A 112,313-nucleotide genomic window follows, 5' to 3' on the forward strand; every position below is an offset into this window, starting at 1 on the left:
GCCGTGGTAGTCCGAGGAACCGGTGACGATCAGGTCATGGGTGCGCGCTAGTTGCAACAGCTGTTCCTTGCCCTCGGCGGTATTATCCCGGTGGTACACCTCAACCCCGGCCAGCCCCGCGGCGATCATGTCCTCAACGGTGCTCTGCGGCACCACCCGCCCGCGCAACGAGGCCTTGGGGTGTGCAAACACCGGCACTCCCCCGGCTTCCCGAACCAAACGAACCGCCTTGGCCGGGTTGATGGCCGGATGCGAGACGTAATAGCGCGAGCGCGAGGAAAGGATGTTGGCAAATGCCTCGTTGCGGTGCGCCACCACCCCGGCGCTAACCAGTGCATCGGCAATATGGGGCCGGCCTACGGTGGATCCGGGCTGGCAATGCTCGGTGACCAGCTCCCAGCTGATGGGGTAATCCTCGGCCAGGCGTTCAACGATACGCTGGGCCCGCACGATCCGTGAATTCAGTGAGATCGCCAGTTCGTCAAGGAGCGGCTGGTAGCTCGGGTCATGGAGGTAGGAAAGCAGGTGAACACTGATCCCGTGCGAATCCTGGCAGGTGACTTCCATCCCTGGAATAAACCCAACCCCCAATTTCACCGCCGCCGCCCGCGCCTGATCCCACCCGGTGGTCTGGTCGTGGTCGGTCAGCGCCACCACATCCAAGCCCGCGGCGGCAGCGGCGGCAATCAGCTCGGCCGGGGTTTCCGTACCGTCGGAAACGTTGGAATGGGTGTGGAGGTCGATTCGCATACTCTCTAGAATATCGAAAGTGCACACGTTCTTTGGCGGCATACAGCAGTTGGTGCCACACTTGAAGTTATGACCAATCAAGTTTCATCGCCAGCAGGCAGCGATCAGCCGTTGGAAGACCGCGTCAACAACCGTTCACAGCGTCCGACGTCAGATTCATTTAAGCAGTTCATGGCCTCGAATTGGGCCGTCGATACCTCGCAGTTGCCGGATGCAGATCCGTCCGCCAGCTACGCAGCCGCCCGCCGCACCGCACTTTCCGCCGCGTTCCCCGGCGAACGCCTGGTGATCCCGGCCGGCCCCCTGAAGGTCCGTTCGAATGACACGGACTACCGTTTCCGCCCGCACTCGGCCTTCGCCCACCTGACCGGTTTGGGGGTAGACCACGAACCGGACGCCGTGCTCATCTTGGAACCTACAGATGACGGTGCAGGTGATCACGGAAGCAACCACGCAGCCACCTTGTATTTCGCTCCGATGGCCGGCCGAGATAGCTCGGACTTCTACCTGGACTCCCGTTCCGGTGAGTTCTGGGTAGGGCCACGCCCAACACTGAGCACCATGTCTGCGCGCACCGGCATGCCGACGGAATCACTCGAGCAGCTGGAACTGGCGATCACCAAAAACTCCGGTCCACAGGCAATGGGTGGCATCCGCATCCGCCTGGTCCGCCAGGTGGACCTGAACGTTGAGGCTCTGGTGGACACCAGCCGCATCAACACCTCCCAGGATCTGGAAGCCTCCGATTCGCTGGATAACGAGCTGGCCGAGTTCGTTTCCGAGCTGCGCCTGATCAAGGACGACTACGAAGTTGAGCAGCTGCGCGCCTCCGTGGCCGCCACCATCAACGGTTTTGAAGATGTGGTGCGCAACCTTGACCGGGCCATCGCCCATGAGCGCGGCGAACGAATTGTCGAGGGCTCGTTTTTCGCCCGCGCCCGCTTGGAAGGTAACGACCTCGGGTACGACACCATTGCCGCGTCGGGGAACAACGCCACGATCCTGCACTGGATCCGTAACAACGGCGCGGTGAACGAGGGGGAGGTGCTGTTGCTCGACGCCGGCGTTGAAGCCGATTCGTTGTATACCGCAGATATCACCCGTTCGCTTCCGGTCTCCGGCACCTACACGCAGGTGCAACGCCGCGTGTACGAGGCAGTCTTGGATGCCGCCGATGCGGCCTTCGCCGCGGTCAAGCCCGGCCTGAAGTTCCGCGACCTGCACCTGATTGCCACCCGTGTCCTGGCCGAACGCCTCTCGCAGTGGGGTATCCTTCCGGTTTCCGTGGAAGAGGCCATGAGCCTGGAAGGCCAGCAGCACCGCCGTTGGATGCCGCACGGCACCAGCCACCATCTAGGCCTGGACGTGCATGACTGCGCCCAGGCACGCGCCGAGCTGTACCTGGACGCGGAGCTGAAGGAAGGTATGGTGTTCACCATCGAACCCGGGCTCTACTTCAAGAAGGAAGACCTGGCGATCCCGGAAGAATACCGTGGAATCGGGGTGCGTATCGAAGATGACATCCTCGTCACCGCAACCGGCGCAGAGTCGCTGAGCGCAGCCCTGCCACGCACGGCCGATGACGTTGAAGCGTGGATGGCCAAGCTGCGCGGTTAACCGTTTCGTTAAATGCAAATGGCCTTCGTCACCCATTACGGGTTGACGAAGGCCATTTGCTATCTGGTTGCTGATGCCGACTACACGTTTTTGTTCGGCACCGAATCATCAGACTCAGGCTGAGCCGCCGGCTGCTCTGCAGTTTGGGCAGCGGCTTGTGCAGCTGGCTGCTCGGGGCCCGGCTCCTGAACGGATGGCTGCTCCTTGTCCGGGAGCACCCCGAGATCAACAGTTGGTTCCACCTCGGCGAGGTTCTGCGTCGGGGCGGCAGGTGGCTGTGCCTGCCCGGAGCCAGCCTGCGGTTCGGCGGCTGGAGCGGTTGGCTCGGCGGCGGGGGTTGGCTGCACACGCACCCCGTAGCGTGGGCGTCCATCTGGCAGATCAGGGAACTGGCCGTTGCGCGCATCCGCGGCGCCGGCCGGTTGAACAGGCTGACCGGGGGTTTGCTCCGCGGCTGGAGCGGCCGGCTGGGCCGGCTGGGCCGGCGCAGGGGTGGCGGGTTGCCGCACCGGAGCGTTCGCGACCGGGGCCTGCGGGCGCATTGGCAGCTTGGCGGCCAGCGTCCTAGCGGCCTGGGCGTTCTCAAAGTCAACCACCACATCAAAGCTGGTGGCCACGAACTGGCTCGACGAGGCAAAGTCGCGCTTGCCGCGTCGGGTTGAATAGCTGATCACGCCAGCGATCATCCAGATGGCCATGCCCAGCCCAATGGCGGAGAGGATCTGGTAGATCCCGTTGCTGCCACCGCTGAACAATGACAGCAGCAGGCCAACAAACAGACCCATCATGGCGCCTTGCGCGGCGCCGGCCAAGGCGACCTTGGGGTAGGACAATTTGGCGGTCACCCGTTCCACGGTGCGCACGTCATTGCCCACGATGGTCACCGAGGCCACCGGGAAGTCGTTGTCTGCCAGGTAATCCACGAGCTTTTGGGCATCGAGATAACTGGTGTAACGCCCCAGCAGCTCACCGCGCGGCAAGCCATTGGTGCTGATCGAATTTACTCCTTGTGGCGAGGTCATATCTATATTGTGCACGGTATTGCTGTGTTTGCACCCAGTAGTGAAGCCGGGATCACTCAGGGCGAAAGAATCAACCGCGCAAGTGTGTCACCGCGCACCGCGCACAGGCACCGAGCACGATAACCTAGGAAGGTGAGCTCACAAGTGTCTAAAATCTTCGTCGCCCGGTTGCTCGGGCTGGACGTCTTCGATCCCCTGGGCGACCGCCTGGGGCGCTTGCGCGACGTCGTGGTGGTCTCGCGCGGACCCAAAAAACCGCCGGCCTGTGTCGGCGTGGTGGTTGAGGTTCCGGGCAAACGCCGTGTTTTTGTGCCCATGACACGAATCCAGTCAATGGAATCCACCCAAATCATCTGTTCGGGCCTGGTCAACATGCGCCGCTTCCAGCAACGTGGCCAGGAACTTTTGGTTGTTGCCGAACTTTTTGACCGCACCATCACCTTCACCGACGGCTCCGGGAGAGGCGTCATCGAAGACATCGGCCTGACGCAAACGCGCCGGGGCGACTGGGAAATCAACCAGTACTATGTGCAGCGCGGAGTCGCCGCACCGTCCCTGCTGGGATTGCGCAGCCGCAAACGCGACAAGGTTTTGGTCTCGTGGGAAGACATCAGCCACGGCAACCAGAGCGAGCCGCAGTCGGCCGATACCTTTGTCGCCACCCACGATGACATGAAGGCCGCAGACTTCGCCGACGCGCTTCATGAAATGAATGAAAAACGTCGCCTGGAGATTGCCGCGCACCTGCAGGACGAGCGCCTGGCCGATGTGCTTCAGGAGCTGCCGGACCGTGAACAGGTTGAGATTCTCTCCGCCCTGGGCCTCGAACGTGCCGCAGACGTGCTGGAAGAAATGGATCCGGATGACGCGGCCGACCTGCTCTCCGAGGTCTCCGAGGAAACCAAACACCAGCTGTTGGAGCTGATGAACGAAGAGGAAGCCAAGGACGTGCGACGCCTGCTGGCGTACCCCGAAGGGACCGCCGGTTCCGTGATGACGCCGGTCCCAGTGATTCTCACCCCGGAATCCACCGTGGCCGAAGCCTTGGCCTCGGTGCGCATGGAAGAGCTCTCCCCCGCGCTGGCCTCCACGGTCTACGTGGTACGCCCGCCGCTGGAGACCCCCACCGGCCGCTACCTGGGCCAGGTGCATATCCAGGCGTTGCTGCGCGCCGCCCCACCCGAGCCGCTGGGCGACATCCTGGACACCGAGCTTGAGCCCATGTCTGACCTGGCGAACATCTCGGAGGTAGTACGCCATTTGGCCACCTACAACCTGACAAGTGTCGGGGTGACCAATAAGGAAGGCCGCCTGGTTGGGGCAATCACCGTGGACGACGTGCTTGACCACATCCTGCCAGATGACTGGCGTTCTCAAGACTAAACCCGATCAATCGGCTCGCCGATTCACCCGGCACCGGCACGGCCCGGTTCCGCACCACACAGATCAGTAGCAAAGGAGTTCACCACCATGGCTGAACAGCGCAAGAACAGTGGCCTGGACACTCCCCTTGCTGCCCGTAAACGCTTCTGGCCAAAGTTCTCCCCAGACCCTGATGCGTTTGGTTCCACCACTGAAAAGTTCGCTCGTTTTATGGGCACCCCGCAGTTTCTGGTCTACATGACGATCTTCTGCGCGTTCTGGCTGATTTGGAACTCCGTTGCCCCGCCAGCGTGGCGTTTTGATGATGCATCGATCGGTTTCACCGCGTTGACCCTCATGCTCTCACTGCAGGCTTCCTACGCCGCGCCCCTCTTGCTGCTCGCCCAGAACCGACAGGATGACCGCGACCGGGTAACCCTGTCCGAGGACCGGGCCCGCGCCGAACGCAACCTGTACGACACCGAATACCTGACCCGTGAGCTGGCCAGCCTTCGTTTGGCCTTGCGTGATGTCGCCACCCGCGACTACGTGCGCTCGGAGCTGCGCAACGTGCTTGAAGAGTTGCTGGAGACCGCGGACGGTGAAGAGCTGAACCTGCGTGCCAAACGCAAGTCCAAGGGCAGCAATCCGCAGACCGGCCTGATGGACACGGTGCAGCCATCGCAGAATTCCAACCGAAAGAACAACAAACCGTGAGTTCGAACGAAGAGCTGCTCAAGGCCCTAGATCAGGTGATCGACCCGGAATTGCGCCGGCCGATTACCGAGCTGGGCATGGTGGGGCGAGTTCATCTTGAAGGGACCACAGCCGAGGTCACCGTCCTGCTGACCATTGCCGGATGCCCGCTACGCAGCACCATCCAGGCCGACGTTAACGCCGCCTTGCTCCCTTTGGCCGGCGTCGATCAGGTGGACATCACCTTGGATGTGATGAACCCGGAACAACGAGCCGCATTGCGCGAACAGCTCGCCAGCCGCCGCACCCCATTTTCGGACCCTGCGTCGCTCACCCGGGTGATTGCGGTCGCCAGCGGCAAGGGCGGTGTGGGCAAGTCCTCCATCACCGCGAATCTGGCGACCGCGTTGGCCGCCAAGGGTTTCAAGGTGGGGCTGATCGATGCGGATGTTCATGGGTTCTCAATTCCTTCCCTGATGGGCACCACACAAAACCCCACCCGGGTCGATGACATGATCCTGCCCCCGGTGGCGCATGGGGTGAAACTCATTTCGATCGGCATGTTCCTGGACTCGAACCAGCCGGTCATCTGGCGTGGACCCATGCTGCACCGGGCACTGGAACAGTTCCTCTCCGACGTGTATTTCGGGGATCTGGACTTCCTGTTTCTGGACCTCCCCCCGGGTACCGGTGATATCGCCATCTCGGTGTCCCAGTTGCTTCCCAACAGTGAGCTCTTGATCATCACCACCCCGCAGTCCACCGCAACGGAGGTGGCCGAACGGGCAGGAACCATCGCGTTGCAGACCAACCAGAAGGTCATCGGGGTGGTGGAAAACATGAGTTACCTGCAGATGCCCGACGGCAGCCGGATGGAGATCTTTGGCTCTGGCGGCGGGGCAAGGCTCAGCGAGTCCCTAGGCTCCCAGTTGGGTTACCCGGTACAGCTGCTCGCGCAGGTTCCCCTGGAAGAGGTGTTGCGCGAAGGTTCGGATCAAGGTATCCCTGTGGTGCTCTCCGCACCTGACTCCCCCGCGGCTCAGGCCTTGGCGGCTGTGGCAACAGCACTGGGCGGACGGCCGCGCGGGCTGGCAGGGCGCTCCCTTCCGCTTTCGGTCAACTAACCGGCCCACCAAGTGCCTTGTCGCGCACGGACAAAAAATCCCTGCTGCGCCGGTTCGGATGAACTGGCGCATCAGGGATTTTTTTGGTGGTGTGCGGGACCGGTAGTGGCCTAGGTTGCCTCGTCGTCAAACGGAGCGCTCTCGTTGAGTCTCAGTGGCTCTTGGGTGCTGGCCTGGGTACTTACGGGCGTGCGAACCGGAGGAGGCGCCTGGATGGTTGAGGGTTTGCCCTTGGCCACGTTGACCGCATCGTCGAATTCATCGATGAGCGCTTCCTTGATGATGCGCCGCGGGTCGTATTGCCGGGGATCGAGTTTGCGCCAATCCATGTCGGCAACCTCATCGCCAACCTCTTCACGAAGCTGCTCCTTGGCGCCGTTTGCCATGCGGCGAATTTCTTTAACCAGATTCGCCAGTTTTTTGGCATATTCGGGAAGCTTCTCGGGACCCAGAACTACGACCGCGATAATGGCGAGAACGATGAACTCGCCGCCATTGATACCTAGAAATTCCACAGAACCAAGATTACCCTGTCCGACTTCAACTAACTAAGCCATCGCTGCCGAGTTCATCCGATGTCCCGGCCTAGGCGGCGGCTCGGCGGCCCAACGGAAGCAACGGCAGGGACATTGTTTTGGCTGGCCGGTTGGACGGATCGCGGTGCGCCAGCGCATCACGCAGCATGGCGCGTCCGCGGTGGATGCGTGAGCGTACCGTGCCCAGTTTCACGTCCAGAATCTGCGAAACCTCCTCGTAGGAGAACCCTTCCATATCACACAGGACGATTGCTGCCCTGAATTCCGGGCTCAGCGCCTTGAGGGCTGCTTGCACATCCACATCAAGGTTGTTGAACTCAAAGTAACGCTCCGGGGAGAGCACCTCACCGGGAAGTCGGTCCTCGGATCCTTCGGCGAACCGGTCAAAACGAATCTTGCTTTTCCGGCGCGCCTGATCGAGAAAGAGGTTGGTGGTAATTCGGTGAAGCCATCCGCCCATGGTTCCGGGCGTGTACTTGTCCAAGGCCTTGAAAGCCCGAACGAAGGCCTCCTGCGAAAGGTCTTCGGCATCCTGACGGTTTCCGGTGAGCCTGTAGGCCAGACGGAAAACACGTTCTCCATGATCGTGAACCATCTGATCCCACGACGGAACCGCAGTCTCTGCGACTGCCAGGGTGGCTACTGAGTCATTTTGTGCATCATTCACACTTAAAGTATGTGGGCCGAAGCTGAGCTACAGCTAAGAATCGCCTGCGCGCAGGGTATCAAGTTCGGGTCGCCGCTGCCCATCTTGTGGGTAACATTGATGTTGTCCCACTTCGCGCGATCCCTAGGACCTGCCTCCCATGCCTTCGATGAATCCAGAACTTCTTGCGAGCTGGAGTTTTACCCAGACCCAGGTCCACGAGAAGGAACATGTGGCACAGGTTCGTGAGCGGTCAGCCGATTTGGGGGTGCGTTGCATCGATCCGGCAGGGCGTTCGATGCTTCAGCTCATTTGCTCGCTGCGCCAGCCGCATAACCTGGTGGAGATCGGTCCCGGTGTCGGGGTTGCCTCGCTGGCAATGTTGGAAGCCCTCGGCGCCGACAGCACCCTCACTGCCATCGAGTCCAATTTGGAACACGCCAACGCCATGCGCCAGTCATTGCGTGAGGCCGGGGTGCCGTCGGCTCACGTGCGCATCATAAATGAGCGGGCGGAAAACGTACTATCTCGCCTGACCGACCATGCATACGATCTGGTGCTCATTGATGCCGGAGCGGAGCTATTGCTGGAATACGTCGCGGAAGCAAAACGGCTGGTGGGGCCGCATGGAGTCATTATCATCAACAATGCCTATGACGATCACCGGCTGTCCAAGCCTGCGGTCCGGCGCCCGTCGACCGTGGCGACCCGAGATGCGTTGCGTTTATTGCGCGAGGACCCCAAGCTCCAGACGCATCTGCTGCCCAGTGAACAGGGCTTGTTTATTGCGTCGGTTCTGCCTGCGGCACGCATGCGCTAGGAGCCACCGGCACGCACAAAAAGGACCGACGAATCGTCGGTCCTTACTTGTTTCAGCCGGTTCAAAACCGCTTGTTATGACTAGTCGGTGACCTCCACCAGGCAGTTGCGCAGCTGCGTTGCTTCATCGTTGTTCAGCTCGACAACAAGACGTCCACCGCCGTCAATCGGCAACCGCAGGATCAGGCTTCGACCCTCCTTGGTGACCTCCATCGGACCGTCACCGGTGCGTGGCTTCATCGCAGCCATGTAAGCAATTCCCTTCGTCCGTGGCCAGCACACCCGGCAGTTTCCAAACCCAATGTGCAACCGCTTGCCTGACCCATCTTCAGACTTAATTCTTCGCTGATTAGGGGCCACTTATCTATTATTATTGCGAATTTTCTGCCGTGTCGCTAATCACACGCCGAGACTCCATGTCACGAATGACATTTTCCAGGCGGGAAATCTCCGCAGACAGCACATCCAACGTGTCGTCCACCTGATCGCAACGGTACCCTCGCAGGCCAAGTGAAAAACGCACCTTGTCGATGTCGCTGGCCCTTGGGTGCTCCGGCAAAAGCACCGGCGGCAACGAGGCTTCATGCTCCACCAGACCCATAATTGGCTCCTGGGTCAATTCAAAATGGCGTCCGGCTTCGACCTTCCGCCGGCGACCGGAGAGCAGCAAAGCCGTGCCGCCGATGACGAGCAGGGCAAGAACTATCAATACAAATGGCATTCAACTATCCCTCGGACATTCGCTCACGGTCAGCCGCGACGCGGCTGGCGTTCAGCACGATCTGCACGGCTTCGTCGGGATCATCGGTCACGGTGAACAAATCCAGATCGCTTTCGGAAATGCAGCGTTCCTTGGCTACCGTGTCCTTGAGCCACTGCACCAGGCCGCCCCAGTACTCGGTTCCCAGCAAAACAATGGGGAAACTGGTGATTTTCTGCGTCTGCACCAAAGTAAGCGCTTCAAAAAGCTCGTCCAGCGTGCCAAAGCCGCCGGGCAAGACGATAAAACCCTGCGAGTACTTAACGAACATTGTTTTTCGCACAAAGAAGTAACGGAAGTTAATGCCCTTGTTAACCCAGGCGTTCAAGCCCGTCTCAAAAGGCAGCTCGATTCCCAGGCCCACCGAAATGCCTTCGGATTCCGCCGAACCCTTATTTGCGGCTTCCATGGTCCCCGGACCACCGCCGGTAATCGTGGTAACCCCTGCCTGCGCGAGCAGCTCGCCCACCCGGTATGCCTGTTTGTAGTACCGGCTTTCCGGATCGGTCCGCGCGGAACCAAACACTGCCACCGCTGGGCCGGTGCCGGCCAAGGTGCCAAAACCGCTGACAAATTCGGCTTGGATACGCAGCACACGCCATACGTCGGTATGTGTTACATCCGGCTGTGGGCTCTCAAGCAGGTAACGATCCAGCTGTTCCTCGGACTTTTTTCCGGGCCAGCTCGCCTCGACGTGGATCCGCCCCCCAGCACGAGCACTTTCTTCACTCTTACGCTTATGAACCATGTCTTCACTCTATCTGTTGCCCGACGTGTTCCACGTCAACCTCGAGGACGGTATTTCAAAACATTTTGATAACAACTTGATGTGACCTGAAAGAACGCTCGCGTAGTGCACGTCACATGAAGTAGTGTCGAGAACATGAAAAGCGATCATCAGGCTCAAGCTTCTTCTGATGGCCCCATCGTCCGACTGGCGGGGGTCAACAAGCACTATGGTGCGCTGCACGTGTTGAACGACATCAATTTGGATGTCGTCAAGGGTGAGGTCGTTGTGATCCTGGGACCTTCGGGCTCAGGCAAGTCGACGCTGTGTCGCGCGATCAATCGTTTGGAGACGATCGACGAGGGCACCATCACCATTGACGGGAAGGCCCTACCCGAAGAAGGTAAGGCACTGGCCCGGCTGCGGGCCGACGTCGGTATGGTGTTCCAGTCCTTCAATCTCTTCGCCCACAAAACCATCCTTGAGAATGTGACCCTTGGCCCCATCAAGGTCAAGGGAATGAAAAAGTCCGCAGCGGACAAACTGGCAATGCAGCTGCTCGAACGTGTTGGAGTCGCCAACCAAGTGGCCAAGCTCCCGGCCCAGCTCTCCGGCGGTCAGCAGCAGCGTGTGGCGATTGCCCGCGCGTTGGCCATGAAACCCAAGGTGATGCTCTTCGACGAACCAACCAGCGCGTTGGATCCCGAAATGATCAACGAGGTTCTGGACACCATGGTGTCGCTGGCTCGCGAGGGCATGACGATGCTTGTGGTGACCCACGAGATGGGCTTCGCCCGCAAGGCCGCAGACCGCGTAATCTTCATGGCCGATGGCCAGATCGTTGAGCAGGCTTCCCCCGAAGAATTCTTCACCAACCCGCAAAGTGCGCGCGCCAAGGATTTCCTCGGCAAGCTCATCACCAACCACTAGATCTCATCACCCACATTTACCAGGAGGAACAATGCGGAAAAATCGTTTTGGCACCATCGCGGCAATGGCAGCTGTCGCTGCTCTGGCCCTGACCGCCTGCGGCGGCTCTGACAATGCAGAAGAAGGCGACAGCGAGAAGGTCCGTATCGGGATCAAATTCGATCAGCCAGGCCTCGGCTTCCAGGATGGCAGCACCTACACCGGATTCGACGTTGATGTAGCTAAGTACGTGGCCAATGAACTGGGCTATTCCGAAGACAAGATCGAATTTGTTTCTTCTCCTTCGGCCAACCGCGAGACGCTGCTGGAAACCAACCAGGTCGACATGATTTTCGCAACCTACACCATCAACGACACCCGCAAGGAACGTGTCGCGTTCGCAGGCCCGTATTTCATTGCAGGTCAGGACCTGCTGGTTCGCACCGATGAAACCGCGATCACCGGCAAGGAATCCTTGGATGGTAAGAAACTGTGCTCGGTGACCGGCTCAACTTCAGCGGAAAACGTCAAGAAGGACGTTCCCGGCGTCAGCTTGGTGGAACAGCAAGGTTACGCTGACTGCCTGGGACTGTTGGAATCGGGCAGCATTGATGCCATCACCACCGATGACATCATCTTGGCCGGTTTGGCAGCGACCGATGCCAACAAGGGCAAGTTCAAGGTTGTTGGCGCCCCGTTCTCCGAGGAACCATACGGTGTGGGTCTGAACAAGACCAACGACAAGTGTGAAAGCATCAACACCGCAATCAAGAAGATGATTGACTCCGGTGAGTGGCAAAAGGCGCTGGATAAGAACACCGAAGGCACCGGCTACAAGCCTTCGGACCTGAATCCACCAACCGAGTTTGAGGCCTGCAGCTAACCTCCAGCACGTTGACTGACTGGCGGCGGTGCACCTTGACCGAAAAGTTTCGGAGCACCACCGCCAGTTACCAGCACATCCATCTACCAAGGAGAACAAGCCGTGGAAGGCTATTTAAGTCTTTGGGATGAATACGGTGCGCGCATCATGGAGTCCTTCTGGACTAACCTGCAGCTCACTTTCTGGGCATTTATTGCCTGCGCAGTCCTCGGGACGATCCTGGCAATCATGCGAATTTCGCCGATTCCCAGCCTGCGTGCGTTCGGCACCGCCTACGTAAACATCTTCCGCAATACTCCGCTGACCATCATCATGACCTTCGGTGTCCTGGTGCTCTTCGGCGTCTTCCAGCTCCAGCTGTCCGATGATTTTAATTTCAACTTTTTCCTCATTGCGATTATCGGCCTGACCATCTACCACGCAGCGTTTTTCTGCGAGGCCATCCGGTCAGGTGTGAACACAGTCCCGCTTGGCCAGGCCGAAGCGGCCCGTGCCACCGGCTTGGGTTTCCTCCCTGCGGCACGGTTGGTCATCCTCCCGCAGGCATTCCGTGGAGCGATTGTCCCCATGGGAAACGTACTGATTGCACTGATCAAAAACACTACGGTCGCCCTGGCTGGTTCCGTGGCTGAAATTTCCGGGCTGATGAAAACCATGATTGAGTACCGAGCGGATCAGGGCATTCTGATCTTCCTCACCGTGGCGCTCATGTTCGTGATCATCGTGGTGCCAATCGGCATGCTGGTGACCTGGCTATCCAAGAAACTGGCGGTGGCACGATGAGCGCACCTAAACAGTCCGTGCTTTTTGATGCACCAGGGCCCAAGGCCAAACGCCGCATCATGTTGCTGAACATCGTAGGCGTGTTGGTGCTTGCCGGGCTTGTGGTTTACCTGGTGATCGGGCTCAACGCCGCAGGCCAGCTTGTACCCGAAAAATGGAATGTTTTCCTCAAAGGCACAGTATGGAGCGACTACCTGTTGCCGGGCTTGCTCAAGACCTTGCAGTCTGCCGCGATTTCGATCGTGACCTCGCTGATCTTCGGTTTTCTCTTCGGTATGGGACGACTGTCGCATAACAAGGTCTTGAACTGGATCAGCACCGTCATTGTCGAGTTCTTCCGTGCGGTGCCGGTGCTGCTGATGATGCTGTTCCTGTGGATCATGCTCGCCCGCTCCGGTTGGGTTGAAGCCCAGGATTCTCCGTTTTACGCGGTTGTCATCGGCCTGACACTCTACAACGGCTCGGTCATTGCGGAGCTGATCCGGTCCGGCGTCCACGGCCTTCCACGCGGGCAGCGCGAGGCGGGCATCGCCATTGGCCTCACCCGCAGTCAGAGCCTGCGGCTTATCGAGATCCCGCAGGCGCTGACCGCCATGCTACCGGCCTTGATCAGCCAGTTCATCGTGATCCTGAAAGACTCGGCTCTGGGATACATCATCAATTACAACGAGTTGCTGTTCAACGGCAAACTGGTGGGTACCGGTAATTCGAACCTGTTCCAGTCGCTGGTGATTGTCGCTTTGGTCTTCATCATCTTGAACTTTGCATTGTCCAAGCTGGCGGCCATGGTCTCGGCACGGCTGAGCTCACGCGGTCAGAAGTAGCACCTCGGCAAACTCGCAAACGTCGGCTCCGTACCTCGCCAATGGCGGAGGATGGAGCCGACGTTTGCGGTTGCAAGCCCTAGCTCAGCCAGGAATGCAACGAGTCCAAGCAGTCGCGGATTGCCTGCTGCGGGACGTGTTCATCATCGGAGTGCGCCAACAGTGCATCACCCGGGCCGAAGTTCACAGCCGGAATTCCAAGCGCTGAGAAGCGCGCTACGTCGGTCCAACCGTATTTCGGCTTCGGCTCTTGGCCGAGGATTGAAATCAGTTCGGCAGCGATCTGCTGGTCTAGTCCCGGGCGTGCGCCGTTGGACCCGTCGGTCCGTTCGATATCAAAACCCTCAAAAAGCTCCCGCACCACCGCCTCGGCCTGCTCCAGAGTTTTGTCCGGGGCAAAGCGATAGTTCACCTCGACCTCGCAGTAGTCAGGGATCACGTTGCCGGCCACTCCCCCGGTGATGCGCACAGCGTTCATCCCTTCGCGGAATTCGAGGCCTTCTACGTCGATGGTCTGCGGTTCATAGTCGGCCAAGCGGCGCAGCACCTCGGAAGCGTCGTGAATGGCGTTATGCCCCATCCAGGCACGGGCCGAATGTGCCGCGGTGCCGTGGGTGCGGATCACAAAACGGCTGGTGCCGTTGCATCCGCCTTCCACGGTGCCGTTGGTTGGTTCAAGCAGGATCGCGAAGTCTGCGGCGAGCAACTCGGGGCTGTTGCGCGCCAAACGACCCAGCCCGGACAGGGACGCGGCGACTTCTTCGTGATCGTAGAAGATGAAGGAGATGTCGTGTTTCGGCGCGGTGAGTAACGCCGCCAGGGCGAGCTGCACGGCCACTCCGCCCTTCATGTCGGTTGCTCCGCGGCCGTAGAGCAACCCGTCGATCACCTGAGCCGGAACGGTGCCCTTGGCTGCCTCGGTGCGCGGCAAGGGCACGGTATCCAGATGCCCTGCCAACACCACCCGACGCTCTCGGCCGAGATTGGTACGAGCCACAATCGAGTCCCCGTCGCGGTGCACCTGAAGGTGATCCAGCTTCTGCAAAGCGTTAAACACTTGGTCGGCAAGCTCTTGTTCGTTGCCGGAGACCGAGTTGACGTTCATCAGGTCTTCGGTCAGTACTGCGACGTCTTGCCGCAGGTCTAGTTCATTCACGGTATTCATCGTCCTACATTCATCGCTTCACTAGCCTGTCATCTATCAACGTTACCTTCAGGATCAACGATACGATCAGTGTATGACTTCAATTTCTGAGACCACTTCCAACGATTCTTCCGTGCGACTGGCATCGGGCCTCGGCCTTGCCACGGTTGCCGCCGACGGCACCGTGTTGGACGTCTGGTACCCAGCCCCTGCACTTGGTGAACTTGTTAAGGCAGATAGCCTGGCCGGTGAGCTTGCCGCCGCGGCAACCGACGACGCCGCCCGCTCAACAACCCAGAAGGTTGTTTCACTGACCATCGACCTAGATGTTGCCCCCGCCGATACCGCGGATGTCTGGCTGCGCCTGCACCTGCTCTCGCACCGCTTGGTCCAGCCGAACTCCATCAACTTGGATGGAATTTTTGGGCACCTGGCCAACGTGGTGTGGACCAACTTCGGCCCATGCCAAGTGGACGGCTTCGAAACTACCCGCCTGAAACTTCGCTCGCGTGGACCGGTCAGCGTCTACGGCGTGGACAAGTTCCCACGCATGGTTGACTACGTCATGCCTTCGGGTGTGCGCATCGCGGATGCCGACCGAGTCCGCTTGGGCGCCCATCTGGCCTCCGGCACCACCGTGATGCACGAAGGTTTTGTGAACTTCAACGCAGGGACCCTGGGCGCGTCCATGGTCGAGGGACGTATTTCCGCCTCGGTTGTTGTGGGCGACGGCTCCGATGTGGGTGGCGGCGCTTCCATTATGGGTACCCTCTCCGGGGGTGGCAAGGAACGTATTGTCATCGGTGAGCGTGTGCTGCTCGGCGCTAATGCCGGTGTTGGCATCTCCATTGGCGATGACTCCGTGGTCGAGGCTGGCCTGTATGTGACCGCCGGGACCCGGGTGGCCCTGGGCGAGAAGACCGTGAAGGCCCTGGACCTTTCGGGTGTGCCGAACCTGCTCTTCCGCCGCAACTCGGTCTCCGGTGCCGTTGAGGCGCTTCCCCGTGCAGGCCAGACTGTCGAGCTGAACGACGCGCTGCACGCCAACTAACCGGTTGCCGCACACCTAAAGAAGGGCCGCAGATCCATTGGATCTGCGGCCCTTCTTCGGTCCCCGCAATGCTTCTCAGATTGGGAAGATAATCGTTACCATCGGCTGAATAAAACCCTGGAAAGCTTTCGAATCACGCAATAGTGAGGAACTTGCAAGGATGGTTGAACCTCCGGTCAACCACGCGCGGGGTTCCTTCAACGGTACCTCGATCACGTGAATCTGCTTTTCTGTCGCATCCGGTACATGCTCGATGCCGCGTTCAATCAGCAACTGTTCAATTTCATCCATGCGGTCCGGAATGTATCCCTGGCTGCGGCGTTCAAAATCTTCGGCGTGCTGGTGGGCGAACAGGGTTGCCTGCCCGTAATGGGGACGGGCAAGCCGCGCCAGTTCGGGATAGCCGTGTTCTTCCAGCCATTCCAAGAGGTTCACCGGGACCGGCGCTTGCGCGGGAGCCTCCTGGGTTGTCAGCGTGTCCCACCAGGAGCCCCATTCTTGTTTGATCTGCCCGTGCTCCGAATGCGGACCGGTGCGTTCCTTAACGTCCGGTTCGAGCCGGCAGTTGGGACCCACCTCGGCAGGATTCACCCCCGCCAGTTCCCGCAGATACAGCGCCATCAAGAGGTGCGGATCGGTATACATGGTCAGCGACCAATTATTGCCACGACGAAAATACATCCAAACCACCTGAGAGCGACGGGCCAAAAGCATGATCTGCACCCCACCATACGCCTGATTCCGGGGTTAAAACAGCATTGGACCGGGACTCCGTATGCTTGGAGTCCCGGCCCAACAGCCAAGGTCTTGCTACATGGGGGTCTTAGACACCCGGGTAGTTGCGAGCGGTCTCGCCCATGTACAGCTGGCGTGGACGGCCGATCTTGGTTTCAGGATCGTTGATCATTTCACGCCACTGCGCGATCCAGCCCGGCAGGCGGCCGATGGCGAACAGCACGGTGAACATCTTCTCCGGGAAACCCATGGCCGTGTAGATCAGGCCGGTGTAGAAGTCGACGTTCGGGTACAGCTTGCGCGAGATGAAGTAGTCGTCGTTCAGTGCCTTCTCTTCCAGGCTCATCGCGATGTCCAGCAACTCGTTGTTGCCCTGCTTGGCCAGCAGGTCGTGGGCGGTCTGCTTGATGATCTTGGCGCGTGGATCGTAGTTCTTGTACACGCGGTGGCCGAAGCCCATCAGGCGCACGCCGTCTTCCTTGTTCTTGACCTTCTCCATGAAGGTCTCCGGGGCGATGCCCTGGGCCTTGATGTCGCGCAGCATACGCAGCACTGCTTCGTTCGCGCCGCCGTGGGCGGGGCCGGAGAGTGCGTGGATACCAGCGGAAACCGAGGCGAACAGGTTGGCGTCAGAGGAGCCAACCAGGCGCACGGTGGAAGTCGAGCAGTTCTGTTCGTGGTCTGCGTGCAGGATCAGCAGCAGGTCCAGGGCCTTGACCATTTCCGGGTCCAGCTCGTATGGTTCAGCTGCGGTGCCGAAGCACAGGCGCAAGAAGTTCTCAACCATGTTCATCGAGTTGTCCGGGTACAGCAGGGCCTGGCCGATGGACTTCTTGTGGGCGTAAGCGGCCAGCACCGGCAGCTTGGCCAACAGGCGCAGGGTCGAACGTTCAACCTGCTCGTTGTCCGATGGGTCCAGCGAATCCTGGTACCAGGTCGACAGTGCCGACACTGCAGAGGAGAGCACCGGCATTGGGTGCGCATCGCGCGGGAAGCCACCGAAGAAGCCTTTGAGCTCTTCGTGCAGCAGGGTGTGGCGGCGCAGGCTGCCGTCGAAGGTTGCCAGCTGCTCTGCGCTTGGCAGTTCGCCGTTGATCAGCAGGTAGGAGACCTCGGTGAAGCTTGAGTGCTCAGCCAACTGCTCAATTGGGTATCCGCGGTAGCGCAGGATGCCAGCATCGCCGTCGATGTAGGTAATCGCAGACTTGGTAGCCGCGGTGTTCATGAAGCCAGGGTCGTAGGTGACGTTCCCGGTGGTCTTCAAAAGTGGTGCTACGTTGAAACCGTTGTTGCCCTCAGCTGCCGGGATAACCGGCAGTTCAAGGTTGGATCCGTTGAATTGTAGCTGTGCAGAGCTCGTGTCTGTCATTGCATCTCCTAACCGGAAAGCGTGTAGTTCCGAAAGGTCAGTCGTCATCCTAGAACATACCGTGATTTGTCCCTATCGCGCTAATCAGGGTGTCATCTTCAGCGTTTGACGGAATCATTCAATCGCTGAACGGCTGCCGCGATCCGCTCGTCACTGGCTGTGAGCGCCACCCGTACGTGCTGTTCACCAGCGGTGCCGTAGAAAACCCCCGGACCGGCGACAATACCCAACTCAGCCAGGCGTTGGATGGTTTCAAAACTCGGGCGTTGCTCGGTGCACCACAGGTACAACCCTGCCACCGAATCTTCAATCTGCAGCCCGAAGTTCACCAAGGCCGGCGCCAGCGCCTCACGGCGTGCGCGGTAGATGTCATACTGCGCCTGGACATGCTCGTCATCGTTCAATGCGACAACCATCGCGTGCTGGATGGGTCCCGGAACGATCATCCCGGTGTGCTTTCGGCTGTTGACCAGCGTCGGCATGAGGTTCGGGGCGCCGGCGATGAACGCGGCGCGATACCCCGCCAAATTCGACTGCTTGGACAGTGAATACAGGGCGAACAGGTTATCCAGGTTCCCCTCGTTCACCCGCGGGTCGAGGATACTTGGGATTTGCCCACGAACCTGTCCCCACCCCAGCTCGGCGTAACATTCGTCCGAAGCCACCACGGCTCCCAGTTCGCGGGCCTGTCGCACAATCTCGGTGAGGCTGTGCACATCGCGGACCTTGCCGGTCGGATTTCCCGGGGAGTTCACCCAGACGAGTTTCACCTTGGCACGCTGCGCTTCGCTCAGCTCAGCAAGATCATCGGTGGCAATGGCGGTCGCACCCACCAGTTGGGCACCAATGTCATAGGTAGGGTAGGCAATTTTTGGCCGTACTACGATATCTCCGGCGCCAAGGCCCAAAAACAGTGGCAGCCAGGCCACCATTTCCTTGGAGCCGACCGTAGGCATCACATCCTCGATCCCCAGTCCGGTGACATTCCTGCGACGGGCGAACCAATCAACAATTGCCTGCCGCACCGCAGTGGTCCCATGGGTTGTCGGATAACCGTGAGAATTTGCCGACGCACTCAGCGCGTCCTGAATGATCTGTGGGGTGTCATCAATCGGCGTACCGATGGACAGATCCACGACCCCGCCCGGGTGTTGTGCCGCCAGCTCGCGGTAGGGTGCAAGCTGGTTCCAGGGGTAATCGGGGAGCTCAAGCATAAAGGTAAAACCTAGCCTTGGTTCTGGGGTGGCAGTGCACTGATAAACGAGTGATCGGTGCCGGTATTTCCAATCTTAGCGGCGCCGCCCGGCGAGCCAAGTTCGTCGAAAAATTCTACGTTTGCCTTGTAATAGTCGGCCCACTCATCCGGCACGTCATCTTCGTAATAAATTGCCTCTACGGGGCACACTGGCTCACAGGCGCCGCAGTCAACACATTCGTCGGGGTGGATATAAAGCGAACGGTCGCCTTCATAGATGCAATCAACCGGGCATTCTTCGACGCACGCCTTGTCTTTAACGTCGACGCACGGCTGAGCGATGATGTAAGTCACGGGGGCTGCGACCTTTCCTTGCACATTGTGGTTTCAACAAAAGCCCGCTGGATCCCAAGATGCTCATTGAATCGTAGACAAGCTCAAACTACAGTCTAGTCCTGTTGCCAAGTCAACCAAGCCTGCCCGGTGCAGCTGTGACGTAACCGACGATTCACATTTCGGTTACCATCGCGGTAAATGAATTCTTTTTACGGAACGTGACTTCAAGATGTTGAATTTTAATGAGTTGACCACCACTGACCGCATTGTCCTGCGTTATCGGCTGGATGAGCACACCCAAAGCGGAGAAACACTCACCGATGTGTTGGGTACCGTGCTCGAAGTTTCGCCATCGCAGATCGTGGTGCAGACCCGCACCGGAGTGGTTTGCGTCGCTCGGGCCGCCATCACCCATGCCAAGCGGGTGCCCCCGGCGCCACCACGGCGTCGCCGTGCCCCACGCGACATGTGATTTGAAACTGCCAATCACTGAACGTTTTTCGCGTATGCTGGCATCATGCCTACCGATGAACTTGTCCAGGCCCGTGCACGCGCCCTCAGTTCCCCACTGCGGTTGCGAATCCTGCGCCTGTGCCTGCACGAGTCGCGGACCAACAAGGAAATCGCGGACATCCTTGAGCTGAATCCCGCGACGTCCCTGCACCACGTACGCACCTTGGTCAGCAGCGGTTTTTTGGCCGCCGAGGAAGCCCGCAAGGGAAACCGCGGCGCCAAGGAGGTCCCCTACCGCAGCACCAAGCTGTCCTGGGGTACCCGGATCCCGGATGCCGCCCCGCTGCTGGTGGATACCTTCCTCCAGGAAATCAACGGACTCTCCGCGCAGGAGATGCAGGTAGTCCGAGTGGGCCTGAAACTCAGCGAAAAATCGCAAAAAGAAATGATGGCACGGCTGCGCGAAGTGATCGAAGACTACGCGATGCGTGAACCCGAACCGGACGGCGTGCCCACCTCCTTGTTCCTGGCCCACCACCTCGATCTGACCGGCAACTCGCCTGCAGATCAGTAGTTTTTGTGGTTAATCAAAAAATGGTGTTCATCCCCGAAGGGAGGAACACCATTTTTTAGGCCTTGCGGTTTGTTTTGCGAATTACACGCAACGCGATCGACAGGGCGATCACCGCGGGGATGACCATACCGTACATCCACAGCAGCGACGCAAGCGTGGGACCTGGCAGGTACCGAAAATACCCGGCGCTGAGTATCAGCTGGTCATGCCCCAAGTAGGAGATCAGTCCAACCGTCACGTAACACCCGATAAACACTACCGCTCCGGCCCACATCTTGCCGGAGGACACCACCGCCCAATAGGTCAGCAGTCCCAGCAGCAACCAGGCCAGCGCGACACCCCAGATGATCGGGGTATCCCCCGCATAAAACAGTGAGGCGTGTACCGCGGTGCCGAACAAACCGGCCGCAAGGGCGGCAACCAGCGCACGCCCTAGGGCGCGGAGGTTGCCGCCACCGGCAAGGTGCTGATTAGGCGCGGGCGCGGGCACGGGTGGCCTTGGCGCGGTCGTTCGCGTTCAGCAGCACCTTGCGGATGCGGATGGCTTCCGGGGTGACCTCGACGCACTCGTCTTCGCGGGCGAATTCGAGCGACTCCTCAAGGGTCAGGGTCTGCGGCGGGGTCAGGTTCTCGAACGAATCCGAGGAAGCCGCACGCATGTTGGTGAGCTTCTTTTCCTTGGTGATGTTCACATCCATATCATCGGCGCGCGAGTTCTCGCCCACGATCATGCCCTCGTAAACCTCTTCGGTCGGCTTCACAAAGAAGCTCATACGTTCCTGCAGGTTGATCATGGCGAACGGGGTCACCACACCGGCGCGGTCGGCGACGATCGAACCGTTGATACGGTATTCGATCGGGCCTGCCCATGGCTCGTAGCCTTCGGCCAGCGAGGCCGCGATGCCGGCGCCGCGGGTTTCGGTCATGAAGCGGGTGCGGAAGCCGATCAGGCCGCGGGCTGGAACCATGAATTCCATACGGACCCAGCCGGTGCCGTGGTTCGCCATGTTGGTCATGCGGCCCTTGCGCGATGCCATCAGCTGGGTGATGGCGCCCAGGTACTCATCCGGTACGTCAATGGTCATGTGCTCCATCGGCTCATGGACCTTGCCGTCGACCATCTTGGTCACAACCTGCGGCTTGCCCACGGTCAGCTCGAAACCTTCACGGCGCATCTGCTCCACGAGGATTGCCAGGGCCAATTCGCCACGGCCCTGGACTTCCCACGCATCCGGACGCTCGGTTGGCAGCACGTTCAGCGAAACGTTACCGATCAGTTCCTTGTCCAGGCGGTCCTTCACCTGACGTGCGGTGACCTTGGCGCCCTTGACCTTGCCGGCCAGCGGCGAGGTGTTGATACCAATGGTCATGGAGATTGCCGGTGGGTCCACGGTGATCAGCGGCAGCGGCTTCGGGTTCTCCAGATCGGTGAGGGTTTCACCAATCATGATGTCTTCAATGCCGGCCACAGCGACGATCTCGCCGGCGCCTGCTTCTTCGGCTGGAACACGCTGCAGGCCCTTGGTGGCCAGCAGTTCGGTGATCTTGACCTGCTTCAGGGTGCCGTCCTGGCGTGCCCACGCGACCTGCTGGCCCTTGCGCAGGGTGCCGTTGAAGATACGCAGCAGTGCCAGACGGCCAAGGAATGGCGAGGCGTCGAGGTTGGTCACGTGAGCCTGCAGCACTTCGCCCTCGGTGAAGGTCGGTGCTGGAACGTGCTTGATGATGGTCTCGAACAATGGCTCAAGATCTTCATTGTCCGGCAGCTGCCCGTCGCCTGGCTGGTTCATCGAAGCGAAGCCGGCCTTGCCCGAGGCGAAGACCACGGGAACGTTCAAGATGGCGTCCAGATCCAGGTCCGGTGCTTCGTCGGCCAGATCGGAGGCCAGGCCAAGCAGCAGGTCCATGGAGTCGGAGATGACGCCGTCGATGCGGGCGTCGGCGCGGTCGGTCTTGTTAACCACGATGATGACCGGCAGGTTTGCGGCCAGTGCCTTACGCAGCACGAAACGGGTCTGCGGCAGCGGGCCTTCGGAGGCGTCCACCAGCAGCACCACACCGTCAACCATGGACAGGCCGCGCTCGACCTCGCCACCGAAGTCGGCGTGACCCGGGGTGTCGATGATGTTCATGGTCATCTGCTTGCCTTCGGCGGCAGGACCGTTGTAGAACACGGTGGTGTTCTTGGCCAGGATGGTGATGCCCTTTTCGCGTTCCAGCTCGCCGGAGTCCATCACGCGGTCTTCGGTTTCACCGTGGCTGTCGAAAGCGCCGGTCTGCTGAAGCATTGCGTTGACCAGGGTGGTCTTGCCGTGGTCAACGTGCGCAACGATGGCTACGTTGCGCAGTTCGTCGCGGCTCGTGATGTTATCTGACATGCGTGAAGGCTCACTTCTGCTCGAGTTTAGGGTCTAAGGAGTCGGGGCCATTCTCGACCCAACCATATATTCTACGCGCAAGAAGCAGGCCAACCGGAGATCTGTGTCAAAACATACAGAAAAAATCACATAAAGTTTCGATGAATCAACTCTTCGGCGCGGTGGGAACCCAAAACCGCAACTGCTTGCGCCCCGTTGATTCAATAACCTCGGGAAGATTTTCATCCAGTATTCCGCCGCAACTGCGAATGGTGGCAGCCGAGGCAATATTGGTGGCGTCGCAGGTAATCAAGGCGTGCTCAACACCCGCGTCGCGCAACTGCTCCAAACCGAAACGGCACAGCTTTTTAGCGATCCCGCGCCGACGTGCCGACGGCAGCACCGCATATCCCAGGTGCCCGCCCAGGTGCTCCAGCGACGCATTCAATTCATAACGCACCGAGATGCGCCCCACCAGCCAGCCGTCTTCATCCGTGGCCACAAATAACGCCGAGCGGACCCACCCGGGGGGAATATGTTCCCCTCGCCGCCCCGCGCACATGCGGTACACGTAGTCCTCCCAGCGTTCGGAGAGCGAGAACGTGGGAAGGAATTCAAAATCATCAACCGTCAGTTCGTGGTGCGCGTCGATGGCCTGTTGTTCGTCGGCATCGGTGAGTTCGCGAAACGTCAGTTCGCCCAAGTTCTCCAGCTCATCCATGCTTCAAGTATCCCAGCAGGCCACCGGGTGCACGGTCAGCGGCCCAACCTAGTAGTCCAACGTCTCGCCGCGGACCTGGGAATACCAGGCAAGGGTGCCGCCGCGCAGGTTCATCACCTGCGTCGTTGCCGAGGTGTCGCTCAGCGCGGTGGCGGCACGCAGGGATCGCGCCCCGCTCTTGCAGGCAAAAACCACGCAGCTGGTTTCAGGCACCTCAAGTGCATCCCACCCGCGGGCCAACAGCTCATCCAGCGGAACGTGGATGCTGTCCGGGATCGCCCCAATGGCGCGCTCCCAGGATTCGCGCACATCCACCACCACCGGACGGTTCGCGGTTCCGCGCAGGCTTTCAAGCTCCTGTGCGGACAACTGCGCTATCTGGGGTTCCAGCACACAGGATTCTTGGGTGTAGACCCCGAGCGCGCGCACCGGTTCGCGGTGCGGATCGCTCTCGAAGGACAGGGTCCGCACCGTGGCCGACAGCGCGTCATACAGCCACAGTTTGCCAGACAGGCTCTGGCCCACCCCGGTGATCAGTTTCAGCGCCTCCACTGCCAGCAGCGAACCAACCACCCCGCACAATGCACCGAACACCCCGCCCTCGGCACAGCTGGGCACCGAATCCGCATCTGGAATTTCCGGGAACAAATCACGCAGCATCGGCCCGTTCCGCGGGTCGAACACCGATGCCTGGCCCGAAAATTGGAAAAGTGTGCCCCACACCAGCGGGGTGCCGGTCAGTTCGGCCGCATCGTTGCACAGGTAGCGGGTAGCGAAGTTATCGCTGCCGTCGATCACCAGGTCGTAGTCGCTGAACAAGGACAGCGCGTTCTCTTCGGTCAGCCGCTGCGCCAAACTCACCACGGTGACCTGGTCGTTGAGCTGCGCGGCCACCCGGGGCAGCGAATCGACCTTGGGTGCGCCCACGTCGGCTTGGCGATGGATGATCTGGCGTTGCAGGTTGGATAGCTCAACCGTGTCGTCATCGAGCACCGCCAGGGTCCCCACCCCGGCGGCAATCAGGTAGTTTGCCACGGGGCTGCCCAAGCCGCCGGCCCCGATCATCAACACCCGCGCATTGGCAATCCGCCGCTGGCCTTCTTCGCCCACCCCGGGAAGGGTCAGGTGCCTGGAATACCGTGCAAGCTGCGCCGGGTCGAGCCTCTGAACCGGTGCAACCAGCGGCGCGCGCAGGCTCATGAGAAATCGCCGATCAACGTGCGCATCATGCCTTCGCTTGGAGAGGAGGCCAACGCGGCATCACGCACCGGGATCCGCCCGGCCAGCCGGGCTGCGCGCCCAGCGCGCACCGCGTCGCGCATCGCCGCGGCCATCAGCGGCGCATTGTGGGCGCGGGTCACGGCGCTGGCCAGCAGCACCGCGTCGCACCCCAGTTCCATGGCTTTGGCGGCGTCGGAGGCCGTGCCCACCCCGGCGTCCAGGATCACCGGGACCGTAGCACGCGAAACGATGGTGGAAATATTGTGCGGGTTCAAGATCCCCAGCCCGGAGCCGATGGGAGCCCCCGCCGGCATCACCGCGGCAACCCCGGCATCCTGCAAGCGGGAGGCCAAGGCAGGGTCGTCGTTGGTGTAGGCGAACACCTCGAATCCGTCGGCCACCAGCTGTTCGGCGGCCGCGAACAGCTCCAACGGATCCGGCAGCAGGGTGTCTTCATCGGCGATCACTTCCAGCTTCACCCAGTTGGTTTCCAGGGCTTCACGGGCAAGGTGGGCGGTGAGGATCGCATCGCGCGCGGTAAAACACCCTGCGGTGTTCGGCAGCGCCGCGATCTGGTGGCGCTGCAGCAGCTCATACACGCTGGCCGACCCGCCGGCGGAGAAATGCCGAATGGATACCGTGGTCAGTTCGGTTCCGGACTCGGCGAGCGCCTGCTCCAGGGTGCTCAGCGACGTGGCACCACCGGTCCCCAAAATCAATCGGGAGCCGAAGCTGCGTCCGGCCACGGTGAACTGGTCACCCGGCGTGGCCTGCTCGGTGCGGTGCGCGGTGCTGGTGGGTGAGTTCGTGGTGTTTGACATGTTTCAGCCTCCCTGGGCAGCGGTCACGAGTTCAATGGTGTTTCCGGCCGCCAGCTCGCGTTGCGACCAGGCGCTGCGCGGCACCACGGCGCCATCCACCGCCACGGCGATGCCCAGGGTGCCTCCGTCCGCGGCCTGTCCCTGCTCGGTCAGTTCGCGGCCGGTATGCGAGGTGACAAGCTCCCGCACGGTCAGTCCGGGCGCGATCGATAGCGGCGCGGAATTCAGCGTAATTTGGATGCTCATCGGTACATCTCTTTCAGGGTTGGGGACGGCGGGTTGTTGTCAAAACGTGCAGGGTCCACCGCGCGGGTGTGTTCTGGGTGGGTAGGGAGGTCCTGGACCAGGTCGGCGGTCAGCGCCGAGCCGAAGGGGGTGAGCAGCACCCCGTGGCGCGAATACCCGGTGGACACGACCAGTCCCTCGTCCACCCGGCCGATCAGCGGCCGGTCATCCCGGGTTGCCGGGCGGGCCCGGGCGATCACCTCGTTCAGCGAGCAGTCGACGATGCCCGGCACCAGGCGGCGCGCGTTATCCAGCAGCCGGTGCAGCTGCCCCGCGTTAACCGCGTCGTTGCCGTCTTCGCGGCTGCTGGCTCCGAGCACCAGGCTGCCGTCGCCGCGCGGCACCAGGTAGACCGGGTCGCGGTGCACGATCCCGCGCACCGTCCGGCTCAGCAACGCCGGACCCTTTGGTCCTTGCAGCCGCAAAATGTCCCCGTACACCGGGCGCAAGGGCAGTTGGGGGCCGCCGTCCACGGTGCCTAACCCGGTGGCGAGCACCACCTGGTCTGCCTCGATGACCCGGCCGGACGCGGTGCGCACCGCAGCGGTTCTCCCCCGGCGCCTCACAAGTTCCACCGCGCGCTCGCGCACCAGGTGCTCGGCCAGGTGCTCGCTCAGGATGGAAATCACGCAGCGGGGGTCGATCTGGTGGTCTTGTTCGCAGAGCACCGCTCCGGCGATGTTGCTGGCCAGTGCAGGTTCCAGGCGGCGTGCGGCGCTGGGCAAAACTGCCTGGGCGCTGAATCCCAGGGAGCTTTGGAGTTCTACCAGCTCGTGGAGCGCGTCGCGGTCCGCGGGTTCGGCGGCCACCACCAACGTTGAATTCTGAAGATAAGCCGGGCGGCGGCCGGTGGCCTGTTCGATCCGCTGAACGAAGCCGGGGTAGTCCTGGTTGGATCGGCCCAAAAGCTCATGCAGGATTCCATGTCCCCAGGTCGTTTCGGCGGCCGGGGCCAGCATTCCGGCGGCGGCACGGCTGGCTCCCTGCCCGGGGTCCGGGTCGATGACGGTGACCTGGCAACCGCGCGAACGCAGTTCAAAGGCGGTGGACAGGCCGATGATTCCGGCCCCGATGATGGCAACGTGCAACGAAGGCACTTCCTTCCTACGGCGGCATGACCCGCATCAGGTGTGGCGGTCGGCTCGGTGCCCTCTCAGCCTGGTCGGTTCAGGCTCCCGCGGAGTTGAAGTGATTATAGGCATGACCCACCGCACAAAAGCCAACTCGGCGGTGTCCATCAGCGTCATCTTCGGCCTTAAAGCGGCTGCGCGGTGAGCCCAGCGCAGCCGCTTTCGGGCAGCTTCTCAGACAGCTCTGCCCGGGTGGCGCACCATTCGACCGGCGTTTTTCGGCCGGAAACAGGGCGCCGCACCGGGCAGTGAAGCTTTATGTGTTTGTGGTAGCTACCCCTGGGGTAGCTGCCCCAGGAAAGTGGATAGCGCTCAACAGCAAGAACCGATGGCTAGCCGCTGACTTCGCTGGTGACCTTGGCCCCCAGTTCGACGGTGCGTGAGACGGTGCAGTACTTGTCGTGGGAGAGTTTGACAATACGTTGCACCATGCCGGCGGCTTTGCGTCCCTCTTCGGTGTCCGGGAATTTCAGGTCGAAGGACATGTTGATGTCATCCATCCGTCCCGCGCCGTCCTCGCTGAGTTTGTAGCCGGTAGCGGCCACCTCGAATTTATCCGGCTCGCTGCGGCGCGTGGTGGCCACATCCACGTCGATGGCCGAGCAGCCGGCAATGGCCGCCAGCAGCAACTCCACCGGGCTCAGCAGCCCCTCGCCTTGGCCAAATTCAAGGCTCGCACCAGAGGCGACACTGGTCGCCCGGTACTTCCTTGATTCAACTCGTTCGACTTTGACTTCACGCAGATCACGGGTGTTTTCACTCATGGCTCTATCGTGACACGTCCGAGGCTGAAACATTGACATGTCGAAGTTGAATCCGGGCCAACGGATCGGTGCCATCGGCCACCTGATCGACGGCAAACCCGTGGTCGAGGAAAAACGACAAGCTATTGGCGTTCTGCCCGTTGATCTGAATGGTGGTCCCCGGGCACCGGGAGAGGATGTTTTTGAGCAGCGCGCTGCCCACGCCGTGATGCCGATCGTGATGCCGCACCCACAACAGTTCAATCTGCGTCGCGCTGTACGCGGCGAAACCCACGATCTCCGTACCCAGCTGCGCGATCTTGACCGACACACGCTGTGAATAGACCGCTTCCAAGGCATTAGCGACCGCATCGACGTCGGCGGCGGAGAGAAAATCACGGCCGCCCTCGACGGAGTTTCGCCAGACATCCAGGAGTTCTGGTACTTCCTCCACGCTGGTCCAATCACGAAGACTAAGCATCTCAGACATCCTCACTCCTCCCAGCTACGGAATACTCCGCATGTTGTCTCGTTATTTTCCCCTTGTGGGACACCTCAGTGAAGCACGGATTGATAACAAGTCACGACTTATCTACGTGGCGAACAGTGCTGTGTGGGACATGGACTGTTACAACTCGCGTGTCAGGAAGAAACCCTGGACCTTCTCACTCCAGACGGTGAGGTGTTGTGCCACCCTCTCGGGTTGGTCTAGGTGCACGTTGTGCCCGGCCAAGGGAATCACCATGATTTCCGCCGCCGGATACCTGGCCGCAAGTTTCATCGGGTCGGTAAACCCGGTGATGTGGTCCTGTTTTCCGCAGATCATCACCACCGGACAAGCCAGCTGGTTCGCCCGATGCACCGGCAGTTCATTCAAAAAGTAACGTTTGGACAGCTTAACCATCGAACGTAGATTCACCGCGCGAATCCCAGGCAAAACGTGGTTATCAAAGCGTTGCCAGTTCTCAGCGCTTTGAATCACCGCCATTTGCGCGTAGTGTTCCGCGTCGTGCGCCGGCAGGGAATCTAGCAAAGCACGATCTTCGCGCAGAACCCGGCGTTCGGGCACCGTTCGCTCGGCGCGCGAGGGAAAAACCAAGGGAGCAAGTAGCGCCATCCCCAGAATTTGCGTGGCAAACCTGTCAGCCATTTCTTGGACCAGCAACGAACCCAGAGAGTTTCCGATCATCGCAAACGGTCGATCCCCGCACTGCGCGCCGATCAGCTGCTCAAGCCAATCAGCGATTTCCGGTAATCCGCCAGCACCCTGAAGGGCCTCGGTTTGCCCCATCCCGGGAAGATCCACGTAAATCCGCTGAAAAATCCCTGTTGCGTCCAACACCTCATCCAACGGCACCAGGATTCGATGATCAACTCCGTGCCCGTGGACAAGAAACAGTGGTATGCCCTGCCCGACTACGCGTTGCACACCCGGGATCGGAGGCTGGCCAATATTCAGGGTGCGGTCCTTCACAATTTCGAATGGTTCTCTATCCTGCACCGCACAACTTAACGCTCGGTGAGATGCGGACCGGCAGCCTGAACAGCTACACGACCCTTGTCCAAAATAGCGGTCACCAGCAGGTACTGTCCAAGGATGTAGGTGAGCATGATCCAAAAGTCTTGGGCCACCAGGTCAAGATCCGTGAACGAACGAACCGCAATCAAGGAATCCGAGACAAAAAATATTCCACCTCCCAATCCTCCACGCAGGCCCATCCCTGTAGATAACACCGCCATCAAGACCAGTGCCAGGCCATAAACCACCACCGGCACCAGCAGTACCCCGGCCGACGGTGCACACAACACCACCAAAATCCCCAACACCACAAGATACGGCGCCAGCCAGACCGGGTGCCGAATGACCGAGTAACGCCACCAACGGCATAGAAGTACCACGTAAGAAACCTGGGCCACCAGAAAACAGCCCACCATCGTCAAGAAGCTCGCATCCCCGTCGAGCATCCGGGGCAAGGAATCACCAAGCCATGAGAAAAACACAGCGACGAGGGTCAACACCACGATCGTGGAACGTGGTGAGCGGGTACTGGCCAGAACCAACCCGCCTAGCATCGGCATCAGCAACACTTGGGTGACGTCGCTCACCATATGCCCCGGAGCCGCCAACTGGGAGCCCAGATGCAGCAACGAGATCACCACCAGTAGGGTGACCCACACCGTTGACCCACCGCGCCCCGCCGCCCGCCCTAGTTCAGGAACCCACCGGCCCGGCGGCATCAGTCGCCGGAATCCAGGTCAAGTTTGGCCACAGGAACCGGCAACACACAAAACTCGTTGCCTGAAGGGTCCTGAAAGACCCGCCACGGCAAGTCGCCCCAGTCTGGGCAGAGCTCCCGACCGCCGGCTGCACAGATGCTCCTCGCGACCGCGTCCGGATCATCTCCCGGTTCCAGTCGAAGATCCAGGTGCATTGGATTTTTGTCGTACTCACCTTTACTACTAGCCTCGGTGACAAACTGCAGGGACGGGCCTCGACCACTAGGGTGCGACAATCTCGCCGCACCCTGATTACCGTCATTCCTCCATCCGGAGAACTCCGCCCAAAACCGCGCGTCCCCCTGCGGGTCCTTGGATTCCATCCGCATCTGGCTGATCCGCACCCTCGGGCACCCTTCACGGCGCTCGCCGAGGGGTGGCGTGAGAAAAACATTGCCAGCAGGGTCGTGTTCCCGAAGGAGCCCGGGGACCTCGCGCGTTGCTCCTGCGCCCGCCTCGCGGGGTGTATCAAGGATCAGGGTAAGTCGCTGGGCAGAGGGGGACGGCGTCTGAACATGCGGAAAACAAAGATCAAGCACGGGCCCGCCGGCTACGGAGTAGCGTGTTTCAAATCCTTGATCCGAGTCGGTGAGTTGTTCGCAGCCTAAAAGCTCCTGCCAAAAAACTCCGGACTCACGGGGCTCTGCGGCGTCAAAAACAATGTTCTCTAAAAACATGAGTTCACCCTACCGGCCAGCACGACGCGGCGGATAGCAAGCAGCCAAAGATTTTGATCATTCCTGCCCGCGGGGCACCCACCCGCCCCATTGGCGTCAATATCACGCAGTGAAACCGACGCTTTTCGAGATTGCCGGCTCAGCCAATGCCTCCGACCGGCAAACAGCTTGGCTGAACCGATCAATACCGTCCCCGTAATGTGCTGGCAGCCGCGCGAAAAGCACGCAAGCTCGGTCGGCTGCTAGAAGCTGACCTCGCCGCTGATGCAGGTGGTCACCTGGCCGCCAACCCAGATGGTTTCGCCCTCGATGCTCACGTGGACCCGCCCTTCGCAGCCTATGACGCTTCCCTGCGCCGCAATATATCGTTGCGGCGCAATCCCGGTGTCAGACAACCAGCGCGCCAGTCCGGCGTTGAGGCTGCCGGTCACCGGGTCCTCCCACACCGGATCGCCGCCCACAAAGGCGCGCACCTCGAAGTCGGCGGGATGCCCCGCGGGTTGCGGTCCAATCACACCGATGCACAGGGTGCCGAGCTTCGAGGGATCCGGTGCCAGCTCAAGTACCTCGCGTGAGCTCTCCAGCCGCACCCCGATCCATTGCGGGCCGTTCACGATCCACGAACTGTCGAGGATCTGCTCCGGGCCGATACCCAATACGTCTGCCACCTGCTCACGCCTCGGCTCGGCGAGCGGTTCATAACGGGTGAGCGGCGGGGCCTGGAACGCCAGCTGGGTGCCGTCGGTGCGAACAGGCACCAGCCCGGCCCCGCATTTTTGCACCACCAGTCCCGCGTGCTTCGGTTTGCCGCCCATGGCCAGCCAGGCGGCGGCGGAGCCCAGGGTCGGATGCCCGGCAAAGGGAAGTTCGTGGCTTGCGGTGAAGATCCTGACCCGATAGTCGGCCTCCGGTCCGCTTGGCGGCAGGAGGAACGTTGTTTCGGCAAGATTTGTCCACTTCGCGAAACGTTGCATCTGCTCGGTGCTCAGGGATTGTGCATCGTGCACCACCGCCAGGGCATTCCCGCGGTAGGCGGTTGGTGAAAACACATCGACTTCACTATATTTGTGCAGGCTCATCACCCCACGTTAACAGGTTGGCGCGCTCACCCACGACTGCCCCGTCTGGCAGGAATCCGGCCCGGCCGGGGTATTGAGCGGCAAAACCCCGGCCGGCGCCAGCGGCAACAAAACTCTCACACGTTTAGCGCCAGCGTTCCAGTTGCGCGGCGGATTGCTCGGCGAGCCACATCTGCCACAGCGGACCGAAACTCACCCGTCGCACACCCAGCTCACGCAGGGCGGCCAGATCCCCGGCGCCGTGCCCCGTCACCGGGTGTGCTGTCACATTCACCGGGATCGACACCGCCTGCACCACCTGGCGCACCTGGTCCGCGGTGCTCAGCGCCACCGGGTACACACTGCGCGCCCCGGCCTGCTCCAGCAGCACGATCCGGGCTATCGCCTCGCCCAGCGGATCGGCGAACGTCTCGCCCAGCCGGGCGGCATCGGTGCGTCCGTTGATCACAAAATCGATTCCGGCGGCGTCCGCGGCCTGGCGCACCCCGGCGATGTAGTCCGCGTGCTCCTGCCGATCGCGCACCCGGTCGCCCTCGCGGTGCACCACATCTTCGATGTTGACGCCGACCGCACCGGAGGCAATCACCCGCTCGAACAGTTCGGCCGGCGCCAGCCCGTACCCGGATTCCACGTCGGCGCTGACCGGCACATCCACCGAGTCGACAATGCGGCGCACCACCTGCAGGTACTCCGCCAGATCCATCTGCTCCCCGTCGGCGCTGCCGATCGCGTCGGCCACCGGGTGGCTTCCCACGGTGAGCCCGCTGAACCCCGCCCCAACCGCAACCGCGGCGCTGAAGGTGTCCCACACCGTGGGCAGGACCACCAACTGGCCGGATTCGTGCTGGCGGGCAAGGTCGGTGGCGCGTTCTTCAACACTGGACATGATGCTCCTTGTGAAATTGATGTCGTTTCAGGTGGGTGCTGCCAGTCTATGGGTGCACCCCGCTAATAACCAGAGACCCGATGGACACTGCCAGCCGGTGGTCAGCTGACGGTCTGGGAGCGCATACGCTCAACCAAATCATCAAGCCAGGCCCCCACATGCTGGCGGGCCTGGTCGGTATCCGGGTAGCGGCAGCGCAGGTGCATTCCTGCTTCATCCAAGATGAACCAGAGCATCACCGAATCGGTGCGGATCGCGGCGCTGACATAGGCCGGTTCCTGTACCTCGGCGGGAATCTGGACCGGCAAGCGCCGCAAATCCAGCCAGGAGACCGCAAACATTCCCGGCCCCTGCGGCATGCCGCCCCAGGGTTCAAGCAGCGGCGCCAGCGGCCACGATCCAAGATTAATTGCCTCGCGCACCGCCGCGGCACAGGCCTGCGGGTCGGGGTCTGCGGCTTCAAGCACCGAGTTGGTGATAAACCAGCCGACCGAGTCGAACCAGCGTGGTTCGGTGCGGCTGTGCACCGGAAATACCACCCGCAGGCTGGTGCCTGCCAGCGCGGCGGTGGTCAGGGTCATCATCGACACACTCAATGCCAGGGTGGAGACCCCGGCCGTCTTGGCGCGTGCGGAAAACCGGGCAAGTCCGTGCGGATCGAGCACATCACGCACCTGCACCCGCTCGGGGGACGGGTGCGGTTCCCCCAGCGGCAGCGGGAAACACGGCATCACCCCGCCGCCGTCCTCGATCAGCCGCTCCCACCGCCGGCGGATTTCATCCGGGGCGGGGGCGGACCGTTCCAAGACCCGGGTGTGGTCGGTGAAATCCGGGGCCGGTTCGCCGCCCGGGCCAGCCCCGGCGCGGATCTGCTCCAAGGCGGCCATCATGTCTCGCACCATCACCAGCATGGACCACATATCCACGTGCGAATGGTCCGAACCGATCACCAGCGACGGGCCGTCGGCCGTTTCGATGACACATAGCCGATGCGAGGGTTGTTCAAAGGGTGCGCACCCGGCATCCAGCACCCGCTGAACCGCTGCCTGCATCGATTCCCCGGGCTGGATGCGGTGCTCCCTCCAGCCCCCGGACTCGACCTGCACCCGGTGCAGCGCCGCTCCCGCCCCGGTATTATCCGTGGCCGGGGCGGGGGAAAACACGGTGCGCAGGGTCCCATGTCTTGCCACCACATGTTCCCAGGCGGCCGCCAGATGCTCACGCGGCACCGGGTGCGGCAGGCGGAAGGACAACGCCATCCAGGAGCCCGGCCGGTGGCCCTCTCCCACATGCCGCCCCTGGTCAAAGGACACCGGCAACCGGTCCCCCGCCGTACTGACCTGCTGGTCGTAACTGAGCAGCGGGCCAAAGGGAAGCCGCAGGTGCTGGATGTGAGTCAGTCTCATAGCACGTATCATATTCGCTAAGTCGCCAGATCAGAGCGGAGCACGGGATGCACAAATTTCAGGTGCCGAATGCACAGCTTGCCTGGGCGTTCAGTGATGAGTCCGGACACCCGGTGGTCCAGCTCCACGGGTTGACCTCCAGCCGCGCGCACGACCGGCTGCTGCAGCTGGATTTAGGCCGGGCCCTCTCCGGCACCCAGCTGCTGCGCTACGACGCGCGCGGCCATGGTTATTCTTCCGGCCGCCCGGTTCCGGCCGATTACCGCTGGCCGGTCCTGGCCGAGGATCTGTTGCAACTGCTGGATTATTGGTTCCCCGATCAGCCTGTTCACGGGGTTGGCCCTTCCATGGGGTGCGGTACCTTGCTGCATGCGGCGGTGCGGCGCCCGGAGCGTTTTAGCGGCTTCACCCTGATGCTTCCGCCCACCGCCTGGGACACCCGCCCGGCCCAGGCCCAGCGTTACCTCGAGTCGGCCGATCAGATCGAGCGCTTGGGTATGGGAACGTACTTCGCCCAGGCTCCGAGCGCCGGGCCGCCACCGGCCGCCTCCGGGGCCCCCGCGGTCCTTCCCCATGTGCCGGACCATTTGCTCCCAGCCATTTATCGAGGGGCGGCCCTCAGCGATCTTCCCTCCCGCGACGAGTTGCGCCGTGTCACCGCACCCACCCGCATCTTGGCCTGGGTGGATGACCCCGGGCATCCGCTGTCTACGGCGCAGGAACTTGCCCGGCTGCTGCCGGCCGCCACCTTGCAGGTGGCGCGCACCCCGCAGGATCTGGCACGCTGGCCGCAGCTGCTCGCCGAGGACGTGGCCCGATACCGCGGCTAACCGTCAAGTCGATCAAGGTTGAGAGGTTTCCGGCACGCCGGGCAACCGCAAATGAAGCAGCGGATAGGCCAGGCCCTGCGCGTCGCGCTCACTGCGTGAGGCAACCTCGAACCCGGAGGCCAGGTAAAAACCGAGCGCCTGCGTGTTTTGTTCGTTGACGTCCACCGCGCTGACCGCTTGGGTGGCGATGGCGTGGTGCAACAGCGCGCCGCCAATACCTGCCCCGCGGTGCTCGGCCTGCACAAACAGCATCTCAAGCACGCCGTGGGCGGTCCCCGAAAAGCCGACCGGCACGCCGTCCAACTGCGCCACGGTCAGCCGGACCTGCGGAAAATACTCGCTGGCCAGCACCGCTTGAATCCGTTCCCGGTCGGCACCGGTGAGAAAATCGTGGGTCGCCTGCACCGCGCTGGCCCAAATCTCAACAAGCCGAGGGTACTCGGCGGGCCCGGTCACCGGGCGAAGCCTGATCCGTTCACTCATGCGGTTAACCCTAGTGTTTTGCCTACCCAGTTGGCACACCGGGTGCCTGTAGCCTTGAACCCATGAACAGGACCTGGCGAAAACTCCCACTGAACTGCGCAATCCTGATGGCACTGTTGCTGCTGGTGGTTGAGCCTCTGCTCGTCAAAGCCCCCTGGTGGACCTACCCGGATCCGGGTTTCTGGGTGGTGCTCGCACTGCCCCTGGTGCCCTGGGCCGGACTGGCCGGATTGATGATCTGGTGCGCGCAGCAGGCAACCTCACGGTTGAACGTCGTTTTGTATTCCTTGCTGACCCTCGCGGCAAGCATCATCCCCGTGGTGGTGGTAACGCTCCTGCTCGCCGACGTTTTCCCCGCCTCCGGCCCGCCGCGCTTCAGCCTGGATATTTCGCTAGCCGCGTGCGCCGCGGCCTTGGCGCTGCTGCCGGTGGTTCTGGTGCGCACCCGGCGCACCCGGCGGGCCTGCGCGGAGGCTGTCCACGACGGAGCCTCCACCACTCACGGGCGCACCGGTTGATCCAGAACGCCCGCGAGAAAACCTGCCGCGAGGTCTTGGACCATGCGCCGCGGGGCTGGCGGTGGCATACTTGCGAATTAGCGGCGGCTTGCCGCGCAAATCGTCCGAGAACCGTTCACCGTCTCAAGGATCTACCCATGTCATTTCAGGCCTATCTGGACACCATCGAAAAGAAGACCGGCTTAACGCCGCGCCAGCTAGTGGACCTCGCCCACGCCAAGGGGCTGGATCAGCCCGGGGTGAAAGCCGGCGAAATCCTGCGCTGGCTCAAGGACGAGTACGAACTGGGTCGCGGGCATGGCATGGCACTGGTTCATGTCATCCAGAAGGGGCCCACGATCAGTTCAAAGCATGTCGGCTCCGACGGGGTCCACCGTGATGAATCCCAGACCCTGTGGCTAGATGGCATCGCGAGCAAACCCGAAAGCTGAGCAGGTGCTCCCGGCCTTTTTACCCTAGACCGGCTAGCTGCGTATACGCGTCCACGGCGGCCGGCCTCAAGAACTCCTGGGGCCAATACTCGCGCAGTGCCCGCGGGTAGGAGATCTGCTCCGGGGCCAGGCCCTGGGCATAGGCGTCGGAGAGCGTCACGGCCAGCTCGGCAATTTTCCGCCCCTGCGCCAGCACGAAGTCGCGGGTCACCACCGCCCCATGCCCGGGGACCAGCCGGTCGGATTCCTGGATCTGTCGGGTCAGCGACTCCAGCACCAGCGGCCAACCCAGCGGGAAGGAGCCGGAGCCGAACATCGGCGGCCCGGATTCCTCCACCACATCCCCCAGGAACCAGACCCCGGCATCCGGGATGTGCACCGCAAGATCGGTCTCGGTATGCCCCGGCGGCAAAACCAGCAGTTCAACCTCGCGGCCGCCAAGCAGCAGGCTCTGCGAGTGGTCGATGAGCACACTCGGCGAGGTGAGCTTCACTTGGCTCCACGACTTGTCCGGTTCCACGCTCGGCTGGCGCTGGACCTCGTGCAGCCGCGGCGCCTCAAAACGTTGGAAATGGCGCGGAATCAGATGGTGGCCGTAGATCGGGATCCCCGCGGCGGCGAAAACCTGATTGCCGAAACAGTGGTCGTAGTGCGCGTGGGTGTTCACCACCGCCGCAATCGGCCGCCCGAATTCGGAGCTGACGTCGTCTCGCAGCTCCCGCGCTTCCGCCGGATTATTTCGGGTGTCGATCACCGTCGCACCCTGCGGGCCGAGGATCACCCCCACCGACACGTCCACGGGGTTATACCGCCGGTAAAACACCCCGTTCCCCACCTCGTGCCAGGCACCGGCGCTCATGGTTCTTCGCTCATGGCAAGCCCGGCCAGGGCGGGCCACGGATCGGTGGCCAAGCGCCCGTAGGTCGCCACGTCGATGCGCCGCTGCTCGATGAGGAATTTTCCGCGTTCGACACCTTCCTGGATGAACCCCGCGGCTCTGGCCACCGAACCCGAGGCCGGGTTGTTGACCCGATGCCCCAATTCCAGCCGCTCAAGTTCCAGGGCGCTCAGCGCCCAATTGGCCACGCCGGCCGCCGCCCGACTGGTCAGTCCCCGAGCGCGCGACGCCCTGGCCATCCAGTACCAGAACCAGCCGCTGCGGTTTGCCGCGTCCACATTCACGCACACCAATCCCACCAGCTCATCGTCGATCGCAATCGCCCAGGGATAAAAATTCGACCCGGGTTCCAGCAGGCCCGCCACGTAGTGCTCCGCCTCGACCAGCGATCCCACCGAACCCTGGCGCCGCATTTCGGGGTCTGAGTCAAAGGCGCGCAACACCGCCGGGGCGTCGGTTGCCCGCAGCCGACGCAGGCTCGCCGTGGCTGCCGGTGCCGATTCGGGTCCTCGGCGCCCGGGATCACTTGCCTGCCCGGCACCATACCTGGCCTGCGGGACCAGGCGGGCTTCGCCGCCCGTGAGGTCCAGGATGGGGGTGTCCTCGCGCAGCACGTCGGAAAACATCAGCCGCAGGTCATGGCGCAATTCCTGCAACGACTCGCCCTCGGGGGCTAGCCCGTCGGCGGTATAGGTTGGTTTGCCGCCGAGGCGAAGCTCATACAGCTCACGGACATTCCAACTGATGTTGCCGGCCGCGTCGGAATTCCGCGCCGCCACGTATCGCCACGATGAGGTGCTCATAGTCTCTTAGCGTACCGAGGCGCGTAGCTCTTGTCCCCCAGCTCGGCCAGCTTCCCGTGCCCGCCAGCACATCGACACACCGAAGCGGCTGTGCTGTACTGGGGCATGGGCCTACGTCACAGGTATCGCGCCACGGGCGCCGATCCATTGTTCGGCAACCCCGCCCGAGCACACCCGACGGTGGCCATGGAGGGGTATTTCTGGCGAGTCACCGATCCGGCGACCGGGCGGGTTCTCATCGCGCTGTGCGGCGCCAATCGGGGGCCGGACGGTCCTTGGTCAACCGTTGGGCTTGCCGCCTGGCCCGCGGCCGCGGTGCACACCGCCGCGGTTCACGGTGCCTGGAGCGATCCTCACCGGCTCGGCGTTCGCGCCGGGCGCCATCCGTTGGTGTTCGAAGGCACCGAGCGCCGGCTGCACGTCGATCTGGGCCCCGAGGCGCGGCTTGAGCTGAGCATAAACGATCCGATCCCCTGGCCGCACACGGCCTTGGGCGGTTCGAGTGTGTTTCAGCTGGTCCCCGGGCTCAACCAGTACTGGCATCCGTGGCTGCTCGGCGGACGGGCCTCGGGCACCGCAACCTTGGGCGGGAGCACCTGGGACTTTGAGAATGCCCAGGTGTATGGGGAGAAAAACTGGGGCCGCGAAGGATTTCCCGAGGCCTGGTGGTGGGGCCAGGCCCAGGGGTTCGCCGAGCCAGGTGTTTGCCTCGCATTCGCCGGCGGAAAGGTGAGCGCCGGTTCCCTGCGAACGGAGGTCACCGCCCTGGTGATCCGTTTGCCCGACAAACGGGTGATCCGGCTGGGCAATCCGCTGATCTCACCGGTCGCCACCCACACCAGCGACGAAAGCTGGCAGCTGTCCGGCAGGGGGTACGGCTGGCGCATCCGCCTCAGCGCGAGAGCGCCCTTGGATCAGGCATTTGTGCTCCCCGTGCCGAAGCCCGGCGAACACCGCAACGTGCCCGGAGACCTCGAGCATCTGGCCGGCAGCCTGCAGGTGAGCGTCTTTCGCTTCGGTCGCCGGGTGTACACGGGCAGCTCGCAGCTGGCGGCCTTGGAACACGGCGGACTTCAGCGGGCCCGGGACGAGCTTATCCGCCGCGGGCTGCCCGAATCACTGGAAGCTGCACCGCCCTGGCGGTACCCGCGCTGATTCGGGCCCGTCCGCTCGATCCACCGCCACTGCGCGCAGCCAACTTACGCGGTCAGCACGTACCTCAGCGTTTCTACAACCTGCTCAACGCTGCGGCACCACCCTTGGGCTGCGGCGTCGACCTCCTTCAGCGGGTGAATCAGCTCTTCGTCATGCAACGTCACATACGGTTTGCCCAAGGCCGCGCAGTAGCCGGCATCAAACGCCGCATTCCACTGCTTGTACTTGTCCCCGAACCGCACCACCACAAAATCGCTTTTTTCGATCAGGGTTCGGGTGCGAATGGCGTTGACCTTGGCCGACTGGTGATCGCGCCAGAACGCGTTGGGGGTCTCCCCCAGGTGGTCCCCGGCGGCATCGCTGGCCGGGTGGTCGGTGACCGGAGCGGTGAACACGATGTCCAGGCCGGCGGCCAGGGCGCCGCGCTGCAGTTCGTCACGCCAGTCGGTGTGGATTTCCCCGGACAGGTACAAATTAAAACTCATCGCTTCAAACTCCTTGATTCAAGACGCTGGATCATCTGGTTCCCATCCTAGCGATCGGTTCAGTCCGCGAGCGGTGAAGGGCTGGGTTTGCCGGGCGCTGGTCACTAGGCTGGGGGTATGGCGACTGTTATTCTTGTGCGGCATGGCCGCTCCACAGCGAACACCTCTGGGCTTCTTGCAGGCCGGGGAGAAGGCATCACCCTGGATGCAACGGGCCGGGAACAAGCGGCGCTCACCGGCCAGCGGCTGGCCAGTGTGCCGCTGGTCGCAGTGGTCTCCAGCCCGCTTGAACGCTGCGTGCAAACCTCGCAATTCATCATCGACCGGCAATCGGGCACCCCGGACACCGTTTTGGACCGCGAACTGCTGGAGTGCGACTACGGGCTCTGGCAGGGGCGGACCCTGGCAGAGCTGGCGAAGGAGGAGCTGTGGAAGATTGTCCAGGCGCAACCCTCCGCGGCAACGTTTCCCGGCGGCGAGTCGCTGGCGGCCATGCAGGCGCGGTCCGTCGCAGCGATCCGCCGCCATGATGCGGCCATCGAATCCGAGCACGGCCCCGGGGCGGTGTGGGTGGCGGTGAGCCACGGCGACATCATCAAGTCGGTGCTTGCCGACGCACTGGGAATGCACCTTGATATGTTCCAGCGGCTGAATGTTTCACCGGCCTCGGTATCGATTGTGCGGTACGCGGTGAATCGGCCCAGCGTGGTGAGCATCAATAGCGATGCCGGGGACCTTTCCTGGTTGGCCCACAGCGCCCCGCCCGCCGAAGCGGAGGTGGGCGGCGGCAAGGGCCACCAGGCACCGCGACGCGCTTCGTCCTAGAATACTGTTATGTCTACACGTGTTCACGAATTTTCTTGGCCAGATCGTGTGGTGGTCGGCGTCATCGGCGCCCCGGGCGAGCGCGCGTTTTACCTGCAGGTTCGCGCCGGCAAGCAGCTGCTGAGCCTGGCCCTGGAGAAGCAGCAGTCCGCGGCGCTGGCGGAAAAAGTTGACGAGGTCCTCGATCAGCTGGGCTCTGTGGCCGGCAACCCCTTCAGCGTCCCCTCAGGCACCCCGGTGGAACTGGTCGACAACGACCCGCTGGAAGGTGTCGAGGTCCAGTTCCGCATCGGTGCCATCAGCCTGGGCTGGGATCAGTCCATGGCCCAGGTGGTCATGGAGTTCTCGCCGTTGCAGGAAGAGGAAGACACCGCGCCGGAGGATGAAATGCTGGTGCTGCGCATCCCGGTGGGCACGGCGCGGGCTTTCGCCAAACGCACCCGTGAGATCGTGGCCGCCGGGCGGCCGATGTGCCCGCGCTGCGGCGAGCCCATGGACCCGCAGGGGCACACCTGCACCACCGACGCACCGTGATGCCACCCACGGACCTGTTATCGGCCGAGCTCACGCTGACCGCGCGAATCACCACCGCTTCCAACGCCACCTTCCTGGGTGCCATCGGGCCGAGCACGGTGGTGTATAAACCGATTGCCGGGGAGAGCCCGCTGTGGGATTTCCCCCACGGCGCGCTAGCCCATCGCGAGGTCGCCGCCTACGCGCTCTCTCAGGTCTTCGGCGGGGATGTTGTGCCACGCACCTGGCTGCGCGACGGTCCGCTCGGCGAGGGAATGGTGCAGCTGTGGTGCGAGCCGGATCCCCAGCAGCACCCCGTCGACCTGATTGCGGCCGCGCCAAGCACGGAGAAATCCACGCCGGTTCATACCCCGCCTGCCGGGTTCAAACATGTACTGAGCGGGGAAGATGAAACCGGGCGGATCGTCAACCTGGTTCACGAGGACGGCCCCGCGTTGCGGCGGATGGCGGTCTTCGACGTGATCGTCAACAACGCCGACCGCAAGGGAAACCACATCCTGGCCATGGCCGACGGGATACGCCACGGGGTGGATCACGGGTTGACCTTCCATCACGAACACAAACTGCGCACGGTGCTGTGGGGCTGGCTCGGTGAAAACCTGAACGACGAAGAACTGATGGCGGTCCAACGAGTCTGCCAGGGATTAAACGGTGATTTGGGCCGGCAGCTGGCGGATCTGCTCACCGCCCAAGAGCTCGACGCGGTGGCTACCCGCTGCGAAATCCTGCAGAATACCGCACGTTTTCCTGCTCCGAGCGGCCGGATGCCGGCGGTTCCCTGGCCGCTGTTTTAGGTTGCCCTTGTTGGCATCCGTTTGACGGGCTTGCACCCCAGTGGCGAAACCCGGCGGGCGGGGGCGAACCGCGCGGCTCACACCGCATGGTTCGCCCTCACCGCCCACCGGGCAATGCCCGGGAGCTTGGCCGGCCGGAAGCCGGCTAGGGCACAACCGACCGGGCGATGTCCGCGATCCGCTGTTCGGTGGGCGCGTCGAGCTCTTCGAAGTACCAGGCCGCGGGCATCAACCCGCCTTGGCTGCCACCGGCAGCCCGGAATTCGACCTTTTCGGTGAGCGCAAGATTCATCCGGTCGTCGTTGCGCAACGTGAGCAGCGCCGGTGAGCTCGCGCCCAGCGCGTAGGCCGGCATGCCGTACCAGATCCGCGCTTTGAGTTCCGGGGCGGCGGCCAGGATCACCTGGTGAGCCCGGCGGATAATCTCCCGCTGCGGTTCAGGCATCGTATCGATCTTGTCGATAACCTGCTGAAGGTTCTTCTCGTCTTTTGCTGACATCTCTGGTCCTTGCCTTGGCCGAAGCAATGACTTCGGGGGGTTGAAGTCGGCGCAACTGTGCGCCGCACCCCATCCGGACCTGTCCCGATCGCTACGGGCCTCTCCGCAATGATTCACGTGATCCTCACGTGGAAGTGCGTTTGGTGGATTCATCCACCACCTTCAGCATACCGGAGCCCGGTGTGTAACATAACTTCCATATTCCCTAGGAGGTACCGCAGATGTCTACACCCACGATCCCCGAACCAATAGCTTCGTTCATCGCTCGCGTCAACGAGCACAATGAGCAGGCTTTTCTCGATGCGTTTACCGCGACCGGCAAGGTGGACGACTGGGGACGAATCTTCACCGGCCGGGACGCCATTAAAAGATGGAGCGATGCCGAATTCATCGGTGCGCATGGCGTGTTGAGTGTTGAACAGGTCATCGCCGATCATGAACAGATCACCGTGGTGGGTGATTGGCGTTCAACTCATGCAAACGGCCGCTCACGCTTCACCTTTGACCTCGCCGGTGACAAAATTTCAGTCATGACCATCCGTGAAGGCTGAAACACTCTACGTGGTCAGTGCCTCTCCAATGGCATGTTCCCCGCTGCCAGTTTCGCTTCGTCGCAGAAAGTCCCCGTATGACCACTAGCTTCTCGCGTCCGTCGGTACACCGTTCGGAAGTCGGCCCGATCGAACTGTTTTTCGACCTGGTTTACGTCTTCGCGATCATCCAGCTTTCCCACCTGCTCATCGGTCATCTTTCCTGGAGCGGGGCGGCCCAGACCGCAGTGGTGTTCGCCGCGGTCTGGTGGGGTTGGAACTACACGGCATGGGCCATGAACTGGTTGAACCCCGCCAAGACCGCAGTACAGCTGTTCATGGGTGTGCTCATGTTGGCCGCGCTGGGCATGTCCACTGCGATCCCCTCTGCTTTCGGCCACGGGGCATGGCTCTTTGTGGGTTGTTATCTGTTCATGGGGATCGCCCGCCCGCTATTGATGATGTTTGCGTTTCGCGGACAACAGCTGGCGGCCAACTATCGAATGCTGCTGGTGTGGACCTTGCTGGCCGGGGTTTTCTGGGTTCTCGGTGCGGCGGCACCGGACCAATGGCGTTTGGTCCTCTGGCTGCTGGCGGTACTGATCGACTACGCCGCCCCGTTATCCCACTTCCGAATTCCCGGGCTCGGCGCCGCACCGATGCACCTGTGGGACACCGACGCCGAGCATCTGGCCGAGCGCAACCGCCTGGTATTTATCATCGCGTTGGGCGAGTCGATCCTGTTGCTGGGAGGTTCGCTGGTTGAGCACGGTGAATTGACCGTTTCCCTGGGCCTTGGCCTCGTGGTGGGATTCGCCTCGATTTTTGTGTTGTGGTGGAACTATTTCGCTGTTCCGGGGTCACAGGGCGCTGGCGGGGAGGCAAGCACCAAAACGCTGCGCACCGCCTATGCGTACGCCCATGCGCTGATGGTGCTCGGAGCGATTCTGGTCGCCGTGTCGATCGAACTTCGAATGAGTCACGAGCATCTCACCCCGGCCATCGTCCTGGTGACTATCGCAGGTCCCCTGGTGTACCTTTTGGGCAACCTGCTGTTCGCTCGATCCCGTTTTGGACAGCTTGGGACCTCGCGGTTGGTGGCCACCGCGGCGCTACTGGTGATCGGTGCGCTCGCCCTGGTGTCCTGGCAGCACCTGCCAACGCTCCTGCTGAGCCTCGTGGTGCTCGCGGTCACCACGGTATTGGCCGCCTACACTGCCATTCAGGCCAAGGCCTCCGCGGATTGAAACTCCGGCACGCAACGTAGCCGCCCCCAGGAACATCCCGCAGGACAGAGCTTGCCTTGGCATAGACTGGGGCCATGCGGTCACGGCTTTCAGGAACCTCAAAACTCCGGGCAGGAGATGAGTGCGCGGGATGTCCTGGCCCCGGCGGCGGTTATCCAGAACACGGGTTGAGCCCATGAGCCAGGTGATTCGAGGCATCGGCTACGACGCGGGGGTGCTGTACGAAAAGGGCTTCGACAGCAATCCCGGGCTCACCGAACAGATCCTGCGGCGTGATATGCGGGTGATCCGCGACGAACTGGGATGCACCGCGGTGTTGCTGATGTCCAGCGACCCGCAGCGCCTGGCATGGGCGGCGGGAATTGCGGCCCAGCAGGACCTGGAAGTCTGGTTGCAACCGCGGCCATTCGACCGGCCGGTGAAGGACTTGCACCATGCGGTCCGAGCCGCCGCGCTGGCTGCCGAAAACCTGCGCAGCGCCGGGGCCCGAACAGGCCTGGTGGTGGGATGCGAGTTGACCCTGTCGACACCGGGCATGCTGCCCGGATCAACCTTCTGGCGCCGTGGCAGCCTGCTTCCCCTCAGCTTCCCGCTGCTGCCGCTGGCCAACCTGAAACTGCGTCGGCTGCTGAAAAAATTGGTCGGCGACGCCCGCCAGCATTTCAGCGGCCCGATCTCCTACGGGGCCGGCGACTGGGAGCACCCCGACTGGTCGATATTCGACGTGGTCGGCGCCGATCGTTACCGCGATGCGCACAATTCCTGGCGCTTTGAAGATCAGCTACGCGCCGAGGCCAACCGCGCCCATGCCCGAGGACAACGTTATGTGGTTTTCGAGTTCGGTTCGTGCGCCTATTCGGGCGCGGCGGCAAAATCTTCCAAGGCCTCCGGGGTCCTTCGCGGCCGGGCCGACCTTACGGTGCCCACCAGTTTGCGTCGCGATGAACAGGAGCAGGCGGACTACCTGAGCGAACTGCTCGATATTCTTGATCGCTGCGCGGTGGACGGAAGTTTTGTGTGGGGCTTCAGCGAACCGGCCCTGGTCACCTCGAGCATTCCCGGACGGGACCTGGACCTGGCCAGCTACGGCATCGTTGCGGCGCACGCCGACGGCACCTGGACCCCCAAACTCGCCTTCCATGCCCTCGCACAACGACACCGGAGCGGAAAATGACGCAGCAGCCAGCTGGCGGGCCGGATAGGCGCCCGACCGCACGCATCGTGAAGATCGGCGCGGCGATCCTCTGCCTCGGGGTGCTGCTCACCGCGGCCTACCGGATGCTCCCGCAAGATCCCGATCCCACCGAGCCGAGCACCCTGGTGCTGCGGATCCTCGCCGGCCTGGCCATCTCGGCTCTCACCCTGACGGCCCTGTACTTCTTGGCCCGGCGTGAAACACCGGCTCCCCTGCGCTCGATCGGCCTGGCCACCAGGCAGCGGGGCTGGTTGCTGGCACTGTGGGGCATGGCCCTGTGGCTGGTTCCCGCCGCGGCCACCTTCGCGGTGCTCTCCGCACTCGGCTCCCCGCTTCATCTCACGGCTTCGCTGGCCGATCTGCTGCCCGCCATCGGGTTGCTGCTGCTCGCGGTGCTGTTCACCGAGGCACTCCCGGAGGAAGCGGTGTTCCGCGGATACGTGACCTCCAGCCTTGGCGGTTGGCTGCGCGGATGGTGGATCATCACCACCCAGGCCGCGCTGTTTACGCTCTTCGCCGGCATCCTGCGGCAAAACTGGCATATGGGTGACCTCTCGCTGTTTCTGGCGATGGGCATCGGTCTGGGTTACCTGCGGATGCTCAGCGGCTCGATCTGGATGCCCATCGGATTCCACACAGCCTTCCAGACCGGTTCCCAGCTGGTCCACACCCACCACGGGCTGGACTTCGCCGGCGGTTCTGGCATGCTGATGCTGGCCCTGGGCGCCATCCCGTTCGCCAGCGCTGCCATTGTTCTCAGCACCATGCCAACCCTGTTTGTCCGGCCGCGGCGTGTTGAGTAGGCTCAAGAGATGACCGATTTTGAACAGCTCTGGCAGCAGATCCTGGCCGACGCCACCGAGCATGCCCTGGCGCAAGGAACCCGGGCCACGGCGGCGCTAGCCGACCTGGACCTGGAGGTCGAGTACGAGCTGATCATCTTCACCGACGACGACGCCCCGTGGTTGCCCAGCGTCTGGCTCACCCCGGTCGGCAAGGACCAATTTCTTGCCCAGCAGGCCGCGGGAGATCACCGCCGCCTGCTGCATCTGGCCTTTGGCGAAGACGCGCAGGTGTACCTCAATGACGCCAAGAAGCCCGTGCCCGGGCTCTTCGAGCTGACCCAGACACCCGAGGATGCCCGCGAGCAGCTGACAGGTTTGATCGCCCGATGGCTAGAGCCGCTATGGGAACGGCATTTTGCTCTCCCGGCGCAGGTTGTCCACGATCCTTACTGCTAGGCACCTGATGCGCTTGAGCTGGCACGCGCATAGTGCACCGCGAGCACCCCGTTTCCCAACGACTGCGAGGAAACCAGCCGGAGCTGCCGGCTTGAGGCAAGCCCCTGCGGGTAGAGTTTCGGCCCATGACCGGCGAGCACCGGGTGGATCAGGAACCTGTATTCGTCGATCAGCCCCAGCCGCTCCAGCTCGTTGGCCAACCTGCCGCTGCCAAGCAGCACCCCGGCCTCTGTTCGCCGTTTCAAATCACGCGCCGCCGGGCCGAGCTCGCCAGCCAAACGGTAGCTGTTCTCCCACCAAAAGTCGCTGCGGGTCGAAGTGCAAACATATTTGGGCAGGGTTTGCATCACGAGCGCCAATTCGCGCAGAACCGGTGGCGCCTCGGTGTGCCCTTGCGCCACGGCGGGCCAGTAGCTCTCCATCATCTCGTAGGTGGTGCGCCCCCACAGGATGGCCCCGAAGCCGCTGAGAAACCGGGTGAAATAGGCATGCGTCACCTCGTCGGCAATGCCCTCGCGATGGTCAATACACCCGTCCAGGGTGAGGTTGTGGCTGAAAACAAGCTTTCCCATGCGCAGATTCTAGACCAGCGGCGATCCCCTGCGTGCAGAATCCTGCAAGTTTTCTAGCTGGCTCTCGCGGGCGGATCAGGCGGGGAAACACGTCCCCTGGTCGCAGGATTGTCTCCTAGGCCCCGTCGCGTTCGGCCAGGCTGGTGCCCAGCGCCAGAAGTTCACCCAGGGACCCTGCGCTGAGCCGCGCCTCGTTTTCATCCATCACACCCATGCCGACCTCGTAAATCCGGCGGTCCTCCAGATTCAGCAAGATCGCGGTCCCGGCGCCGTCGTCGCCGATCATGAAGTAGCCGGGCATGTAGTCGACGACCTCGTAGTCGGCGTTGCGCTGAATCACCCCTTCGACGCCAAGGATGGCTAGGTTCCCGTCGGTGTGCAGGCCGTTTGAGACAGCAAGCAATTGGAGGTATTCCTCCGGGAGCCGCTGCCCGTACAGCTGCTCTTCAATCCGGATGGCGGCCTCGGTGGCCGGCGGGTTCACCGTGAAATTCTGGGCCAGCTGGCTAACGGGGATCATCGGTTTCCTGCCTCTTTCGCCACCGTTTTCACCGGCCGTTTCCTCACCGGATACATCTTCGATCCTAACCGCCAATCGATCCAGCTTCACACCCCGGTCCGCGCAGCGAGGTACCCCTAGGTGCGTGCACGGTATCGCGCTGCCAACGAGCCGGAAGTCGTGACCGGGACCGATGGTGTTGCCCTTGGGGTCGGCACGAGCCGCCGCGTTCAAGCGACGGCTCAGTTCCGGTGGGCTCCCGCGCCCACCGCATACGCCTCGCGCAACCACCCTCTGAACTGCTCATCCAGCTGGTCGGCGGTGGCGAGCTGGAAATGGTGCACGATCAGCTTTTGTGAAAACGCAGAGGCCGAGCTGATCCGCGGGTCGACGACTTCCCGCTGCAGGTCGAAATAGCCGCGCAGCCCGCCGCGTACCGGCCGTGCCCCGGCGAATCCGCGGTGGGTCCCCTTCAGCGTGATCGACGACTTGCTGACGGCATACGTGAACGGCCCGATCTGCGCAACGGCCTCAATGAACCGGTGAAAGATGTCGATCGCGAACTGAGGTTGCCCAGCTAGATGCCGCTCAATAGTCCATTCATCCTCGGCAGTCATAGGCAGTAGCTTGACACGTCCGGTCGCAGACTTCAAGAGTCCCGGCGCCCGCACTGCTGCGCAACTTCGCTGGGGTGGCAGGCCACCCGTACCCTCATCCTCCGGCGGGGACTATTCATCACGAACAACGACTTATATAATTGGCTATATAAGGAAAGGAGACACGATGGCCATCACTTCAATTGACATTGACCGCCATGAACTAGCCCGAGCCAAACGACTAGCAGGCACCACCTCAAATCGGGAGACTGTAGATTTGGCGTTGAGAACGTTGATCGCGGTTCGTCAGCAGCCAGCCACTGTCGAACGCATCTTGTCCCGTAGCTTTGAACCGGATCAGGTTGATGCACCGACCATCAGGCCCACTGCTGATTTACTGGCAGCGGCAAAGGCTGCTCCACCTCCCGAAATTACAGGATTGTGAGCACCTACCTAGTTGACAACAGCATCTGGCAAAAGGCGTCCAGAAGTGCATCCATATCAAAACGGCTCAGAGAGATATCACCCAATCATCTGATTATCACCTGTCCGCCTCAAGCACTTGAGTACTGCCATTCAGCCAGAACTGCCGATGAATACCATGAGCTCCGAAATGACATGGACGGGTTACTTGCGGCATGGGTTCACCCCGACGAATCCATGGCATCGGAAATCCAACAAGCACTATGGGATAGCGGGCTGATACGTGCCGCGGCAGCAATCGATTGCCTCATTGCGGCCTACGCTGTTGTCAACGATGCCATTATTCTCAACTCCGACCGCGATTTCGGTTACATCGAAATGGCAACTGGAGGATTAATTCGGCAGGAGTACATTCCCGAATAGGTACAGCACAGGCATCATGTTGATGCTGTTGTTCCAACGGGCCCTCCTTGCGGCCATTGCATAAACTACACTGAATTCAATCAGGATCTTTGTCCAGAGAGTCAACGTGCCGTCGTGATCTAAGCGAAAGGTCTTCGCTACGAGATGCCCTGAGCCCAACTTGATTAGCTGGGATCGCAACGTCGCTCTCCCATACGTGGTTGCTGCCAACGTCGATCACACCGGTAGCGCTGCCAGTTTCAAGCATCTTTCCCACGAGGACGATTAGCCAGGCTTCTCGCGGCTTAACCGAACCCCGTAGGTGCCGGACCAGCGTCCTGGGCACGCTCTTAAAAAACTTGTCAAGATAACCACTTCAGATCAGCTCGATGCAAGCCACGGCCGGGATGGTCGGCGACTTCCCGCTGGTAAATCGAAGCAGCCACGTAGTCCACCGAGCACAGGGCGCCCGTGCTACGGCGCAACCTCACAGCGGCGTCAGGGAATCCGTATCCTCATCCTCCGGCGTGATCATCCTGCCTTGATCCGTTGCTGTCGCGCCGAGTATCACGCTGCTTTCATCGAGAAACACCTCTCAACGGCAAATCCCTGCTCCGCCGAGTTCCAGGGCGACGATTATCGGAGCTCTGCCAGCGGTCATGATTACCTGGTTGCTTCAACACGACGGCTCAGTGACTAGCACCATAGAATCGCCGTCTCAAAGCACCTCGACGGCGCTCACACCGCAGGCGGGCTCCCGCCTGAACTGCTCCCCGTGGAATATGGCATCCGGCCCTGCTTCTTCTTGCAGCACTTGCTCCGTGTTGCCGCAGCAGACGACATCGCCACCGTCTGGGAAACGCCTTGGCGGGACCGGCATGGGGCGAGGCGTCACGATTCCCTTCGTCGCACTGATGCTCGCGTCCACCCGTGCACCCGGTCATCGCGGCGGGCGAAGACCCAGCAAAGGATCCCGAACCCAGCCAGCATGCCTAGGAAGCCGGCAGTCGTCACGACCCACACGACGGGCCCGATCAGCGGGGCCTGACACCGCACGCCCGGTCAAGACCCGCCCCCGGCGACCGAGGGTGCATCGGACTGCCGATCGCCTCTCGAGGGATGGACCCACCAGATGAGCAAGCAGAGCGCAGAGATCACCACGAAGACGAGGGGCACCCAGACGCCGCCCGCGGCGATCACCGATCCGAACCAGCCCTGACGGTTCCCCTCGACCGCCGGCCAGCCGGTGGCCAGCCAGGCAAAGCCCGCTCCCGCGCCGAGGAACCCGCAACCCAGCGCGAACGCGATCGCCTCGGGGTCGCCGAAGGCCCGGCGGGTGAGTACCGTGGCCACGTACGCGCCGAGCCCGACAACGAACGCCACGAAGAAGACAACGACCAGCATGGAGCGCGAGATCCCGTGAGGAAGCGGATCGACGCTGAACTCGGTGATCTCGCCAATGTAGCCGAGCCGATTGGCCAGGGCCTTGTCGAGAACGCTGACACGCAGGACGTCGTAACCGGCCGACAACCAGACGCCCATGAGGGCGCTGGAGATCAGGAGCAGGGAAGTCAAGGCCGTCGAGCCAATCCGATGCGCGCGCCTGACAGGTTTCGTCAAGCACTCGATTCTGGCACGCGCAGAGGGCGCTATGCCAGCGCGGCCTTCAGGAAAGAGGCGCTCACCGTCGAGGGATCTTGACAAAGCTGCGCGACCTGTCGATCGCGACGCGCCCCGGGTCCTTCGGATCGACGAGGAGGAAGACGCCGCTGCCCGGGGAAAACCCCGACAGGAGTCCGCGGTCGATGCCTGCCACCAGCTCGGCCTGGTGCGGAACTTCATCGAGCAGGAACTGAACAAGAAGGCGCAGGTTCGGGGCCGTGTCGTCACCGCCTGGATGCCTCGCCCACGAGACAACGGTCCCCTCCACGCGCAGCCCGGCACCCGCCAGCCGCTCGGCACGAGACTGCTCCTCGGCGACAGGGCGGTGCATCCTGTCGAACGCACGGGCGACCAGGATCGCGATCACCACGATGACCGCGAAGAAGCCGATGATCGACCACATCAGGAACGGGGGCATCGCGTCGGTGTTCTCCATCAACGCTCAGCTTGGCACACACAGGTGAGCAAGACGTGAACGGTCGGGGAACTGTCCGTTTCACAGGCCGCCAGTCTCGATCACAGAGGGTCTTCTCTGCGCGGGGTACGCCACCGGATGCTCCGGATCGATTTCGACCAGGCAGGCTCATCGCCGTCCCAGCCCGGGTTCTCGCTGATCCCCGCGTCCTGGCTGCCGTAGCCTCTTCGTGAGCCTACGCCGCAGTTTCGCCTTGATGTTTCTGTGTGCCTCAACGTCGTCGAGCTTCAGACACCTACCAGCCTCGGGCGAATCACCACGCGCGTCCTTCAAGGTCGATCATTCCCGGCGGCCACGCCTCGCGTTCAGACTCCACAGGCATGATGAACATCGGCGGGCCGGCTGGCTCCTCGACTGTATTTCCCTCCCGGGAGATCGAACGTTCAACCGCAGCAATGCGATGCCACCCGCACGCACGATAGAACGGAACAACCTCCGGGCGACAGCCAAGGTAGCCAAACTGGATACCCCCAGCATCAAGCATCGACCGCCTCACTGCGTGCATTAGCGCCTTGCCCAGTTGTTTCCCGCGCGAGCCTTGGCAGATCAGCACTCCCCCGACACCGGCGATCTCGATCCGGCTGCCTCCGACCGCGATGTGCCGACGGGCCCAGCCCACGTGCCCGACGATGGTTTTGCCTAAGCGCGCGATGATGTGCCGATCGTGCGGCGCATAGCCGTAGGGCTAATCCGGCTCCCATTCGCCGAAGGTCGCGAAATACTCCTCATCGAACAAACGGCGCAGTTCCCCGCGAAGCCGCGGTGCCAGCTCACCGTGCTCGAGAACTTCGATCGAGTCTGGATTCATGCGGCCTTCCATGGTGCGATCGCGGCAATCTGCTCCGCAACACGATCCTTGGCACTCTCCGGCTCGTACCGTGCCTGAAAATTGAGCCAAAACTGCGCCGGAGCACCGAAGTACGTCGCCGGTCGCAGCGCCGTGTTAGCTGCGTCTTCGCGCTCGCCGTGCGCGATTCCGCTGGCAGGCAGGGGCGGCGCCCCGAGAACGGGCGCGGCTCTGGTCCCAGTGATCCCGGCCCCCGCGATAAAGTCTTCGATGCGAGCCTCATCAGGATGCAGTGCCGGAATCTTGTTATGGATCCTCGACGTTCTCCGCCTCCTCTGGCTCGTATCGGTTCACACAAAGCAGATCCGGCGCTGGTTGCTGATGCTATTTCGGTGTTGCCCGCAACGATCATCCGAAAGGGCATCCAGCCAGCTTCCTGGCCGATCCCAGGGTCGAGAGACGGTGCCGATTACCAATCGGTCCAGCCACTCGTCATCCTTGGTGCCGAATGATCGGTTACGAGTCGAATCTACATCGAGCCCCGTCATTGGCGCTAGACGCCGCCCGAAGCGACAAACCCCCGCGCACAGGACGTATTCCGTAGACTCTTCGTTTCGGTGGCAGATGCTCGACGTCAACCATCCGGCGTCCGGGTGTTTGGTTTTTCCCCGTCGGTTCAGCCACAGGGCGGGCTGGCGGTTTCCCCGCAGCCAAGCGTCGTCGGTCCTGCCCACCAGATGAGCCTGCGACACTGGTTTCATGACTACTGACATCACCCACTGGGAATCCTCGGTCGCCGCTCTCTGGGACCGCGCCGACTCGCTGGGCCGCGAACAGGCGGTTGCGGCCATGTGTGCGCTTGCCAAGGCCTGCCCGGCGACCGACGGACGGGCCGCCTTCGAGCTGGCCGGCATGTACGACTCCATGGGGTTTGAGGCCGAAGCCGGCGCCCAGTACGAGCTGGCGCTTGACCTGGGTCTGGATGAGGCACGGCACGCGCAACTCGCTGTCCAATACGGTTCAACACTTCGCAACTTGGGCCGCTTCGACGAGGCGATCGCCGTGCTGCGCGGTGCGCCGATTCACGAGTCGACCGGTTCCGCCGGGCAGGTTGTCCTGGCTTTGGCTCTTCACAGTGCCGGCCGCAAGGACGAGGCGCTGCGGGTCGCCATCGAAGCCCAGATCGATTCGTTGCCGCGGTACCAACGTTCGATGCGCGCCTATGCGGCCGCGCTGACCGATCCTGCGCCAACCAGCTGATCCGGTGCGCAACGCAGCTTTTGTCGCCGCACGACCGATGACCTGGCACCGATCGGTTTTGCGGTGCGGTGGTTGAGAGGTGCTAGTCATCGAAGCGCCTCACCCAGTTTAGGGTCGCTTGGCGACGATCGGAGGTGCGCGGCGCATCGATCAGGTGGATATTCGGCCCCTGGGGGTATTCTTCGAAACGCGCTGTGCGCAGCGCCGCGTTGACTGCGCGATACGGGCCGGGCACATCGGCCGTCGAGCGATCGCCGAGAAGCGGCAGTTCGCTCGCGCGGATCACCATGCCGCCGTCGTAGCGCAGGATCTCCGGGTGTTCGACTCCGCGGGTGTCCGAGGCCAAGGCAAGCAGCGACCTGATCTGCTCCTCTCCCCCGAGTGCCTGGATTACCGGCTCCCCGATCACGGTAAGCCAGTTGACCGCCACGTAGCGGGCTGGCTTGGGCTGAAGGTTAAACGGCGCGCAGTCGAGCCCCGGGTAACGATGCAGCCAGGGCAGCGCGGCCCCGCCTCGGTGGTGCGCCATGCCCGCCTGGTCAACCAGGGCAAGCCCAGCCGTACCGTAGTGCGGGCGCAGCGCCTGCGCCCAGCGGGCAACAAGCTGCACATAGTCCTGCGGGTTGCTGAGAGCGAACGACGGCGGGGCCGAAAATGTCACGTGCGAAAGCCATGACCGCCGGGGGTCCTCCGCCAGCATCATCGCCTCTGCCTGCCAGCGCGGCGGATTCTCCCGCTGCACCAGTGACAGACTCAGCAACTGATCCGGCTGCTCGATCAACGGCAATGCCGAGTCGAAAATGCGCTCGATGCCCGCCTCTGGAATTCGCCGGGGCTTGGCATCCGTGCCGCCCATCCACCAGGGAAACTGTCCTGGCGCGAGGTCGAGGATCTCGCGCAGCACCGTAAGCGCCGCTCGCCGCACAACCGGAAGATGACCATCAGCGGTGCAGAGCTGCACCGTCACCCCGAGCCGTTGCACCGCGATGCCCGTCTGCGCCGCCGGGATGGTCAGCTCGTCCAGGGAACTGGTCTCTTCGCGGGCTGAGTGTTCAGGTGTCACACAATCTTTTCTACACGCAACCGCCAAGGGTGTCGACCTGTTCAGGCAGCTGGGTGCGGGGTACTCCAGATGCAGCCATTCCAGGTACACCGGCGCTCCCGCCTCGGCCAGGGGTGCCTTCGAGCCGAATTCTGTACGATGGACACACCACCCCCTCTAGGAGCCTGCCTAGGCCACACGCGGCCCGCACCGCAACAGCGTTGTGGCGTGCCTCAAGCACGCAGCGGTTCGCGGGCTTGCTGGATGAGGGCGGCGAGCCAGAAATCCCTACAGGAAAGAACCTCCACCATGCGATTGTTCGGACGCAAGCCGGTTGATCCTGAGCCGGTCCTGGGGCCCACGCCGTTTATCCAGGAGGTTTTGACCCGCATCGGCGAGCGCTACGGGGGCTTCGACACGATCGCGCCGCTCCCGCCGGGCGCGGGCGGCCCGGGGATGGAGGTCACGATCCACCTCGCCGGGACACCCGATCCCTCACGCGAGCCCTTCCTGCACGGCACCGGCATCATCCGCACCGCACGGGTCTTCGCTGATCATACGGAGCTCTACGACGGCGATCGGCTGATCGCCCGATTCGACGACCTGACCACGGCCGACGTCTTCGGCGCGCGGAACTAGCCAGCGCACCCGCCAGCGGATCGGGCATCAGGTGCGGCACAGCCTCCCATACCGCACACGCATTGCGCCCGGCTGATTTCGTCGTCGGAAGGCTGCATGACCTCGGATGACGCGATGGATTACGGGTGCGGCTCACAGTTCGTCATGCGACAGGCGCGCGGGCCTGTACGGCGCTAGCATGGCAGGGTTAGCGCCCTGCGCTCCGCGTCGACCGAAAGATGACAAAAATGCCCGATTCATCCCGCCCGCTGCGCAAGCTCGGCTTCCTGACCATCGGCCTGTTCAACCCGCAGGATCCGGCCGCGGGCCACGAGGACACGCTGCAGATCATCGAGCTGGGCGAGCGGCTTGGCTTCGACAGCGCCTGGCTGCGCCACCGGCATCTGCAGTACGGCATTTCCTCTCCGGTCGCGGTGATGGCCGCCGCCAGCCAACGCACCCGGCGCATCCAGCTGGGCACCGCGGTCACCCCGCTGGGCTGGGAGAACCCGTTGCGCCTGGCCGAGGACCTGGCCACCGTGGACCTGCTTTCCGGCGGACGGATCAACCCAGGGGTCAGCGTCGGCACCCCCATGCAGTACGAGACCCTCAAGGACCAGCTCTACCCCGATTCCGCCGCCGTGGAAGACTTCGGCAAGGGCCGGGTTGAACGTTTTGCCCGGTTCGTGGCCGGGGAGCCGGTGCGCGAGTTCTCCGGGCGCGACGGGATTGTGGAGGAGCACTCGGCCCGGGTGGAGCCCCACGCCCCGGGGTTGCGCGAGCGCCTCTGGTACGGGGCCGGGTCGCTTGACTCGGCGCGCTGGGCCGGATCCCACGGCTTCCACCTGCTGAGCAGTTCGGTGGTGTTCCCCGAGGCCGGAGATCCAGCACCTGACTTCGCCCTGGTGCAGCAGGCCCAGATCCGCGCTTACCGCGAGGCGGCGGCCGCGGCGGGGCGCACGGACGGCTCCGCCCGGGTCTCCCAAGGGCTGGTGGTGATCCCCACCGATTCGGCCAGCGCGCAGCAGGAGCGCCGCTACCGCGAGTACGTGCAGGCCCGCACCCCGCGCACCGCCTCCCCGCAGGGTCCGCGCGGGATGCTGTTCGCCCGCGACCTGATCGGCACCAGCGAGCAGATCGCCGAAGAGCTCTACGCCCATGCCGGCTTCCGCGAGGTCGACGAGGTGGCGTTCGCATTGCCCTTCAGCTTCGGCCCGGAAGACTACGAGCAGATCCTCACCGACATCGCCACCACGCTGGGCCCGGCCCTGGGCTGGCGCCCGGCGGGCTGACCGAGGCGGGATAACTCCAGCAGGCAGACAACAGCGGGCTTCGCGGGCTAGTCGCCGCGGTTCCGGTTCCACAGCTGGTGGGTGACCCCGCCGGAAGTTCCGATGGATTCGACGGTGAAGCGCTGCTGGATCCCGGGGATCCCGTCCCACAGCGACACCCCGGTACCCAGCACCAGGGGCACGATCACCAGGTGCATGAAGTCGATGAGGTCCGCTTCGAGGAATTGGCGCACGGTGCTCGGTCCTCCGCCGATCCGCACGTCCAGTCCCCCGGCCGCCTGCTGGGCAATCTGCAGGGCTTGGTGTGCGGTGGCGTCCAGGAAGTGGAAGCTGGTGCCGTTGGCGAAGTGCAACGGCTCGCGCGGGTAGTGGCTGAGCACGAACACCGGTGTGCGAAATGGCGGGTCCTCACCCCACCAGCCGCGCCAGCCATCCTCGGGCCAAGGCCCGGACTGCGGGCCGAACTTGCGCCGCCCCATGATTTCCGCGCCGATCCCCTGCCCCCAGAGGCTGAACAGCGCGCGATCCGCGGTGATCGGCTCCGCGGAGTCGCTCAGCGCCTGAATCCCGTGAATGACCCGGCCGTCATACCAGCTGGCCAACGCCTCGGCCCCGCCTATCGGCTCCTGGACGGTGACGTGGTTCCCGGCGGCAAAACCGTCGACGGACATGAGCATGCTGTGGACACGGGTGCGGGGCATGGCGGGCTCCGATGCTGGCGGACGGAAGGCGGTGGCCTCAACCGTAGCCCCGACGCCGGCCCCGGGCAAGGGTACCCGAAATCGACTTCGCCCCGGGCGTCATCGACGACCGGGGCGAAACACAGATGGATCAGCGGCTACACGTTGAACCTAAATTCGACCGCGTCGCCGCAGATGCCAGCCTCAGAACTCGACGTCGGAGTGAGTCGCAACGCCAAATCGCTGCCCCGGATATCGCAAGCCCGCGAAGTACATGTTCGTGTGCGCCACGATCTGAGCGCCAGCGACTGCCACCCCACCCCACTGGGCATCCTCGGTCGTGTGCGCGTCGCCCACAAGAGTGACGTCGTATCCCTCGATTGCGGCACGCTGAGTCGTCGTTCTGATGCAGTAGTCCGATTGCGCCCCAGCAATAACCAGGCGAGTCGCCCCCAACTGGTCGAGCGTCTCCCTCAGAGACGTTTCCGCGAACGAGTCGCGATAGCTCTTCCTCACGACCGCTTCGCCATCGATCCATTTCAGCGGTGCAACGAGGTCCCACGCGGGAGTACCTACACCTACCGGATCATGCATCACCCACACGACGGGCACGGACTGCACCCGCGCTCGGTCGACAAGCGCCGCGGCTCGGTTCGCGACACCATCGGCATCAAAGCACCCCGGCACCACGCCCTGCTGCATGTCGACGATCACGACGACGGACTGCGCCGCTGTGGTCGTCATGCGACTCGCAACGGTGTGATCGCCGAGATCTGCTCACCCGCGACGTCCTCTGCGCAGTCAAGCTCGTAGTGGCTCTGCAGATTGATCCAGAACTCCGCCGAGGTGCCGAAGTACTTCGCGAGCCGCAGCGCTGTGTCCGCCGTGATGCCCCGTTTGCCGTGCACGATCTCGTTAATCCGCCGTGGCGGCACACCGATGGACACGGCGAGCTTGTTCTGCGTGATGCCGAAGCCCTCGATGAAGTCTTCCATGAGGACCTCACCCGGGTGGATCGGCTCGATCTTGTCAGTGGTAGTCAACGATCTCCACCTCCTCTGGTCCGGCATCTGTCCATCTGAAGCAGATTCGCCATTGGTCGTTGATCCGGATGCTGTGCTGACCGGCTCGGTCGCCCTTGAGAGCCTCGAGCCGGTTGCCGGGCGGAACGCGGAGGTCATCCAGCGCCTCGGCGGATCCCACCTGACGAAGCTTGCGCAACGCCGCCCGGAGGATCCGCGGATCCAGGGACGGCACTCGCTCACGACGCCACAGGCGCTCGGTGTCTCTGCTCCCGAACGATCTGATCACGAGACCAGTGTATGACGGACTCCGTCAATAACGCTAGACGTTAAACCGGAACTCCACCACGTCGCCGTCCTTCATGATGTAATCCTTGCCTTCAATGCGGGCCTTGCCGGCGGACTTGGCATTGGCGACCGAACCGGCGGCAACCAGATCCTCGAAGCCGATGACCTCGGCCTTGATGAAGCCGCGCTGGAAGTCGGTGTGGATGACCCCGGCGGCCTCCGGCGCGGTAGCTCCCTTGCGCACGGTCCAGGCGCGAGTCTCCTTGGGGCCGGCGGTCAGGTAGGTCTGCAGGCCAAGGGTGTCGAAACCCACGCGGGCGAGTTTGCCCAGCCCGGACTCGACGATGCCGGCATCTTCCATCATCTCTTCGGCTTCGTCCTCTTCCAGCTCGGCCAGCTCGGCCTCGAACTGGGCGTCCAGGAAGATCGCCTCTGCCGGCGCCACCAGTTCGGACAGGGTCGCCTGCATCTGGGTATCGGCCAGCCCGGCCTCATCGGTGTTGAACACGTAGATGAACGGCTTGGTGGTCATCAGCTGCATCGGGGCGAGCTCTACGAGGTCCACCCCGTCGGTTTTGCTGGCCGAGTACAGGGTCCGGCCCTCTTCCAGGATCTTCTGCGCCGCCAAGACCGCGTCCAGGAAGGACTTCTCGATCTTTTTGGTGCGCAGTTCCTTCTCCAGGCGAGGCAGCTGGTTCTCGATGGTCTGCAGGTCGGCAAGGATCAGCTCGGTGGCGATGGTCTCGATGTCCGAGGCCGGGTCCACCTTGCCGTTCACGTGGATCACGTCGTCGTTCACAAACGCGCGGGTCACCTGGCAGATCGCGTCGGCCTCGCGGATGGTGGCCAGGAACTTGTTGCCCAGGCCCTCGCCTTCCGAGGCGCCCTTGACGATGCCGGCGATGTCGACGAACGACACCGTGGCCGGCAGGATACGCTCCGAGTTGAAGATCCCGGAGAGCACCTTCAGGCGTGCATCCGGCAGCGGCACCACACCCACGTTGGGTTCGATGGTCGCGAACGGGTAGTTGGCTGCCAGCACCTGGGCACGGGTCAGCGCGTTGAACATGGTGGACTTGCCGACGTTGGGCAGTCCGACGATTCCGATAGTAAGAGCCACGGGAGGAAATTCTACCTTTTACTAGTACTGAGCGCCCAGTTCTGTGCGGGCGCGTGAAATGTGTGGGGCCTAGCGGGATTCGGGGCGGGCGCCGCGCCCGCCCAGGGCACGCTCCTCGTCGCCGGATTCCTTCAGCTTGCTGCGGATTTCCTTGGGCAGCGAGAAGATGATGTCCTCCTGCGCGGTGGTGACCTCCGCGACGTCGGTGAAGCCGTACTCCGCGAGCAGCTCGACCACCTCGCGCACCAGAACCTCGGGCACCGAGGCCCCGGAGGTGACACCCACGGTGGAGACGCCCTCGAACCAGGACTCGTCGACCTCGGAGGCGAAGTCCACGCGGTAGGAGGCCTTGGCGCCATGATCCAGCGCCACCTCAACCAGCCGCACCGAGTTCGACGAGTTGGCCGAGCCGACGACGATCACCAGGTCGGTTTGCGGGGCAATGTTCTTGATGGCCGCCTGGCGGTTGGTGGTCGCGTAGCAGATGTCGTCGCTGGGCGGATCCTGCAGGTTCGGGAAACGTTTGCGCAGCCGGCGCACGATCTCCATGGTCTCGTCCACGCTCAGGGTGGTCTGCGAGAGCCAGATCAGCTTGTCCGGGTCCTTGACCTGCACGGTGTCGGCTTCTTCCGGGTTGTTCACGATGGTGGTGACCTCCGGGGCTTCGCCGTAGGTACCTTCAACCTCCTCGTGGCCTTCGTGGCCGATGAGCAGGATCTCGTAGTCGTTTTTGGCAAAACGCACCGCCTCGCGGTGCACCTTGGTCACCAGCGGGCAGGTCGCATCGATGGTCTGCAGGCCGCGATCCGCCGCCGACTGCACCACCGCCGGGGAGACGCCGTGCGCGGAAAACACCACCAGCGCGCCCTCGGGCACTTCCTCGTTCTCCTCCACAAAAATCGCCCCGCGCGATTCAAGCTCGGAGACCACGTGGACGTTGTGCACAATCTGCTTGCGCACGTAGACCGGGGGCCCGTAGTGCTCCAGCGCCTTTTCCACGGCCACCACCGCACGGTCCACTCCGGCGCAATAACCGCGCGGCGCGGCGAGCAAGACCTTGCGCTCGGTGACCTGCGGGGAGGCGGCTGCGATCTGTTCTGGGGTGCGGCGAATCCGCGGTACCCGAGGGATCGGCAGCGAAACCGGAATGGAAGTGGAAGTAGCCATACCTCTAGTCTACGAAGCCCGCGCAAGTTAGCGCACACTCATATGCGTAGAACCACACCCCAAACACTGTGAGATCCACCTCTGAGGACGGCGAACCGCGCAACTGTCCACCGCGTGGTGTAGCGTCATTTGTGCCTGCTTCCGGCAGTGCGATCCACTCTTACCGTCCCCGAGGAGCCGTCCGGATGGAGCCGAAGTCCCCCGCCGCCCTGCCGGCCACCGCCGCCCAGACCTCCGCCGAGAATCCGTGGCCGCTGCGGCTGCTGTCTGAAAAACTCAAGATCCACATCGAGAATTCGCCCTTTGCCTGGGTTGAAGGCCAGCTGCTTGAAGCTAACATCCGCAACGGCCACGCCTATCTGACGCTGCGCGACGTGGATGCGGACAACTCCTTTTCGGTGACCGTCTGGTCTTCGGTGATGCGCCAGCTGGACACCACCCCCACCGTGGGATCCCGGGTGGTCGCCCGGGTGAAACCCAGTTTCTACGCCAAAACCGGCCGGCTCTCGCTGAACGCCACGGACCTGCGCCCGGTCGGTTTGGGCGAGCTGCTGCTGCGCCTGGAACGGCTGCGCCAGGCGCTGGGCGCCGAAGGCCTGTTCGACCCGGCGCACAAACAAAAGCTGCCCATCCTGCCCGGGAAGATCGGGCTGATCACCGGGCGGGATTCGGATGCTGAGAAGGATGTGCTGCGCAACGCCGCGCTGCGCTGGCCGGCGGTTCAATTCCGAGTCATCAACACCGCGGTCCAGGGTGTCGACGCGGTCTCCCAAGTGATCGCGGCGCTGCGCGAACTGGATCAGGATCCGCAGGTTGAGGTGATCGTGATCGCCCGCGGCGGCGGCGCGCTGGAGGACCTGCTGCCGTTTTCCAACGAGGATCTGGTGCGCGAGGTGTATGCCGCGAGCACCCCGGTGGTCTCCGCCATCGGGCATGAGGCGGACCGTCCCATCCTGGACGACGTCGCCGACCTGCGCGCATCCACCCCCACCGATGCGGCCAAACGCATCGTGCCTGATTTGACGGAGGAGTTCGCCGGGCTTGAGCAGGCGCGCAACCGGCTGGATCGGGCGATCAACAACCTGATTGCGCGCGAAGCGCAGAACCTCGCGGCCTTGCGGGCGCGCCCGGTGCTGGCCAATCCGCAGGTGATGGTGGATTCCCGCGCCGAGGACCTGGCCCGCTGGCGCGAGCGCTGCACCGCATTGATCCGCCACCGCGTGCAGCGTGCGGACGATGAGCTTTCCCACCTGCGCGCGCAAATGCGCGCGCTGTCCCCGCAGCAGACCCTGGACCGCGGGTACTCGGTCACCCAGTTGGCCGACGGCACGGTGCTGCGCGATGTTGCCGGAACCCTCCCCGAGGCGCAGCTGCGCATCAGGGTGGCGAAAGGCCAACTCACCGCCACGGTCACCGAGCTTTTCCCCGCGGCGCCCTAGCCACCGGACACACCCCCAGAACCTTCTTGAACGGAGCCACCCATGAACACCCCGATCCCCCAGGACATCACCGCCCTGACCTACGAGCAGGCCCGCGAAGAGCTGATCAACGTGGTCAACCAGCTGGAAACCGGAGGCGTGGCGCTCGAAGCGTCGCTGGCGCTGTGGGAGCGCGGCGAAGCGTTGGCGGCACACTGCGAAAACTGGCTCAATGGCGTCTCGCAACGCCTGGACGCGGCCCGTGGCGCCCAGGATGAGGCCCAGTAGGCACGCAGTTTATCTGGTCGCTTCCAACCGGAGCTTTTCGGCCGCCACATCGAACTTCGCCGCCGGCCACTGCGGGTTGATCTCCTGCAGCGTGGCCAACAGCAGCTCGGCCACGCACAGCCGGGCGCGCCATTTTTGATCCGCCGGGATCACGTACCACGGGGCATCAGCCGTGTTGGTGCGTTCGATCGCGATCTCGTAGGCCAGCTGATACTGCTCCCACAGGGCCCGGTCTTCCACATCGGAGACCGCGTACTTCCAGAACTTGTCCGGGCGCTCCAGCCGTTCGGAGAGCCTGGCGTACTGCTCGTCGCGGCTGATGTGCAGCATCACCTTCAGCGGGTGGATCTTCTGGGCCACCAGTCGCGCCTCGAAATCCACGATCTTGGGGTAGCGTGCCTCGACCTGCTGCTCGGTGGACAGCTTCTGCACGCGGTGGATCAGCACATCCTCGTAGTGCGAGCGGTCGAACACCCCGATCAGCCCGGCCGCCGGGAGCTGCTTTTCCACCCGCCACAAGAAGTCGTGGGCGCGCTCCTGCGCGCTCGGGGTTTTGAACGCAAAATGCTGCACCCCCTGCGGGTCGAGCATGCCCATCACATGGCGCACCACCCCGCCCTTGCCCGAGGTATCCATGCCCTGCAAGATCAGCAGCACCGAATCCTTGGAATCCTCCTGCAAGGCGGAGGCGAACAATCGCTCCTGCAAATCTGAGAGCAGGGTGCCCAGTTCCTTCATCCGCTCCGCGGCCTCGCGTTTATCCTGGGGTGCGTCCGACGGCCACCACGCAGGTGCCTTGGTCGCCCGATCGCTCAGCTTCAGCCCAGGTTCCGCACGCAGGGCGTTCATCAGGGTTTCCGGGTAGGCGGTCATTGTTTCTCCCTTGTCGCGCACGTATTTGATGTCAGCCTACCGGTTCCTCCCTGCCGCACGGGGTATTTTTGCCTATGGCTGGGTTCTGGGTCTGAGTCGATTCAGGAATACTGCGCTGCGCGCACCTGAACAAGCACGTACCATCCCCCATCTCATAGAATGAGGCACGTGACTCAGCTCGAATTCAACAACTTATCCGACGGCGAACTGCTACGGCTCGAAGCACATCTCAGAGCAGAATTCTTGGCTCGTGGGCTCATCCGGACAGCCACCAATCTCATGGGCGAGATCGCCGAAACCCTGGCCCAAAGAGTCTACGGTGGCAAGCTCCAGCCACCGGGCACTGCGGCCAGTGATGTGATTGATGCCGAAGGGCGGCTGATCCAAGTCAAGACCCGCGTGCTGGACTTGCCCGACTCCAGGTTTTTCAGTTTCTCAACGCTGAAATTCGATCTGGCCGTCTGTTTGAGATTTGATCGTGCAAGTAACAAGCTGCAATGGGCCCGCGAGTTCAACCGGGAAGAACTCAGGCCCTTGCTAAGCGTCGGCACGCATGGTTTCCGGCTATCCATGCAGAAAGCAATGGCGCAGGGAAAAGACGTCACCAAGGACTTCCGGGACGCGTTGAATCGGATGGACACAACGACATCCGCCTTGGCCGGTACCACCGCCCGCTCCTGACCGCCTCACCCTCGGCCAGCGCACCCGCGATCGAACAAAACGCCACCGCGTCGAGCTGGAAACCAGTTCGACACGGTGGCGTTCATGTGTGTTGCGGTATCAGGCGCGGGCTCGCCAGTCCTCCAGGAAGGAGCCGATCCGGCCGACAGCATCGGTCAGGTCGCGCACATTAGGCAAGGTGACCAGACGGAAGTGGTCCGGGCGCACCCAGTTGAAGGCGGTGCCCTGGGTGATCAGGATCTTCTGCGCCTTGAGCAGCTCGAGGGCGAACTTCTCATCGTCGTGCATCGGATAGACCTCTGGGTCCAGCTTCGGGAACATGTACAACGAGCCCTTGGCCTTCTGCACGCTCACCCCGGGGATCGCGGTGAGCAGGTCGTAAGCTGCGTCGCGCTGTTCAAGCAGGCGGCCGCCGGGCAGGATCAGGTCGTTGATCGACTGGTAGCCGCCCAACGCGGTCTGGATTGCATGCTGCGCCGGCACATTGGCGCACAGGCGCATGTTGGTCAGCAGGTTGATGCCCTCGATGTAATCCGCGGCCTGGTGGCGGGGGCCGGAGATCGCCATCCAGCCGGCGCGGAAGCCGCAGACCCGGTAGGCCTTGGAAAGCCCGGAGAAGGTCAGGATCAGCACGTCGTCCGCCAACGAGGCGGTGTTGATGTGCACGGCGTCCTCGTAGAGGATCTTCTCGTAGATCTCGTCGGAGAACACGATCAGGTTGTGCTTGCGGGCAAGCTCCAGGATCCCCTCCAGGGTTTCCTTGGGGTACACCGCGCCGGTGGGGTTGTTCGGGTTGATCACCACGATGCCCTTGGTGCGATCGGTGATCTTGGAGGCCATGTCCTCCAGGTCCGGAAGCCAGCCCTCCTCCTCGGTGTTCAGGTAGTGCACCGGGGTGCCGCCGGCCAGCGAGACCGAGGCGGTCCACAGCGGGTAGTCGGGGGCGGGGATGAGGATCTCGTCGCCGTTGTTCAGCAGCGCGTTCAGGCTCAGCGTGATCAGCTCGGAGACGCCGTTGCCCAGGTAGATGTCATCCACCCCGATGGTCTGGATGCCGCGGGTCTGGTAGTACTGCGAGACGGCGGTGCGTGCCGAGAGGATGCCGCGCGAGTCGGAGTAGCCCTGGGCATTGGGCAGGTTGCGAATCATGTCGACGAGCACCGCGTCGGGCGCCTCGAAGCCGAACGGCGCGGGATTGCCGATGTTCAGCTTCAAGATCCGGTGGCCCTCCGCCTCCATCCGCGTGGCGTGCTCCAGGAGCGGCCCGCGGATGTCGTAGAGCACGTTGTGCAGTTTCGTCGATTGCTTGAATTCGGCCATGGGTACACTTTCTCACGTCAGGCGCGTAGATCGCGCCTTGTTACTCAACCGTTGCGCCACGCCCGCGGATGCGGCGCGGCCAACGGCGGCTAGTTGTCGATGATCCAACGCCAGCGCGCGGCGGCGTCCTGCGGGCTCATTGCCTCCTCACCGGAAACGATCCGGTTCAGCCCGATCAGCGCGTCGGTGTTCACCGTGCGGGTCACCTCGTTGATTCCATCCAGCGCGTCGCGGTCCACCGCGGGGCCGGCCAGCGGCAGGTACAAGGCGGCGTCGAAGAGTTTCTCGCTGCCGTCGATCGTCTTGAACCCCTCGTCGCCGATCACCGCGTCCTGCGCCTGGAGCACCACGACTCGATCCACCGCGCTGCGCAGTTCATCATGCAGCTGCTCGGTGTCCACGGTGCGGAAACTCGGTTCGGCGCAGCCCGCCTGTTCCAAGGCGGTGCGCAGCCCGGCGGTGGGCGCGGAATCGGTGACAACACTCAGCTCGCCGCAGGCGGCGGCCAGGGTGGCCAGCGAATCGATTGAATGTTCCACCGCCTGGGCGGCCGCGAGCACCAGGGTTTGCCCGGCGGTGCCCTCGCTGGGCGTGGCGGCGCTGAAACCCAATCCTGCGTCGTTGATCAGACCCGGCAGCTTTTTCGCCTCATCCGCGGAGAGCACCTGGTCTTCCCCGCGCGGGTCGGAGCCCGCCGGCAGCAGGCTGATGGCGGCCGGCGCGGTGTCGATGGCCAGATCCGCCTCCTCGTCGGCTACCAGCGCAAACGGATCAGCGGAGGGCTCGGTGAAGGTGATGGTGTACCCCAGGTTTTCCAAGGCATCCCCGTAAACGTGGGCCAGCGCCTGCCCGGTGGGATCCACGGCGGGCGCGATCCGCAAGCTCACCTCGCGGCTTGGTTCGGCCGGGGACTGTTGCCCCGGGCTGGTGCAGCCGGCCAATGGCAGGGCCAGCGCACAAGAGGCCAGGGCCAGGGCGGTGGTAGTGTGTCGCAGCTTCATCTCCCTTCCGATTTTAGGCCAGCGCGCCGTCAATCAGCGGTTGCGCGCGCCGGGTTCGGTCATCCGCAGCATCACATCCACCCGCTCGATCCTGTTCAGCTGGCGGATCTCGTCGCGGGTGAACCAGCCGGCCTGGCTGGTGGAGCCGTTCTGCTCCGCGCGCAGCTCACCGCCGGCCAGCGTGGCGGTGTAGGTCACCGCGACGGTCTGCATGGGGTGGTTCTGCCCCGAGTAGCGTTTGGCACCGGGGATGATGCCGGTGGTGACATCGAGCAGCTGCAGACCCGCAACGTGGTACCCGGTTTCTTCAAACACCTCGCGGATCACCCCGTCGGTGGTCTGCTCCCCCAGGTCGATCCCGCCGCCGGGCAACGACCAGCGCGGGATGAAGCGTGGATCGCGATGGCGCATATCCCACAGGGTCAGCAGCACCTTTCCCGCATCCTCGATGAGCGCGTAGGCGGCCAATCGGGTGTCGTACTGTTCTCCGGTCTGCTCGGATGCTCGTGTCATAAAACAAATATATCCGCCCGGACGGCCAGATTTACCATGCGGCCACGCCGTTGTGGACCCCTGCGGGCAGCGGCTCGGCGCGCGGATACGCCATCGAAGCTGTGCTCGTTGCTCCCCAAGTATGGTGAAATATTCTTATGTCATCGCAATCTGAGCAGAGCCACGGAACCGATCTCGATGAGATTGATCGAATCATCATCGACGAGCTGGTCGCCAATGCGCGCATTTCAAATGCGACGCTGGCGCAGCGTGCGGGTATTGCCCCGTCGACCGCGTTGCTGCGCACCCGGTCATTGGTCGATCGCGGCATCCTGACCGGCTACCATGCCGAGGTGTCCCTGCGCAGCGTGGGGCGCACGGTCCAGGCGCTGATCTCCGTGAAATTGCGGGTGCACGACCGCGAGAAGATCGACACCTTTGTTGAACGGATCCCGCGGTTGCCCGAGGTGCTCTCAATGTTCCACGTCTCCGGCGGAACCGACTACCTGCTGCACATCGCGGTCAGCTCCACCGAGGCGCTGCGCGACTGGGTGCTGGATAATTTGGCGACCGACGAGTCCGTGGGGCACACCGAAACCACCCTGGTCTTCGCCCACCACATGGGGCATCGCGGTCCTTTGCCGTTTACCGAGCCGGAGCACGGCTAACCGGCGACGCGCGGTTGACTTGGGTGCGCCCGGGCGTCACCGAAAACACAAAACCTGCGATCCGAAGGGGATCGCAGGTTTTTTGGTGTGCTCCAGGGTGCCGGCTGCGTGGTGTTGCCGGCGGGTCAGGCGCGGCGGCGCTGCATCACAGCATCCAGGTTGAGCCGGGTCTTGGACGCGGCGGCTGTTTTCTCCGGGGCGCCGATGCCGCCACGGGTGGCGTTCGAGTCGTTGTCCTCGCCGGTCGACGCAGGGTTCGCGGCCACCGGCTGCACCCCGGCGGCAGCCGGAGCTGCGGTGGACCCGATCGCAGCGGATGGATTTGCGGCAACTGGAGTTGCATCAGCCGGTGTTGCCGCGGCCGGCGCGAGCTTGGCCGGCACACTGGCCACCGCGGCACGATCCTCGGCGGAGACCTCGGAGGCGATCCGCTTGGCATCTTCGGCGGCCTTCAGGCTGATCTGCTTGCTCGGGCGCAACGGCTCGGAGACCGGCAACGGTTCGGCGGCCACCCGCGCGGCGATTTCCCGCTGGGTTGCCTCGCGCGCCTGGACATAGGTCGGCAGCGGCACATTGGTCGGTTCCCAGGTTTCCGGCTGCTTCACGCCGCCCAGCCCATGAGCCACACGCAACGCTTCGGCACGCAACTCCTGAGCGGTGATGGCCGGGGCCCGTCGGGCGGACCCGGGGCGCGCGTCGAACACCTCGGTGGATTCCGGCTTGCGGACCAGCACCTGATTGGCGTCGTCGGAAATGGCCGGGGTCTGCATGGCACGCTGCCGGGTTGCCTCCAGGCTGGCCAGCAGCTTCCGGTTGCGATCGCGCACCGCAAGCATCCGCAGCGACGCGAACGAACCCAGCCCCACCAGGAAAAAGATCCCAACCCACCCGAAGGTCAGCGCGGTGAAGGGGGCCAGGACGCCGCCGACGACGGTCGCCAGCACGGCAAGCAGACCCAACACGGCGAGGGACAATCGGCCGTAGCGCACGCGAATTCTAAGTTCAGAGTCAGCCTTCGACTGCGAAGCGCTGCGCGACGTGCCGGCCATGTGGGTCCTCCATCACCGATAGGTTCGGTCAGATTCTGCGTGAAACCAGATATGGCTTCTCGACTCAACACTATGCAACCGATGAACCGCGCACCGGCACCTGCGTAGGCGTGTTGCGAAGTTTTCAGACAGAATGCGCCAGCTCAGGCGCGGATTTACGAGCGCCGCGCGCACCACCTGAAATTACTCGTAGATACGTTCGATCATGGGCAGGGCCAGTTCCTCGCGGTTCAGGGCGAAACTGCGATGATCACGCCACTTTCCGTCGATGTGCAGGTAACCGCGGCGCAGCCCCTCGTCGCGGAAACCAAGTTTATCCACCACCCGCAGGCTGGCGGTGTTCTCCGGCCGGATGTTGATCTCCAACCGGTGCAGCCCCAGCGCCGAGAAACAATGGTCGACCACCAGCGCGCAGGCCTCCGGCATCAGCCCGAATCCGGCGTGCGACTGGTCGATCCAGTAGCCGATGGACGCGGAACGCGCCGCACCCCACTGCACCCCGCTGACCGAAACCTGCCCGATGATCGGCGGTTGAGAACCGTGCAATTGCGGCAGCGTCAGCACCCAGGCATAGCCGGTCCCCTGCCGGGCGGCCGCATGTTTGATCCCGATCATCTCCCGGTAGGTGAGCACCTCCGGCGGGCCGCTCGGGTTGGTGGGGTCCCAGGGTTTCAGCCAGGCGGCGTTCGCGTAACGCAGCGCGGACCACTCGGCGGCATCGGAGGTTTTCAGTTGGCGCAGCACCAGGCGCTCCGAGCGCAGATCTTCAACCGCGAACCTGCCGCGCCACATGCGTTTCATGCCCTAATGTTATCCGCCACGAGGTGCGATCCCGGGCTTTGGGTGCTCGCCGGGGCCAGGTGGGTACAGTGGGAAGCATGGATGCACGCAGCTCAGATTCCGTCCGGCCCGGCACTCCCGGCACTCCCGGCATTCCCGGCACTCCCGGCGGGGACACGGACGGCCGGCCCACCGCCGCACCGGGTTCCAAAAAACTCGTCCGCGCGGCAATCCGCGCGGCCCGGCGCGCCCTGCCCGAAACACAACGAGCCGACCGGTCCGCGGCCCTGTGCACGGCGGTGCTCGGCTATCTGCAGGAGCTGACCCCGGTGGTGCGCAGCGTAGCCGCCTACTGCTCGGCGCCCGACGAACCGGACACCGCTCCCCTGCTCACCGCGCTCGTCGGCCAGGGGATCGCGGTATATGTTCCGGTGTGCGAAGCTGAGCACAAGTTGTCCTGGGTGCGCTGGTTCCCGGATGCGCAACTGGTCCGCAGCGACTTTGCCCCGGTGCTGGAACCGGTAGGCGAACGCCTGGGTGTGGAATTGTTCCAGGAGATCAGCACCCTGTTCATCCCGGCGCTGGCAATCGACGCCGCGGGGCTGCGGCTGGGCCAGGGAGGCGGCTACTACGACCGCTTCCTGCCGCAGCTTGCCAACTTCCCGGTGCAGATCGCCGCCCTGGTGTACGAGCAGGAGCTCATGCCCGCCGGCGGCTTTGCGACCGACCCCCACGATGCGCCGGTCGACCTGGTGATCACCCCCGCCGGGGTGCGGCGTTTCCTGGACTGAAAGTTCTGCACAGCTCGCGGCCACCGGGCCGCGGCGCACCGGATACCGCGGTGAACTGGGGTCATGAAACTTCCTGCTTCCCGCCGCGCCCCACTCATCCCGCGCCCCAAGGTGCGCCCGGTCCGCACCCGGAACGAGGCGCTGCGGCGGTACCGGCGGCCGCTGGCCATCGCCTGCCTGCTGCTGGCTCTCGCGGCCAGCCTGAATACGCTCTCCGCAGGGCAGCTGGCCAAACGCGAGGTGGTGGTGGCGGCCAGTGAGATTGCCGCCGGCGCGATCATCTCCCCCGCGGACGTGCAGCTGCGCAGCGTGCTGGCCGATCCGGATGACCCCGGGCTGCTGAGCGACCCGCAGGCGTTGGTGGGACAGCGGCTGGCGGTCGGGGTTCCGGCCGGAACCGCGTTGCGCCACTTCCTGCTGGTGGGCCCGCAGTTGCTCACCGGCAGCGCCGCGGGAACCGTCGCGGTGCCGATTCGGCTCAGCGATCCGGCCACCGTCGGGCTGCTGCACCCGGGGCAACTGGTGGATATCGTTTTGACTACCGGCGACGGATTCGAGCAGGCGATCCGCTCGGAAACCATCGCCCGCGCCGTGGCGGTGCTCTGGGTTCCGAGCGCGGAGCGCGGGCAGTTCGGAATGCTCGCCGGCGGCACTGCCTCCGGCGAGGGCATCGTTGTGGTGGCCGCGGCGGCGAGCCTGTCCGACGACCTGGCCGGAGCCGTTTCCCGCGGAAAGGTCTCCGCGGTACTGGTGAACTGACCCGGTCCGGATGGAAGAATCTGGGTCGGGGGCGGCGCTGGCGCGGTTTACCCCCAGTGCGGGGGTTTTTCGCGTTTCATGGCCTCGGCCAGGTCCGCCGTGGAATCCCCCCAGAACCTCGGGTCGTCCTCCTTGGCCAGCAGCCCGGCCAGCGGATCGCCGCCGGTGCTGGCCGGGTGCGCGGCCGGGGCCAGCGAGGCGGCCGAGCGCGCCTTGGCGATCGACTCGTCAACCGCGGCGGCAGGCGAAACCTTCTGGTAGCTTCCGGTCAGCTGCACGCGGGCCTGCAGGTGCGCCGCCGGGGCGATCACCCGCGGGCGCTTGCGGCGCCCGGCAGCAGGTCGTTCGGCAGCAGGTTGCCCGCTGTCTGATAACCCGGCCTGTTCCGCATCAGGCCCCGGCTGGCCGGCACCAGAGCCGGGGGCCCGCCGCGAGAGCGGATCACCCATCTACTTGGCGTTCCGCTGCTCGGCTGGCTCGCTGGTCGCCGGCACCGGACTCGGGGTGGAAGGCTGCGCGGTGTCCGTGCTGCCTCCCGAAGCCCCGGTGGCGGCGGAAGGCACGTCGCTGGCGCCCTGCGGGGCAGTTTCGGGCGCAGCCGCAGGTTGCGCGTCGTCCTTGGCCGGTTCGGGCTTCTCCGCAGCCGGGCTGGCTTCGCCGGCGGCGGCCTCGGCGGCGTAGGTCACCTGGCTGGCGCGCACCGGAGGGGCCACCGCCACCGAGGCGCGGGAGCGTTCCACCGGGCTCGGCGCGGAAGCCGGCTTGAGCTGCAGGTAGCGGGCCAGCCGATCGGTCACTGAGCTCGGGTCGGTGAACACGTCGATGGTCCACAACGGCACATAACGCCAGCCGTGGTTTTCGAAAAAGTCCGGACGCAACCGGCTGCGCTCGCGCACGGTCAACCCGGCATAGTGTTCGGTGCCGTCGTACACCACGGCCAGCGGGCGGATTTCCTGCCCGTCGACGTCGAACGCGTGCGCGGCGAGATCCAGCACCCCGCGGTAGTCCTCCGAGACGATGGCCCCGCGTTCGCGCAGGCGCCGCGCCAGGTCGGACACCAGCGCGTCGAACCGCGGATGCGCCCAGGTGGCAACCGAGGAATCCCCGGCCTGCACGCGGGTGAACAGGTCGAAAAACGCGCCGGCGCCGTGATGCAAGCGCGAGGCTTCGAGCTGATCGGGCTGCAAACTGGAGACCAGGGTCAGCCGGGTACGCGAGCGGGTCACCGCGGCCACAAACAGCTGCTCGCCGCCGGGCCGGGACAGCGCCCCGAATTCGTGCAGGGTTTTGCCGTGCGGGGTGCGCCCGTAACCCCAGGCGAAGATCACCGCGTCGCGGCGCAGCCCGATGAGCCGGTTCACCGTGGTCACCACAAATGGTTCCTTCGCGGCGCGCAGGTGCTCCATCGCGTACTTGTGGTTTGGCAGCTGCACCCGGATCGCCTCCGCGATCGCCGAGGCGTGGGCGCGGTTGGTCGCGATCACCGCCAGCGACTGCTCCGGGCGGGTGGAGAAGTGCTCGAAAACCAGGTCCACAATGCGCGCCACCTCCGCGGCGGTGCTCTGGACCCCGTCCTCGCTGCTGGCCAGGGTGCCGGTGGCATCGGGAACATACTGCGCGCTCAGGCGCTCCGAATGCGCCGCGGTGGCCATGGCCTGCGGCAGCCGGGAGATCGCCGAATCGTAGTAGGTGGTGGACAGCTGCTGCACCAAACCCTCGTCGACCCCGCGGTACACCGTGGACAGGGTCCCGGTGACCAGCACCTCGTTCAGCGCGCTCAGCGCAGAAACCCCGGCGTGGCGTGAGCCGATGCGGGCGGTCGGGTCCACGGAAACCTCGAAGGGCTTCGGGCCGCCGAGCATTTGATCGCCGATCGCGATGACCTGGCGGGAACGGCGCACCGCGTCGAGCACCTCGCGCAGCGTCAGGTAGTTGGCCTCCAGCAGGATCACCGCATCGAATTCGGTGTCATCGGGCAGCGCGGTGCCAAGCAGCAGCGGCGCGGACACAAACACCGGGGTCAGCGAGTTGACCAGCGACTCGCCCAGGGACAGGACCTGGGCGATGGAGACGGTGTTCTCCTTGAGCATCTCTCGCAGGGCCCGGGAGGCGGCGCGGTGATCGGCCAGCGCGGCCTTCCAGTTGCGGGCCAGCTGCCAGCGGATCCGCTGCGGCCCGGCGGCGATATGCGCGCCGTCGGCCAACCGGTACTCGGCTTCGAGTTTTTCAAGCTTCGCGCCGTCGTTCATGGCCAGGAAGTCGTCGCCGGAGATCATCGCGTCCAGCACCGACTGCCACCAGGACAGTTCAAGTTCAGCGTCCACCGCGTCGGCGTCGATCTGCCGATCGGCGAAGTCCTCCAGCAGATCCCCCAGCCCGGCCTCCGCGAGCTGCTCGGCGATCAGCGTGCGCTCGGGCAGCTCGGCGAGGTCTTCCTTGTGGTCAACCAGCGCGGCAATCAAATCCAGCAGCTGCGCGATCGGCATTTCGCGCAGGCTCCCGCCGGTGCGGGCCGGCAGCATGGCCGAGAGTTTGTCGATGCGCGCCCCGGCGTCGTGGTAGCCGGCTTCCACATCCAGCAGCCCGCCGGGAACCTGCGGGTTGCGCTGGGAGGTGGCGTGCGCCCGCCAGGCGTCGCGCTGCACCGCAACGGCCTGCAGCGCTGATTGCAGGTCCGGCACGTGCATGCCCGGGCGGACGTACTCCTTGGCGATTTTGCGCAACCGGGAGCGGACCAGGGAGCCCATCTCCACCCCGTGCTCGCGGCGCCACGCGCTGGTGGCGGTCGCGGCGATCAGATCGTCGATGTCCCCCTCGAAGATGTCGGACTCGAACTTGTCCAGCGAACCGCGCACGGAAACCAGCAGAGCCAGCTGGTCCCCCCACTTGTCGTAGCTGTCATCCAGCCGGATCTGGCTGCGTTCGGCGATCTTCAGCATGTGCTCGTGCAGGATCGGCAGGTCCTTGCCCAGCCCGCTGGCCAGGTTCAGCGCCTGCGCGGTGGCTTCCTGGTTGCGCAGCGGCGCGCCGTGCCATGGGCTGGTGGTGTGTTCTCGGGAGAACGCGCCAAGCTGCGCGGCGCGTTTGAGCTGCGCGGCGACGTGGCCGCGCTGGCCCATGGAGTCGAGCACCGAACGCTTGAGCCGCACCGTGGTGGACGGGGCCGGGTTCAGCGCGGAGAGCCGGGCGAGCTCCTGCATCGACTGGTACGGCGAGCAGCCCCAGCGGCTGCGCACCGAATGCAGCGACTTCACGTGTTCGTGCAGCGCATGGCGCGACTCGCGCAGGCGCTTGAACAGGTTGCCCAACTGCGGTTCGGTGGCGCGTTCGTTGCGCAGGATGGCGCGGGTCAGCTGCTTGCGGACCGCATCCGGGTCCTCGTTCGGTTCCAGCAGCAAGCTGGCGGCGTCCAGCTGCTCGTTGAAGCGGGCGACGAATTCCTCCGCGGCGGTGCGCTGTTCGGCGATCACCAGCACGCGTTTGCCCTGGGCGGCCAGCACGGCGGCGGCGTTCAGCGCGGTCTGCGTGGCTCCGGTGCCGGCGGCCGCGTTGATCGCCACGGATTCCCCGGCTCCGATGTATTCGAGCATGCGCGACTGCGACTCGTCGGCATCCAGCAGGTACAGCTCGTCCTCGGGATCGCGCTCGTCGGAGGACTTGGCCAGGGTGGTGTCCCCGGTGTGCACCTTGCGGCTGGTGCCCGGTGCTGGTTTGCCGGCCAGCGGCGAGCTGGATTCCGGGGCGCGACGCGGGCGCGCCGAATCCTTGAGCAGGTTTTTCACCCGGCGCAATCGGGAACCGGTGTCTTCCGGGGCGTCGGCCTGCGCGGTGCCGGCCTGCGGAGCGCCGGCCTGCGCGGAATCAGCCTGGCCTTCAGCCTGCTGTGCCTGTGGGGAACCCGCCCCGGATTCGGCGGGAGCGTTTTTGGCGGCGACCAGGTTGGCCAGCGCGGTGGAGCCCTTGGTGGCCTCGGCAACCTTGGCGGCGCGCTCGGCAAGCTTCTGGTTTTCGGCATGCGCAATCAGCGCCTCGATCACCGGGTGCGGGCCGCTGAGCTTGGCGGGGTCGGCCGGGTCCATGAGGTCGGAGAACGTGGACAGCAGCAGGCGGTGTCCCACCACCACCCCGGGAACCTCTGAGACCAGATGGCGCAGCGCGTCCATGCCGCGCACCGGATCGAAACGCGCGATCGAGTAGGCGGCGGCGTCCACGGCGGCCACGTCGATGCTGGTGTGGTGATCGGCCTCGAACTGGCGCACAAAGGCCGGGGAGATGGTGGCGCGGCCGATCAGCTGGACGTCGTAGTCGTCGGTGTCCACGTGTTTGCTCAGCGTGATGCGCCCCAGCATGATCGGGGCGGAGACCGGTTCGCTTTTGCCCTCGTGCACAGCGCGCCAGTTGGCCACGCCGGCGGCCAGGTACCCCACGTCGATGCCGCGCTCATCCCACAGCTCGCTGATTTTGGAGGCCAAGGCGCGGGCGGTGCGTTTGGCGGCGGCGTACTGTTCCGCGTCGTGCAGCAGGGTCGACAGCCGGGTCCGGCGGCCGGCCAGCAGCTGCGCCAGACCCGAGGGGTTGGCGTGGGTGATGTCGATGCTGTTTGACGTCGAGGGTGCGAACCTCAAGGTGGTGTCGGCCCCGGCGCTTTGCCCCAGGGATTTCACCCAGGCGGCCACTCGATCCGCGGCAGCATTGTGAGCACTGGTCACGACAGTTATTCCCTTCACTGAACCGGCCTACAGCGGCGCGCGTTGGCACACGACACCTCTATCTAACGTAGTGCACTCGCGCGGCAGAATACCGGTGCGAAACACGCTTTAAGCAAGTGTTGCGGAACCCGTCAGGGGTGCGCCGCGACGTTCAACACGCCGCGGTGCACCCCAAGGGCTCCGCATGAGGTGCCCGGGCCGCCCGTTCAAGGCCGGCCCGGACCCGGCACAACTAGCTGCCGGTTACTCCCATTCGATGGTTCCCGGTGGCTTGCTGGTGACGTCCAGCACCACGCGGTTGACCCCGTCCACCTCATTGGTGATGCGGTTGGAGATCTTGGAGAGCAGGTCGTAGGGCAGGTGCGACCAGTCCGCGGTCATCGCGTCCTCGCTGGAGACCGGGCGCAGCACGATCGGGTGCCCGTAGGTGCGATGATCGCCCTGCACGCCTACCGAGCGCACGTCGGCCAGCAGCACCACCGGCATCTGCCAGACCTCGTCGTCCAGGCCGGCTGCGGTCAGCTCGGCACGGGCGATCGCGTCGGCCTTGCGCAGGATGCTCAGGCGCTCCTCGTTGACCGCACCGATGATGCGGATGCCCAGGCCGGGGCCCGGGAACGGCTGGCGTCCCACGATTTCCTCCGGCAGGCCCAGCTCGCGGCCCACCGCACGCACCTCGTCCTTGAACAGGGTGCGCAGCGGCTCGACCAGCTCGAACTGCAGGTCCTCGGGCAGGCCGCCCACGTTGTGGTGGCTCTTGATGTTGCTGGTGCCCTCGCCGCCGCCGGATTCCACGATGTCCGGGTACAAGGTGCCCTGGACCAGGAACTTCACCGGCTCGCCCTCGGAGGCTTCCTTGGCGATGATCGCGGCCTCGGCGGCCTCGAACGCGCGGATGAATTCGCGGCCGATGATCTTGCGTTTGGTCTCCGGGTCGGTGACCCCGTCCAGCGCGGACAGGAAACGCTCGCGCTCGTCGGCGATGTACAACTTGGCACCGGTGGAGGCGACGAAGTCCTTCTCCACCTGCTCGGCTTCACCTTCGCGCAGCAGCCCGTGGTTCACGAAAACGCAGGTCAGCTGGTCGCCGATGGCGCGCTGCACCAGGGCCGCGGCCACGGCGGAGTCAACGCCGCCGGACAGGCCGCAGATGGCCTTGCCGGTGCCGACCTGGGCGCGGATGCGCTCGATCTGCTCGTCGGCGATGTTATCCGCGGTCCAGTCGCCCTTCAGGCCGGCGCCGTGGTACAGGAAGTTTTCCAACACATCCTGGCCGAACTCGCAGTGCTTGACCTCGGGGTGCCACTGCACGCCGTAGAGGCGCTTGGCCTCATTGGCGAAGGCCGCGACGGGGGCGCCGGCGGTGGTCGCCAGGACCTCGAAGCCTTCCGGGGCTACCGAGACGGAGTCGCCGTGGCTCATCCACACGGTCGGCGCGTTATCCGCACCGGCCAGGATGGAGCGGGCCTCGCCGGCGAATTCGGTCGCGGTGCGGCCGTACTCGCGCAGTCCGGTTTCCGCAACGGTTCCGCCCAGGGCGTTGGCCATGGCCTGGAATCCGTAGCAGATGCCGAGCACCGGCACGCCGGCCTCGAACAGGTCGGCCCCCACGGAAGGGGCGCCATCGGCGTACACGCTGGAGGGACCACCGGAGAGGATGATCGCTGCAGGGTTCTTGGCCAAGATGGCTTCGGTGGACAGGGTGTGCGGAACGATCTCCGAGTACACACGAGCCTCACGTACGCGGCGAGCAATCAGCTGCGCGTATTGGGCCCCGTAGTCGACGACCAGAACCGGCTTATGTTCTGGATTGAGGGGAGCAGTAGTCACCCACCTAGTCTACGCGGTTCGCCGGGTGCGAAACAGCACGGCCGATGTCATCAGCGTCACCACCGGGTCACAATCGCCGACCGGGAACAAAAATGCCAGCGGCGGACCGCGTACCGGTTCTCGGCAGGCGGTCCGCCACTGGCGGAGTGCAGTGCGGCTGGCGGCCTAGTAGCGCTTGGCGGCCTTGGGGTGGTTTTCCATCTCCGCCATCACTTCGCGGTGCACCTTGCGCTCGGTGATGAAGGACATGAACGGCACCACACCGCCCAGGGCGATGGTGATGAAGCGGGCGAACGGCCAGCGCATCAGCGACCAGAGCCGGAAGTCTGCGAACAGGTACACCACGTAGAGCCAACCGTGGGCGATCAAGATCCCCAGGGACACGTTGAAGCCGCCGCTGATGGCGGCCCGGTTGTGCATGCCCACGGTGTTCGCGGTGCCGTCAACCAGTTCCCCGCCGATGAACAACTCCAGCTGCCAGAAATACTTGAAGATCATTTCCAGCACCAGCAGCAGCAGCATCACGCCGGTGACGTAGGCGAAAACCCGGAAAAAAGCCGCCGCGGAGCGGATCTGCGCCGGGGTTCCGCCGAACTTGCGGGGGCGGGGTGCGGGAGTGGTGCTGGACATTCTGGGGTGGTCCTTCCGTGGGAGGTCAGTCATTGACAGTGTAGTGGCGCGCTGGCTGCGCTGAGCTTAGTTCTCGCGGGTGTTATCGGCGGAGTTATCGCCGGTCTGCTCGTCGGTCTCGGCAAGCGAGTCGTGCTGATGCGCTTGGGCGGCGCGTTCGGCAACCGCCTCCATGCTGCGCTGGTAGTCATCACGGACCATGCGGTACCAGAGGAACAGCGCGAACCCGGCGAACACCACCCATTCGATGCCGTAGAACACGTTCAGCCAGTTGATCTGGGCTTCCTGCGGCTGCGGGCCAACCACCACGCGGGTCAGCCCCGGCTGGTCGATCTGCGCGCCATCAGCAGCAGTCAGCTCGTGGGCGGTGATAAAACCTTCATACAGGGTGTGATCCCACAGGTTCGCCAGCTGCGAGGAGGCCAGCGTTTCAAGCACCGGGTTGCGCACGTCGTGCTTCAATTCCGGGCCTTCGGAGGGCAGCAGGCGCCCGGTGATGTTCAGCTCCCCTTCCGGGGCCGGGCTGGGGGTGCTGGTATCTGGCTGCCAGCCGCGGACTACTGCGATGGCCGCCTCATCCGGCGCGCCGTCGACCAGGAATTCGCTGACCACCCAAACCCCCTGGATGTCCTCGTGCAGGCGCGGTGCGATGAGCTCATCGGTGCCGGGTACAAATTCGCCGCTCAGGCTCACGATTTGGTCCGCCACGGTGCCAAGCAGTTCGGTCCCGACGCTATGGTGCTCGATCAGCGGGACCGGGACCTCGGTGACGTCCGCTTTGACCAGCGGTTCGGATTCGGAGGCTCCGAACTGCCAGCCGGAGAGGGCGACGAAGCCGGTGGCCAGCGCCAGGGCGGCCAGCAACGCAAGGAGCCATTGAGGTTTCAGGGCGGTTTTCAGCACCCTACCACCGTACTTCGATTCTCTGTAGAAGTTGAAATGCACGGGGCGTGAGATTGACCTTGGACACCTCTAGGCACCGCGGGGGAACCTTTTGGTGGATTGTGTCGTTAAGGCGAGGTTTCCGGGATATGGCGACGGCCCGCCGCCTATGCCGGATGGGGCAAAGGCGACGGGCCGGAAAAGCCTGCAGGCGGAAATCCCCGCCGCGGTGTTGGCCTAGAAGCGGTCGGACTCGTAGGGCGAGAGCACTACGTCGACACGCTGGAATTCCTTGAGTGTCGAGTAGCCGGTGGTGGCCATCGAACGGCGCAGGGCGCCGACCAGGTTCGAAGTGCCGTTGGTCTCCTGGGACGGGCCGTAGAGCACCTTCTCCAGCGGACCCACGGTACCCACCTGAGCGCGGTCGCCACGGGGGCTGACCTCATGAACCGCTTCCATGCCCCAGTGGTAACCGGCACCCGGTGCCTCATCGGCGCGGGCCAGTGCGGTGCCGAGCATGACGGCGTCAGCGCCCATGGCGATGGCCTTGACGATGTCGCCCGAGTTGCCCAGGCCGCCGTCGGCAATCACATGCACGTAACGTCCACCTGATTCCTCGATGTAGTCGCGGCGGGCCGCGGCGACATCAGCAATGGCGGTAGCCATGGGTGCATGGATGCCCAAGGTGCGACGGGTGGTGGACGAAGCGCCGCCGCCGAAACCGACCAGCACGCCGGCGGCGCCGGTGCGCATCAGGTGCATGGCCGGGGTGTAACCGGCGGCGCCGCCAACGATGACCGGAACGTCGAGCTCGTAGATGAACTGCTTCAGGTTCAGCGGTTCGGTGGTTTTGGAGACGTGCTCTGCGGAGACCGTGGTGCCGCGGATCACGAAGATGTCCACACCGGCATCGATCACCGTGCGGTAGAACTCTTGGGTGCGCTGCGCGGTGAGCGAACCGGCCACTACCACACCGGATTCGCGGATTTCCGCCAGGCGGGAGGTGATCAGCTCAGCCTGGATCGGAGCCGAATACAGCTCCTGGAGCTTGGCGGTGATCTTCGGGTCATTGCGGGTGGCCGCTTCGGAATTCAGGCCGGCGATTTCTTCCAGGACCTTTTCGGAGTCCTCGTAGCGGGTCCAGAGGCCCTCGAGGTTCAGCACGCCGAGTCCCCCGAGCTTTCCCAACGCAATCGCGGTGGCCGGGGAGGTCACCGAGTCCATCGGCGCGCCGAGGAATGGGGTGTCGAACTGGAAGGCATCGATCTGCCAGGAGACCGACACGTCCTTCGGGTCACGGGTACGGCGATTCGGTACGATCGCTACGTCGTCCAGGGAGTATGCCTTGGTGGCCCGCTTGCCGCGGCCGATCTCAATCTCATTAGTCACGACCCTAGGTTATCAAGAGTGCGGCCAATTCCCGTGCTCGGCCACCGCCAGATTGCGTCCCGAGACACGTCTAGTGCGCCACATCCGTGCTTTGGCGCAGTGTGGCGGCGGTGGCGGCCAACGCTTGGGCGGCGTCCTGTTCGGCCTGGGCAATCTGCTCCATGACCTGCGCTAAACCGGTAAACAGCTCTTGGCGCTGTGCTGGCTGAACCGGTTCCTCCAGCAGTTGAGCGAAGTCGATCCACAGGGCCGCCAGCTGGGCGTAGGCCGCGGAGTGCTCCCCCAGGTCGGCAAGGCCGGGCAAATCGGCCGCCTCATCGAGGAAGTCTGCGTATAAACCGCGCAAGCCGCCGATCCCGCCGAAACGGGTGTCGGCCAGGAATCCGGCTAGCTGGGAGAGCCCTGATTCCAGCTGCGCGGGCTCGGCGAACATCTGATTCCAGCCGGTTTTGCCTTCCGCGTCACGCAACCGGGCGGCGAAGGTGCGCATGCCGGCGATGCCGTAGTTTTTGGCAAAGTGCGCCGGCACACCACGCAGTTCGCTGGTGCCAAGCAGGCGGGCGGTGGTCTCTTCCACGGCTTCAAGCACGTTGGCGGCCAACACCTCCGGCTTCGGCGCGCGGCGCGAGGTGACCCAGGCCTGCCAGAACTTTTCGCGTTTGCGGCGGGCACGGGCGGTGGTGAGGTCCTCGGGGCTGATGGGGTTCAGCGCGCCGGAGCCGTCGTCCACCAATAGGTCGTCATCGAGTTCGCCGACAACTGCCAGGTCGATGGTGTCGGACTCGTCGACCTCACCCTCTTCGATCCACGGAAGCGCATTGACCGCGACCCGGACCACCACTGCGCGGCCGGCATCCAGCCCGGTGTCCAGGTATTCGGCGGCGCGCACGTCGGAACTGGTGGTGCGCTCGTTGATTTTTGCCCCGCAGCGGGTGAGCAGGTTCTGCGTGTAGGGCTCCGGGTGGGCGCGGGTCACCAGGGCGAGGCTGACGTTGTCCTCATCCTGGAAACTGTGCTGCATAAATCCGATCCCGCCGGCCAGTCCGGCAAGCATGGCTTCGGTGTAGGGCTGGGAGGTGACCGGGTTGGTCACCCCGGCCTGGGTGAGCACCCGGTGCCAGAGTGCGGCGTCGTACTGCACCACGTTTTCCGGCGCCGGGTATTCGGGCAGCTCGTCGAGCGGCGCCGGGGCGGGTGCTGGCTTCTGGGCGTTTTTGGACTGGGCCGACTTCGACTTGGCCGAAGCCTGCTTGCCGGATTTACCCTGCGAAGAGTAGTTTTTGGCCTGGGCCGCGCGGGCTGCCCGCGGACTTTCGGGTTTGTTGGTGAGGATATTTTTGCGGGCGGTTGTGTAACTTTCGCCGGTGCGTTCCATACGCTCGCGGGCAAGTTTCTTCAGGTTCGCTGGCTGAGCCACGTGAATCGGGTTCCTTCCGTCCTGCGGCGCCGTGGCGGGTGGGACCCGCACGCGCACCTCGCGCCGCCATCGAACAATTCTACGTGTCACAACGGGGTTGGCGGCCGGTCGAGCCACGTGGGATTGGCAACTTCGCGCCGGGTGCAAGCCGGATTTGGATCGGTTGGCCGTCTGGATGCGTGATTACCGGCCAGTTGGGACTGAAATTCTTATGCGGACTTCCAGTCCCGATCCGAAATTTATGTTTTCGGTTGCAGATGTTTTTCTGACTCGTGACGGGATCCTGGTACTCGCGGAGGTTTTCATCTGACGCAACGTATTAGTGTTCGCGGAGGTTTTGACATGACGCAACAGGGCACCTATTAATTCGGACCGTCCAACCTCTGAGGTGAAGCGTTGCGCACAGGGTGCTCGACCAGCTTTCAGCCTCACTCCCCCAATGAAAATGCGGGAATTACGCGTCTGCTTTTCGCGAACCGGATCCGTGCCTCATCTGCTCTTGCGTACGTTTCGGCCTCGCAGCAATGATCCGTGTATGGTGCCGCAATCGCCGGCATGAGCATGGAGTTATTGGCGCCCAGCAGGCCTCGGACCGTGTCCTTATTTTTGGTCCGAGGCCCTACACCGTCATGTGGCAGGCCCGCTCGACAGATTGACGGCACGTTGTGTTGCGTCGAGGATTCAACCGGTTGAGAATTCCTCGGGTAACTCAATACTCGTCGGCACCCCCGGCGGACTGTAATTACGCCGCAACCGCTGCACCGGATCCCGATCCCTCGGCAACAACACCCACGGCAACCCCCTCACCCACACAATCTTCACCACCCCATGATCAAACTCAATATGATGGCTCTTGCACCCCGGAACGATCCGATCCAACCGGGTATGCCCACCCAACGCATACGGATCAGTATGGTGGAACTCCAGCATTTCAACCTTCGCCAAACACCCCGGCACCAGGCAATACCGGTCCCGCGCCAACACCGCACGCTGCAGCACCTTAGGCACAAACCGTTGCGCCCGCCCAAAATCCAGTAACACGCCCTCGGCATTGAATACCGCAGGAATCAGATCCGCCTGGCACAACAGCTCCCGTAACGCCGCCGGAGGTAAATCCACCCCATGAGCGGTCTGCGCGGTGGACCTGGCCAAATCTTTCAGGTCATCGATCATCATGTGGGCGACCACGACCGGGCGCAGCCTCGACGACTTCCGCGGCGGTGGGGCAGGGGGTGCCCCCTCCACGGGTCCGGTGTCCGGATCAGTTTCCTGGTCTGGGTCTGGGTCGAAAAGTGAACCTTGGACCGGATCACCACTCTGGACGCTCACGCCACCATCTTTGACGGGGCCGCTAGCGGGGTCGTTCGCGTCCAGCAGGATCTCCAGTAACGCGTTCAACGCCCGTTCGGGCGGGGTCGCTTCGGGAATGAACAGGTCATCATCATCATCCCAGGAGAACGGTTCAGCGTCGTCTGGGAGCAGGTCTTGGATGGACCAGGCTCCTTGACCGTCGGGTCCTGCTCCGTGAACCGCTCCCGATTCGGTATCAGTGGTGCCAGCGGTCGAGTCGGCCCCAGTCTCAGTCGTGTTATTTCCGGTGCTCGCACCGGATTCAGCGCCGGTCGTGCCGGTTCCGCTAGTGGCCGTGCTGTTTTCAGACTCCGTGGCCTCTGCGGTGCTGCATTCAGCATCACTCGTACTGCCGTTGGCTGAACCGGCCTCAGAGTCGGTGGTTCCGGTCTCAGAGCTGGCCGTGCCGGTCCCGGCACTGTTTGCAGTATCCGTAGTGCGATTATTGTTGCTGTCTATGCCGGTCTCGGCTTCCGTAGCGTCTGCAGTGCTGTTATTCGCTGAACCGGCCTCAGAATCACTCGTGCCGTTTTCAGCCTCCGCGGCTTCTGCGGCGCTGTTCCCCGTAGCCGTGGTCGCTAAGGTGCTTGCGACATCTTCAGCACCAGCACCCGTGCAGGTGTCCGTGCTGGTGTCGGTGGCTTCTGTCCCCGCAGCACCCGCAGGAGGCTGATTCGGATTATCCGCCGGATCCCTGAAAAACGAATCACCCGGCACCGGAGCACCAGACCGGCCACCCTTCCCGGTGCTCGACCCGGCAGGCGGGGAAGGAGCAGCACTGGCAGGATTCCTCCGCGCCGCCCGCCCCGCCCGCGTACTGGCCTTACTCGCCGAAGCACACCACGAATCCACCCACGCCCCCTCCGCCGTCGACAACCGCAGCAAAAACTCCCGGAAATACGGGCTACGAATCGGCAACGCAAACAACCCCCGCCGCAACGACGCCGGAGGAGGAACCGGACCACCCTGGTTAATCGCCTCTAAAATCAGGGTCGAAACCTTCTTCACCGCCGCCATCGGAATGAACTCATCCGCAAGGACCTCAGCAGCGTGTTCCTCCACGGTACGCCCATCAGCATGCCTCAACGTCGGAGACGTCGCAGCGCCTTCAAAGGTCAGATCCGCGGGTTCCACCTTCGCCAGTTTCCGGCTCACCGCCCGCACCGCGGCCGGGTCCATGCCCGGGGTGAACAACAACACGGACAAATGCTCAAACCGTGGGGGCACCCTGGCGCCGGTGAAGTCTTTGCGCCCCACCAAATCCAACGCCTCAGCCACCATCCGATGAGTGTGGGCGTAGGGGATGCGACCCCACGCGGCGAGGAGTTCCTCGGGGTTGCGGTAGCAGTTACGCCCGGTCGAACGCACCGGGGTGGTGCTGGTGTCTGCCGGGTGCTCCCGGAGGGTGTCGAGCTCACGTTGGGCCAGGGTGTGGGCGGCGGTCGCGTTGGCTCGTTCGGCGGCGACCAGTTCCATGCGGGACGCTTCGAATCCGAGGTGTTGCGCGGTGGACGCCAGTTCCAGGGCGAGCCTGGGGTCGGTGGTGGTGGCCAGGGATTCACGCAGCAGGGCGAGGGTGTCGAGCAGGGTGGTGGCTAGGGTGCGCAGGCTGGTTCCGGACAGGCAGAAGCCATCAAGGGACGGGTCCAGGTGTTCGAGGACCTCGTTCAGGGTGTTCAGGCCTTGGGCCAGTGCGCTGTTCATGACTCTAGTGAACGATGCCCAGGTGGTGGGTGTGGTGGGGTGGGTGCGGATTGTGGACAAACACCAAAAACTTTTACTGACAGGTTCTCAACGTCGCGTAGTCCTAGACGTTCAGTTGTGCTTGTATGTTGTTGCATCGAGCGGACGGCCTGCCACCGAGTGGTGGAGTCCGGCAGGTGGAAGTCGGGTAGATGTTGGCCAAGAATGAGTGTTCGTATTTCGGGTGCAGTCGGGCAACCCAGACTAAAATTGCAGGGGCAGGTGTTTCCGGAATTTTTCAAAGGGTAGGTATCGTGGCGAACGGATCAGCGCGGTGGGCTCTAGGTGGGGCGCTGATTTATGCCATCGCGCTGGTGTTGATCGCTTTCTGGCCAACGCCCGTGGACGCACAGGCGGGCCCCTGGCTGACCAATGCCATCGGCTGGCTCCATGAGCTCGGCGTGCCCCAGTGGTTCGGGTACGGGGAGATCGAGTTCGCCGCGAACATCGTCTACTTCATGCCGTTGGGCCTGCTGGCCGCGTGGTGGTTGCACCGGCCGAGGTTGGCGTTGCTGGTCGGCCTAGCGGTCTCCGTGATGATCGAGGCCGGCCAGCTGCTGCTTCTTCCAGACCGGGTGCCCTCGGTCCGGGACCTGGTGGCCAACACGCTGGGGGCGCTAACGGGGGTGCTGATCTATTTGGTGGGCCGCAGCTGGATGCGGCAACGCGCGAAGCAAAGTGCCCTGAGCTGACCTGCGGGTGAACATCTCGCGCCCGGCCCCGTGCAGCGCGGTGAACTTCCTTTCATGCATACCTCCCCGCCATAGTGTCCTGCCCTCTTTTCGATCCCGCTCATGGTTGCTGCTCCGCCCTGCCCTCCCGGGCGCGGGTGGGGTCCGGGTGAAACCGTTTCCGCCACCGGGGTGCGGTACCCCATATGGTGCGTCCGAGCCTGGGAACCGGGCAGAATCCGGAAGTTTTCCCGCACAGAAAAACCCCTCCGGATCCAGCACGGGGCTAGGATCGGCGGGGTTTTACCTGATGAGCTTTAGCGCGAACGGTAGTTCGGAGCCTCGACGGTCATCATGATGTCATGCGGGTGGGATTCCTTCAGCCCGGCGGCGGTGATGCGCACGAACTTGCCGCGCGCCTTCAGCTCGGGAATGGTCGGGCCACCCACGTAGAACATGGTCTGGCGCAGGCCGCCAACCAGCTGGTGCACCACGGCGGACAGCGGGCCGCGGTACGGAACCTGGCCTTCGATGCCTTCCGGGATGAGCTTCTCATTGGAAGGGACATCCGACTGGAAGTAGCGGTCCTTGGAGTAGGAGGTGTTTTTGCCGCGGGTTTCCATGGCGCCCAGCGAGCCCATGCCGCGGTAGGCCTTGAACTGCTTGCCGCTCATGAAGACCAGGTCGCCCGGGGATTCCGCGGTGCCCGCCAGCAGCGAGCCGAGCATCACCGAGTCGGCGCCGGCCACCAGTGCCTTGCCGATGTCGCCGGAATGCTGCAGGCCGCCGTCGGCGATCAGCGGAACACCGGCGGGGATGGCGGCCTTGGCGGCCTCGTAGATGGCGGTGACCTGCGGGACGCCCACGCCGGCCACGATGCGGGTGGTGCAGATGGAGCCCGGACCCACACCGACCTTGATGGCGTCGGCGCCGGCGTCGATCAGGGCCTTGGCGCCGTCGAAGGTCGCAGCCTGGCCGCCGATGACGTCCACGTGGGCCGCGGCGGGATCCTTCTTCAGGCGGGCGATCATCTCCAGCACACCCTTGGAATGGCCGTTGGCGGTGTCGACCACCAGGGCGTCGACCCCGGCGTCGATCAGGGTCATGGCGCGCTCGTAGCCCTCGCCGAAGAAGCCCACGGCGGCGGCTACCCGCAGGCGGCCTTCCTCGTCCTTGGTGGCCAGCGGGTACTGCTCGGCTTTGTCGAAGTCCTTGACGGTGATCAGGCCGGTGAGTTTGCCCTCGTCGTCGACCAGCGGAAGCTTCTCGATACGGTTCTTGGAGAGCAGCTCGATGACGGTATCGCGCGGCACGCCTTCCTTGGCGGTGATCAGCGGCATGCCGGTCATCACCTCGTAGACCTTGGTGGTCAGGTACTGCTCGCGCGCCACGAAACGGGTGTCGCGGTTGGTGATGATACCCAGCAGCTTGTTGTTCTCATCCACCACCGGCAACCCGGAGACGCGGTACTGCGCGCACAGCTCGTCCCATTCGGCAAGGGTGGCGCCCGGGTGCACGGTGACCGGATCGGTGATCATGCCGGACTCGGAGCGCTTGACCTGGTCAACCTGCTTGGCCTGGTCCTCGATGGACAGGTTGCGGTGGATCACGCCGATGCCGCCCTGGCGGGCCAACGCGATTGCCATCGGAGCCTCGGTGACGGTATCCATGGCGGCCGAGCTGATCGGCACCTGGATGTTGATGCGCTTGGTAAAACGGGTGGTGGTGTCGGCGTCGGATGGGATCACATCCGTCGGGCCAGGCAGCAGCAGTACGTCGTCGTAGGTGAGTCCTTCAAAGGCAAAGGGGTTGAACTCAGTCACGTATGAACCTTTCGGGGCGAAAGCGGAGGTTGTTTATATGTTAGAACCCTTTTGACGCGTCCGTGATTCCCAGTCGCGTCTGTGTGGCCAACCTCATGCCACGATACCGTCATTTGGCCGGCTGGACACCGAAAGCTGGCGAGGGCTCAGAATTTTTTGAGCCGTCCGGGTCCACGGCCGCTGTGAAGGCGGCGGCGAACTCATCCGCGGCGCTGTCCACAAAGGTCTTGGACAGGTGGGTGTTGTCCAGATAGGTCAGCACGTTGCCGATGACCGCCTTGCACACCCCCTGGGGGCAGAGCACCGGAGTTAAATCCAGGGAGGCGACCGCGGGGCCGTAGTCCGTGCTTTCCAGCCACTGCTGGACCGGATTCACCGCATTCAGCAGCTGCGAGGCCGGCTGGTCGCAGCGGGTGGGATCCGATTTGGCGGAGTCGACGCATTCGGGGATCAGGTACTCGAAGCGCGGGGTGTCGCGCACCGCGACCACCTGGCTTCCGGCCTGCAGGAACGGCTCGATGGCCGGGACGATCCCATCCACCAAGGTTTCCTGTTCACCGGGGCTGCGCAGGTACTGGTCGTAATCCTGCACGGTCATGCTGGCGTTGACCATGACCCAGGTGGGTGCCACGGCGGAGACGTATTGTTGGGCGGCATCCTGGAAGTCCGCGCACAGGGGGTCCTCGCGCGCGGAATCGGAGCCATAGCGGCAACCCGGGTGGTGCACTAGGATCCAGCTGCCCCCGGCGTCCTCCATCATCCGCGCTCCGGCCTGCGACCAGTGCTGCATGTGCGAATCGCCGAGCATCACCAGCACCGGGGTGCCGGGTGTGAAGTCGCCGCCTTGCTGGCAGAAGCTGATCCGTTCATCGTCCGGGTCCAGCACCCCGGTGCACTCGGTGCCGGGGTTTTGCCATTCATCATCAAGGTCCGTGGCCAGCGGCAGGGTCAACGCCGCCGGGGACGGGTCCCAGTCTTCGCTGGCCATGGCCCCGGGGTTCTCCTCCGGGGTTTGGGCCGCCGCCACGGTACGCCGGTATTCGACGTTGCCTTCCCAGGCGAGCACCGGCACGCTGACGATTCCCACACCCAGCACCGCCACCAGCACCCCGGAGGCCAGTTGCGCTTGGCGTCCGGCCACCATCTCCCCCAGCGTGGTCCGGGACTGCCAGGCGGCCAGCGGCTTCTCCACCCAGCGGGTGGTGCACCAGGACAAGACGATGGAGGCAACGATCAGCACGGCACCCGGGATCAACCCGGCCTGGGCCGAACCGCTCAGGGTCAGGTAGAACACCAATAGCGGCCAGTGCCACAGATACATCCCGTAGGACAGATCCCCCAGCGCGCGCAACGGGGGCAGCGAGAGCACCCCGGCCGGGTTGGACCAGCGCGGCTGCGCGGGAGCCATGATGATCAGCGCCGCACCCAGGGTGGGAACCAATGCCATGAAACCCGGAAACTGCCCCTGCACATCCAGCAGGGCGCCGCAGGAAATAATGGTTGCCAAGCCGATCCAGCCGCCCAGCCGGCGCAACCGCAGCGGCAGGGTGGAAAGCCAGGGCAGGGCCAGCGCCAGCAGCGAACCGAGCGCGAACTCCCACAGCCGGGCCCCGGTGTGGAAGTAGGCGACCTGCTGGTTGGTGGCGGTGAGGTGGATGGAGTAGGCCAAGGAGCCGGCGAAGATCAGCCCAAAACAGGCACCGGCCACCGCGGCGAAGTGGTACCGGGACAAAAACAGCTTCCAGATCAGCGCACAGGCCGCCAGGATCAGCGGCCAGAGGATAAAGATCTGCCCCTGCACGGACAGCGACCAGAAGTGCTGCAGCGGGGAGGCGGTGGAGGTGTTGAACGCGTAGTAGTTGACCTGGTTGTCGGCCAGATACCAGTTTTGTTTGTACAGCAGGGACGCGAAGGACTGGTCAATCAGCTGGGGCCAGCGGTTGCTGGGCAGCAGGATCCAGGACCCTATGGCCACCGCGAGCACCACCACGGCCGCCTGCGGTATCAACCGGGAGAAACGGTGCGCCCACTGGCCAAGGATTTGGGGGCGTTCACCTCGGCCGATCCTTTTGGCCAGCGAGGCGGTGAGGAAAAAGGCGGAGAGCATCAAAAAGATGTCCACTCCCCCGGAAACCCGGGAGAACCAGATGTGGTAAACCATCACCAGCAACACCGCCAGGGCGCGTAGTCCCTGCAGGTCGCTCCTGAATCCGGGCTTCGGCTCGGACTTCTTGGCTGGGGTGAACGTCAACGACACGAAGTGGTGCTTTCCTCGGGGACAGAGCAGCTCTGGCGGGGCGGCTGTGGCCGATGCCAGACATCATTCGATCCTAGCAAGGAGAAATAAGTATTCCATTTGAACTGATTGCCCACGGCCCAGCGACGGCAACCCGCCGGCCGATCGCGGTGGGTTTTCGCCCCCGAACCAGCGGTGCACCGGACCTATCTGGCAGGGGCCGTGGTGCGTTGCCCGGGCGCGCGAAATCCGGCTGGTCGAGCATCGATGGACTGGATGAAATTTACGGTTGCTTCGAGCAGTCCCAGCAGGGCATGGTTCTTGGGCCGGCAAGTGTTGCACACCTGGCCCGCTAGAGTAGCTTTCAGTGCCACAGCGTACTCTTTTCGAAATTTGGAACTAGCTTACCGACGTGAACGGATAAATACGGCGAGACGACGAAGGCTCTCGTACTCGTGAGATCGTAAACCACGAGACGAGGCAAGAGAAGGACGTAGTTCCTCAGTCTTCTCCAGATGTATTCTGGCGCTGGGTCCCACATTGACCACTGCCACACGAACCGCACGACAGTCACATAAGTTGCGTTACTCACTTCCACCGGTCATGCAAGCGAAACCTCGATTAATCTCCCGGCGGCCAAAGCTCTCCAATACAACTTGTATTTCGCGTCCACAATTAATCTCTTGCTAGCAAGAACTACGTCGTCGCGGCATCCCCAAAGCCGCGGTGGCGCGGAGGCCCGGCGTCAGCCGGCAGACCTGTACACCGCCCTGAACGGGGACCGAGTGCACTCCGGGGAGTGAGGCAGGACCCGGCTTCATGGGCTCGGCCATGCATGACATCAGTTCTCTGCGCCAGGGAACCGGCATGGTATTGGACCCATGGACGTCGAGATGATGAGCGATGCGCTCCCCTGGATCCTGGACTTGCCAGCAGCCGCTCGGGAGTCCTGCGCGAGGGAACTCACCGATGCGGCAGCAGCGGCATTAGCTCATGGCGCTCCTGGACTCGCGAAGGCTGAGCTCGTCTCGTGGCGCGAGACAGCTGCGGCCCCGGCCAACGGGCTGGGCAGCTCGCCCATTGAATGGCTCGACGAGGCCACGCCCGTCGATTGATCTTAGGCTCGGGCTTCAGCGATTGCTGAATCAATCTCTGATTAGACGTTCAACTCAGCCATTGACAATGGCCATTCAACGTCACGTATGGCCAAGGAACTCGCGGTCTCCAGCTATTGCTAACGTTACACTTTTTGTGTGATACTAATCACATCAGCAGGGAACCCGCAAAAGATCGGGTTCATTCTTCTTTAATCACACTTCCGCCTAAAGGCAGAGGTGTGCAGTTTCGTTTTCAGAGAGCTTCGGCTCTCTTTTTTTATGCCCAAAACCAAACAAGGAGGTTTCTCATGCACACTTCAGATTTCACAGCCCGCCTCATCGTCGCCATCAACGACACGCACACTCTCATCAACGGCGGTTCGGTCGACGCCATCGCGTTGATCATGAAAGGGCGCGCGCTGGCCAAAGCCTTTCGTCCAAGCTCTTGCACCAATGACCAAGTGCACCACCTCGCTGCCCTGATGATAGCCAGCATCGCCGAGGCATGGATCAGCATCCCGCAGAGCACCGAGTGGGTAGCCTATCTAAACTTGTGCCGGCGTTCGCACACCGAGCTGCGTCGGCTACAGCCCTACGACTGCGCCACGATTCGTACCCTGTGGGCGATCGGCAACAAAGCCGATGAACTGGCTGTCATGGGCGTACGCGTCCGGTCGCCACGGAGGCCGGAACACCCCTTAGCGCGACCATTGCAGAATCGATCCTACGCGGAAGCACTGACAGGGTACGGAGATCTGCCAACAGAGCCGGAACAAGCGCACGTAGGCTCAGAGGAGAAGATAGCGGCTCGAATGCCAACAGGACCAGACGCTGAAAAGCAGTATTTCAGCGCCGGCGAGCACTGGACTAACACTGGCTCGAAGTAAAAACGACATAGGTCGCAGGCGGGCTGGCTCTGGTTATGAAAGAGCCGGCACGCCAGCCAACTGGAACCCGAATTTCGAAGAAACGGGACCGTGAGCTTCAGCCAGAGCGAACCCGGCATTGGAAAGCGTCGCCATCGTTTGCGGCCTTGGCTTGTTCCCGCAGAAAGAACTTGAGGTGCCTGACCACGGTTTCATCTGAATTGTCTTGGCTTGTATCTTGATAGCCGATCAAGGTCTGCCCGCTCTGCACGATGCCATGCAACGAACTGTATGGTTCCTAGTATGAATAGCGACGTGGAAACATTCATCGGTCTTACGCAAACGGCTTGGACCGGCATTTACACCCTGATAACTTTCGGTCTACTCACGATGGCAGTAGTGGCGGCTATCTACGCCGCCCGCCAATGGAAAGACGCTCGAAAAGCGCACAAAGAAACCAATCGCCCTTACGTGATCGTGGTGATTGAGCCGTCCCCTGCGTCCCCGCAACTGTTTGATCTGGTCGTGCGAAACATCGGTAAGCGACCAGCGAAAAATGTCTCCATTACGCTCTATCCCCCGCCGGAACGCGCAAGCGAGACCGCCGGCCACGAATTACGAAATATCAAGATGCTCAACGAACCAGTCGCAATGATTGCGCCAGAGCAAGAGCTCAGAACATTCTTCGACAATTCGATCGAGCGCACCGACGAACGCGGCCTCCCAACATCGCATACAGTCTCCCTGACCTACTTCGACAGCTCCAACGAGGTCTACGAAGAGGCGAGCATTCTTGATCTGGAAGCGCTCAAAGGCACGATGTTTACCACTGTCCATTCGATCCACAGCCTCGGTAAATCGTTGCAGAACATCTCCAAAACACTCCAGAACGCATCCGTTCTAAAGCGACGCGGCCTGGTCGAATCGAACGTTTCAGTAAATAGCTTCCCCGAAAAAGAAATACACAAAGCACAGGAGTCCGACAACGAGAATAGCGGGATTACCGAATTGATTGCCCGATTAGGATTCAGAGATGAAGCAAGACGGCTATTCGGTCCATCAGCACCCGAGGCAAGCGGCCAGGACTAAAGCGGTATACGGAGCCCGTCCGTCCTTTTCTTTACCTGTCCACAACATTGCAACACAAACACCAAGGTTCGAACTGAATCCTTCCGGCTTCCGAAGCGTTCAGGGGCCGAGTCGTGTCCCGTCCAAATGATGAAAACGACACTTCATCTTTCGGCAATTGCTACATTCAACGCTCCCGCGGTACTTTATCTCCTTTTGCAAGTGAAAAACGAACGCCATGGCCATATGACCCGCTACTCGATTTTTGGTGCCAAGCGCTGAAAGCCTAATGTCGCAGTGGTCCGGAGCTGCCCGCCGAAAATTCGGTTCGAACCGGCAACTGAAAGATTATCGGCACTTCCTGAAGCTGGCTTTCTCACAACAGACAACTCAAGATTGCAATTGTCGACGACAGACCATTGATGAGCCCGCCGGGCAGACTCCCGAAGCTCGCGCACGTCTTTGACCCAATCGATGAGGTTCTCCTCGTCAGCCGTTCCCGTGAAGTGGTTTGCGATCTTGGCCCAGAATTCTGCAGTCCAAGGAGAACTCCCGTTCAGAAAACTGGCCGAAATCATTGATGCCATGCGTAGGGCGGCTTGCTTGGTATCCAATGCTGACAGTCCGTTTGATTTCTCTCGAATCACTGCGAGCGAGGTCTCGAATAATTGATAGCCCGATTGATTTGAAATTCTGAACACCAAATCGGTCACAGAGTCTGGCAACACAGCACTCAGAGCCGCTGCAAAGACCATCCAGTCAGGAGAAGGGCCCGTAGCACAGATCTCTATGGCGTCACCTTTGATCGCGCTCGACTCCAAGTCAAGCCCGTATACCCCTAGAAATAGCGCTATCGCCGAATCTCGATCCCTCGGAGTCAAGTATTCAGAATAAGTGAGATCTGCACCCATCCTCGTCATAGCTGAGGTCACGCCGGCAAATGTCGCGACTGTTGTCTCAAGGTATGCCAAGACCTTGTCCAAGAATTCATTTGAGGAGAACCAAGTATCGTCGATGAGTACGCCTCCATCTGCCAGATCGAACCCAGCGTGTGCTCCTGCGTTTCGAATCTCAGGAGAGAGATTCTCATTCAGCTGTAGCTGCGGTAATTCGATCGCAGCACGTTTGATGGCAGCGCCCGCGTTCTTCGACACGAGGCTTTTGTACTCTTCAATAGATTCGGACAACAAAGTGGCCAACGCGTGCCTGAGGACTCCGTCCCGCCACGTGGAGACAGATTCGACCGAACGATGCACGACTTCAAATTCGTTGCTACCAGTTGATTCGATCACGTGGTGCATTGATGCAAGCGCGCTTGAAAGGAATGCACCTGCTCGGGCATGCGCTTTCCTCCAGTCGTCGGACTCGGAAAGTGTGCTTCCCTTACGTCCCACAGCCTTATCCGATTCGGAGAGAACTGAAGTGAAATGTTCCAGGTCAAAGCAGTTAAGCGCTGCCAGATGCAAGACATGCGACTGAATGCCCATGCCTGATGATGCCACGTCCCACCCCACACCCGAAGCCAGCTTCGCGTCTAGTTCCACCAGAGACAGTTTTAGCCCTGCGGTTTTTCGTGCTTCGATTCCGATGATGTTCAAGCTTTCACTCGCATCGTCCTCCGCGAATAGTTCTTCCGCTCGGTCAAGTTCTCGGAGTCGGTCTTGAACACTTTCGGCTTCTTTGAACAGTGTGTTGCCGCGTCGCTCGCAATTCCGTGCACTATGCATGTCCGGAGCGACTATTGCCTCGACAAATTGCTCAAGCCCTTTCACGAACAAGGACATGCACTGACCTACAACCCTCCCTCGGTTCCGTGACGGGCGAGGCTGCGGAACGTTCCAATCCACGGCCAGTTGGTCCAACAGGCCAAAAGCCTTCACTAGCGCATCTGCTGTTCGAGCCCCTCTCGAGGCAGCAGCCAAAGCCCGGAGCACGGCATCGATCGCACGACCGGTTTCAACTTCCACATCCTCAAAGTCAACACTTTCTCTCGGTGAGGGCTCTTTGCGACCGCGCTTGAAGTCGGCGACGATACGCACGCGGCGCTGGAGGTCAAACTGAACCTCGTGAGACTTTGGGCGGGCACCACAATCGTCGCAATTACGGGCAAGTAGACGTTCTCCTTTGCACTTTTCGCAGGTGATTAGGCCAAAGGACAATTTTAGGCCCCGTTCCTGCTTCCGTTTCCCCATGATTCTTCCTCTCTAATGCATGCGGTCAGGAATTTCAGTGCACCATGTCCAACCGACAGAATGGGAACGCAAGAGTAGTTCGCATCAATTAGGGACTCCAGATCCGCTTACACGTGCGCGTGCGAACCGATTGCCCGATTACGCGGGTACCCATACTAATCATCGAATACTCGCTTCTACAGTGCCACTCCTAGCCCGTCGACGTTCGCACTAACTTTTGCGAAGCAAGGGACCATGTTGCCCATCCGTTCCAACCAGCGGCACAGGCGCGGTTGCGCTCGGTAAGGAAACCAGATAATTCGGCCACTTCGCCAAGCTTGTGGGAAGGCTCAAGAAGATACGGGTCTGCGGTGTTGCGTGCTGGGGTCCCATCCATGAATCACCCATCGGTCGGGACATCGAGTTTTGGTGCGTCGATGAGCCCCGGCGGGTGTTCAACCAGTTGTCGCCGGCTCGAAGATCTCTGATTCGACCCCCATGACGATACGGTCTCCGGGCTGTGATTCTTGCAGAAAACGTTCAACAACCTCCAGATCCGTGGAGATGCAGCCCCAGGTCGCCCGCATTCCGGCATGCAAAAAGATGGCAAAGGTACGCCCGTGAATCGGTTGCGCGTCGGGCAGCCGGTTGTAGTTGATCACGGCCGCCTGTTCATAGTCGCCGGCCTGCATGTATTTGAAGAGCGACTCGTCGGGAAAAGCGCCCTCGCCTTCAAAGTAGTTGTTGAACGTGGCGCCCGCGCGCCCACCCCAATAGGAGTTTTTGGCGACTTGCTGATAAGGAAGGTCGGTTCCCGGGTTTTCGCGGCCGAAGGCCTCGGTTACCGTGAAGGATCCGGTGGGTGTCAGCAACGAATTGACGTAGACCGGCCCGGGCTTGGCGAAACCGGATTTGCCAGCCAGCCCGCGCGCTGTCCATGCTTGCGTGTATCCGCCCTCGACACGCAGGCAGCTGGCGATCTGGACCGCACTGTCGCCATAGGACTCGGCGAGCACGAACGTGGTCCGCTCTCCAAGCTCGTACTCCGGCTTCACCCTGTCGACCCACGAGCATGGACCGGACGATGCTGGTGGCGGCGCTGTGGGCTGCGCAACCGCGCAGGAGGACAGCGCCAGCAGCATTACCGCGGCGATGCCCAAGTGCCGTAATACCTTCATTTGTTTCTTTTTCCTAAAACCAACACCACGAATTTACCGTCCGTTAAGACACTGGGTTTCATCACTGCAAGGGGACATGATTTCCACGTAATTATTGCGTCGCATCGTAACAAATTGAATCTTCTAAATGACGTGGGATGATACCGAGCCAGCAGTGGGAAACCGCTGAGATAGGCCGGAAAATGTTACTTTCCCGCCCAACCTCCTCGCCAAGAGTTGACCAACCACCCGCAAGTTGCAATGCTGTTAATAAGTGTCTCAGCTGTATCAATTGCTACCGGTCATGGGGATGAACGGCAGCAGTTGATCGTAGTTTAGCCCAATATCTCGGGGTTCACTACGCGGTGTGAGTCCACAAGATACGTGTTTTGAATACGTGTATTGCGGTTGCTGGGGAGCAATCACGCTGGAACCGTTCCGGCCGAAAACAACAATGATCCTTGGGGGAAAATTGAGCGGTAATGACAATGTCGCGCGCGCTGACTACGGGTCGGTGGCGACGCGTACGCTGCGCAGATTGGCGCAGCACGAGAATGAAATCCACACGCTGCACTCCACCGCGCAAGCGGACACCAACGGGCACCTGGCACTCTTTCCGAACACCGAGCCGGCCAGCGAACGCACCCTGGTCGACGTCATCACCGCGACGATGGACAGTTATCCATCAGCGTTGGCAATCGATGACGGAACCTACCGGCTGACCTACGCCCAGCTTCGCGAAGAAGTTGAAGAGCTCGCCAAACAATTATGGTCCATGGACGTCGGAGCGGGAGACCGGGTGGGTGTCCGGGTCCCCTCGGGCTCCAAAAACCTGTACATCGCCATCCTCGGGGCGCTGTTTGCCGGGGCCGCCTATGTTCCGGTGGATGCCGATGAACCAGATGAGCGTGCTGCAACCGTCTGGGAGGAAGCCGGTGTCTGCGTGGTGATCGGCGAGAACCTGAGCATCACCCACCGGGATGCGGTGCGCACCCAGGGCAACAGCCCGGTCGCCAGCCTGGAAGACGACGCGTGGATCATCTTCACTTCCGGCTCGACCGGCAAACCCAAGGGTGTGGCCATCACCCATCGTTCCGCGGCCGCCTGGGCCGATGCCGAAGCGGAAATGTTTTTGCAAGAGGCGCCGCTGACGCGCGGAGACCGGGTGATGGCGGGGCTCTCCGTGGCCTTCGACGCCTCCTGCGAAGAAATGTGGTTGGCCTGGCGGCACGGGGCCTGCCTGGTTCCGGCCCCGCGGTCAATCGTGCGCTCCGGTGCTGATCTTGGCGACTGGCTGATCGAACGCAAAATCACCGTGGTCTCCACGGTCCCGACCTTGGCCGCGATGTGGCCGGCGGAAACCCTGGAGAACATCCGCCTGCTGATCTTCGGCGGAGAAGCCCTGCCCCTGGAGCTCGTCCAACGCCTGGCCGGGCCGACCCGGGAAGTCTGGAACACCTACGGTCCCACCGAAGCCACCGTGATTGCCTGCGGCGCGGCGGTGGACGGTAACTCCCCGATCGCCATTGGCCTGCCCCTGCGCGGCTGGGACCTGGCGGTAGTTGATTCCAACGACCAGCCGGTCCCTTGGGGTGAAGAAGGCGAGCTGATCATCGGCGGGGTGGGCCTTGGCCGCTACCTCGACGCGCAGAAGGATGCCGAAAAATACGCCCCGATGCACAGCCTTGGCTGGGAGCGGGCCTACCGCAGCGGCGATATTGTCCGGGCCGAACCGGATGGCCTGATTTTTGTGGGCCGTGTTGACGAACAGGTCAAGCTGGGCGGGCGCCGGGTGGAACTCGGCGAAATCGACGAGGCGCTGGCCGGGCTTCCCGGCGTTTCCCAGGCCGCTGCCGCGGTGCAGTCCACCCCGAGCGGGAACAAGGTGCTCGCCGGCTACCTGGTCGCCGAGCCGGGGGCGGTGCTGGATCTGCCGGCCCTGCGCCACCGCCTGGCCGAAATGCTTCCGGCCCAATTGGTGCCCACCTTGGGCCTGGTGGACGAGCTGCCCATGAAAACCTCGGGCAAGGTCGACCGCAAGGCGTTGCCGTGGCCGCTGGCCGTGGCGACCGACGCGGCCGAAGCCCATCAGCTGGCCGGCACCGAGGGATGGCTGGCCGAGCTGTGGACCGAACTGCTCGGCCCGGTCCCGCTGGATGGAAACAGCGACTTCTTCGCCCTGGGCGGGGCCAGCATTGCCGCCGCGCAGCTGATCGCCAAGCTGCGCACCCGCTACCCGCTGATCTCCATCGCGGACCTCTACGACCGCCCGGTGCTGGGTGACCTGGCCGCATATCTGGATGCCGAGGAGACCGGCCAGGCGCAGGAACGTGAGACCCGGCCGACCCCGTGGTGGACCGCGTTGGTGCAGGCACCGGTGATCGGTGCCCTGTATTCGGTCATTGGCCTGCGTTATGTGACCGGCATGGCGCTGGTGTGCTGGGTGCTGTTCAACTTCTTCGAGGCCCGCTGGGTGCCGAACCCTCCCCTGGTTCCGGTCCTGCTGGCCTGGGTGGTGCTGTTCACCATGCCGTTCAGGGTGTTGCTGGCCGTCACAGCGGCCCGGGTGCTGCTCGCCGGGGTGAAGCCGGGACATTACCAGCGTGGCGGCAGCGTTCACCTGCGGTTGTGGGCGGTTGACCGCATTGTGACCTTCGCGAAGATCGAACCGATCATGGGCACGCCCCTGGGCCTGTGGTATGCCCGGGCGTTGGGCAACAAGGTCGGTGCTGACGTCCATCTGGATGCCATGCCATCGGTTACCGGACTGAGCAGCATCGGGGCGAATACCGCCATCGAATACGAGGTGGATTTGGCCGGGCACTGGCTGGATGGAGACACCCTGGTCATCGGCCGGATCATCATCGGCAAGGACGTGCGGGTAGGAACCCGGTCCACCGTCATGGGCGGGACCATCATCGAGGACGGAGCGGAGATCGAGCCGGGAAGCCTGGTGGACGGCACGGTGCCGGCCAATGAACGGTGGTCCGGTTCGCAGCTGGAATACCTGGGTGAGGCCGGGGCGGATTGGCCCGGCGCGGATGCACGCCCGCGGGCACACCGGGCAGGTTTCCTGCACACCGTGCGTTACGCCGTGTCGCTGGGTTGGCTTGGCCTGATGCCGCTGCTCAGCATCCTGCCCGGGGCCTTGGTGTTGTTCTCCTGGATCGACATGCGTGCCGAGCTGGAAGAGGTGCTGGTGCAGCTGGCCCTGTGGGCCCCGTTGTTCGCGGTACTGACCGCGGTCACGTTTTTGGCCCTGAGCATCATTACCGTACGTGTCCTGGCCAGCTACTTGAAACCGGGATTCCATTCCTCGCGCGGAACCACCGCGTGGGCGGCCTGGCTGTCAAACCTGGTGCTCGCCAAAACGCTGATGTCCGTCTACCCGCTGTACGCAAGTATTGCCACCCCGCTGTGGTTCAGGTTGCTGGGTGCCAAGGTCGGGAAACATGCCGAAATCTCAACCATGGAAACCATCCCGCACCTGACCCGGATCGATGACCGCAGTTTCATGGCGGACCATTCCCTGGCCTCGCACCCGCGGGTGCGCGGGCAGTGGCTGCAGCTCGGGCACACCCGGGTTGAAGAAAAGTCATTTGTGGGCAACTCGGGCATTGTCGGCCCGGACACCGTGGTGCCCAAGGATTCGTTGATTGCGGTGTTGTCCTCAACACCCAAGGACATGCCTGAAGCCTCCAACTGGTTTGGCCGCCCGGCCATGGAACTGCCCCGCCCGGTGGATCAGGCCGAGTCGTCCCTGACCTACAACCCGCCGCGCCAATTGGTGCTGGCTCGCATCGCGGTAGAGATTTGCCGCATCATTCCCATGCTGGTCACCATCTGGCTGGCCCTGGCCACGGTGTGGGTGCTCTCCGGCATCTTCGACGAGTCAGGTTTGGGATTAACGGTGCTGCTGGCCGGACCGGTTTTGCTGGCCTCGGCCACCCTCGCCGCGCTGATTGCCCTGCTGGCCAAGTGGGCCTTGGTTGGTCGTTTCCACGCCGAGGAACACCCGTTGTGGACCTCCTTTGTGTGGCGCAATGAGCTGGCCGACGTGTTCAGCGAGTCCCTGGCGGTGGCCGGTGTGGTGCGCATGAGCTTGGGTACCCCCATGCTGAACTTCTGGTTCCGCCTGCTTGGAGCCCGCGTTGGGCGCCGCGTGTGGCTGGAATCCTGGTGGTTGCCGGAGCAGGATCTGATCAGCATCGGCGACGGCGCAAGCATTAACCGCGGCACCGTCCTGCAGACCCACCTGTTCCACGACCGCATCATGCGCCTGGAGCCGGTAACCATCGGGGCGCAGGCAACACTGGCTCCCAACAGCGTCATCCTGCCCGGAAGCCAGATCGGCGAAGCTGCCACCGTGGGCCCCTGCTCGTTGGTGATGCGTTCGGAGCAGGTCCCGGCGCACAGCAGCTGGCAGGGCAACCCGCTGCGCAACTGGTCATAATCGACGGTCCTAACGAAGTAATGAAATGAAGACACAACAAACAACCTCAGTGAAGTCACTGAGCCGCAGTCCCCGTTCGGCGTGGGCCCGGCATTCACAGGCCAAGGAGAACACCCGATGAGTCAGGTTTCCGGAACACCGGCCGCTGCCAAAGCGGTGAAAAAGCCGCGGATCATCGGTCTCGACGCGGCACGTGGGGTGGCGCTCATGGGCATGATCGCTATCCACGTGATGCCGGCGGTTAATGACGATTATGAACCGACCCTCATCTGGAACATCGCTTCCGGCACCGCTTCGGCGCTCTTTGCGCTGTTGGCCGGGGTGGGCCTCAGCCTGAGTTCGCGCAGGGCGGTCAATTCACCGGTGGAACTTGCCGGGGCACGGGCGGCCTTGGCCACTCGTGCCGGATTCATCCTGGCCCTGGGCCTGGTGTTGGCCTTGGTTGATATGCCGGCCTACATCATTCTCGCCTACTACGGGGTGATGTTCCTGCTCGCCATCCCGTTTTTGCGGCTGGGCCCTACTGCTCTGGGTTTTGCATCGTTGGGATTCGCTGTAGCGGGCTCACTTGCAGCGTGGCAGCTGAGCGGCTCGCTTCCGCATCTGGATTATATTGATCCGTCGTTGAGCACCCTGTTCAGCGACCCTGGCGCAACCCTGAGCGCGTTGCTGTTCACCGGCACCTATCCGGCTATCCCTTGGATGACCTACATCTGCGCGGGAATGGCGATTGGCAAGCTGGACCTGCGGTCAAAAGATATCCAGCTGCGCATTGGAGCCACAGGACTGTTCCTCTGGTTGAGCACCTGGGCTGCCTCGGCTCTCCTGTTAGGACCGTTGGGCGGGAAAGGTGAACTAATCCGTTCAACCCGCCGCTGGTTGAGCGCTGAGGACGTGAACGACTCACTGATCTACGGGCTCCCGACAGAGATACCACTGGATTCGCTGTGGTGGCAGGTTACGCTCATTCCGCACTCGAATATGGTGTTTGAAATGCTCAATACCCTTGGGGTGGGAATGCTGATTTTGGTGCTGGCCCTGATCATTGGTGAACGGGTGGCGTGGCTGCTTCATCCCCTGGCGATCCTGGGTTCCATGACCTTGAGCATCTACACTGCGCATCTGCTCTTCCTCGCCACCGGACTGGGAACCGAGAATCCAACACTCTCCTTCTGGATGCAGATCGGTTCGGCATTGCTGCTCGCAGTCTTGTGGAAAAACATTTCAGGTCTTGGGCAGGGCCCGCTTGAATACGTGACGGGCTCGCTGGCCGGCAAGGCTCGGGTGAAGGCAATGAATCGGAAAACGGCCGAAGCGGAGGCGCCCCAGCGCTAAGCGTTTCGACATGGGGTTGCTACAAATTGCACAGGCGTACTCGTATCAGCGATACTTTAGCCCGTGGAGAACGAACGTGAACGTGCCGGCAAGGCTTTGTATGAAAGCCGGTCGAAAAACCTGCGTGGGTTGATGATGCCTGATGCGCCGGCGTGGGAAGAACTCAACGTCGAGGTCAAGGAACGCTGGTGCACTACCGCGCAGTCCGTCCGGCCGCCGAGGCCCAGAACACGAAAGTCAAACTCCGAACCATCTTGAGCACCGCCGCTGAGCCACGAATGAAAGTGGACCAGCGGCGGTTCTTTTTATGCAGATCAGGCATCATGGTGTGGACGAGGCCCGAATCCGATCAACATGCTTTGATCGGCTACCTGTTTTGCCCCGTCTTCGGTATTCTTTGTGGTTTATTTTCGCGGCCAATTGGTACCGTCTCATTAGCGTGGCGCGTGGTACCAAACGGACCAAACGGACTCGGGCGGTACCTGCTGTGGAACTGTTTTGTGCCGCACGTATTTGGTCTTCACTATGTGAAGCTCCCGGCAAGATCTACACATAAACAATTACCGGACCCATGGCCCACGAGTCGACTTCTGCGTATCTGATGCCCCGCAGACGCACAACGTACATCAAGTTTGTTCCAAACATGCCACCAGATCATTGAGGGTCCTGCTGGTCATCTTCAATCAGAGTCCAGGGTTCGAATACTTCAAACGGTTGCCTGCTGGCCAGGAGTCTGAAGGCTCCGGCCATCAATATCCCGCCGGGAAAGAAAGCGATCAAAATATTTATCCATCGGGCCGCGCGCGAGTTGTCTGGCCCCTGGGCAAAATCCACCGGAATAGCTACACCTTGGTATCTGGGATCAATCACCACATCGATTTCTTCGCCAAGTTCCATGGACCGTTGCCCGGCCGCAGACCAACTCAGCGTCATCCGTCGGTCAGCAACATCAACCTGAGCCGGCTCCACCGAGCGACCGGAAGTTTCGTGGGCCACCAGTTTCGCGGTGAGGTGTGGTTGTGTATTAACCAGATCCTGTGTGGTTCGAAAATCCTTGGCACCATCAGCGATGAAGGTTACCGCCGAGCCAGCGGACAATATGAGACACACGCTCAAGAGTGTGTAGCGTACCCTGCGCGGAGCGTGTTGCAAGGCCAACACCAGCCGTTCAAAACGCCCCGGGGTCGGTTTGATCCCCCACTTGCGTAAAACGTGGGCACGGCGATCCGGTTTGAGCATAAACCGATAAGCAATAGCCCACACAACTGCTCCCAGGATCACCGCGGTAATGCTCCCGATCCACCAATCGTCGGTGATGTTCTCTTCCCATTGCCGCGGTGAGACAAAAACATGGTAGAAATACGGGTCTGTTGGTGGAACTCGGCTGTCAGCGACCAGCTGAACTACTGAGTTAGGGGCGAATAGTTCAGCCGCACAGGTGTTTTGCACGACCTGTTCAGCACCGTTAATTCTAACGAGTAAAGAGCAGTCATCCAGATCTTGGGACAAGACGGTGGCCGTCACCGTTTTGGACTGTTTCATCAGACCGCCGAGGTACAGATGATCGTCGTGTACCGCCGCCGTGATTCCGATAATCAAGAACATGGTGCTGGCCACGAGCGCGGCCGCTATCCACTTGCGTGTCGTGCGCGAAGTTTTGAAGTAGCGCAGTGGCGGCGGATCAGGCTCGCCATCCGTTGGGTGGTGCATGCGGCAGGACCTCCCCCAGTATGTTCGTGCCGATGGTTCCAATAATGCGAGAGGCCGCCGCGAACCGGAGAATTCCCTCAGGTTCGCGGCGGCCTTAGCTGCCAGCTCATTGCTTAGTGGCTGTGTGCTTCTTCCGCTTCCTCGGATGGCTTGTCAGCCACGAGGGTTTCGGTGGTCAGCACCAGGGCTGCGATCGACGCTGCGTTGCGCAGTGCCGAGCGGGTCACCTTGACCGGGTCAATGACACCTGCGTGCAGCAGGTTCTCGTAGACGCCGCTCTTGGCGTTGAAGCCTTCGTTAGGTGCCGACTCGGCAACCTTGGAGGCAACCACGGCGCCGTCAAAGCCTGCGTTGGTGGCGATCCAGAACAGCGGCTGCACCAGTGCGCGGCGAACGATTGCCACACCTGCGGCAACGTCGCCCTCGGTAGCCAGCACGCGTGCGTCCTCATCCAGTGCGGAGAGAGCATCTACCAGAGCGGTACCGCCACCGGCAACAATGCCTTCTTCCAGCGCTGCACGGGTCGAGGCAACGGCGTCCTCGATGCGGTGCTTGCGTTCCTTCAGCTCGACCTCGGTCGAAGCGCCGACCTTGATCACACCGATGCCGCCGGCCAGCTTGGCCAGGCGCTCGGAAAGCTTCTCGCGGTCCCACTCCGAATCGGTGCGGGTCAGTTCGGCCTTCAGCTGGGAGACACGCTCCTGGACATCTTCCTCGGAGCCGGCACCATCAACAATGGTGGTCGAATCCTTGGTGATGGTCACGCGGCGGGCCGAGCCAAGCACCTCGGTGCCAACCTGGTCCAGGGACAGGCCAAGCTCCGGGGAAACGACCTGGGCGCCGGTGAGGATCGCCAGATCCTGCATCATTGCCTTGCGGCGGTCGCCGAAACCTGGAGCCTTGACGGCTACCACGTTCAGCAGGCCGCGCAGCTTGTTGACAACCAGCGTGGACAGGGCTTCGCCCTCTACGTCCTCGGCGATGATCAGCAGCGGCTTCTTGGCTTCCAGCACCTTCTCCAGCAGCGGCAGGAATTCTGCCACGGTGGAGATCTTGCCCGGGTTGATCAGGATCAGCGCGTCTTCCAGGACAACTTCCTGGCGCTCTGCATCGGTGATGAACTGCGGGGACAGGTAGCCCTTGTCGAACTGCATGCCCTCGGTGAGGACCAGTTCGGTGGCGGTGGTGGAGGATTCTTCAATGGTGATGACACCGTCGGTGCCCACGGTCTTGAATGCCTCTGCCAGCAGGTCGCCAATTTCATCCGACTGAGCGGAGATGGCTGCCACGTTGGCAACCTTGTCTTCCACTGCCACGGCGTTGGCGGCCAGCGCCTCGGAAACAACCTCGGTGGCCAGCTCGATACCCTTGCGGACATCGCCAGGTGCGGCGCCGGCGGCCACGTTTTTCAGGCCTTCCTTGACCAGTGCCTGAGCCAAGACGGTGGCGGTGGTGGTGCCATCGCCGGCTACGTCGTTGGTCTTGGTGGCAACTTCCTTGGCCAGCTGTGCGCCGAGGTTCTCGTATGGATCTTCCAGATCGATGTCACGGGCAATGGTGACACCATCATTCGTGATGGTCGGTGCGCCCCAGGTCTTGGCGAGCACCACGTTGCGGCCACGGGGGCCGAGGGTGACCTTCACGGTGTTTGCGAGCTTATCGATGCCCGCTTCGAGGGCACGGCGTGCTTCCTCATTAAATGCTAGCTGCTTAGCCATGCATTGACTCCTGAAAGTTCGGCTGCATCTGCAACACCGCTCCCCTGCCGTCGGCGAGCGCCGTTGCGGTGGATGGTGTGCTGATGCCGCGAGGTTGGCGTTACTTTACGACGACTGCCAGAACGTCGCGAGCCGAGAGCACCAGGTACTCTTCGTTGCCGACCTTGACTTCGGTTCCGCCGTACTTCGAGTACAGGACCACGTCGCCTTCGGCTACGTCCAGCGGAATGCGGTTGCCGTTGTCATCGATGCGGCCGGGGCCTACTGCGACAACGGTGCCTTCCTGCGGCTTCTCCTTGGCGGAGTCCGGAATTACCAGGCCCGAAGCGGTGGTGGTCACGGCTTCGACCTGCTTGATGACAATGCGGTCTTCGAGCGGCTTGATGGAGACAGACATGGTCTCTCCTTTTCGTGTATGAACCAATGGTGTAGGGGTGCGCCCTACTGGCATTGGACCAACCGTCGTCGCGGTGCCAGTTGGTGGTATCCAGTCAGGCGGTGTCCGATGTCCTCAAAAAAGGACATTGAACCCAAAGACGACTTTAGGACGATCTTTAGCACTCGGTCAAGGCGAGTGCTAATGAACGACCTAGTTCTTCACCTCGGTTCGCGCTAAGCGGAGCGTGGCCGATTCCTCGATATCCTCCGGTGCGGACAAATCCATGTCTTTCAGTGCGACAACCCGTGATTTGGTGACAAACCGGTGAATCAGCCACAAACTCAGGAACAGCGGCAGCCCAATATAGGCGGAGAGCACTTCCAGCCCGCGCCCGGCAAGCACTGCCTCATAGTTCTGTCCGGCAATGACCGCCAGCAGCATGACGAAGGCCAGTATGGGCCCTAGCGGGAAAAACGGGGCGCGATAAGGCAGATCTGCCACGTCGTACCCTTGGGCTAGATACCCGCGGCGGAAGCGGTAGTGGGACACCGCAATACCAACCCAGACGATGAAGCCGCACAGGCCCGAGACGTTCAACAGCCAGGCGTAGGCTGCGCCTTGGCCGACCAGCGCGGTGAGGAATCCGAAGAGCCCAACGCCTGCGGTGGCGAACAGCGCCGCCATGGGGACACCCCGGGAGTTGGTGCGTCCAAAGATCTTGGGAGCCTTGCCGTCATGGGCCATGGCGTACAGCATGCGTGTTGAGGCGTAGAGCCCGGAGTTCCCGGCAGAGAGAATGGCCGTGAGGATGACGGCGTTCATGGCGGCCGCGGCGAAGGCAATGCCAGCGCGTTCAAAGACCACGGTGAACGGCGAGGAGGCCACGTCGGCTTCACCACTGGAGAGCAGGCTCGGGTCGGTGAACGGGATCAGGCACCCAATGATGAAGATTGCACCGATGTAAAAGAGCATGATGCGCCAGAAGACGCTGCGGATGGCCTTGGGGATTTCACGGCGTGGGTCCTTGGCTTCGCCTGCGGCTACACCCACCAGCTCGGTGCCTTGGAAGGAGAATCCGGCGATCATGAACACGGCCATGATGGAGATCCATCCGCCATGGAAGACGTCTTGCCCTTCACGCCAGTTGGCCAGCGGGTCGGTGTGATCCCCGAGGATTCCAAAGATCATCAGCACCCCGGCCACCAGGAACGCAATCACGGTGACCACCTTGATCAGTGCAAGCCAGAATTCTCCCTCGCCAAAAGCCTTGGCCGACAGTGCGTTCAGTGCGGTCAGCACGAAGAGGAACCCGCCAGCCCAAACCCAGCCCGGGACATCTGGCAGCCAGAAGCTCATGACGATTCCGGCGGCGACCAGTTCAGCCGCGACGGTGATGGCCCAGTTGAACCAGTAGTTCCAGCCGATGGCGAACCCGAAGGAGGGAGAGACAAAACGGGTGGCGTAGGTCTGGAAGGAGCCTGCCACGGGAATCTTGGCGGTCATCTCCCCCAACGACTGCATCAGCAGGTACACCATGAGTCCCACGGCAGCGTAGGCCATGAGCGCTCCGCCCGGGCCCGCCTGGGCGATGGTGCCGCCAGAAGCTACAAACAATCCGGTGCCGATGGAGCCGCCGATGGCGATCATCTGCAGGTGCCGGCTGCTGAGTTGCCGTTTGAGCTTGTGTTCGGAGGAAATGGTTGTCGATGGTTCTTCAGTGGATACAGCGCTTCGTTGCGCTGTCGACTGCTGCGCAGTTTTCTGCCTAAGTTTCATCACAGGTGACATACAACACCACAAGCGGTGCTGAATGCGACGTGAATCACTGAGCTGAATTCGAGCTTGAAATTTGCAGATCCAGCAAAGCGGCACGAACCTCCATCGCCTCAGCAAGGCGCACCGCGGGCACCATAAAGCACACAGTCGATGTTGCGAAACTCGAAGTTCAAGTGCAACCAAAGCATCAGTCATTGACAATACTCAGAGATGATTGAATTAGATATTCTTATTCATGGACTCAGTCGACGTAGGGTCACTTTCTGAACGCCGGTTCGGGCATCAACCAACCCGTTGCGTCTAATTCCTCGAAATTTGAGGCCGTGGGCTCGCTTGAGGAATTTGAATGTGACGCAAATATGACACGAAGCGGACGAGGACGAGGCGGCCTACGCCATGGGTCTTACAGATTTTCCGCGCGTCCAGTTGTTCGTGATTCCACCCCTTCCGCACCTGCCGATTGTGCAGGACCGAAAGCGCAACTGTCACAGCCTGGCCGAAGACCTCGATTTACCCCATACAGGACTGCTGGAGCCAACTGACGCTAAATGCGCGCCCACTGACGTACAACCGAATACGGCAGGAGCTGCTAGAAACTGCAACGAACAGCCAACGTAACGTAGCCACAGAGCTAAAACCTGAAGAGCTCAAAACCCAGATAGTCTTAACGTATGGCTCAGGCTTCCAATGACTCAACACTCAATGAACAATTCGCTGCACTGCTGTCGGCAGAAGGCTGGAGTCTTCTCTCCACTATTGACCCTTCGATGGTGGCGAACAAAGACAGTTCGTGGGCTCTAAACGAAAAACTGCGTAAAGACGGCCATGACGCCTCGGTAGTTCGTGCGGTTATGGCTCAGGCCGAATTGCGTTACAAGGCTCGGCTGAAGTTCGGCCCCTTTGCCGACTCATTGATCTTCACCCCCGCAGGCCTCGAGCAGGCAACCCGATTGACCATTGCCGGCATGCATGCCCGCCGCTTCGTCAACGCCGGCAGCACCCACGTAGCCGATCTGGGTTGCGGCATCGGCACCGACTCCATCGCCATGGCCAGCGCAGGCCTCGAAGTAACCGCGGTAGAGATGGACGAAACCACCGCGGCGGCCACCACCCTCAATCTGATGCCCTTCGAGAATGCCAAGGTAGTCCACGGCTCAGCGCAGGATACCGACCTGACCGGAATCGACGGAGTCTGGCTGGACCCGGCACGTCGAACCGACGTTGCTGGCAGCACCCGCCGCTTGTTTGATCCCGAAGCATTTTCCCCTCCCCTGTCTTTTGTTGAGAAGCTTGTTGACGACGGCCTAGACGTTGGCGTCAAGCTCGGCCCGGGATTACCGCATGATGCTATCCCTGAGACGGCCGAAGCCGTGTGGATCTCCGACCACGGTTCGGTCATTGAAGCGTGCCTGTGGTTTGGCCGGCTGCGACGTGAAAACATTTCTCGCGCAGCGCTGGTTATCGACAAGGACGGCGCCCACGAACTCACCAGTCCAGTGACCGCACAGGCAGATACTCCCGCTCCGGTAGGCGATCTCGAAGCGCACCTCTACGAACCAGATGGTGCCGTGATCCGCTCACACCTGATCTCTACGTTGCTGGAGTCAACGGGTGGGCATCTTCTGGATGAGCACATTGCCTACTTCACCCACGCCCAGCAGATCGCCACCCCCTTCGCTCGGGGCTATAAGGTGCTGGCTGCCCATGACTACAACGTGAAGAAGCTGCGCAGCTGGGTGAAGACCAACGCCATTGGCACCTTGGACATCAAAAAGCGCGGTGTGGACGTCACCCCCGAGGAGCTTCGACGTATCCTGTTGGCCGGCTCGCCAAAGAGTGCGAAAAACAAAGCGACGCTGATCTTGGCGCGTATTGGCGAGAAACGCGTAGCATTCGAAGTGGAACCCCACTAATCATGTCTTTGTTACGACTCATTCGACCCACGTTGATGCAGTGATCTGACAAACTCAGGGCACCAAATACAATGGGATTGGTTATCCTCCAAATGGGTGTGGGATACACCGGTTTTCTCAACTTTCCGGTTCAGGCCCAACCTGGATCGACCACGTAATGAAGGAGTCCCGTGCAGAAGATCGAATTTGCCGACTCAGCCCAGTCCACCATTGGTGTCGAGTGGGAAATTGCGCTTGTTGATCACGACACAGCAGACCTGTGCTCCGTTGCAGAACAGGTACTGTGCAAACTCAAGGATGATGCCGGGGTTCCCCACGAGGAAGAGCACCCAACCATCAAGCCCGAGCTTCTGATGAACACCGTGGAAATCGTCACCGGTGTTCATCACACCGTGGCCGAGGCCGCCGCTGAATTGCGAGACAATGTCCGCGCACTGAGTGAAGTCACCACCCCCATGGGTGTGGACCTCTACTGCGCCGGCTCTCACCCATTCGCAGCACCCACCTCCCAGCCCGTCACCGACAAAGAGCGCTACGCTAACCTGATTGACCGCACCCAGTGGTGGGGTCGCCAGATGGTGATCTACGGTGTGCACGTGCACGTGGGGCTGGACGACCAGGCAAAGGCCTTGCCCATCACCGACGGCCTGATCAATTACCAGCCGCACTTCCAGGCGCTCAGTGCCTCCAGCCCCTACTGGGGCGGAGAAGACACCGGCTACGCTTCGCAACGCGCGCTGATGTTCCAGCAGCTACCCACCGCAGGCATTCCCTTCCACTTCAATACCTGGTCCGAGTACGAGGCCTACGTGGCCGACATGCTCTACACCGGAGTTATTGACGACATCTCAGAGATCCGCTGGGACGTACGCCCGGTGGCACGTCTGGGCACCGTGGAAATGCGTATCTGCGACGGCATGAGCTCTTTGGAAGACATCAGCGCCATTACTGCACTGACCCAGTGTTTGGTCCACGACATGTCGTTGAGCCTGGAGGCGGGGAACAAGATCCCAGTCATGCCGGACTGGTACCGGGTGGAGAACAAATGGCGTGCCGCTCGCTACGGCTTGGACGCAATCATCATCCTCAATGCTCAGGGCGATGAAATGCTGGTCACCGACCACCTCCGTAGCGAGGTAAAAAGGTTGACCCCTGTAGCCGAACAGCTGGGCTGTGCGGATGAGCTGCGGGGCATCATCAAGCTGATCGAACGCGGCGCCGAGTACCAGTTACAACGTCAAGTTTTCGCAGCATCCGGTGGAGACTTCCGCGAAGTTGTCAAAGATAACGTCGCACGCGTAAAGACAGTTTAGACCACTAGGAATGTGCGATTGTTTTTGAATTACACGTTCTACACTCAGATTAAATCAAGCAGCGGAAATCTGTCAAAAATTAGTTCAACACCAGCAAGATAACAATATAAACATACGACCGATTAAACGGAATTCAATGGAATTCAATCCGTTAAATATTCAAAATAATCGACCTGGAACCAAAAGGCATTCAATGAATAGCAACAAGAAGCAAGTAGTTGAGATTTTGATAAATTACGGATTTCGAAAAATGAGTATTCTCGACAAAATGAGATTATATCGGGCTTACTTTTCTAGACATTGGATTCAAGTTATAGCTTATCCAATTATTTTCATGGTTTTTTTGGTAACATTACGCTGTATTGATGAAAGAACGGACAATAGACGAATCATCTTTGGATCGCTGGCCGAATTCGTCATCTTAACCACCATGATACTGACATTATCGACTTTGTATTTTTGCCTACAGGCCAGAAAATCATTTGATGCGGTTGGTAAACTGTTGCTCATTCCTGAATGGAATTCCAAAACCCCACCAGAATATATCGAGCCTCCCCGACGCCAAGATCCATACGACTCGGAAAGGGCACCAAGGTTGCGGGTACCCAGGGATGCAAATACCAGACTGGCGTTCAATGAGGCCTTGGTACTAAAAGTATCAAATGTTCATGACGGCATTCACATTCATGAAATCAAGATCCCATCAAACCGAAGTATCTCGTCTGCGACGTCCGGAGCACTACCAGCCTTAGCTAAAAGATACGAACAGAAGGACCTACCGGTCGACTTATTTACAGTTGCAGGTTCGCTATTTACATCCGCTAGCGACCCCAGTATGCCAAACCACTCAAGCCATAAATCAATTGAATCTATCCGACCAATATTATTCAGATATCCTCCCGTTATTCCTTACGCTTTCCTTTCCCTAGCAACAATGGTATTAGCTTACTTCTGCTTTGATTTTTTTCATCTTTCTTAGTGCGAAAAGATCCACATTTTCCCCTTTGGCAATTTGCTCCAGTTTTTATATCCCTTATAGCATGCGTTTGGATTTCAATCGTTGGAATCTTTACTTATCGATACGAACAACGCGCATGGTTTCTATTGGGAAAGTTTGATAAATATGCGCATCTATATTTTGATGCAACAAAAGATTTCAAAGACTATGCGGTTTCCAATTTTTTCGGCATAATTTCAATTTCTATACTTTTCACTACCAGCGCCACAATAACTAAATATACCGAAGCTAACATTGAAGAAACAAGGTGGATTGTAACAATAATCAGCGGTCTGCTTGTTTTCCTGGCAATCACAAGCACTGGAAAAGTTTTTGGAAGCGGATTGCATTCACTTGGCAAGGCCCAGGTGGAACGTAAGTCATTCCAGGCGTCAACCAATGAAATCACTCCGAGTTATCGACGCTAAGAGCATTCGTGTGATACGGATCTACAGTTTCCGGGTCCTCTTTCTCGAGCAGTCCGGAGCCTTGTCCAAGAGATTAGCATTGTTGCATTTTCAATGCCAATACGTTGACCCACCGGGCCATACACAATTTAGGTACTAGGTTGCTAATATTAGAATGTTTAACGGAGGCCGTGTTTCTCTGCTTAATTTAATGTGCATTTAATGAAACCTAGTCAGCACTTGGTCCCAGAAGCGTTCTCACGGAAGAATTCCAGCAACGAAACAATACGAATCACTGCCGGCAGTTCGTGGAACACTCCACGATAGACCTCCGCGAGGATCTTCCAGTTCTTCAAATGCGCGTTGCCTCGTTCAACTGCTGCGCGATGCTTGGAGAGCTCTTTGCTGAACAGCCGATCATGCTCAATCAGCTCCCCGGTTCCGGGACGCTGTCCCTTCTTGTACGGGATCAGCCCGGACGTTCCTTGATAGCCGAGATCCGCGAGGTAAGGCGACTCCGTCAGCAGTTGCTCCACACCGGTGTGGGTGAAAGCTACCCGGTCGTGCATCCTCCCGGGCACTGGTTCACCGATATAAAGGGCCCGTCCGGCCAGCGTGGTGACGACTTGGATATTGACGCAATGCCACTTCTTTTTCCCTGAGTCATGTGCTTTGATCGCGGGTCGGTGTATGCGAACTCGCACGTCAGTACCGTCTACGATCAAGGAATCACCCCTGGCTGCCGTATAGGGCGAGTTGGTACGGCTGTTCCGGCTACTGTGCACCGTCCCCTTTCGCCGACAGGGTACTCCGATTACGGCTTGCTGGTACTGCCGGTGCTCCGATGAGCGCCACCACGGAT

Annotated in this window: 114 protein-coding genes, 1 pseudogene and 1 riboswitch (1 of these 116 only partly in view); of the genes and pseudogenes, 46 read left to right on the plus strand and 69 right to left on the minus strand. The window is 62.4% G+C overall.

Annotated elements, in window-relative coordinates:
• A protein-coding gene (locus ACIOWL_RS14825; RefSeq protein WP_400386652.1) for a PHP domain-containing protein crosses the window boundary here: on the minus strand, positions 1–750 show its 5' portion. It extends 96 nt beyond the left edge of the window; 750 of the gene's 846 nt are visible here — the first part of the coding sequence; it begins with the start codon at positions 748–750; its stop codon lies beyond the left edge, outside the window.
• Between the two features lie 69 nt (positions 751–819).
• Here ACIOWL_RS14825 and ACIOWL_RS14830 point away from each other — a divergent pair, with 69 nt between their 5' ends.
• Entirely contained in the window at positions 820–2,367 is a 1,548-nt protein-coding gene (locus tag ACIOWL_RS14830) for an aminopeptidase P family protein (protein WP_400386655.1), read from the plus strand.
• Between the two features lie 80 nt (positions 2,368–2,447).
• Here ACIOWL_RS14830 and ACIOWL_RS14835 read toward each other — a convergent pair whose 3' ends face one another.
• Complete coding sequence (locus tag ACIOWL_RS14835) at positions 2,448–3,389, minus strand: general stress protein (RefSeq protein WP_400386658.1); 942 nt, start codon at positions 3,387–3,389, stop codon at positions 2,448–2,450.
• Between the two features lie 132 nt (positions 3,390–3,521).
• On the opposite strand from ACIOWL_RS14835, the gene ACIOWL_RS14840 reads away from it, so the two are divergent.
• The 3 genes from ACIOWL_RS14840 (at position 3,522) to ACIOWL_RS14850 (ending at position 6,571) form a co-directional block, all read left to right on the plus strand.
• Positions 3,522–4,772, plus strand: coding sequence for a magnesium transporter MgtE N-terminal domain-containing protein (locus ACIOWL_RS14840; protein WP_400386661.1), 1,251 nt, complete (start codon positions 3,522–3,524; stop codon positions 4,770–4,772).
• A gap of 87 nt (positions 4,773–4,859) precedes the next feature.
• Positions 4,860–5,468 carry a DUF1003 domain-containing protein gene (locus ACIOWL_RS14845; RefSeq protein WP_400386664.1) on the plus strand — a complete coding sequence of 203 codons (609 nt, stop codon included), beginning with the start codon at positions 4,860–4,862 and terminating at the stop codon, positions 5,466–5,468.
• On the plus strand, positions 5,465–6,571 hold the full coding sequence (locus ACIOWL_RS14850; protein ID WP_400386666.1) for an Mrp/NBP35 family ATP-binding protein: 1,107 nt from the start codon (positions 5,465–5,467) through the stop codon (positions 6,569–6,571). The genes ACIOWL_RS14845 and ACIOWL_RS14850 overlap by 4 nt, the downstream gene beginning before the upstream one ends.
• A 110-nt stretch (positions 6,572–6,681) precedes the next feature.
• On the opposite strand, the gene ACIOWL_RS14855 is transcribed toward ACIOWL_RS14850, so the two are convergent.
• Together ACIOWL_RS14855 and sigE are read right to left on the minus strand one after the other, a co-directional pair.
• Positions 6,682–7,086 carry a sec-independent translocase gene (locus ACIOWL_RS14855; protein ID WP_400386669.1) on the minus strand — a complete coding sequence of 135 codons (405 nt, stop codon included), beginning with the start codon at positions 7,084–7,086 and terminating at the stop codon, positions 6,682–6,684.
• Between the two features lie 70 nt (positions 7,087–7,156).
• Positions 7,157–7,774, minus strand: a complete 618-nt coding sequence (sigE, locus tag ACIOWL_RS14860) for an RNA polymerase sigma factor SigE (protein WP_400386672.1) — start codon at positions 7,772–7,774, stop codon at positions 7,157–7,159.
• 139 nt (positions 7,775–7,913) lie between these two features.
• Between sigE and ACIOWL_RS14865 the strand changes: the two genes are divergently transcribed.
• Positions 7,914–8,573 (plus strand): O-methyltransferase, encoded by a 660-nt coding sequence (locus ACIOWL_RS14865; RefSeq protein ID WP_400386675.1) that lies wholly within the window; start codon positions 7,914–7,916, stop codon positions 8,571–8,573.
• Between the two features lie 80 nt (positions 8,574–8,653).
• Here the strand turns inward: ACIOWL_RS14865 and ACIOWL_RS14870 are convergent, their stop codons facing one another.
• The 3 genes from ACIOWL_RS14870 to ACIOWL_RS14880 all read right to left on the minus strand — a co-directional run bounded on the left by ACIOWL_RS14870 (position 8,654) and on the right by ACIOWL_RS14880 (position 10,080).
• Positions 8,654–8,821, minus strand: coding sequence for a DUF3117 domain-containing protein (locus ACIOWL_RS14870; RefSeq protein WP_400386677.1), 168 nt, complete (start codon positions 8,819–8,821; stop codon positions 8,654–8,656).
• Positions 8,822–8,942: 121 nt separating this feature from the next.
• Positions 8,943–9,293: a DivIVA domain-containing protein gene (locus tag ACIOWL_RS14875; protein ID WP_400386679.1), complete on the minus strand. Its 351-nt coding sequence runs from the start codon at positions 9,291–9,293 to the stop codon at positions 8,943–8,945.
• A gap of 4 nt (positions 9,294–9,297) precedes the next feature.
• A complete protein-coding gene (locus ACIOWL_RS14880; RefSeq protein WP_400386680.1) occupies positions 9,298–10,080 on the minus strand; it encodes a TIGR00730 family Rossman fold protein in 783 nt (260 codons plus the stop codon).
• 135 nt (positions 10,081–10,215) lie between these two features.
• Here ACIOWL_RS14880 and ACIOWL_RS14885 point away from each other — a divergent pair, with 135 nt between their 5' ends.
• From ACIOWL_RS14885 to ACIOWL_RS14900, 4 genes are all read left to right on the plus strand, one after another.
• A complete protein-coding gene (locus ACIOWL_RS14885) occupies positions 10,216–10,989 on the plus strand; it encodes an amino acid ABC transporter ATP-binding protein (protein WP_400386682.1) in 774 nt (257 codons plus the stop codon).
• A gap of 31 nt (positions 10,990–11,020) precedes the next feature.
• On the plus strand, positions 11,021–11,851 hold the full coding sequence (locus tag ACIOWL_RS14890) for a glutamate ABC transporter substrate-binding protein (RefSeq protein ID WP_400386685.1): 831 nt from the start codon (positions 11,021–11,023) through the stop codon (positions 11,849–11,851).
• A gap of 102 nt (positions 11,852–11,953) precedes the next feature.
• A complete protein-coding gene (locus tag ACIOWL_RS14895; RefSeq protein WP_400386688.1) occupies positions 11,954–12,634 on the plus strand; it encodes an amino acid ABC transporter permease in 681 nt (226 codons plus the stop codon).
• Entirely contained in the window at positions 12,631–13,458 is an 828-nt protein-coding gene (locus ACIOWL_RS14900; RefSeq protein ID WP_400386689.1) for an amino acid ABC transporter permease, read from the plus strand. Before ACIOWL_RS14895 ends, ACIOWL_RS14900 begins: the two co-directional genes overlap by 4 nt.
• A gap of 79 nt (positions 13,459–13,537) precedes the next feature.
• Here ACIOWL_RS14900 and dapE read toward each other — a convergent pair whose 3' ends face one another.
• Positions 13,538–14,623: a succinyl-diaminopimelate desuccinylase gene (gene dapE / locus ACIOWL_RS14905; protein ID WP_400386692.1), complete on the minus strand. Its 1,086-nt coding sequence runs from the start codon at positions 14,621–14,623 to the stop codon at positions 13,538–13,540.
• 73 nt (positions 14,624–14,696) lie between these two features.
• On the opposite strand from dapE, the gene dapD reads away from it, so the two are divergent.
• Entirely contained in the window at positions 14,697–15,653 is a 957-nt protein-coding gene (gene dapD / locus ACIOWL_RS14910) for a 2,3,4,5-tetrahydropyridine-2,6-dicarboxylate N-succinyltransferase (protein ID WP_400386694.1), read from the plus strand.
• A 75-nt stretch (positions 15,654–15,728) separates the two neighbouring features.
• On the opposite strand, the gene ACIOWL_RS14915 is transcribed toward dapD, so the two are convergent.
• The 4 genes from ACIOWL_RS14915 to fdxA form a co-directional block, all read right to left on the minus strand.
• The gene (locus ACIOWL_RS14915; protein WP_400386697.1) at positions 15,729–16,334 is read right to left on the minus strand and encodes a hypothetical protein; all 606 of its coding nucleotides are present in this window, start codon (positions 16,332–16,334) and stop codon (positions 15,729–15,731) included.
• Between the two features lie 142 nt (positions 16,335–16,476).
• Positions 16,477–17,757, minus strand: coding sequence for a citrate synthase (locus ACIOWL_RS14920; RefSeq protein ID WP_400386700.1), 1,281 nt, complete (start codon positions 17,755–17,757; stop codon positions 16,477–16,479).
• A 98-nt stretch (positions 17,758–17,855) separates the two neighbouring features.
• Positions 17,856–18,971 carry a succinyldiaminopimelate transaminase gene (gene dapC / locus ACIOWL_RS14925; protein WP_400386703.1) on the minus strand — a complete coding sequence of 372 codons (1,116 nt, stop codon included), beginning with the start codon at positions 18,969–18,971 and terminating at the stop codon, positions 17,856–17,858.
• Between the two features lie 11 nt (positions 18,972–18,982).
• The gene (gene fdxA / locus ACIOWL_RS14930) at positions 18,983–19,306 is read right to left on the minus strand and encodes a ferredoxin (RefSeq protein ID WP_400386706.1); all 324 of its coding nucleotides are present in this window, start codon (positions 19,304–19,306) and stop codon (positions 18,983–18,985) included.
• Between the two features lie 211 nt (positions 19,307–19,517).
• Between fdxA and ACIOWL_RS14935 the strand changes: the two genes are divergently transcribed.
• Both ACIOWL_RS14935 and ACIOWL_RS14940 read left to right on the plus strand, forming a co-directional pair.
• A complete protein-coding gene (locus ACIOWL_RS14935; RefSeq protein ID WP_400386709.1) occupies positions 19,518–19,760 on the plus strand; it encodes a hypothetical protein in 243 nt (80 codons plus the stop codon).
• Between the two features lie 45 nt (positions 19,761–19,805).
• Entirely contained in the window at positions 19,806–20,315 is a 510-nt protein-coding gene (locus tag ACIOWL_RS14940; protein ID WP_400386712.1) for a helix-turn-helix domain-containing protein, read from the plus strand.
• A gap of 55 nt (positions 20,316–20,370) precedes the next feature.
• Here ACIOWL_RS14940 and ACIOWL_RS14945 read toward each other — a convergent pair whose 3' ends face one another.
• From ACIOWL_RS14945 to ACIOWL_RS15015, 15 genes are all read right to left on the minus strand, one after another.
• Positions 20,371–20,805, minus strand: coding sequence for a hypothetical protein (locus ACIOWL_RS14945; RefSeq protein WP_400386715.1), 435 nt, complete (start codon positions 20,803–20,805; stop codon positions 20,371–20,373).
• A complete protein-coding gene (typA, locus tag ACIOWL_RS14950) occupies positions 20,786–22,693 on the minus strand; it encodes a translational GTPase TypA (protein ID WP_400386718.1) in 1,908 nt (635 codons plus the stop codon). The genes ACIOWL_RS14945 and typA overlap by 20 nt, the downstream gene beginning before the upstream one ends.
• A 145-nt stretch (positions 22,694–22,838) precedes the next feature.
• The gene (locus tag ACIOWL_RS14955; protein WP_400386721.1) at positions 22,839–23,393 is read right to left on the minus strand and encodes a GNAT family N-acetyltransferase; all 555 of its coding nucleotides are present in this window, start codon (positions 23,391–23,393) and stop codon (positions 22,839–22,841) included.
• Between the two features lie 48 nt (positions 23,394–23,441).
• Positions 23,442–24,593 (minus strand): molybdopterin-synthase adenylyltransferase MoeB, encoded by a 1,152-nt coding sequence (gene moeB, locus ACIOWL_RS14960; RefSeq protein WP_400386724.1) that lies wholly within the window; start codon positions 24,591–24,593, stop codon positions 23,442–23,444.
• Positions 24,590–25,435 carry a thiazole synthase gene (locus tag ACIOWL_RS14965; RefSeq protein WP_400386726.1) on the minus strand — a complete coding sequence of 282 codons (846 nt, stop codon included), beginning with the start codon at positions 25,433–25,435 and terminating at the stop codon, positions 24,590–24,592. The genes moeB and ACIOWL_RS14965 overlap by 4 nt, the downstream gene beginning before the upstream one ends.
• 3 nt (positions 25,436–25,438) lie before the next feature.
• Entirely contained in the window at positions 25,439–25,681 is a 243-nt protein-coding gene (gene thiS / locus ACIOWL_RS14970) for a sulfur carrier protein ThiS (RefSeq protein WP_400386729.1), read from the minus strand.
• A complete protein-coding gene (gene thiO / locus ACIOWL_RS14975; RefSeq protein WP_400386731.1) occupies positions 25,678–26,817 on the minus strand; it encodes a glycine oxidase ThiO in 1,140 nt (379 codons plus the stop codon). Before thiO ends, thiS begins: the two co-directional genes overlap by 4 nt.
• Positions 26,805–26,909, minus strand: a riboswitch (TPP riboswitch). Its footprint overlaps the gene before it by 13 nt.
• A gap of 273 nt (positions 26,910–27,182) precedes the next feature.
• Positions 27,183–27,614: an OsmC family protein gene (locus tag ACIOWL_RS14980; RefSeq protein WP_400386733.1), complete on the minus strand. Its 432-nt coding sequence runs from the start codon at positions 27,612–27,614 to the stop codon at positions 27,183–27,185.
• A 4-nt stretch (positions 27,615–27,618) separates the two neighbouring features.
• The gene (locus ACIOWL_RS14985; RefSeq protein ID WP_400386734.1) at positions 27,619–28,083 is read right to left on the minus strand and encodes a GNAT family N-acetyltransferase; all 465 of its coding nucleotides are present in this window, start codon (positions 28,081–28,083) and stop codon (positions 27,619–27,621) included.
• 138 nt (positions 28,084–28,221) lie between these two features.
• The gene (locus ACIOWL_RS14990; RefSeq protein WP_400386736.1) at positions 28,222–29,094 is read right to left on the minus strand and encodes an alpha/beta fold hydrolase; all 873 of its coding nucleotides are present in this window, start codon (positions 29,092–29,094) and stop codon (positions 28,222–28,224) included.
• An 8-nt stretch (positions 29,095–29,102) separates the two neighbouring features.
• On the minus strand, positions 29,103–29,771 hold the full coding sequence (locus tag ACIOWL_RS14995; RefSeq protein ID WP_400386739.1) for a lysoplasmalogenase family protein: 669 nt from the start codon (positions 29,769–29,771) through the stop codon (positions 29,103–29,105).
• Between the two features lie 59 nt (positions 29,772–29,830).
• A complete protein-coding gene (locus ACIOWL_RS15000) occupies positions 29,831–30,547 on the minus strand; it encodes a VOC family protein (protein ID WP_400386742.1) in 717 nt (238 codons plus the stop codon).
• 242 nt (positions 30,548–30,789) lie between these two features.
• Entirely contained in the window at positions 30,790–31,626 is an 837-nt protein-coding gene (locus ACIOWL_RS15005) for a PhzF family phenazine biosynthesis protein (RefSeq protein WP_400386745.1), read from the minus strand.
• A gap of 124 nt (positions 31,627–31,750) precedes the next feature.
• Positions 31,751–32,512 carry an isocitrate lyase/PEP mutase family protein gene (locus ACIOWL_RS15010; protein WP_400386747.1) on the minus strand — a complete coding sequence of 254 codons (762 nt, stop codon included), beginning with the start codon at positions 32,510–32,512 and terminating at the stop codon, positions 31,751–31,753.
• Positions 32,513–32,613: 101 nt separating this feature from the next.
• Positions 32,614–33,918, minus strand: coding sequence for a condensation domain-containing protein (locus ACIOWL_RS15015; RefSeq protein ID WP_400386750.1), 1,305 nt, complete (start codon positions 33,916–33,918; stop codon positions 32,614–32,616).
• A gap of 62 nt (positions 33,919–33,980) precedes the next feature.
• Here ACIOWL_RS15015 and ACIOWL_RS15020 point away from each other — a divergent pair, with 62 nt between their 5' ends.
• Positions 33,981–34,748 carry an alpha/beta fold hydrolase gene (locus tag ACIOWL_RS15020; RefSeq protein ID WP_400386753.1) on the plus strand — a complete coding sequence of 256 codons (768 nt, stop codon included), beginning with the start codon at positions 33,981–33,983 and terminating at the stop codon, positions 34,746–34,748.
• Between the two features lie 12 nt (positions 34,749–34,760).
• Here ACIOWL_RS15020 and ACIOWL_RS15025 read toward each other — a convergent pair whose 3' ends face one another.
• Positions 34,761–35,231 (minus strand): GNAT family N-acetyltransferase, encoded by a 471-nt coding sequence (locus tag ACIOWL_RS15025; protein WP_400386755.1) that lies wholly within the window; start codon positions 35,229–35,231, stop codon positions 34,761–34,763.
• A 62-nt stretch (positions 35,232–35,293) separates the two neighbouring features.
• On the opposite strand from ACIOWL_RS15025, the gene ACIOWL_RS15030 reads away from it, so the two are divergent.
• Both ACIOWL_RS15030 and ACIOWL_RS15035 read left to right on the plus strand, forming a co-directional pair.
• Positions 35,294–35,749, plus strand: coding sequence for a hypothetical protein (locus tag ACIOWL_RS15030; protein WP_400386758.1), 456 nt, complete (start codon positions 35,294–35,296; stop codon positions 35,747–35,749).
• A 137-nt stretch (positions 35,750–35,886) separates the two neighbouring features.
• Positions 35,887–36,180, plus strand: coding sequence for a DUF4287 domain-containing protein (locus ACIOWL_RS15035; RefSeq protein ID WP_400386761.1), 294 nt, complete (start codon positions 35,887–35,889; stop codon positions 36,178–36,180).
• 19 nt (positions 36,181–36,199) lie between these two features.
• Here the strand turns inward: ACIOWL_RS15035 and ACIOWL_RS15040 are convergent, their stop codons facing one another.
• Positions 36,200–37,039 carry an MBL fold metallo-hydrolase gene (locus ACIOWL_RS15040; RefSeq protein WP_400386764.1) on the minus strand — a complete coding sequence of 280 codons (840 nt, stop codon included), beginning with the start codon at positions 37,037–37,039 and terminating at the stop codon, positions 36,200–36,202.
• The gene (locus ACIOWL_RS15045; protein WP_400386767.1) at positions 37,036–37,881 is read right to left on the minus strand and encodes a GNAT family N-acetyltransferase; all 846 of its coding nucleotides are present in this window, start codon (positions 37,879–37,881) and stop codon (positions 37,036–37,038) included. Before ACIOWL_RS15045 ends, ACIOWL_RS15040 begins: the two co-directional genes overlap by 4 nt.
• A gap of 105 nt (positions 37,882–37,986) precedes the next feature.
• Between ACIOWL_RS15045 and ACIOWL_RS15050 the strand changes: the two genes are divergently transcribed.
• Positions 37,987–39,036 (plus strand): tocopherol cyclase family protein, encoded by a 1,050-nt coding sequence (locus ACIOWL_RS15050; RefSeq protein WP_400386770.1) that lies wholly within the window; start codon positions 37,987–37,989, stop codon positions 39,034–39,036.
• A gap of 44 nt (positions 39,037–39,080) precedes the next feature.
• Here the strand turns inward: ACIOWL_RS15050 and ACIOWL_RS15055 are convergent, their stop codons facing one another.
• On the minus strand, positions 39,081–39,521 hold the full coding sequence (locus ACIOWL_RS15055) for a YtoQ family protein (RefSeq protein WP_400386772.1): 441 nt from the start codon (positions 39,519–39,521) through the stop codon (positions 39,081–39,083).
• A 117-nt stretch (positions 39,522–39,638) separates the two neighbouring features.
• Between ACIOWL_RS15055 and ACIOWL_RS15060 the strand changes: the two genes are divergently transcribed.
• The 3 genes from ACIOWL_RS15060 to ACIOWL_RS15070 are packed head-to-tail and all read left to right on the plus strand — an operon-like array spanning position 39,639 to position 41,674.
• Positions 39,639–40,346, plus strand: a complete 708-nt coding sequence (locus ACIOWL_RS15060) for a histidine phosphatase family protein (protein WP_400386773.1) — start codon at positions 39,639–39,641, stop codon at positions 40,344–40,346.
• A gap of 9 nt (positions 40,347–40,355) precedes the next feature.
• The gene (locus tag ACIOWL_RS15065) at positions 40,356–40,880 is read left to right on the plus strand and encodes a DUF3090 domain-containing protein (RefSeq protein ID WP_400386776.1); all 525 of its coding nucleotides are present in this window, start codon (positions 40,356–40,358) and stop codon (positions 40,878–40,880) included.
• A complete protein-coding gene (locus ACIOWL_RS15070) occupies positions 40,880–41,674 on the plus strand; it encodes an SCO1664 family protein (protein ID WP_400387066.1) in 795 nt (264 codons plus the stop codon). Before ACIOWL_RS15065 ends, ACIOWL_RS15070 begins: the two co-directional genes overlap by 1 nt.
• Before the next feature lie 145 nt (positions 41,675–41,819).
• Here the strand turns inward: ACIOWL_RS15070 and ACIOWL_RS15075 are convergent, their stop codons facing one another.
• Positions 41,820–42,173 (minus strand): DUF1801 domain-containing protein, encoded by a 354-nt coding sequence (locus ACIOWL_RS15075; protein WP_400386778.1) that lies wholly within the window; start codon positions 42,171–42,173, stop codon positions 41,820–41,822.
• Positions 42,174–42,394: 221 nt separating this feature from the next.
• On the opposite strand from ACIOWL_RS15075, the gene ACIOWL_RS15080 reads away from it, so the two are divergent.
• The 5 genes from ACIOWL_RS15080 (at position 42,395) to ACIOWL_RS15100 (ending at position 46,386) form a co-directional block, all read left to right on the plus strand.
• A complete protein-coding gene (locus ACIOWL_RS15080) occupies positions 42,395–42,724 on the plus strand; it encodes a nuclear transport factor 2 family protein (protein WP_400386781.1) in 330 nt (109 codons plus the stop codon).
• 77 nt (positions 42,725–42,801) lie between these two features.
• The gene (locus ACIOWL_RS15085; RefSeq protein ID WP_400386784.1) at positions 42,802–43,950 is read left to right on the plus strand and encodes a low temperature requirement protein A; all 1,149 of its coding nucleotides are present in this window, start codon (positions 42,802–42,804) and stop codon (positions 43,948–43,950) included.
• A gap of 175 nt (positions 43,951–44,125) precedes the next feature.
• Positions 44,126–45,124, plus strand: a complete 999-nt coding sequence (locus tag ACIOWL_RS15090; RefSeq protein ID WP_400386785.1) for a hypothetical protein — start codon at positions 44,126–44,128, stop codon at positions 45,122–45,124.
• Entirely contained in the window at positions 45,121–45,948 is an 828-nt protein-coding gene (locus ACIOWL_RS15095; protein WP_400386786.1) for a lysostaphin resistance A-like protein, read from the plus strand. Before ACIOWL_RS15090 ends, ACIOWL_RS15095 begins: the two co-directional genes overlap by 4 nt.
• A gap of 9 nt (positions 45,949–45,957) precedes the next feature.
• Positions 45,958–46,386 (plus strand): DUF6389 family protein, encoded by a 429-nt coding sequence (locus tag ACIOWL_RS15100; RefSeq protein WP_400386789.1) that lies wholly within the window; start codon positions 45,958–45,960, stop codon positions 46,384–46,386.
• Here the strand turns inward: ACIOWL_RS15100 and ACIOWL_RS15105 are convergent.
• The 3 genes from ACIOWL_RS15105 to ACIOWL_RS15115 form a co-directional block, all read right to left on the minus strand.
• On the minus strand, positions 46,383–46,958 hold the full coding sequence (locus ACIOWL_RS15105; RefSeq protein WP_400386791.1) for a dihydrofolate reductase family protein: 576 nt from the start codon (positions 46,956–46,958) through the stop codon (positions 46,383–46,385). The two genes, ACIOWL_RS15100 and ACIOWL_RS15105, sit on opposite strands and share 4 nt — an antisense overlap.
• Before the next feature lie 115 nt (positions 46,959–47,073).
• Entirely contained in the window at positions 47,074–47,478 is a 405-nt protein-coding gene (locus tag ACIOWL_RS15110) for an SMI1/KNR4 family protein (protein ID WP_400386793.1), read from the minus strand.
• 221 nt (positions 47,479–47,699) lie between these two features.
• Positions 47,700–48,074: a DUF5655 domain-containing protein gene (locus tag ACIOWL_RS15115; protein ID WP_400386796.1), complete on the minus strand. Its 375-nt coding sequence runs from the start codon at positions 48,072–48,074 to the stop codon at positions 47,700–47,702.
• Positions 48,075–48,240: 166 nt separating this feature from the next.
• Between ACIOWL_RS15115 and ACIOWL_RS15120 the strand changes: the two genes are divergently transcribed.
• Positions 48,241–48,498 (plus strand): type II toxin-antitoxin system VapB family antitoxin, encoded by a 258-nt coding sequence (locus ACIOWL_RS15120; RefSeq protein WP_400386799.1) that lies wholly within the window; start codon positions 48,241–48,243, stop codon positions 48,496–48,498.
• Positions 48,495–48,899 carry a VapC toxin family PIN domain ribonuclease gene (locus ACIOWL_RS15125; protein WP_400386802.1) on the plus strand — a complete coding sequence of 135 codons (405 nt, stop codon included), beginning with the start codon at positions 48,495–48,497 and terminating at the stop codon, positions 48,897–48,899. The genes ACIOWL_RS15120 and ACIOWL_RS15125 overlap by 4 nt, the downstream gene beginning before the upstream one ends.
• 1,041 nt (positions 48,900–49,940) lie before the next feature.
• Here ACIOWL_RS15125 and ACIOWL_RS15130 read toward each other — a convergent pair.
• The 4 genes and pseudogenes from ACIOWL_RS15130 to ACIOWL_RS15145 form a co-directional block, all read right to left on the minus strand.
• Entirely contained in the window at positions 49,941–50,498 is a 558-nt protein-coding gene (locus ACIOWL_RS15130) for a hypothetical protein (protein ID WP_400386805.1), read from the minus strand.
• 61 nt (positions 50,499–50,559) lie between these two features.
• Positions 50,560–50,976: a hypothetical protein gene (locus ACIOWL_RS15135; RefSeq protein ID WP_400386808.1), complete on the minus strand. Its 417-nt coding sequence runs from the start codon at positions 50,974–50,976 to the stop codon at positions 50,560–50,562.
• A gap of 292 nt (positions 50,977–51,268) precedes the next feature.
• Positions 51,269–51,673 (minus strand): annotated as a pseudogene (locus ACIOWL_RS15140) (GNAT family N-acetyltransferase); the annotation flags it as partial.
• 27 nt (positions 51,674–51,700) lie between these two features.
• A complete protein-coding gene (locus ACIOWL_RS15145) occupies positions 51,701–51,823 on the minus strand; it encodes a hypothetical protein (protein ID WP_400386811.1) in 123 nt (40 codons plus the stop codon).
• Positions 51,824–52,561: 738 nt separating this feature from the next.
• Here ACIOWL_RS15145 and ACIOWL_RS15150 point away from each other — a divergent pair.
• Complete coding sequence (locus ACIOWL_RS15150; protein ID WP_400386814.1) at positions 52,562–53,062, plus strand: tetratricopeptide repeat protein; 501 nt, start codon at positions 52,562–52,564, stop codon at positions 53,060–53,062.
• An 82-nt stretch (positions 53,063–53,144) separates the two neighbouring features.
• On the opposite strand, the gene ACIOWL_RS15155 is transcribed toward ACIOWL_RS15150, so the two are convergent.
• On the minus strand, positions 53,145–54,125 hold the full coding sequence (locus ACIOWL_RS15155; protein ID WP_400386817.1) for a type VI immunity family protein: 981 nt from the start codon (positions 54,123–54,125) through the stop codon (positions 53,145–53,147).
• Positions 54,126–54,413: 288 nt separating this feature from the next.
• On the opposite strand from ACIOWL_RS15155, the gene ACIOWL_RS15160 reads away from it, so the two are divergent.
• Positions 54,414–54,743, plus strand: coding sequence for a hypothetical protein (locus ACIOWL_RS15160; protein WP_400386820.1), 330 nt, complete (start codon positions 54,414–54,416; stop codon positions 54,741–54,743).
• 227 nt (positions 54,744–54,970) lie between these two features.
• Positions 54,971–56,014 (plus strand): LLM class flavin-dependent oxidoreductase, encoded by a 1,044-nt coding sequence (locus ACIOWL_RS15165; RefSeq protein WP_400386822.1) that lies wholly within the window; start codon positions 54,971–54,973, stop codon positions 56,012–56,014.
• A 47-nt stretch (positions 56,015–56,061) separates the two neighbouring features.
• Here the strand turns inward: ACIOWL_RS15165 and ACIOWL_RS15170 are convergent, their stop codons facing one another.
• The 6 genes from ACIOWL_RS15170 to ACIOWL_RS15195 all read right to left on the minus strand — a co-directional run bounded on the left by ACIOWL_RS15170 (position 56,062) and on the right by ACIOWL_RS15195 (position 60,291).
• On the minus strand, positions 56,062–56,715 hold the full coding sequence (locus ACIOWL_RS15170) for a dihydrofolate reductase family protein (protein WP_400386825.1): 654 nt from the start codon (positions 56,713–56,715) through the stop codon (positions 56,062–56,064).
• Positions 56,716–56,898: 183 nt separating this feature from the next.
• Positions 56,899–57,438, minus strand: coding sequence for an isochorismatase family protein (locus tag ACIOWL_RS15175; protein ID WP_400386828.1), 540 nt, complete (start codon positions 57,436–57,438; stop codon positions 56,899–56,901).
• The gene (locus tag ACIOWL_RS15180; RefSeq protein ID WP_400386831.1) at positions 57,435–57,737 is read right to left on the minus strand and encodes a HigA family addiction module antitoxin; all 303 of its coding nucleotides are present in this window, start codon (positions 57,735–57,737) and stop codon (positions 57,435–57,437) included. The genes ACIOWL_RS15175 and ACIOWL_RS15180 overlap by 4 nt, the downstream gene beginning before the upstream one ends.
• Entirely contained in the window at positions 57,724–58,005 is a 282-nt protein-coding gene (locus tag ACIOWL_RS15185; protein WP_400386834.1) for a type II toxin-antitoxin system RelE/ParE family toxin, read from the minus strand. Before ACIOWL_RS15185 ends, ACIOWL_RS15180 begins: the two co-directional genes overlap by 14 nt.
• 33 nt (positions 58,006–58,038) lie before the next feature.
• The gene (gene ychF, locus ACIOWL_RS15190; protein ID WP_400386837.1) at positions 58,039–59,124 is read right to left on the minus strand and encodes a redox-regulated ATPase YchF; all 1,086 of its coding nucleotides are present in this window, start codon (positions 59,122–59,124) and stop codon (positions 58,039–58,041) included.
• 69 nt (positions 59,125–59,193) lie between these two features.
• Positions 59,194–60,291 (minus strand): 4-hydroxy-3-methylbut-2-enyl diphosphate reductase, encoded by a 1,098-nt coding sequence (locus ACIOWL_RS15195; RefSeq protein ID WP_400386840.1) that lies wholly within the window; start codon positions 60,289–60,291, stop codon positions 59,194–59,196.
• Positions 60,292–60,476: 185 nt separating this feature from the next.
• Here ACIOWL_RS15195 and xseA point away from each other — a divergent pair, with 185 nt between their 5' ends.
• Positions 60,477–61,730, plus strand: coding sequence for an exodeoxyribonuclease VII large subunit (gene xseA / locus ACIOWL_RS15200; protein WP_400386843.1), 1,254 nt, complete (start codon positions 60,477–60,479; stop codon positions 61,728–61,730).
• Between the two features lie 42 nt (positions 61,731–61,772).
• Positions 61,773–61,997 (plus strand): exodeoxyribonuclease VII small subunit, encoded by a 225-nt coding sequence (locus ACIOWL_RS15205; protein ID WP_400386846.1) that lies wholly within the window; start codon positions 61,773–61,775, stop codon positions 61,995–61,997.
• A 9-nt stretch (positions 61,998–62,006) separates the two neighbouring features.
• Here ACIOWL_RS15205 and ACIOWL_RS15210 read toward each other — a convergent pair whose 3' ends face one another.
• On the minus strand, positions 62,007–62,870 hold the full coding sequence (locus ACIOWL_RS15210; protein ID WP_400386849.1) for a PPK2 family polyphosphate kinase: 864 nt from the start codon (positions 62,868–62,870) through the stop codon (positions 62,007–62,009).
• Positions 62,871–63,038: 168 nt separating this feature from the next.
• On the opposite strand from ACIOWL_RS15210, the gene ACIOWL_RS15215 reads away from it, so the two are divergent.
• Positions 63,039–63,551 (plus strand): DUF6998 domain-containing protein, encoded by a 513-nt coding sequence (locus ACIOWL_RS15215; protein ID WP_400386852.1) that lies wholly within the window; start codon positions 63,039–63,041, stop codon positions 63,549–63,551.
• Positions 63,552–63,650: 99 nt separating this feature from the next.
• Here ACIOWL_RS15215 and ACIOWL_RS15220 read toward each other — a convergent pair whose 3' ends face one another.
• The 3 genes from ACIOWL_RS15220 to ACIOWL_RS15230 all read right to left on the minus strand — a co-directional run bounded on the left by ACIOWL_RS15220 (position 63,651) and on the right by ACIOWL_RS15230 (position 66,385).
• Positions 63,651–64,871 carry a pyridoxal phosphate-dependent aminotransferase gene (locus tag ACIOWL_RS15220; RefSeq protein WP_400386855.1) on the minus strand — a complete coding sequence of 407 codons (1,221 nt, stop codon included), beginning with the start codon at positions 64,869–64,871 and terminating at the stop codon, positions 63,651–63,653.
• 89 nt (positions 64,872–64,960) lie between these two features.
• Positions 64,961–65,872, minus strand: coding sequence for a glycine betaine ABC transporter substrate-binding protein (locus ACIOWL_RS15225; RefSeq protein WP_400386858.1), 912 nt, complete (start codon positions 65,870–65,872; stop codon positions 64,961–64,963).
• A gap of 33 nt (positions 65,873–65,905) precedes the next feature.
• A complete protein-coding gene (locus tag ACIOWL_RS15230; protein WP_400386861.1) occupies positions 65,906–66,385 on the minus strand; it encodes an NUDIX hydrolase in 480 nt (159 codons plus the stop codon).
• Between the two features lie 137 nt (positions 66,386–66,522).
• Between ACIOWL_RS15230 and ACIOWL_RS15235 the strand changes: the two genes are divergently transcribed.
• The gene (locus tag ACIOWL_RS15235) at positions 66,523–67,032 is read left to right on the plus strand and encodes an Lrp/AsnC family transcriptional regulator (protein ID WP_400386863.1); all 510 of its coding nucleotides are present in this window, start codon (positions 66,523–66,525) and stop codon (positions 67,030–67,032) included.
• 125 nt (positions 67,033–67,157) lie between these two features.
• Here the strand turns inward: ACIOWL_RS15235 and ACIOWL_RS15240 are convergent, their stop codons facing one another.
• Together ACIOWL_RS15240 and ACIOWL_RS15245 are read right to left on the minus strand one after the other, a co-directional pair.
• Positions 67,158–68,081 carry a hypothetical protein gene (locus tag ACIOWL_RS15240; protein ID WP_400386866.1) on the minus strand — a complete coding sequence of 308 codons (924 nt, stop codon included), beginning with the start codon at positions 68,079–68,081 and terminating at the stop codon, positions 67,158–67,160.
• Between the two features lie 183 nt (positions 68,082–68,264).
• Entirely contained in the window at positions 68,265–68,882 is a 618-nt protein-coding gene (locus tag ACIOWL_RS15245) for a GNAT family N-acetyltransferase (RefSeq protein WP_400386868.1), read from the minus strand.
• Between the two features lie 77 nt (positions 68,883–68,959).
• Here ACIOWL_RS15245 and ACIOWL_RS15250 point away from each other — a divergent pair, with 77 nt between their 5' ends.
• Together ACIOWL_RS15250 and ACIOWL_RS15255 are read left to right on the plus strand one after the other, a co-directional pair.
• The gene (locus ACIOWL_RS15250; RefSeq protein WP_400386870.1) at positions 68,960–69,652 is read left to right on the plus strand and encodes a 5-formyltetrahydrofolate cyclo-ligase; all 693 of its coding nucleotides are present in this window, start codon (positions 68,960–68,962) and stop codon (positions 69,650–69,652) included.
• Between the two features lie 63 nt (positions 69,653–69,715).
• Positions 69,716–70,411, plus strand: coding sequence for an RcpC/CpaB family pilus assembly protein (locus tag ACIOWL_RS15255; RefSeq protein ID WP_400386872.1), 696 nt, complete (start codon positions 69,716–69,718; stop codon positions 70,409–70,411).
• 47 nt (positions 70,412–70,458) lie between these two features.
• On the opposite strand, the gene ACIOWL_RS15260 is transcribed toward ACIOWL_RS15255, so the two are convergent.
• The 8 genes from ACIOWL_RS15260 to ACIOWL_RS15295 all read right to left on the minus strand — a co-directional run bounded on the left by ACIOWL_RS15260 (position 70,459) and on the right by ACIOWL_RS15295 (position 84,322).
• Positions 70,459–70,860 carry a hypothetical protein gene (locus tag ACIOWL_RS15260; protein WP_400386875.1) on the minus strand — a complete coding sequence of 134 codons (402 nt, stop codon included), beginning with the start codon at positions 70,858–70,860 and terminating at the stop codon, positions 70,459–70,461.
• Positions 70,861–75,120 carry a DNA helicase gene (locus tag ACIOWL_RS15265; RefSeq protein ID WP_400386877.1) on the minus strand — a complete coding sequence of 1,420 codons (4,260 nt, stop codon included), beginning with the start codon at positions 75,118–75,120 and terminating at the stop codon, positions 70,861–70,863.
• 243 nt (positions 75,121–75,363) lie between these two features.
• Positions 75,364–76,950 carry a glutamine-hydrolyzing GMP synthase gene (guaA, locus tag ACIOWL_RS15270; protein WP_400386879.1) on the minus strand — a complete coding sequence of 529 codons (1,587 nt, stop codon included), beginning with the start codon at positions 76,948–76,950 and terminating at the stop codon, positions 75,364–75,366.
• 165 nt (positions 76,951–77,115) lie between these two features.
• Positions 77,116–77,580: a DUF3817 domain-containing protein gene (locus ACIOWL_RS15275; RefSeq protein ID WP_400386882.1), complete on the minus strand. Its 465-nt coding sequence runs from the start codon at positions 77,578–77,580 to the stop codon at positions 77,116–77,118.
• Positions 77,581–77,646: 66 nt separating this feature from the next.
• Positions 77,647–78,483, minus strand: coding sequence for an SURF1 family cytochrome oxidase biogenesis protein (locus ACIOWL_RS15280; RefSeq protein ID WP_400386885.1), 837 nt, complete (start codon positions 78,481–78,483; stop codon positions 77,647–77,649).
• A gap of 216 nt (positions 78,484–78,699) precedes the next feature.
• Entirely contained in the window at positions 78,700–79,851 is a 1,152-nt protein-coding gene (locus ACIOWL_RS15285; RefSeq protein ID WP_400386888.1) for a GuaB3 family IMP dehydrogenase-related protein, read from the minus strand.
• A gap of 70 nt (positions 79,852–79,921) precedes the next feature.
• The gene (locus tag ACIOWL_RS15290; protein WP_400386890.1) at positions 79,922–81,268 is read right to left on the minus strand and encodes a DUF4872 domain-containing protein; all 1,347 of its coding nucleotides are present in this window, start codon (positions 81,266–81,268) and stop codon (positions 79,922–79,924) included.
• Positions 81,269–81,949: 681 nt separating this feature from the next.
• The gene (locus tag ACIOWL_RS15295) at positions 81,950–84,322 is read right to left on the minus strand and encodes a hypothetical protein (protein ID WP_400386893.1); all 2,373 of its coding nucleotides are present in this window, start codon (positions 84,320–84,322) and stop codon (positions 81,950–81,952) included.
• Positions 84,323–84,615: 293 nt separating this feature from the next.
• Between ACIOWL_RS15295 and ACIOWL_RS15300 the strand changes: the two genes are divergently transcribed.
• Positions 84,616–85,053: a VanZ family protein gene (locus tag ACIOWL_RS15300; protein WP_400386896.1), complete on the plus strand. Its 438-nt coding sequence runs from the start codon at positions 84,616–84,618 to the stop codon at positions 85,051–85,053.
• A 296-nt stretch (positions 85,054–85,349) separates the two neighbouring features.
• Here the strand turns inward: ACIOWL_RS15300 and guaB are convergent, their stop codons facing one another.
• Together guaB and ACIOWL_RS15310 are read right to left on the minus strand one after the other, a co-directional pair.
• Entirely contained in the window at positions 85,350–86,855 is a 1,506-nt protein-coding gene (guaB, locus tag ACIOWL_RS15305) for an IMP dehydrogenase (protein WP_400386899.1), read from the minus strand.
• A 109-nt stretch (positions 86,856–86,964) separates the two neighbouring features.
• Complete coding sequence (locus ACIOWL_RS15310; RefSeq protein WP_400386901.1) at positions 86,965–89,112, minus strand: acyltransferase family protein; 2,148 nt, start codon at positions 89,110–89,112, stop codon at positions 86,965–86,967.
• An 860-nt stretch (positions 89,113–89,972) separates the two neighbouring features.
• Here ACIOWL_RS15310 and ACIOWL_RS15315 point away from each other — a divergent pair.
• From ACIOWL_RS15315 to ACIOWL_RS15325, 3 genes are all read left to right on the plus strand, one after another.
• The gene (locus ACIOWL_RS15315; RefSeq protein WP_400386904.1) at positions 89,973–90,206 is read left to right on the plus strand and encodes a hypothetical protein; all 234 of its coding nucleotides are present in this window, start codon (positions 89,973–89,975) and stop codon (positions 90,204–90,206) included.
• 290 nt (positions 90,207–90,496) lie between these two features.
• Positions 90,497–91,075, plus strand: coding sequence for a hypothetical protein (locus ACIOWL_RS15320; protein ID WP_400386906.1), 579 nt, complete (start codon positions 90,497–90,499; stop codon positions 91,073–91,075).
• A gap of 282 nt (positions 91,076–91,357) precedes the next feature.
• On the plus strand, positions 91,358–92,143 hold the full coding sequence (locus ACIOWL_RS15325) for a hypothetical protein (protein WP_400386909.1): 786 nt from the start codon (positions 91,358–91,360) through the stop codon (positions 92,141–92,143).
• Positions 92,144–92,376: 233 nt separating this feature from the next.
• On the opposite strand, the gene ACIOWL_RS15330 is transcribed toward ACIOWL_RS15325, so the two are convergent.
• A complete protein-coding gene (locus tag ACIOWL_RS15330) occupies positions 92,377–94,314 on the minus strand; it encodes a hypothetical protein (protein ID WP_400386911.1) in 1,938 nt (645 codons plus the stop codon).
• A gap of 434 nt (positions 94,315–94,748) precedes the next feature.
• Positions 94,749–95,471 carry a hypothetical protein gene (locus ACIOWL_RS15335; RefSeq protein ID WP_400386913.1) on the minus strand — a complete coding sequence of 241 codons (723 nt, stop codon included), beginning with the start codon at positions 95,469–95,471 and terminating at the stop codon, positions 94,749–94,751.
• Between the two features lie 451 nt (positions 95,472–95,922).
• Between ACIOWL_RS15335 and ACIOWL_RS15340 the strand changes: the two genes are divergently transcribed.
• The 3 genes from ACIOWL_RS15340 (at position 95,923) to ACIOWL_RS15350 (ending at position 101,496) form a co-directional block, all read left to right on the plus strand.
• Entirely contained in the window at positions 95,923–99,903 is a 3,981-nt protein-coding gene (locus ACIOWL_RS15340; RefSeq protein ID WP_400386916.1) for a Pls/PosA family non-ribosomal peptide synthetase, read from the plus strand.
• Positions 99,904–100,020: 117 nt separating this feature from the next.
• Positions 100,021–101,238: a heparan-alpha-glucosaminide N-acetyltransferase domain-containing protein gene (locus ACIOWL_RS15345; RefSeq protein ID WP_400386918.1), complete on the plus strand. Its 1,218-nt coding sequence runs from the start codon at positions 100,021–100,023 to the stop codon at positions 101,236–101,238.
• Between the two features lie 63 nt (positions 101,239–101,301).
• Entirely contained in the window at positions 101,302–101,496 is a 195-nt protein-coding gene (locus ACIOWL_RS15350) for a hypothetical protein (protein ID WP_400386921.1), read from the plus strand.
• Between the two features lie 396 nt (positions 101,497–101,892).
• On the opposite strand, the gene ACIOWL_RS15355 is transcribed toward ACIOWL_RS15350, so the two are convergent.
• The 4 genes from ACIOWL_RS15355 to ACIOWL_RS15370 all read right to left on the minus strand — a co-directional run bounded on the left by ACIOWL_RS15355 (position 101,893) and on the right by ACIOWL_RS15370 (position 106,821).
• A complete protein-coding gene (locus tag ACIOWL_RS15355) occupies positions 101,893–102,948 on the minus strand; it encodes a hypothetical protein (RefSeq protein WP_400386923.1) in 1,056 nt (351 codons plus the stop codon).
• A 113-nt stretch (positions 102,949–103,061) separates the two neighbouring features.
• Positions 103,062–104,666 carry a chaperonin GroEL gene (groL, locus tag ACIOWL_RS15360; protein WP_400386925.1) on the minus strand — a complete coding sequence of 535 codons (1,605 nt, stop codon included), beginning with the start codon at positions 104,664–104,666 and terminating at the stop codon, positions 103,062–103,064.
• Between the two features lie 100 nt (positions 104,667–104,766).
• A complete protein-coding gene (gene groES / locus ACIOWL_RS15365) occupies positions 104,767–105,063 on the minus strand; it encodes a co-chaperone GroES (protein WP_013349608.1) in 297 nt (98 codons plus the stop codon).
• Between the two features lie 192 nt (positions 105,064–105,255).
• Positions 105,256–106,821, minus strand: a complete 1,566-nt coding sequence (locus tag ACIOWL_RS15370; protein WP_400386928.1) for an amino acid permease — start codon at positions 106,819–106,821, stop codon at positions 105,256–105,258.
• Positions 106,822–107,492: 671 nt separating this feature from the next.
• On the opposite strand from ACIOWL_RS15370, the gene ACIOWL_RS15375 reads away from it, so the two are divergent.
• From ACIOWL_RS15375 to ACIOWL_RS15390, 4 genes are all read left to right on the plus strand, one after another.
• A complete protein-coding gene (locus ACIOWL_RS15375; RefSeq protein WP_400386930.1) occupies positions 107,493–108,734 on the plus strand; it encodes an SAM-dependent methyltransferase in 1,242 nt (413 codons plus the stop codon).
• A 170-nt stretch (positions 108,735–108,904) separates the two neighbouring features.
• On the plus strand, positions 108,905–110,047 hold the full coding sequence (locus tag ACIOWL_RS15380; protein ID WP_400386932.1) for a glutamate--cysteine ligase: 1,143 nt from the start codon (positions 108,905–108,907) through the stop codon (positions 110,045–110,047).
• Positions 110,048–110,183: 136 nt separating this feature from the next.
• Entirely contained in the window at positions 110,184–111,026 is an 843-nt protein-coding gene (locus ACIOWL_RS15385; protein WP_400386935.1) for a hypothetical protein, read from the plus strand.
• Positions 111,026–111,472: a hypothetical protein gene (locus ACIOWL_RS15390; protein WP_400386938.1), complete on the plus strand. Its 447-nt coding sequence runs from the start codon at positions 111,026–111,028 to the stop codon at positions 111,470–111,472. Before ACIOWL_RS15385 ends, ACIOWL_RS15390 begins: the two co-directional genes overlap by 1 nt.
• Positions 111,473–111,684: 212 nt before the next feature.
• On the opposite strand, the gene ACIOWL_RS15395 is transcribed toward ACIOWL_RS15390, so the two are convergent.
• Positions 111,685–112,236 carry a transposase family protein gene (locus ACIOWL_RS15395; protein ID WP_400386941.1) on the minus strand — a complete coding sequence of 184 codons (552 nt, stop codon included), beginning with the start codon at positions 112,234–112,236 and terminating at the stop codon, positions 111,685–111,687.
• Between the last annotated feature and the right edge of the window lie 77 nt (positions 112,237–112,313).

It is taken from the genome of Glutamicibacter sp. NPDC087344 (genome assembly GCF_044744225.1).
In the GTDB taxonomy this organism is placed as follows: domain Bacteria; phylum Actinomycetota; class Actinomycetes; order Actinomycetales; family Micrococcaceae; genus Glutamicibacter.

Bases quoted from the DNA above. Each gene is read 5' to 3' on its own strand.
- ACIOWL_RS14830 (WP_400386655.1), top strand. From the start codon at position 820: ATGACCAATCAAGTTTCATCGCCAGCAGGCAGCGATCAGCCGTTGGAA.
- ACIOWL_RS14835 (WP_400386658.1), bottom strand. From the start codon at position 3,389: ATGACCTCGCCACAAGGAGTAAATTCGATCAGCACCAATGGCTTGCCG.
- ACIOWL_RS14845 (WP_400386664.1), top strand. From the start codon at position 4,860: ATGGCTGAACAGCGCAAGAACAGTGGCCTGGACACTCCCCTTGCTGCC.
- ACIOWL_RS14865 (WP_400386675.1), top strand. From the start codon at position 7,914: ATGCCTTCGATGAATCCAGAACTTCTTGCGAGCTGGAGTTTTACCCAG.
- ACIOWL_RS14870 (WP_400386677.1), bottom strand. From the start codon at position 8,821: ATGGCTGCGATGAAGCCACGCACCGGTGACGGTCCGATGGAGGTCACC.
- ACIOWL_RS14875 (WP_400386679.1), bottom strand. From the start codon at position 9,293: ATGCCATTTGTATTGATAGTTCTTGCCCTGCTCGTCATCGGCGGCACG.
- ACIOWL_RS14880 (WP_400386680.1), bottom strand. From the start codon at position 10,080: ATGGTTCATAAGCGTAAGAGTGAAGAAAGTGCTCGTGCTGGGGGGCGG.
- ACIOWL_RS14885 (WP_400386682.1), top strand. From the start codon at position 10,216: ATGAAAAGCGATCATCAGGCTCAAGCTTCTTCTGATGGCCCCATCGTC.
- ACIOWL_RS14890 (WP_400386685.1), top strand. From the start codon at position 11,021: ATGCGGAAAAATCGTTTTGGCACCATCGCGGCAATGGCAGCTGTCGCT.
- ACIOWL_RS14900 (WP_400386689.1), top strand. From the start codon at position 12,631: ATGAGCGCACCTAAACAGTCCGTGCTTTTTGATGCACCAGGGCCCAAG.
- dapE (WP_400386692.1), bottom strand. From the start codon at position 14,623: ATGAATACCGTGAATGAACTAGACCTGCGGCAAGACGTCGCAGTACTG.
- dapD (WP_400386694.1), top strand. From the start codon at position 14,697: ATGACTTCAATTTCTGAGACCACTTCCAACGATTCTTCCGTGCGACTG.
- ACIOWL_RS14915 (WP_400386697.1), bottom strand. From the start codon at position 16,334: ATGTATTTTCGTCGTGGCAATAATTGGTCGCTGACCATGTATACCGAT.
- ACIOWL_RS14920 (WP_400386700.1), bottom strand. From the start codon at position 17,757: ATGACAGACACGAGCTCTGCACAGCTACAATTCAACGGATCCAACCTT.
- dapC (WP_400386703.1), bottom strand. From the start codon at position 18,971: ATGCTTGAGCTCCCCGATTACCCCTGGAACCAGCTTGCACCCTACCGC.
- ACIOWL_RS14935 (WP_400386709.1), top strand. From the start codon at position 19,518: ATGTTGAATTTTAATGAGTTGACCACCACTGACCGCATTGTCCTGCGT.
- ACIOWL_RS14940 (WP_400386712.1), top strand. From the start codon at position 19,806: ATGCCTACCGATGAACTTGTCCAGGCCCGTGCACGCGCCCTCAGTTCC.
- typA (WP_400386718.1), bottom strand. From the start codon at position 22,693: ATGTCAGATAACATCACGAGCCGCGACGAACTGCGCAACGTAGCCATC.
- ACIOWL_RS14955 (WP_400386721.1), bottom strand. From the start codon at position 23,393: ATGGATGAGCTGGAGAACTTGGGCGAACTGACGTTTCGCGAACTCACC.
- moeB (WP_400386724.1), bottom strand. From the start codon at position 24,593: ATGAGCCTGCGCGCGCCGCTGGTTGCACCGGTTCAGAGGCTCGACCCG.
- ACIOWL_RS14965 (WP_400386726.1), bottom strand. From the start codon at position 25,435: ATGTCAAACACCACGAACTCACCCACCAGCACCGCGCACCGCACCGAG.
- thiS (WP_400386729.1), bottom strand. From the start codon at position 25,681: ATGAGCATCCAAATTACGCTGAATTCCGCGCCGCTATCGATCGCGCCC.
- ACIOWL_RS14980 (WP_400386733.1), bottom strand. From the start codon at position 27,614: ATGAGTGAAAACACCCGTGATCTGCGTGAAGTCAAAGTCGAACGAGTT.
- ACIOWL_RS14985 (WP_400386734.1), bottom strand. From the start codon at position 28,083: ATGTCTGAGATGCTTAGTCTTCGTGATTGGACCAGCGTGGAGGAAGTA.
- ACIOWL_RS15000 (WP_400386742.1), bottom strand. From the start codon at position 30,547: ATGTTTTTAGAGAACATTGTTTTTGACGCCGCAGAGCCCCGTGAGTCC.
- ACIOWL_RS15005 (WP_400386745.1), bottom strand. From the start codon at position 31,626: ATGAGCCTGCACAAATATAGTGAAGTCGATGTGTTTTCACCAACCGCC.
- ACIOWL_RS15010 (WP_400386747.1), bottom strand. From the start codon at position 32,512: ATGTCCAGTGTTGAAGAACGCGCCACCGACCTTGCCCGCCAGCACGAA.
- ACIOWL_RS15015 (WP_400386750.1), bottom strand. From the start codon at position 33,918: ATGAGACTGACTCACATCCAGCACCTGCGGCTTCCCTTTGGCCCGCTG.
- ACIOWL_RS15025 (WP_400386755.1), bottom strand. From the start codon at position 35,231: ATGAGTGAACGGATCAGGCTTCGCCCGGTGACCGGGCCCGCCGAGTAC.
- ACIOWL_RS15030 (WP_400386758.1), top strand. From the start codon at position 35,294: ATGAACAGGACCTGGCGAAAACTCCCACTGAACTGCGCAATCCTGATG.
- ACIOWL_RS15035 (WP_400386761.1), top strand. From the start codon at position 35,887: ATGTCATTTCAGGCCTATCTGGACACCATCGAAAAGAAGACCGGCTTA.
- ACIOWL_RS15040 (WP_400386764.1), bottom strand. From the start codon at position 37,039: ATGAGCGCCGGTGCCTGGCACGAGGTGGGGAACGGGGTGTTTTACCGG.
- ACIOWL_RS15045 (WP_400386767.1), bottom strand. From the start codon at position 37,881: ATGAGCACCTCATCGTGGCGATACGTGGCGGCGCGGAATTCCGACGCG.
- ACIOWL_RS15050 (WP_400386770.1), top strand. From the start codon at position 37,987: ATGGGCCTACGTCACAGGTATCGCGCCACGGGCGCCGATCCATTGTTC.
- ACIOWL_RS15055 (WP_400386772.1), bottom strand. From the start codon at position 39,521: ATGAGTTTTAATTTGTACCTGTCCGGGGAAATCCACACCGACTGGCGT.
- ACIOWL_RS15060 (WP_400386773.1), top strand. From the start codon at position 39,639: ATGGCGACTGTTATTCTTGTGCGGCATGGCCGCTCCACAGCGAACACC.
- ACIOWL_RS15065 (WP_400386776.1), top strand. From the start codon at position 40,356: ATGTCTACACGTGTTCACGAATTTTCTTGGCCAGATCGTGTGGTGGTC.
- ACIOWL_RS15070 (WP_400387066.1), top strand. From the start codon at position 40,880: ATGCCACCCACGGACCTGTTATCGGCCGAGCTCACGCTGACCGCGCGA.
- ACIOWL_RS15075 (WP_400386778.1), bottom strand. From the start codon at position 42,173: ATGTCAGCAAAAGACGAGAAGAACCTTCAGCAGGTTATCGACAAGATC.
- ACIOWL_RS15080 (WP_400386781.1), top strand. From the start codon at position 42,395: ATGTCTACACCCACGATCCCCGAACCAATAGCTTCGTTCATCGCTCGC.
- ACIOWL_RS15085 (WP_400386784.1), top strand. From the start codon at position 42,802: ATGACCACTAGCTTCTCGCGTCCGTCGGTACACCGTTCGGAAGTCGGC.
- ACIOWL_RS15090 (WP_400386785.1), top strand. From the start codon at position 44,126: ATGAGCCAGGTGATTCGAGGCATCGGCTACGACGCGGGGGTGCTGTAC.
- ACIOWL_RS15095 (WP_400386786.1), top strand. From the start codon at position 45,121: ATGACGCAGCAGCCAGCTGGCGGGCCGGATAGGCGCCCGACCGCACGC.
- ACIOWL_RS15100 (WP_400386789.1), top strand. From the start codon at position 45,958: ATGACCGATTTTGAACAGCTCTGGCAGCAGATCCTGGCCGACGCCACC.
- ACIOWL_RS15105 (WP_400386791.1), bottom strand. From the start codon at position 46,958: ATGGGAAAGCTTGTTTTCAGCCACAACCTCACCCTGGACGGGTGTATT.
- ACIOWL_RS15110 (WP_400386793.1), bottom strand. From the start codon at position 47,478: ATGATCCCCGTTAGCCAGCTGGCCCAGAATTTCACGGTGAACCCGCCG.
- ACIOWL_RS15115 (WP_400386796.1), bottom strand. From the start codon at position 48,074: ATGACTGCCGAGGATGAATGGACTATTGAGCGGCATCTAGCTGGGCAA.
- ACIOWL_RS15120 (WP_400386799.1), top strand. From the start codon at position 48,241: ATGGCCATCACTTCAATTGACATTGACCGCCATGAACTAGCCCGAGCC.
- ACIOWL_RS15135 (WP_400386808.1), bottom strand. From the start codon at position 50,976: ATGGAGAACACCGACGCGATGCCCCCGTTCCTGATGTGGTCGATCATC.
- ACIOWL_RS15145 (WP_400386811.1), bottom strand. From the start codon at position 51,823: ATGAATCCAGACTCGATCGAAGTTCTCGAGCACGGTGAGCTGGCACCG.
- ACIOWL_RS15150 (WP_400386814.1), top strand. From the start codon at position 52,562: ATGACTACTGACATCACCCACTGGGAATCCTCGGTCGCCGCTCTCTGG.
- ACIOWL_RS15160 (WP_400386820.1), top strand. From the start codon at position 54,414: ATGCGATTGTTCGGACGCAAGCCGGTTGATCCTGAGCCGGTCCTGGGG.
- ACIOWL_RS15165 (WP_400386822.1), top strand. From the start codon at position 54,971: ATGCCCGATTCATCCCGCCCGCTGCGCAAGCTCGGCTTCCTGACCATC.
- ACIOWL_RS15170 (WP_400386825.1), bottom strand. From the start codon at position 56,715: ATGCCCCGCACCCGTGTCCACAGCATGCTCATGTCCGTCGACGGTTTT.
- ACIOWL_RS15175 (WP_400386828.1), bottom strand. From the start codon at position 57,438: ATGACGACCACAGCGGCGCAGTCCGTCGTCGTGATCGTCGACATGCAG.
- ACIOWL_RS15195 (WP_400386840.1), bottom strand. From the start codon at position 60,291: ATGGCTACTTCCACTTCCATTCCGGTTTCGCTGCCGATCCCTCGGGTA.
- xseA (WP_400386843.1), top strand. From the start codon at position 60,477: ATGGAGCCGAAGTCCCCCGCCGCCCTGCCGGCCACCGCCGCCCAGACC.
- ACIOWL_RS15205 (WP_400386846.1), top strand. From the start codon at position 61,773: ATGAACACCCCGATCCCCCAGGACATCACCGCCCTGACCTACGAGCAG.
- ACIOWL_RS15210 (WP_400386849.1), bottom strand. From the start codon at position 62,870: ATGACCGCCTACCCGGAAACCCTGATGAACGCCCTGCGTGCGGAACCT.
- ACIOWL_RS15220 (WP_400386855.1), bottom strand. From the start codon at position 64,871: ATGGCCGAATTCAAGCAATCGACGAAACTGCACAACGTGCTCTACGAC.
- ACIOWL_RS15225 (WP_400386858.1), bottom strand. From the start codon at position 65,872: ATGAAGCTGCGACACACTACCACCGCCCTGGCCCTGGCCTCTTGTGCG.
- ACIOWL_RS15230 (WP_400386861.1), bottom strand. From the start codon at position 66,385: ATGACACGAGCATCCGAGCAGACCGGAGAACAGTACGACACCCGATTG.
- ACIOWL_RS15235 (WP_400386863.1), top strand. From the start codon at position 66,523: ATGTCATCGCAATCTGAGCAGAGCCACGGAACCGATCTCGATGAGATT.
- ACIOWL_RS15240 (WP_400386866.1), bottom strand. From the start codon at position 68,081: ATGGCCGGCACGTCGCGCAGCGCTTCGCAGTCGAAGGCTGACTCTGAA.
- ACIOWL_RS15245 (WP_400386868.1), bottom strand. From the start codon at position 68,882: ATGAAACGCATGTGGCGCGGCAGGTTCGCGGTTGAAGATCTGCGCTCG.
- ACIOWL_RS15250 (WP_400386870.1), top strand. From the start codon at position 68,960: ATGGATGCACGCAGCTCAGATTCCGTCCGGCCCGGCACTCCCGGCACT.
- ACIOWL_RS15255 (WP_400386872.1), top strand. From the start codon at position 69,716: ATGAAACTTCCTGCTTCCCGCCGCGCCCCACTCATCCCGCGCCCCAAG.
- ACIOWL_RS15260 (WP_400386875.1), bottom strand. From the start codon at position 70,860: ATGGGTGATCCGCTCTCGCGGCGGGCCCCCGGCTCTGGTGCCGGCCAG.
- ACIOWL_RS15275 (WP_400386882.1), bottom strand. From the start codon at position 77,580: ATGTCCAGCACCACTCCCGCACCCCGCCCCCGCAAGTTCGGCGGAACC.
- ACIOWL_RS15295 (WP_400386893.1), bottom strand. From the start codon at position 84,322: ATGAACAGCGCACTGGCCCAAGGCCTGAACACCCTGAACGAGGTCCTC.
- ACIOWL_RS15315 (WP_400386904.1), top strand. From the start codon at position 89,973: ATGGACGTCGAGATGATGAGCGATGCGCTCCCCTGGATCCTGGACTTG.
- ACIOWL_RS15320 (WP_400386906.1), top strand. From the start codon at position 90,497: ATGCACACTTCAGATTTCACAGCCCGCCTCATCGTCGCCATCAACGAC.
- ACIOWL_RS15325 (WP_400386909.1), top strand. From the start codon at position 91,358: ATGAATAGCGACGTGGAAACATTCATCGGTCTTACGCAAACGGCTTGG.
- ACIOWL_RS15330 (WP_400386911.1), bottom strand. From the start codon at position 94,314: ATGGGGAAACGGAAGCAGGAACGGGGCCTAAAATTGTCCTTTGGCCTA.
- ACIOWL_RS15335 (WP_400386913.1), bottom strand. From the start codon at position 95,471: ATGAAGGTATTACGGCACTTGGGCATCGCCGCGGTAATGCTGCTGGCG.
- ACIOWL_RS15345 (WP_400386918.1), top strand. From the start codon at position 100,021: ATGAGTCAGGTTTCCGGAACACCGGCCGCTGCCAAAGCGGTGAAAAAG.
- ACIOWL_RS15355 (WP_400386923.1), bottom strand. From the start codon at position 102,948: ATGCACCACCCAACGGATGGCGAGCCTGATCCGCCGCCACTGCGCTAC.
- groL (WP_400386925.1), bottom strand. From the start codon at position 104,666: ATGGCTAAGCAGCTAGCATTTAATGAGGAAGCACGCCGTGCCCTCGAA.
- groES (WP_013349608.1), bottom strand. From the start codon at position 105,063: ATGTCTGTCTCCATCAAGCCGCTCGAAGACCGCATTGTCATCAAGCAG.
- ACIOWL_RS15370 (WP_400386928.1), bottom strand. From the start codon at position 106,821: ATGAAACTTAGGCAGAAAACTGCGCAGCAGTCGACAGCGCAACGAAGC.
- ACIOWL_RS15375 (WP_400386930.1), top strand. From the start codon at position 107,493: ATGGCTCAGGCTTCCAATGACTCAACACTCAATGAACAATTCGCTGCA.
- ACIOWL_RS15385 (WP_400386935.1), top strand. From the start codon at position 110,184: ATGGAATTCAATCCGTTAAATATTCAAAATAATCGACCTGGAACCAAA.